Genomic DNA, 82,159 nt, shown 5'->3' with positions numbered 1-82,159 from the left:
TGAAAAAATTTTCTGATATCCGGGGTATCTTCATGCAATCCTACAGCTTCCTTTTCAGCATCTCGGGGTTAGAAGCATGCGTCAGAGCTTCCTCCCGGCTGATTTGGCCGGGCGTTTGACAGTTGAATAAAAAGAAAACTACTTGCAGGCCGCATAAAACCTGCATTTTTTTGTCAACTTTTTTGATTTATTATATAGCATTTTCTGGCATTATGTGGTATAATAGAACAGGGTGATGTTTATGAAAGTTATGACTACAAAATCTAAAAATTCAGAGTCCTTCTATATTGCCAAATCTTATATCAACAACCAGGGAAAAAGTACTTCCAAGATTATCCGAAAGCTGGGCACACTTGCCGAATTATCCGAAATGCTTCATACGGATCGGGATGGCGTCATGGCCTGGGCCAGAGAACAGGCAAAAATTGAAACCGATAAATATAAGCAGGAAACGGAAGATGCTGTGGTTATGATTCCTTTCCATTCCAACAGGCTTATGGACTACAGCAGGAAAAAGCTTTTTGAAGGCGGGTATCTCTTTCTTCAATCCATTTACTATGGATTGAAAATGGACTCTGTCTGCCGCAAAATCAAGTACCATCATAAATACCAGTTCGATTTAAACGCAATCCTGTCCGATCTGATCTACACCCGCATTCTGGAACCTTCCAGCAAAGCCTCTTCCTTCAAGGCTGCCGGAAATTTTCTCGAGACGCCATCCTACGAACTCCATGACGTTTACCGTGCGCTCTCTATCCTGGCCGAAGAAATGGATTTTATCCAGGCCGAAGCCTATAAGAATAGTTTCTTCTTCGGAAGCAGAAATGACGCTGTCCTTTATTACGACTGCTCAAACTACTATTTTGAGATTGAGCAGGAGGACGGTGACAGAAGATACGGAAAAGGCAAGGATCACAAACCTAACCCTATCATCCAGATGGGACTGTTTACCGATGGGGATGGAATTCCTTTGGCTTTCTCCCTGTTTCCTGGAAACCAGAATGAGCAGAAATCTTTGAAACCGCTGGAAACAAAAATCCTCCAGCAGTTTGGCCATCAAAAGTTCATTTACTGCAGCGATGCCGGACTGGCTTCGGAAGAAAACAGGGCCTTTAACCACATGGGGCAGCGGGCTTTTATTGTTACACAATCCATTAAGAAACTTCCGGCAGAGGACCGGGAATGGGCTTTAAGCAGAACCGGCTTCAAACGGCTGGACGATGACGCTCCGGTTGATATCACGCAGCTTACGGAAGAAGATAAACAGGGACTCTTTTATAAAGATGAGCCCTACACGACAAAGAAACTCCATCAGCGGTTAATCATAACCTATTCGCCCAAGTATGCCGCCTACCAAAAAGCAGTCCGGGCCGAACAGATTGCCCGGGCCGAAAAGCTGATTAGCGGTGGTTCAGTAAAAAGGCAGAGTAAAAATCCCAATGACCCGGCGCGCTTTGTGAATAAAATCGCTGCTACCAAAGATGGGGAAAAGGCAGAAATCCATTATTATCTGGACATGGATAAGATCGCGCAAGAAGAAAAATATGACGGTCTGTACGCCGTCTGCACTGATCTGCTGGACGATGATGTGGCAGATATTTTAAAAGTAAGCGAAGGAAGGTGGCAGATCGAGGACTGCTTCCGGACAATGAAAACGGAATTTGATGCACGTCCGGTTTACCTGAGCCGGGAAGAACGGATTAGAGCCCATTTCCTTATCTGTTTCCTTGCGCTGCTGCATTTCAGGCTGCTGCAGAGGGAACTGAAAAATCACTATACAACCGAACAGCTTCTGCGGGCACTGAAAGGCATAAAGTTTGCCGATATAGAAGAACAGGGGTTCCAGCCTGTATACGAACGGCGGGAAATCACAGATGCTCTTCATGAAGCATGCGGCTTTCGGACAGACTATCAGTTTATTACGAAACGGAAAATGAAAGAAATACAGAAAAAAAGCAAAAGGAGATAAAACATTACTATATTTCGCGTATCGGTTGCAAAGCGCTACAAGCCCGTATTTTCAACGGTTGTAGCGCTTTTTTCTCTTAGAATGTGTCAAAGACGAGGTTTTAGCTTCAATTTAGCTTCAATTTTAGCTGTAAGTGTTCCATAGGTCATATATTTTGTAAATCAAAGTGAGACATGCCAATCTCATACACGTCCGGGAAGCACATGCAAAAGAGTATATGCAGATAACAGGGTAGCAGAGTGCCAGGAATTTCCGGCAGGGGTGTTAAAATTTTTACATACCTATTAGTTCCAGTGTTTTAATTCCCACCATTTCATTTTTCTCGCGAAATAGACAAAATAATTTAACGGAGCTTCATAAAAACAGAATCCCCGGATATCAGCGCAGATGAAAAAATTTTCTGATATCCGGGGTATCTTCATGCAATCCTACAGCTTCCTTTTCAGCATCTCGGGGTTAGAAGCATGCGTCAGAGCTTCCTCCCGGCTGATTTGGCCTTTCCGGCACAGGGCCGCCAGGCTGGAGTCCATGGAAAACATGGTATCGGAGGAGGCGGAGTAAATCATGCCGTCAATCTGGGGAATCTTGTTCTCGCGAATCATATTCCGGATGGCAGGCGTCACAGTCATCATCTCGAAGGCGGCGACCCGGGAAAGGCCGTCTGCCGATGGGAGAAGCTGCTGGGATACCACGGCCTGGAGAGTGGTGGACAGCTGTACGGCGATTTGACGCTGCTGGCTGGGCGGAAAGACGTCGATGATGCGGTCGACAGTGCTGGCCGCGCTGGGCGTGTGAAGCGTAGAAAGAACCAGGTGTCCGGTTTCGGCCGCTGTCATGGCGATGGAAATGGTCTCGAAATCACGCATTTCTCCCAGAAGGATGACGTCCGGGCTCTGGCGCAGCGAGGCCCTCAGGGCTACCACATAGCTGTCTGTGTCGGAGCTGATTTCGCGCTGGCTTACGATGCTTCTTTTGTGCCTGTGAAGGAATTCCAGAGGGTCTTCCATCGTGATGATATGCTTTTCCTGAGTCTCGTTGATGGCATCGATGATGCAGGCCAGCGTCGTGGATTTGCCGCTTCCTGCCGGGCCGGTGACCAGCACAAGACCCCTGGACAGCCTGCCCAGTTCTATGACCTGATCCGGGATTCCAAGCGCCCGGGGATCCGGAAGCTCAAACGTGATAATACGGATCACCGCGGCCATGGAGCCGCGCTGCAGATAGGCGCTGACACGGAAACGGGAGAGTCCGGGCACGGCAAAGGAGAAGTCGTCGTCGCCTTGCTTAATCAGGCGGGAAATGTCCCGGCTGTCTGCGAGCGTGTAGATTTCCCGGAGCATCTTTTCCGTGTCGGCGGGCATCAGGCGTTCCTCCCCCAGGGTTTCGATACGGCCGCCCTTTTTAAAGGAAAGCTGGCGGCCGGCTACGATAAAGAGGTCGGAAGCTCCTGTTTTAATAGTCTGTGTCAGAAAATCCAAAGCGTTCATTTATCATTCCTCCATAACCATGCCTGACAGGCTGTCCTCATCGAGAAGAGGCAGCGTTTCGTCAGAATCCCATTCGTGGGTAGATTCCGTGCGCCATTCCAGTATTTTATAGCGGCTGCCATCCTCATATGGCTCAAACGAGAGCTCCAGGGAAACCCGGAGCAGCTGCTCATCCTCCAGAGGAACCGAGTACTGCAGGGTGTGTTCTCCGGTGAATGTGATGCCATTCTGTCCTTCCAGGCTGTCCCTGACACTGGTGTAGAAGGACGCAGCGTCGGCATCCTCCTCCATATCAGTATCGCCTCCGGTTTCTGAGAGGCAGTCCTCCATACAGGAAATAATCTCCAATAAAATATCATTTGCCCGGTTCTCTGCATCATAATAGGCAGATGTACGGTCGGCGCTTCGCTGGCTGAGCCGTAAATCCGCTCTGGCAGTAGCCAGAGAGAGCACGGAAAAGGTCAGCAGGCAGAGCATGACAAAAATCAGTACAAAGGACGTAATGCCGATGCTGGTGACAGAGCGTCTGTTTTCAGAATTCACAGGCTCATTCCTCCTTTCCCGCTGCGGCGTCTGACGGATAACGCAGGCTCAGCTCATAGATGGAGCTGCCCTCTGCGCTGCTCATGGACAGACGGGCGTCCGTGCGGCCGCCCTCCTGTTCCGTGTGGATGGTCAGAATATAGGCCGCCTCTTCTGCAGAACAAGGCTGCCGTTCTTCGTCATAGTAGACTGCGCAGGTCTGCCCGCCGGTTTCCGTATCAGCGGCAGCTTCAGCTCCTGGAATTTCTTCGGCCCCCGGAAAGTATCCTGCGATGGCTTCCGGGGATCCGTCTGTGTAGCGCACGACAGAAGCGGCGCTGGAGACCTGGGCGGAAGCAAAGCTCAGATCTGAGGCCTTCTGGCTCATCAGATGGGCCTGAACAAAGGCCTGGATACAGACGGCGCTGCCGGCAGAAAAAAACAGTATGGCAATGATAAGCTCTATTAAAAAAAGACTGGAACGTGTGTGCTTAAGACGATTCATGTCCGGCTCATTCCTTTCCTGAAAATCCTCCCGTATTTCTCAGATGCAGAAGAAACGTATAGGTCTTTCCTTTCGAATCCGGCGCGGAAAGCTTAAGAAAGCCGTCCCCCAGATCCTCAATGGAAAATCCATCCGCGCGCAGAACCTGCTGGCCCATGGAGGGAGAGACCTCCGTGCCCTGCCGGACTACCAGCTCGCAGATATATTCTCCGTCTGGATAGAGATAGGTTTCGTAGAGACTGCCCTCAATCTCATCTGTCAGCAGGATGGCGTTTCTGCCCTCCAGCTGTGTCAAAGCCACCTGGCCCTCCGCGTCATGCTGCCGGATTTTCTCCGCTACGTAGGAGAGAGCGGTGCGTGCGCTGTAGGTGTCCTCCAGGTACTGCGCCGTAGAACGGTAGACCCTGACCCCCATGGTTATGACCAGAAACGCACAGACGGCGAACACGCAGAAGAGTGAGAGAGTAAACAAAAGATCCACAGTATGGGACTGAAAACGCCTTCGCCTCATGAATCCGTCCCCCTTTCTCCGAGAGGAATGATCGTCACATCCGGCATCAGATTGGAGCCGATGACCTCATAGGAAATCACATATTTCTCTGAATCATAGGACAAGCCATAATGGGTTTCCAGATACTCCAGGTCTTCCGGATAGAAGCCCTCCAGCGCATAGCACTGAACAGCGCCCTGGAGAACAGCGTCATGAAGCCGTGCCGCTTCCTCCTCCGCAGCAGTGGAGGAGATAGAAGAAAGGCCCTGAAGAAGTATCAGAAGCATCAGGCAGAAGAGAAATATGGGAAGCAGAAAACGGAGAGGCTGCAGCCTGCTTCTGTTTTTGTGAAAACGGTTCATCATTTCTCAGCCTCCGATATTTGCCATGACGCCAAGCAGCGGCAGCATGACAGAGAGAAGAATCAGGCCGACCGCTACAGACAGAATCGCTACCAGGGTAGGCTCCAGCCGGCCAAGCGCCGAGTCAATCCGTTCCTCGATTTCTTCGTCATATTGGGCGGAAATCTGTTTCATGACCTCGTCCAGGGAACCGGCCCGGAAGCCGGCAGCAAGCATCCTTGTGTATGCCCCGGTAAAAATCCTTGTCCGGGCCGCCGCCTCCGCAAAGGTCTCTTCCCCGGCGGCGACAGAGCGCCGGATTTCCCGGATCTGTCCCTGAACCCTTGTATGCTCTACCAGCCGTTCGGTCATTTCCAGGCTCTGATCTACGTCCAGGCCGCTGCTCAAGGACAGATACATCGCGCTGGCAAAACGGGAGCAGGCAATTTTTTCAGCAAGCCTGCGGGTAAATACAGAGCGGTTGAAGAGATTTGAAGATATGCTCCGGCCCTTTTCCGTAAAGAAAAGAAAGATACATACGGCAGCCGCAGCAGCAGCCAGAACAAGGAAAACGCCGCTGTAATTTCCAAGGACGCCGCCCAGCTCCATGACAGCCCTGGGAAATCCGGTCATCTGCGTACCCAGCTGCTCAAATACCTGGCGGAAGACGGGCATCACCTTTATAAGAAGGACGGCCATCACTGCAATCATCATTCCGAGCATCACCAGGGGATACGCCACTGCGCTGCGGATATTTCTGGAAAGCACTTCTTCCCGGCGGTAGTGAGAAGCCAAAGACTCCATCACATCATCCAGCCGTCCTGTCTGCTCTCCGAGCTCCACCATACTGCACAGATAGGGGGGGAAGACCTTTGCTGATTCCAGGGCCTGGCTGAGGCTTCCGGTCTGTTCCATCTCGTGAATGAGCTGTTCCAGAAGCTTCTGCCCGTCCCCGCCGGGCGAATCCTCCAGCATCAGCGACAGCCCTTCCAGGGAAGAAATCCCGGAACGTAAGGTGAGCGCCAGCTGACCGCAGAAAAAAATAAGTTCAGAATTATTGAAAGCTTTCATAGGGCTCCTTTCTCAGCGGATATACTGTGTCGTGTAATTAGTGCCGTCGCCAATATAGTTCAGGACGGCGCTGCTGTTCCCGTTTTCAGAGGCCAGGGTAGGATCCATGCGGGTCCATCCGCCTTCCGCAAATTCAATGAGCCGGTCGATCCACCCCGTTTCCTCCGTGTAGACGCTGATCCATGCATGATAGATCTCGCCCGCGTAGCCGATTTCCAGCCGGGCAGGAATATTCTGGGAGCGGAGCATGGCCGCTGTCAGGGAGGCGTAGTCGAAGCAGATCCCCTTTCCGGTCTCCAGCGTCTCGTCCACATCCGGCAGATAGCCGGATTTCACCGTCTCCGCCTTTTCCATATCATAACTCACATGCTCGATAATATAATGATAAATGTCTGCCACGGCGTCCAGATCTGAGGAAGCTTCCGAGACGATTTCTGAAGCCCTGGCGACGGCCTTACTGTCTCTGTTGAAGTTCACGTACTGGCTGGGATATAAAAAGGGGAGAAGCTCGTCTTCCAGCTGAAGCGCCATTGTTTCTTTAAAAAGAACCGCATACTGCGTGCCGGAAATATTTTCATAGCCGTCGATTTGATAGGTCCCATCCCCTGCGGTCAGCGGGAGAGGCGTCCAGGTATCGGAAGAGGTGAGAAAATATTTGTAGGCGACGCCGTCAGGTCCTGTGAGCTGAATATTGGCCCTGGCGGCGCCGCCTGTGTATCTGGCCATAACATAGCCGCGGCTCCGGTTTGAGATATCCACGATCAGAGGCTCCGCGCCTGCAGTCTCTGTCTGCGGGGCTTCCGGTTCATATACGACCGGGGCGTTCGGGCGCGTCCCCAGCTCCGTCTCCACGGCAGAAGCGGCGGCCCCGTCTCCGATGCAGCCAATCAGCAGAAAAGCAGAGAGAAAAATCAGAAGCAAAGGCAGCAGGGTATCACCGAAACGTTTCCGGAGATGCTTCTTCGCCCTGTTGACCGCGCGCTTGGCTGTGCTCAGGCTGACGCCCAGAAAATCCGCGACCTGCTCCATCTGCAGCTTATTTTTGTAGCGCAGCAGAAATGCCTTCCTCGGCTGAGCAGGCAGCTCGGCAAGATACGCTTCCAGACGCTGCAGGGCTTCCTGATCGTAGAGCTCCTGAAAACAGTCGTCCTGTTCCCGCAGATCCAGAAGAAATTCCGTGTTATCTGCTGCGGAAGCCTCATGCTGGGATATGGACATATATTTCCTCTGAAAATCACAGCATACATGATAGGTAATCTGTTTCAGCCAGGAATGGAACATCTGGTTGTCCTTCAGGGAAGAAATGGAGCGCCATACCAGTATGTAAATTTCATGCAGTGCATCCTGGGCGAGATGCGCATCCTTCAGAAAATAGTATGCATATCGATACAGGTCATTGTATGAAACCTGGTAAAATTCGGTAAAAGCGTCGGCATCCCGCGCCTGGATGCGCTCTGCCAGGAGTGTATAATATTCAATGTTAAATTGATTTTCCATTGTACGGTATACTCCTGCAGTCAGATATGTCAATCAATTAATAAATAATAGAAATAATCGTACGCCAAAAACGTACAATTTTTCTGTTTCATCTACGTTTATAACGTAGGTTAAGTATAGCACCGATCCATGGAAAGAACAAGGAAAAGATGGGAGAAACATCTGAAAGGATAATATTGTAAATAAAACAGAAGAAAGGGGTTTGCTGCGATGTCCGGCAGTATTCCAGCCATCCAGCCGCTCCCAGACTCCGCCTCCCAGTTCCGAATTTAAGAAAAAATTTAAAAATATGAAAAAAATGTGACCCGTTTGTGAATAATGGACCGTCTTATATTACAAATGGGTAAGAATGAATCTGCTTCAGGCCGGCTTCCAGAGCCCTGGCGGAGCGGATTCACGACAGATAAACAGAAGACAGATAATACAAGGAAGGAGAACGTCATGAAAATCAGGAAGACGAAGAAAGAAAACAGAATCAGGAGAATCGTCGCGTTCCTGCTCTGCATGACCATGGTGCTTGGACTTGGCATGCAGGATGTCATAGAGCAGGTGTATGCAGAAGAACCCGTAGTGGCAGAGGAAGGCGTATCGCCACAGAATACGGAGGAAGGAAACGAAGAGCAGGGGCAGCAGGAACAGCCTGGGTCTTCGTCTGAACCGACGTCTCCGACCGGTGGGAACGAAGGACAGAACAGCACGCCTTCGAGCGAGACAGAGGAAGAGGGGAATACGCCGGGCGCTCCGGAGACCCCGAATGGTCCGGAGAATCAGGGCGGCACAGAAAGCCAGGACGGGCAGCAGGCTCAGAATGGCCAGAACGGCGGAGATAGTTCCGGAACGAACAGCGGAGACGGATCTCCGGAGAACCAGAACCCGTCCGGCCCGGCAGGAGAGAACGGCAGCCAGGATGATGGAAATAAGAACGATGGAAATAAAGAGGATTCCAGTCTGCCCGGCGGAGAGGACGCTTCCCAAAACCAGGATCCTTCTCAGACAGAGGACGCTGACAAGACAGAAGAAACAGAGGACACTGAGCAGGACGTTTCTCTGGATGAGGAAGACGAAGAAGAACTGACCGGTGAGGAAGACGAGGAGCTGCTCACAGAAGAGAAAGAAGCGGAGCCTGTGAGCCTGGAAGGCGAGGCAGAGGGCATCCGCGTCCTGCTGTCCGGTCCGGCGTCCAGTTTCCCGGAAGGCGGCGAACTGACTCTGTCCGTAGAGCCTGTGAGCGAGGAAACGAAGGAAATCGTGGACCAGGCGGTGGAGGAGCAGGCCGAGAAGGAAGAAAAGGAAGTCGTGAGCTATACAGCTCTGGACATCCGGATTTTCCAGGACGGCAGCGAGATCCAGCCGCTGGGTCCGGTGGAAGTGAAGTTCGAAAAGGCGAACGCAGAGGCTGAGGCGGCAGAGGACGAGACGGCCGGCGACAGCTCCGAGGCAGAGACAACTGAGGATGGAACTGCGGCAGAGGCGGGAACCACTGCCGAGGCAGCCACGCTGTCTGAGGCAGAGGAAACCGCAGAAGACGGCGGAGAAACAGTCATATCTGAGGAGACGAAGGTCTTCCATGTGGACGAAGAGACAGGAGCCTCCACGGATATGGAAGCGCAGGTCGCCGGAGACGGACAGATAGCGATTGAGACGGATCACTTTTCCATCTACGTAGTAGTAGACCTTGATCAGCTGGGCGGAAAAATCAAGGTGAACGTCGAGCATTATGCGATAAATTTAAAACAGCTGAACCCTACTGGCAGCACACCGCAGGGGGGCAATGAGGGATTACAGAATACAGGAGGCATCAACTGGGTGCCGCAGTATACGGTTCAGCCTGATGAGAAACGGATTTATACAGATGACACGATTGAACTGGATAACGGACTAAAAACCCCGGTTGAAAATCTGAGTAAGATCTGCATGTCCAATGTCGGAAAGTCGAATGTCAATTATAAACTGAAGAAGATCAGGATTACCGACAGTGAAGATACAAAGGAATATGAGGCCAGTTCCAGTGAAGAGGTTATGCTGACCGGTGATTCTACCATAAGAATGATCTACGAGCCAGAATCCAGCGGCGACAGTGTAACGCTTCAGACGCCGGTACAGTTCTACGATTATGATGTGTCCACCGGAACGTTATTCCGAGGTAATAATTACCTTGGTGATTATGTCGAGGGATATGATACTGACCATAGAGGAATTAATTCCAGAGGGAATTTTGGTGGAGGAGCAGACGGACAGAATAATCAGTTAAAGTTTGGCTTCCGGTCCAATGGATTTTTCCACAGTAGTTCTTCGGATACAAACCTGCACTTGCAAAATCCGACGACATACCTGAATGAGGTTAATACGAATGCCAGTGGGCAAAAAACAGGTTTTGTGGTACGAACCGGTATTGTGCAAAATAATTTAGACGCAAATGGGAATCTGCAGTTCACAAGTGGAATTTACGCGCCGAATTTATTTGGAGAAGGCTCCGGGCGAGATGTGGGCGTAACCCCGTATTCAGATTATAAACTTGGCTTTATTCAGGAAGGCGATACTTATACCTTGTCGCAGGTATATAAAGGCAGCTCTTCTGTATTAAGCGATTTACAGCACATTAGAGAAATTACGAAAAATGATGATGGCAATGGGATATACGCAAATAATTTCTGGCCGTTGGATACTGAAGACGCAACGGATCCGAAATTTGGCGGAGAAGCCGAGGCGAACCACTACGGCGTTGCCGAGGATAGATTTACCTTTGGGGCTCCTATTGGTTACAGTGATGATAAAACGGCTCATAACTGGTATTTTGGAATGAAATATGAATTCACCTTTACATTAGGTGATTATGTAGGGCCATTAAATTTCTACTTCCGGGGTGATGATGATTTCTGGCTGTATGTAGATGGAGTAAAGAAAATTGACCTGGGCGGTCTTCACAGTTCTGTGGGTCAGTATCTGGATCTGGAGTATTTACGTGAGGATCCGGCAGATAAAGAACATACGATTACCATTTATTACATGGAGCGCGGCGGTTATGGTTCCTCCTGCTATATGCAGTTTACACTTCCAAATGTAGAACCGGTTAATTTTGATACTACAGTTGAGAAGACATCTGTTACGGTCAACAAGGTCTGGGAAGATCATAATAATCCGAATCGTCCGTCTTCTGTCAGCGTAACGTTGCAGTATAAAAAATCTGACGATATAGCCTATACGGATTATGCGACGGTAAACCTCAGTGCTGGAAATAACTGGTCATATACGTGGCCTAACCTTCCCAAAACGGGGTATGACTATCGCGTGGTTGAAAAAGATGTACCGAACAAATACCAGGTTTCCTATACAAACGGGGATGGTATAGGCGGAGTTTTGCAGTCAGATGGCGGCGGATTTACCGGAACGATTACAAATAAAGCGAATCCATCCACCTGGATTGACGTTACGAAAAAATGGGATGACGGAGGCGCTTCAGAGTACAGACCGGATAAGGTACAGTTCCAGCTTTACTATAAAGAAAATGGCCAGTGGCAGATTTATCCGGGCGGCCTGCTCGAACTGACGGCGGCCAACGGCTGGAAGGGTACTTACAATAACCTGCCGGTGTATGTGGGAACCACAACTGAAGAGATGGTCTATAGCGTAAGAGAGGTTTCTAATAATGCCGATCTGAAGCCCGGCGATAAACTTCTAGGAAAGAATAACGCACAGTATATCGTAAGCTATCCGGCGGACTATTACGCGAATGATCAGTGGAAAGATTACGAAGCTGTCGCGGACAAAGCAACGTTGGAACTCACGGTGACCAATACCTATGGCCAGAAGATTCAGGTGACCAAAGACTGGAAGGGCACGGCTGATCCGGAACTGACAGTCTATGCGGGACTGTACAAAGGCGGGGTGTCAACCGGACGGTACGTGGCGCTGAATAAGAGTAATTCGTTTACAGATGTATTCGAGCATCTTACCCCGGCTTCGGATTATAGCGTGAAGGAATTGAAGCCTGCTGACGGCGGAAACGGAGAATTCAACGTTACTGTGGGAGACGGAACCACAGCGCCCTATGTCGGAGTGGAAGAAGGCGAGCATACGCGGATCGGCGAATATGAATATATTGTCGATTACGGTGAGCTTATCAAGGACAGTTCAGACGCAAGCCTGAGCAGCATCACCATCACCAACCAGGCGCAGTGGCAGCTGATTAAATGCAGCAACTCTACATCTACAACAGATACCCCCCCTACACTGAAGGGCGCCGAGTTTGAATTGAAGCATAACACTGATAAAACAATTTACAAAGGCGTATCATATGCAAACGGTATCGTAAAATGGACTAAAAATGGTGCAGATTTTACAGGCATATTCGCAGACGGTTCATACACACTTACCGAAACCGTAGCGCCGATAGGATATGCGCTTGGCGATCCTGTTACCTTTGAGATGAAGGACGGAGTTCCGGTAAAAATGAACGACAAAAACGCAGTCATCAAAGACGGTATCCTGACCTTCTACTATGGCAACACAGCTCTCTATGAGCTGCCGTCCGCGGGCGGAACAGGAATTTATCGATATACTATCGGCGGTATTCTGCTGATGATGGCAGGCGCGCTGGTATTATATAAAAGAAAACGCAGGGGGGTGCTGTAAAGAGAATAATCGTGAAAATGATTCCAATTCTCTGCTGCAGCCACTGCGCAGTGGGGAACTGCACACAAAAGCACAAAAAATGAAACAAAATCTTGGAAAAGGAGAACAACAATGAAAAAGATGAGAAAAATCTTTGCCATGCTGCTTGCGCTTACTATGGTGCTTGGCATGAGCGTAACGGCTTTTGCAGCTGGTAATCAGGGAAAGTATCCTACAAAACCTGATATAGCAGACAGAGCAGATGTTTCAATCACTAATATAACAGGTAATCCTGATGTTACACTTTATCAGATTGCAAGTGTAGACTATGGTCCGGGCGATGTAGAGTTCGTAAAATACATCTGGGCTCAAGGTGCTGAGTTTGATGATCCAAAAGCGCCTACAGCTAATGAGATTAATGAAATTGCACAGGGACTGATCGCAAGCCCTCAGACAATTACTCCTATAAAGACATGGACAGCACAGGATGTTGATGCTATCTATACGCAGGAAGTTCCGGCAGGTGCATACATCGCTGTTATCACAGGAGCGGACAACGGAGATATTTATAACCCGATTCTTCTGACCGCTACATATAATGAAGATGGCGAATTGACAGCAGGTTCTATCAGTTCGGATGATAATTATCTGTTTGGTTCAACAGCAGTAGCGAAAAGCTCCTCTCCGGATGTTAAAAAAGAGATCACAGACGGAGTGACAGTGGATGCAACAAATAATACCATCAACACAGTATCCGTCGGCGATGTAGTAGATTACAAGGTGACTCCTACCGTTCCTACCTATCCTTCAAATGCTAAAAACAAAACATTCTTTATTTCAGATAGACTGAGTGCAGGTCTTACCTTTGAGTACGACTCACTTACAGTAACCGTTAATGGCACAGCATTAACAAGATCTGAAGATGGAAATACATTTTCATATGCAGACGGAACTGTAGTTGCAACTGCAGTTAAAAAAGACAACGGATTCAATCTTAATTTTGATTACGATAAACTCGTATATGGTAACGGTAGTGTTTATGCACCGGTGATCACTTACAGCGGCGTGATCAATGACAATGCTGTTGTAGGAGACGACGGAAATAATAACAAGGTTATCTACTATTATGGTGATCCTAATACAGGTACTACATGGACAGATGTAAACGAAGAGCCGGATGAAGCTAAAGGCGTAAACAAGAAAGAAGATGAAGAAACGGTTTACACCTATCAGCTTGCTTTCCTTAAGACAGGCGAAGATACAGATAACGATGGGAATCCGAATCCTCTTGCAGGCGCTAAATTCGGTATCTACAAAGATGCAAATTGCACACAGCTTATCGACGTAGTAACTACGAATGAAAACGGTTATGCAGTATCAACTAATGTAGAATACGGTATCTATTATGTAAAAGAGCTTGTAGCTCCTACCGGATACTCTTTAAACGACAAAGTATATGCAATTACAGCAGATTGGACTACAGCAACAACAACAAGTACTGCTACAGAGACTGACAGAACATATACAACAGAGAAACCGTCTAAAGACGCTTTACAGGTTGGCTGGATCAAAGGCAATACATTCTACAGCTTTGATGAAGTAGACGGGAATACTGAAGGATATCAGGCAGCATACCTTGCATCTGAAAAGACAACAACAACTTCATCTGAGACATTAGTAAAGAATCCGGGTGAAGTTGGCGGAACAGCTCTTCTTGAGGATGCTATCCCCAATACCAAGCTTTCTACGCTTCCCGGAACCGGTGGCATCGGTACAACCATCTTCACCATCGGCGGATGCGCGATCATGATTGCGGCGGCGGCGCTGTACTTCGTGAGCAGAAAGAAAACTGAGGAGCAGTAATCGGGATTCCCGATAGAATCTGATACTGCTGCGTAAAGGCCTGGAGAGCTTTGCGCAGATCCGGGGCGGTGTATCCGCCCCGGATTATAAAAAGATACAGCATAAAGGAGAGTCCGTATGAAAAAGACTGTAAGCAGAATATTGATTGGCGCGATATTTTTAGCCGGATTGTCCTTGCTGCTGTATCCCTTTGTGGCAAATGAATGGAACACCTACCGCCAGCAGCGTCTGATTACCGGCTACGACGACACGGTCGCCCAGCTGGAGGAGGAAGGCTCTGTGGATTACGAAGCGGAGTGGGAGAAGGCCAGAGCCTACAATGCGGAACTGGTGCCCTCCGTTCTTCCGGATTCCTTTGCCGTGGCGGCGGCTTCGGAGGAGCCGGACGAGGAGTATATGGCGGCCCTGAACCTGGCCGGCGACGGCATCATGGGAAAGGTGGAGATTCCGAAGATAGGCATTACCCTTCCCATCTATCATACGACGGAGGAGGAAGTGCTGGAAAAAGCGGCCGGACACCTGGAGGGGAGCTCCCTTCCATCCGGCGGGGAGAACACCCACGCGGTGATATCCGCCCACCGGGGACTGCCCAGCGCAGCCCTTTTTACCGATCTGGATCAGCTGGAGGCGGGAGATCATTTTCTGATCCGTGTCCTGGATGAGACCCTCTGCTATGAAGTGGATCAGATTGAGACTGTGGAGCCGGACGACACGTCGGCTCTGGCGGTGGAGGAAGGGGAGGACCTGGTGACGCTCCTGACCTGCACCCCCTATGGCGTCAATTCGCACCGCCTTCTGGTGCGCGGACACCGGGTGCCCTATGAAGAGACGGTGGTGGCTGAGGAGGAGACCCCTCTGGCCGCGGTAAGCATCCACACGAACTACCTGCTCTGGGTGCTCGTGGGACTGGGCGTGACGGCCCTGTTCATTCTGGCGCTGTACCTGCTGGACCGCAGGGCGCGGACGGCGCGGCAGAAGGAGCGGGAAGAGAAAGAGGAGTCATGAGAAAATTACTGAACGCAGTGTTTGCCCTGATGTTCCTGGCCGGCTTTCTGCTGCTGGTCTATCCGACTATCGCGGATCAGTGGAACACCTACCGGCAGAGCCGGCTGATCTCCAGCTATGAGGAGACCATCGCCGTCATGGAGCCGGAGGATTTCTCGGAGGAATGGGAGAAGGCAGAGGCATTTAACGATAAACTGGCGGAAAATAATATATACGGGGACGTATTTGCCGGAGACGGCGAGGACCTGGAGGATACGGAATACTGGTCCGTGCTGAACGCGGCGGGCGATGGAGTCATGGGTTATATTTCCATTCCGAAGATCCAGGTGAAGCTCTCCATCTATCACGGCACCTCCGAGGAGGTCCTGCAGACCGGCGTGGGCCATCTGGACGGAACGAAGCTTCCCATCGGAGGAGAGAGCACCCACTGCGTCCTGTCTGCCCACCGGGGACTGCCCAGCGCGAGGCTGTTCACAGACATCGACCAGCTGGAGCAGGGGGATCGCTTCTATATTCACGTGCTGGATGAGGTTCTGGCCTATGAGGTGGATTTGATTCACGATATGGTGGATAAGGACGATGTGGACGCGCTGAGCAGCGCCCTGGCCATTGTGGACGGGGAGGATCATGTGACGCTGTTCACCTGCACCCCTTACGGCGTGAACACCCACCGGCTGCTGGTGCGCGGAATACGCGTTCCCTACAATGGCGAAGAAGAGCCTGCGGCTCCCGCCCCTGCGGAGGCTGTGGTGCAGGCAGTTCAGAATTACTATATGCTGTATCTGGTTCTGGGCCTGTCTGTGACGCTTCTTATCATAGTAATCTTAAGATGCCTGATTCGTCCGAAGCGGCGTAAGAATGCCGGCGGCGGGCAGGCGGATTCCGGAAAGAAATAGAGCTTAGGAGGGTAAAAAGCGATGAGAAAGAGAAGATGGAAAAGCAGAAAGGGAGCCGCGTTTCTGGCGTTCGCGCTTGCGCTCGCGCTGGGACTCTCCGGCACGGGGCTTCTGGATACTCACGCCGCCGGACCGGTGGAGACGGACAGAGAAGACTGTACGCTGTCGGTGGATCTGAGCGACCTGTTTGCGCAGATAGAAGAGGATTATGCGGCGGCTGGACAGGAGATACAGGAGGAGGCCGCCGCGAAGGAAGTGGTGCTGAACCTGTATAAAGCGGCAGATGTGGATGTGAGTGGAAAATATACGGCAGTTTCAGATTTCAAGGATGCGCCGCTTGAGAAAGATGACGGAGGAAGCAGTACCTTCGGGCAGGAGCTTGCGGCTGTGGATTCTGAGACGGCCGCGGCGGAATGGGAAGCGATGGCGGCTGCGGCTGCCGGCGTGACGGAGAGGCTGGATCCTGTGGACACCCGGACGGCCTCGAAGGCCCAGACCTCGGTTACCTTTACAGCTTTGCCTGTGGGACTGTATCTGGTGGTTCCGCAGCAGCTGGAGACGCCCTATTACTTCTATAATTTCACGCCTTACCTGGTGTCTGTGCCGGACAACGATTTCAATCCGGACGCTCCGGCGGGCCCGGATAACACAGACGACTGGGTTTATGAGGTAGAGACTATCCTGAAATGGAGCCCGGAGGTCAGATATGGCGATCTGGAGATTATCAAGCACCGTGACAGTACGAATGGCGTGCCCCTGAAGGCGGCTGCTTTCGTGTTTGAAGTCAGCGTTGACCCGCTGAAGGGAGAGGATCAGCAGCATATGGTGTCTGTGATTTTCGAGAACGATCCGAACAAGACGACGGGTTCCGTCACGCTGGAGGATCTGCCTGCCGGTTCGACTGTGAAGGTGGAGGAGGTCTACTCCGGCGCCGGATACGAGCTGGAGTCCGGCCCCACGCCTGAGAGCGTCATTATCATCGCGGACGGGGAGGCAGGCTCGCCGGTGCAGGTAGAGTTCACAAATACGGTGGACGGCTCCACGAACGGCGGCTACGGCATCGTCAATAACTTCCGCCAGGGAGAAGACGGTGAGTATGAATATACCGGAGGCAATGTTCCGGGCGGACAGGGACAGACGGGAGAGGAGGATGAAGGATGAGAAACTGGAAATTCGGAAAAGCGGCCCTCCTTGCGGCGGCGCTGGCGCTGACAGCCTCTCTTTCCGTGGGCAGCGCCCTGGCCTATTTCACGGCTTACTGTACGGCGAAGGGCGGCGTGCCGGTGAATATGGGCTTTACGGATACGGAGATCCGCGAGGAAGTGATAGACGACGCGAAGCACGTGTGGATTAAAAATACGGGTGATTACGACTGCTTTATCCGCGTGAAGGTCTTTGCGCCGGATGAGATTATGAACCTGATTACCTATACAGAGCCGGAAGGCACGGACAACTGGAGCGACGCGCCGAATGCGGACGGTTATCTGTATTATACGCCGGTCCTCCATCCGGGAGAGGAAGCCAGCGAGCTGGTGGTGAAATATGAGAGACCCGCGCCGCCGGCAGCCGGAGAAGATACGAGACCGGAGGAATTCAACATTATCGTCGTCTATGAATACTCGCCGGTATTCTTCGATAAAGACGGAAACGCAGTGCCTGACTGGAATTTCAATGTCTTTGAGGACGATGCAGAGCAGGAGGGGAATGTATGATGAAGAGGAAGAAGAAAAGCCGGTTTCCGCTGAAGCCCGCCCTGCTTCTGGGAGCGGCGGGGGTGCTGCTTCTGGCAAGTACGGTCGGGAGCACAAGGGCGGCCCTGACCTACTACAATGAAGAATATTTCGCCCAGGTGAGCATGTCCAGCATCGGCGTGGCTCTTCTGGAGAATGATGTGGAGGTCTGCAGAAGAGAGTACACGGACGACGGCCAGTGGGTGGATTCCGGGGAAGGCGTTCTGCTGAAGAACATGCTGGACGAGGATCAGAACGAGAAGCTGGTTCCCGGAAAGGTTTATCAGGAAGAGCTCAGCGTGGCTAATGTGGGAAATATCGATACCTTTGTCCGCGTCATTGTGAACCGCTACTGGAAGAATTCTGAAGGGAAGACTATCACGAAGGATACGATGCTTGAGCCGGAATGGATTGAGCTGAATCTGGTGAATGACGACGTATGGCTTTACGACGATCGGTCGGATGATCCGGATTATTCTCCGGAGCATATGGTCCTGTATTACCGGGATATCCTGCCGGCGAATATGAAGACGGAGCCTCTGTCTGACACCATCCGCATCAATCCGGAGATTGCCCGGGATGTGACGGTCAGCTCGCGGGTAGAGGGGAATGTGACCCACTATACCTATGAATACCGGTATGACGGCTACAGCTTTTATCTCGACGCGGAAGTGAACGCGGTGCAGACCCATAACGCGGTGGACGCTATCCGAAGCGCCTGGGGCGTGGATGTGACCCTGTCTGAGGACGGGACTTCCATCACCGGCGTAAGTCATTAGGAGGTGCAGGATGAAGAAGAAGCTTTTGTGCCTCGTAATGGGGCTTGTGATGCTGGCAGGTTCCTCTCTGACAGTATTTGCCGAGGATTATCAGGGACGGACGGATCTGCTGGCGGAGTTTACCGGAGACGAGATCCGGAGCAATTACAGCCGGTCGGATTTCACGGATGAGTTCAGCCAGGTGCAGCCGGGCGACAGCGTCCAGATGAATATTGCCATCCGGAATTCGGACGACAGTGAGACGGACTGGTACATGACGAATGAGATTATTGAGACCCTGGAGGACGCCATGTCTTCCGCCGAGGGCGGAGCCTATGAGTACCGCCTCTCCTACACGGACAAGGATGGAGCGGAGACGGTTCTCTATGACAGCGATACGGTGGGCGGCGAGACGGCTGCCGGCGGACTGGAGGGACTGCATGAGTTCACAGGCGCCGCAGATGAGTATTTCTTCCTTGACCGTCTGGCTTCCGGCGAGAGCGGCCGGGTGAACCTGTGGCTCCGGGTAGACGGCGAGACGCAGGGCAACGGCTATCAGCTGACGCTGGCTGAGCTGCGGGTGAATTTCGCGGTGGAAAAGGTGCCGGAGGCTGAGAGGCGCACCGTGGTGAACCGGACGACGAGTGATTCCGATATCCGTGTGGTGACTACCGTGCAGACGGGAGACGCGGCGAAGCTGATGCTCTGGAGCGGCGTTGCTCTGGGCTGCGGCCTTGTGCTTGTGGCTGCCGCTGTCTGGATGCGTAAGAAAAATAACGGGAAAGGAGAGTAGTGCCAGATGAAGAATTGGAAGAAAGCGCTGGTCTCCGTTCTGACAGGCTGCCTGGTGCTGGGCGCGGTTCCGGTAAAGGCTGCGGCCTCAGAGCCGGCGCAGCCGGGACAGCCGGCGGCGGATGACGGCTATACTTACACGCTGACGCTGTCGGCAGGCGACAAGGGCCTGATCAAAGGTCAGAAAAAGGTGGTCATCGACGATCTGGAGCTGGGTGATCAGATCAATCTGTTTCAGGAATTTTATGGCGATATCGTGCTGAACGAGGAGGATGAGCGGTATTACGCCAAGGGCTTCCGCCTGAGCGGCCGCGACAATCTGGATATGGATAACCTGACGAATCCGCTGGTGACTGTGGACGGCGACGCGGATTACGTGGTGGCCTACGGAATCGAGGGCGATCAGGTGTCCTATACGGTTCAGTACCAGGATGAGAATGGCAGAGAGCTGGCTCCCAGCCAGGTGTATTATGGAAATATCGGCGACAAGCCTATTGTGGCTTACCTCTATATCGACGGCTATATTCCCCAGACCCTGGCGCTTACCAAGACCCTGAGCGCGGATCCTGCGGAGAATATTTTCACCTTTGTGTATGTGGAGGGTGATCCGGACGCGATTATCAATCACGTGACAGAGACGGTGACGGACGGCGGTACGACCATCGTGACGATTGTGCGGCCCGGCACGACCACCGGCGGCGCAGGCGGAGCCGGCGGCGCTGGCGGTGGCGCTGGCGGTGCAGGCGGCGGAGCCGGTGAAGGCGGGGACGCCGGAGAAGGACAGCAGACAGAGATTGAGGAGGATGCTGTTCCGGAAGGAACCCAGGACATTGTGGACCTGGATGAGGAGGAGACTCCTCTGGGCGATATGGAGATTGAGGAGGACGAGACTGCGAAGGGCCTTCCGCTGGCGTTCAGCGTCGGCGTCGGCTCTGTGGCCGCAGTGGTGCTGATCTGCCTGGTGGTATGGCTGCTCAAGGGCAGGAAGTCCGGTAAAGAGAATAATGGAGAAGAGTAAAAAAACGGGACCAAACGACCGGTTTTTGAAAAAGAAGAGACGTAACCCCGCGGCGCTGCTTTGCAACGCCGCGGGTACAGTTATATTAATCCTGCTGATTCTGGCCTGCCTGCCGCTGACGCTTCCCCGTCTGGCCGGGTACCGGCTCTATACGGTGATAAGCGGAAGCATGGAGCCTGAGATTCCGGTAGACAGTCTGGTGCTGGTGCGCGGCGCGGACCCGGTGCAGATGGCGGAGGGGGATGTGATAGCCTTTTACGGGGCCCACGGGTCCTCTGCGGTCATCACCCACCGGGTGGTGAGCAACCGGCCGGCGGAGGGCGAGATCGTCACCAAGGGCGACGCCAATCCGGAGCGGGATATGAATCCGGTCCCCTATGAGGATTTCATCGGAAAGGTGGAGCATGTGATTCCGGGCGCAGGCGCTCTGGCAGAGAAGCTGGGCGGCCCCGCGGGACGGCAGGCGGCCGGAGGACTGCTGATTCTGGCGGCTCTGCTTCTGGCTCTGGGTTCCGGGCTGGACCGCAGGAAAAGAAAGAGACGGATAAAGAAGAGAAAAAAAGTAAAAAAAGAAGCGGACCTGTAGGAACAGGACCCGCTTTCAGGATTTCTCTTTTAGGATTTCTCTTTCAGGATTTCTATTTCAGGATTTCTATTTCTGCGGCTGGTTATTATATTACATGGGCGTGAAGGAAAGAACCCGGTAATTGCCGTTCTTATCCGCTATGGTAATCAGCATGGCCTGCTGGGGCGTCGGGAAAGCCACGCATCCGGTGGATGCGTCGATCCGGGAAGGAGCTGTCTTTGCTCCGCTGCCTTCCAGCTGCGCGGTGATGGAATCGTAATCGATGCCGACGCCGTCTCCGTCGCTGATCCAGAGGATGAGTTCTCCATCTTCCAGCTGATGGCTGGTTACGACGGGCGCTTCCTCATCGATTCCGCTGATCTCCATACTGTGGGAGCTGTGCAGGCCTGTGGCGGAATAGATGTCCAGAAGCAGATAGCCGTTCTCCTCGACGGTAATTTGGTAGTTCTGATAGCTGCTGCTTTCCACAGAAAGGCTGTGCTCATTAATCTGGGCAGTGATTTCTCTGACCGGAATCAGGCCGTCTACCCGGAAGCTGACCTGTACCGACGAAGCGTCGGAAGCCGGGGCGGCCGATACCTCCGAGACTGAGGCGGGAACGACCGTGCCGGGAGCGAGCAACGCAGCCGCAAAGACAAGGCAGGCCAGCCGGGCGGCATGCTTTACGACATACTGGCGGAGTAACACGCGCCGGTAACGCTGCTTTTTCCCGGGGGATATTCTATTTTCCAGCTGGAGTTCAGAGAGAAGCTGGTTCAACAGCGCTTCTTCATGGCTGTTTTGGATGCCGCTTTGGCTGTTCTCTCTGTCCAGGGTCTGCTTTTGAAACCGTCTCATAATCAGAGATTCCTTTCTGTGCAAAATAGATAGTCGATCATACAGACATGCAGGATTCGTATTTTCAGTATTTGCGGAAAATGTTCCCTCATACATTCATTAAAGCATTCCTTTATTATATTAGACGGAGAAAAAGTGCAAAATGGTTCACAGAAAGTACAAATTTATGCGGTTTATTAAAAAAAAATTGCAGAAAACAGGAAAAACTATCGGAAACGGAGGCCCGTTCCTGCGTTTTGCGGCTGTTATTCTGCTGTCCGGCTTTCTGGCGGCTTCCTGCTTTCTGCTTTCCCCGGGACCCAGGGTCTGCGCCAGCGGCTGGTTCGACGCTTCTTTCACGGTAGAACGTCTGGATGAGGGAGCGAAATTGTATGTGGTCATGCCGGAGGGCGGCGGGCTGACGCCTGTGAACGCCGGAGATGTGTATTATCTTTCTGAGTATGGAAGCAGGATCTACTTCTATATCGGCCTTCAGCCCGGTTACCAGAACCTTGAAGTCTGGGGCGACGGAATCGTGACGGTGCCGGAGCTGACGCAGGATACGGACGCGCCGGGTGCGGGAGAGGCTTATGAAGCGGGCTGCAGCCTGTGGATGTCTTTTACCCATCAGCCCGCCTCTTCCGTCAGGCACCGGATGATATATGTCTCCTGTGAGCCGGCAGCAACCCTTTCTTCCTATACGGTCGGGTATTATCTGGAGACAGAGCCGGGCGTATATCCGCCGGAGCCTGTGCACCGGCTGGACATCAGCGGCGTGGAGGAGGGAACTCAGGTAAGCGCGGAACTGGCCCCGGAAGGCCTGCCTCTGGAGGGGTATGTGCTTGACGACGGTTTTCCGGAGAGCCTGCTTTCCGGAAATGTGGCGGCGGACGGAAGCCTTTTCCTCCGGGTTTTCTATGCGGTGGATGGCGACGGGAACGGTACCGCCGATAAGTATGAGACCCCGGGCGGCGGAGAAGAGACACCGCCTGAGGGCGGAGAAGAGACCCCGGGCGGCGGGGAGGAGACCCCGGGCGGCGGAGAGGAGACACCGCCTGAGGGCGGAGAAGAGACTCCGCCTGAGGGTGGAGAAGAGACTCCGGGCGGCGGAGAGGAGACACCGCCTGAGGGCGGAGAAGAGACTCCGCCTGAGGGTGGAGAAGAGACTCCGGGCGGCGGAGAGGAGACCCCGGGCGGCGGGGAAGAGACTCCGGGCGGCGGAGAAGAGACTCCGGGCGGCGGAGAAGAGACTCCGGGCGGCGGAGAAGAAAGTACCGGATCCGGACAGCCTTCTGCGGCGGAAGAACCTGTGGCGGAAGAACCTGTGGCGGAAGAACCCGCAGCTGAAGAGGAAGAAACGGAAGAAGAGATGCTTCTCGCTGAGACAGATGATTCTGCGGACGATACGGACGGCGGCACAGGAGAAAGCGATGGAGACAGCGCCTCTGCTGTCGGCGGCTACAGTATGGCGCAGGTCTCCGAATATCGGATAATTCCCGGCCGTCCTGAGCAGGAAACTGACGGCAGAGAATATGACGAAGAAGCGGAGAATACAGTGATTGAAGAAGAGCAGGTTCCTTTGAATAATTGTAAAATAGAGAAGCCTGTCTGCATAGCACACTGGCTGATTCTCCTGGGAGCGGCGGCAGCGGCGTTTGGATTCCAGACAGCGGCTCGGAAATGCCGGAGGCGGATAGAGAGACTGCGCCAGGAGCTTGAGGAACAGAAAACGGTATGACATTTCAGGGGCAAAACAGGAGGAAGTCCTATGGGTTGGATTGCGACAGATGTGTGTGTATGGGATATAGCAGCCTGGCTGCTGCTTCTGGCAGTCGTGATTGCAGGAACAGTCAGACTGATTTTGCTGCACCGTAAAGAAAAGGCGCTGGAACATGCGCTGGCGGAGCGCCTGGCTGTGCAGGCTTTGAAAGAATACGATTAAAATGTGATTAAAGAAAACAGCCGGCTTTGCGGACTGCGCATCCGCAGGCCGGCTGAAATATTGTTATTTCACTGCTGAGTTTCTGTTGACATTTTCTAATATTTCTGCTACTCTTTACCCATCTGAAATCTGCTGGATCGCAGGAGACCTCTCTCCAAATATCCCAGAGAAATCGATTTTATACAGAATTTTATACAGAAGAAGATTTTCCGAAGAAGGAAAGGTTGCGGCTGACATTGTTTCCATGTAAAATGAAGGAGGAGAAAGATTGGGGAAAAAGGAAAATCCGCTTCTGGCGTATTATGATCAGGATGGACGGTTTGCAGAGAGTATCGGCACAGGTATCGGGACTTATTTAAGAAACTTGATCATACCCTGGTACGTCTTTTTATCGGCGCAGAGCTGATGGAATATGTAGATTACGCCATGCCTCTGCGGGTTTTGGACAGCGATACGCTGTCATACTTACACCAGAAAAAAGCAGTCAGCAGAGGACACTTGGAGAAAAAAGATTTAGCGGGCGGTGAATTTCTGTCGCAGTTTTCGAAGGAAGACAGGCTGCTTCCGGTGATTACTTTGGTTTTGTATTGTGGAGAAGCGCCCTGGGATGGAGCCAGACGCCTACATGAGCTTCTGGATCTAGAGCTTATTCCGGACAGGCTGAAAGAATGTGTGGCGGATTATCCCATACATATATTGGATGTCTGTCATACGCCGGATGAGCGGCTGAGAGAATTTCCGCCGGATATCTGTTTCATGCTGCTGTGTATCAAATACGCAAAAGATAAAGAGGCGTTTGCACGCCTGAGAGAACTGACAGGCTCTGCCATTGTCTCGGAAGACACTTATGAGACGATAGCAGAATATCTTGGAGAGCCTGAGCTTCTGGAAAATGGAGGACAGGCAGAAAAAGGAGGAAAAGATATGTGTGAAGCGATTCGTGCGCTGGTAGAGGATGGACGGAACGAAGGATTAAGGCAGGGAATAGAACAAGGAATAGAACAGGGAATACAGCTGGCAAAACAGGTTTTCCGTCTGGCTGATGAAGGAGTTGACTGGGGAGAAATCGCGAAGCGGCTGTCCATTTCGGAGAAAGAGGTTGAGCAGATATTGAACTGATAAGAACCCGGGCCTCAGGTGCAGGATCATCTGAAGGCCCGGGTTCTTTTGTAAGAGAAGTTCATAAAACAAGCCGGAAAAGAAATATTAGATTCTTCCGCATTAGTCGATTTTTCCCACAGAATAATCTCCGCAGCTTTCCACTGCTTTTTTCAAAGCGCGGTCTTCCACATCATGGTCCAGGAACACTTCTGTGAATTCTTCCCGGAACACCACATCCGTCACGCCAGGCAGTGCGGCCAGAGCTTCGGCAATCCGCTTCCTGCAAGTCTGACAGTGGATGCCTTCGATATAGAGGACTTTGTAGTCCAGCCGCTGGATTTTGAAGATGACAGGCCTTGTTCCGTCAGAACAGCAGGTGATCATGACACGTTCTTCTTTCATCCAGCCTCGCATGATGGAGCCGCCCTGAAGACCGGTGTAGATGTATCTGGCGATGGCGTCCCAGGCTTCGGAGCAGTGGGGCATGGCAGGGCCTCCTGCCGTATTCTCTGGACTTCCCGGAATTCCAGTATTTTCCGAAGCCTCTGGGGTGCGCCTTAAGGTGCCAAGGCCCATGTGCCAGAAATCATCGGCAGCTGCATAACGTTCAAAAATGAACTCGTCTCCCACGTTGTAGCAGGGACAGGCGCCGGCCTGGGGATCTGCGCAGTATCTGGCCTAAAGTTCCGGATACAGTTTTTTGTCAATGACAGTAACTTTTACTTTGTGCTGCATAGTGAAGTAATCCTCCTTGTTCTGATTTTGATTGAAAAAAGAAAACGCAGACAGTACAATAAAAATAATAAGGCAGAGATAATGCGGAAAGATGAGGTGATGCCATGCTGACGCCGCGGTATTTTTTCTCTGGAGATTTCCGGCAGTTTTATGAGTGCTTTCTGTCCCAGCCTCATGAAAAGAGATATTTTCAAAAGGGAGATTATGTCTGGAAGCCGGGCAGTCCTTACGGGAATCTCTATTATATTGTGTCGGGGGCAGCCGTCCATGGGGCGGAGCATGAAAACGGACACAGGAAAATCATCAGTTTTCACGGTCCTGGCACAGTGTTTCCAGGATATCATCAGGCAGATTATAAAATTGAGCTGTCCTTAAGCATGAGCGCGCTGTCGGAGCTGGAAGCCCTGGAGTTTACCAGGGAGCAGTTCCGGGATATGTTTGAAGCTGACAGCAGGCTGCGCGGCCAGGTGGTAAACTGGTATTCCATGTATGTGAACCGCCTTCTTTTTGAGACCGTGCATCAGGAATACAATGCTTCTCTGGTGAAGATCTGCAATCTTCTGTACCTTCCGCGGAAAGATACAGGTTCTGGAGCCGGCTGCTCTGGCTGCTTTGTGTACCTGGGAGGTGTTGTAAGCTTTGGCACCGGCAGTCTGGAAAGCCAGACATAAACAGGATATCTTCGGCTGCCGTCCGGATGATTTGATTTTAACTGGTATCTTGTTTGGAGTCAGCTTCAAATGATGCACAGAAAAAAGAACGGCAGGGTACAAGAGAATATAAGAAATGTAAGATATCTCCGGACAGCAGAAATAGAAATGGCTGTTGTCCGGGGATGTTTTAGTTTATGCGGAAAAGTGAAAATAAATTTTCTGAAATGCATTAAAAAGAAAATTTTCTTACATTTAACAGAACCTGTGTCGAAAACTTTACAAAGAAAGTCTATGATAATTTTTGTCAATAGCAAAGATTACGGCACGACACCTTTGAGGAGGAAATGTAAGATGAATGAAAAAAAGACAGCGGCACAGTCGCAGAAACTGATGGTATTTGTACTGACCATGTCCCTGTATGGACTGGCTACACTGTTTACGGAACTGATTCCGAAATTCCAGGTGGGCATCGTGGAATTCTCTGTGGAGTACTTCCTTTTTATCCCGCTGGTGCTGGCGATTCTCTTTGACCCCATGTCGGCGGCCCTGGGAGCAGCTACAGGCGAGCTGGTATTCAGCGAGATTATGCTGGGGCAGTTCGGAGGTCTGGGAGAGCTGGAAAAATTTATTACTGTTACTATTGGCGTGTATATCGCCGGAAGAATGGTAAGAAATCCGAAGAATACCAGAATGGTGGGAATCGCGGCTATAACGGGCACGGCTCTGCAGCTGTTTATGGGAATGGCTGTGGACATTTTGAAAGTACAGTTTGCGGTATCTGATTTTGAGGCGGTTCCGGGACTTCCGGAAAGCGTATTTGCCACAGAGGGCTTTGCGTTTCTGAATGACCTGCTGTTTTCCGGAATTCTGTTCTGCCTGCTGCCGACACTGTTTCTGGTACCGAGACTTTACGGAAAGATTGAACCCCTTCTCGGTATGCGTCCCAGAACGGAGGAGACTTCCCTGGGCGGCATCAGTGGAAAGGCAGTATTGGGAGTGCTGATCGGATTCGCGGCTGCTGTGGGAGCAGAGATGCTGGCGGAGAGCGGACTGCCTCTGATAGACTGGGAGGCTTCCTGGGCGGAGAGCGGAACAGCCATGGCAGCAGGCCTTGTGGCTGCGGCAGCAATGGCGGTAATAGTCCTTCTGATTATCCGCAGAAACGCAGAAGTACAGAAGAGCCGGGCATAAGAGAGATATATGAGAAATATATGAGAAATATATGAGAAATATATGGAAGCGGAATCTATGTAAGACAGAAGGATAAGGAGAGTCATGGAACAGACAGGAAATATTATTGAAATCAGAAATCTGACCTTTACCTATCCCGGAGCGGAAACGCCTGTGCTGAAGGATATCAGTCTGGATGTAGAGAGAGGAGATTTTCTGGCAGTGGTGGGAAACAACGGCTGTGGAAAATCCACCCTCTGCAAGGTACTCAACGGATTGATTCCCCACTTTATCATGGGTGACAGACAAGGCAGCGTCCGGGTGGATGGTGTGGAGACCCTGGAGACAGATATCGGAGAACTGGCTCGGAAAGCCGGTTATGTGTACCAGGATTTTGAAAATCAGATTGTGCGTCCTACAGTGCTGGATGAGGCTTCCTACGCCTGTATGAATTATGCCATGCAGGACTATCTGGAGCGGGGCGAAAAAGCGCTGGAGCAGTGCGGCCTGTCCGGAAGAGAAAAGGACTATGTCTGGCAGCTTTCCGGCGGCCAGACCCACCTTCTGGCTTTGGCGGGGGCAGTTTCCCTGCAGCCGGAGATTCTGATTCTGGATGAGCCCATTGCCCAGCTGGATCCTGCCCACGCGGACCGGATTTATCAGGTGCTGCGGGAATTGAATGAAAAATATGGAAAGACAATCATTGTCATTGAACATCACACAGAATATATTGCGGAATACTGCAGGCATGTGCTGCTTCTGAAGGACGGGCACGCAGAGTGGAAGCTTCCCGCGGGTGAGGCGCTTGCCAGAGTGGAGGAGCTGCGTTCCTGCAATATCTATCCGCCGCAGGTTACCATGGCGGCTTACGAGCTGCGCGGACGGGGAAACCTGAAATGTCCGGGCCGTCTTCCGTCTACTCTGGAAGAAGGGAAAAAAGCCTTTGAGGGATTGGTTTTCCATCCGGACGTTTCCTGGGCCCACACCAGAAACAGGGGGACGAGGATGGCAGCCTTTGAAGATGTGTCTGTCTCTTACCGGGCAGTCAAGGGTGAGCCGCGGAAAATATTTGAGCATCTGAATCTGGAAATCCGCAAGGGTGAAAAAATAGCCATTGTCGGTTCCAACGGAGCGGGAAAATCCACGCTGATGAAGCTGATGACCGGGCTTTTGAAGCCCCGGGAAGGCCGGGTGCTCCTGAAGGAACAGGATATCCGGGATACGAAACCGGAAGCGCTGTCGCAGATTGTGTCGCTTGTTTACCAGAATCCTGAAGACATGTTTATCAAGGACTCGGTGGAGGCGGATATTGCTTTTGCCATGAAGGAAAGGCAGGTGCCCGGCTGGCAAGAGAGGACCGCAGAGCTTCTGGAACGGTTCCGCCTGACTGAACTGAAAGACCGGGACGGACGCCTGCTGTCCGGAGGACAGATGCGCCGGGCGAGCCTGGCAGTCGGCGTTGCGCTCAATCCGGAGATTCTGCTTCTGGATGAGCCTACCGCCAATCTGGATATCGCCACCCGCCGGGAGATTATGCGGACACTGAATGAGATGAAGGATATTACAGATACAGTACTGATTGCCACTCATGATATGCAGCTGGTATGTGAATGGGCGGAACGGATTCTGGTACTGTGCGGCGGCCGGGTAATTGCCGACGGCAGCAGGAATGAGATATTTGGAAATGATGAGGTAAGAAGACGGGCAGGGATCCGTCCTCCGGAGATCTTTACGATGGGACAGCTGCTGACACCGGATGCCTTCTGCTATACAGTGGAAGAATTTGCGGACAGCTTTGGAGACGCAGAAGGCTTGGGGCATGCAGGCCTGGCCGGACAGGCAGAAGCGGGCTGAAGAAGGAGAGAGAAGTAATGGAAGGTTTAAAACGAAAATTATCGGAAAGCATTCTGGACAAATTTTCAATGGATTTTCTGAGAAATCAGGTGTTGAAAAATGCTTACGGAAATGATGACACAGTGATCGCCCGCCTGGATCCCCGGGCTCTGCTGGTGTGGTATCTGTTTTTTGCCATCGCTCCCTGGTTTTCGGATAATCTTATTTTTCTGGCGGCCTGCTTTTTCCTGGTGGCAGCCACGACTCTGCTTGCGAGAGTGGCAGGACTTGTGCTATTCTTGTTTGGAATCGGTGTCTTTGCCCAGACAGGATATCTGTTCCTGGTATCTCTGTTCTTTGGCGGAAACGCCCAGACAATTCTGCCGCTTCTGGTACTGACGCTGAAGGTGGCGGCAGTTTCTCTGGCCTCCATCACAGTATTTTCGGGTCTCGATCCGGATCGGCTTTCCAACGGGCTTATGTGGTTTGGATGCCCGGAACGGCTGTCTTTTTCCATATCCTATGCGTACAGGATGCTGCCGATGCTGATGGAAGAATTTCAGAATGTGCTGCTGTCCTACCGGCTTCGGGGCCGCGCTCCGGATACAGAAACTTTTGCGGGGAAAATAAAGAATCTGATTTATCAGGTGAAGGTAATCATTCATGCCTTTTACCCGCTGATGCTGAATACGGCCAAGCGTTCCCGGACAACGGTGGAGGCGCTGGAGCTGAAAGGCTACCGCTATGCAGCAGTCAATAAAGAGGTAAAGCGGATGAAACTGGCTTCTCTGCATATGACATATGATGATTTCCTGTTTCTGGCTGTTTCCGTGTTCTGGATTGCGGCAGCTGTGCTTTTAAATACGCTTGTGTAGGAGACGGGAGGAAAAAACAGTGTATCTTGATTTTCACACACATGGGAAACTGGCAAAAAAACTGCCGTTTTCCACTGCTTATACGGACTGGCTTTTTGGAGAGGCCAGGGGAGCAGGGCTGGATGCCCTGTGCCTGACAGAGCATTTCAACACTCTTCAGTTTGATGAAGTGTATGGATATATCCTTTCCCGCTCTGAACGGGAAGGGGACACACTGATTACGGAGAATGGGCTGCGGATTTTTGCGGGAATGGAGACGGATATTGCGGAAGGAGGCCATATTCTTTCCATTGGACGGCCGGAGGAGATTCTTGAGCTGAACCGGAGACTGGAGCCTTATAAGGAAAAGGAGAAGTTTCTTCCTTTTGAAAAACTGGCAGAGCTGTTTTCTGAATATCCCGTTCTGGTGGGAGCCGGACATCCATTTCGGGAAGGCGGACATATCCCGAAGCTTCCCCGGGAGCTTCTGGAGCGTTTCGATTTTCTGGATTTGAATGGAAAGGATATTGCGGAAGACCGGGAAGAGACAGAGAGGAAGACCTATGCTTTGGGAGCAGAGCTTGGAATTCCTGTCACCGCGGGAAGCGATACCCATCAGGCTGTGCAGTATGGCTGCATTCGTACGCGTTTTGAAAGAGAATTTTGTACGATCGAAGAATTGAAGGAAGAAATGAAAAAAGGCCGGTATGAGATTGTGATCTCCGACTATGCGGCTTTTCAGGTAAAAACTGCGGGAATCTTAAAAAGAGCTCTGAAAGAGATTCATGCTCTGGGCGGAGACTATGTCCGTGTGCTGCTTCAGGGAGCTGAATAGAAAAATAAAAAGAGGATGAAGAATGGTAGTTGCGATCCGCGCGGAAGGGGTCAGTTATACGAAGTCTGACCTGCGCATACTGGAGTATATAGAAAATCATACAGAGGAATTTCTGCTGATGAGCATCGGCCAGCTGGCCGGAGAGCTGGGAATGTCCGAGGCCACGGTCTCCCGGTTTGTGCGCCATATCGGATATGGGGATTTCAAGGAGCTGAAGAGCAGGATTGCCCGGGAAAGTACGGGACGGGGCGCGGCGAGAAAACTGGCAGAAACCCTGATGAAGGACGGGGGCTTTCAGCTTCAGGAGTGGTTTGCCCACCAGCAGGAGTGCCTGGAAAAGACTTTTGCCCATACAGACCCGGAAGAGTTTGAACGGGCAGCAAAGGCTGTCGGGGAAGCCAGGCATATCTATATTCACGCGAAAAACGCTTCCGCTTCCATGGGACAGCTTCTGTTTTTCCGGCTGCGGCGTCTGGGCCTTGACGTGTCTCTGATTCCCAGCGGAGGCTCAGAGGTTCTGGAGGGGATCGCCCACGCAGGAAAAGGCGATCTGGTGATTACTTTTGGCTTCGGAAAGCTTTCCGAGGAAGGGCGCATCATTTTGAGCTGTGCGGAAAAGGCAGGCTTTCGGACTCTGCTGTTCACCGGCCGGCTGTACGCGCTTCCGGAACAAAAGGCGGACATCAGCCTTTATGTCTGCCGGGGAGAAGATGAAGAATATCATTCCATGACCGCGGCAGCCGCAATGGCTGACGCCCTGGTACTGGCTGTCTCTGAGCAGAGAAAGGAGAGTTCCGCCAAAAGTCTGGTGCGGGTTCAGAAGCTGAAGGAAGCTTACCGGAAGAAGGAACTGTGAGTTTACTCGCTGAAGTATTTTCTGCGCACCGCCTCCACCGGCATTTCCATACCGGTCCAGTCCTGGAAAGCCTTTGCGCCCTGGTGAAGCAGCATGTACATGCCGTTGAAGGTACGGCATCCGGCTTCCCGGGCGGTTTTTAAAAGAAGGGTCTCCCGGGGATTGTAGATCACATCTCCCACGGTCAGCTCCGGATGCAGCCAGGAGGGATCGGTGACGAGGGAGGCATCCGTATTGGGCGCCATCCCCACAGAGGTGGCATTGATGAGAGCCTGGCTTTTCGCCAGGCTCTTTTTGAGCTGGGCGGAATCGGCCAGATCGTAAAGATTCAGCCGGCAGGAGTATTTCCCGTGGATGCGTCTGATTTCCTCTTCGATGAAACGGGTGGAAGCGCTTGCGCTTCGGGCAAAGACATCGATGGATTTTGTACCGTCCAAGGCAGCCTGGGCGAGAATCGCGGCCGCGGCTCCGCCTGAGCCCAGAAGGGTGATATGGGTGCCCCGGGCTTCAAAGCCTGCGTCAGCCATGGACTGCATGAAGCCATAGCCGTCCGTATTGTCTCCCCAGAGAATACCGTCCTGATTGACAATGGTATTGACGGCGCCGCTTAAGAGCGCCGCGTCAGACAGTTTGTCGGCCCGCTCATACATCAGCCGCTTTAAAGGCATGGTGCAGTTCCAGCCTGCGGCATTCAGGGTGAGCAGGCCGTCCACAGCCCGTTCAAAATGTTCTTCATCTACATCAAAGGCCAGGTAGGCGTAATTCAGGTTCAGAAGCCGGAAGGCTTCATTGTGCATGGCCGGGGAGACGCTGTGGGAGACGGGGCTTCCCAGCAGGCAGACCAGCCGTGTTTTTCCATTGATTTCAAAATTTACGTTCATAACTGTTCTCCTTACAATATCTAATATCATACGATACCGCGCTGCTTTGAGAGTACAAAAAAATGCCGGAAAAGTCAATGATGCCCATGGAAAATTTCCTACAGAATGCAGGAAAAAACAGGGCCGAAGAACAGGAAAAATGCGGAAAACACGCCTGTATTCCGGAAATGCACAAAGTGTGCAGACAGGGTGAAAATGTACGAAAATAAAAACAATCCGCCGTGTGGAAACAGACAAAATCGACTTGCCTAAATGAAAGCTATGGGGTATAATTGAATTAAATTTGACAGGAATTTAACATAATATCCGAAAAATCGACAAGGAGGAAAGATCATGCATATTGTAGATGGAGAACATGGACATGCCCATGGCCACGCTCATGAGCATGCCCATGATCATGTCCACGAACACTGCGGCAGCTGCGGCGGATGTGAGGATAAAAAGCCGGGAAGCGAGCAGGAAGCCCTGCTTTCCTATATGCTTGACCATAATAAGCATCACGCGGCTGAGCTGGCTGATGTGGCAAAGAAATTCCGGGAGACCGGAAAAGAAGACGTGGCCGTCCAGATTGAGAAGGCCATTGAAAATTTTGATAAGGGAAATCTGTATCTGAGTCTGGCGCTTTCTCTGGTGAAATAGTACAATAGTACCAGAGGGGAAAAGAAAGAACATCGGACGCCGGACAGCATGAGCAGAAAGTCAAAGGAGGCAGATATTTATGTGTTTGGCAACGGTATATAAGACAGTAAAGGACACAGAAGAGGTTGTTCTGAAGAATGTCAGCAAGATTTATGTGGAGGGCAGCAGTGTCCGCCTGATTGATATTATGGGAGCGGAGGTTACTGTAGAGGGAAGCATTTCCTTCGTGGATCTGGCGAATTCCATAGTCAAGCTGAACTGTCCGGCCGCCTGACCGGCCGGGACACCGGAACTTATCAGAAAGAAAGACATGCAGGCGGGAGCTTTGCTCCCGTCTGCGGAAATAAAAGGAAAATAAAAGGCAGGAGAAATGAATATGGCATATACGATTGCTGTAGCCGGAAAAGGCGGCGTCGGCAAGACGACGCTGACAGGGCTTCTGATTCAGTATCTGTGCAGCAAAAAGAACGGCCCTGTCCTTGCGGTGGACGCAGACGCGAATTCAAACCTGAATGAGGTACTCGGCGTGGAAGCGCCCGAGACTCTGGGAGAGATTCGGGAAGAGGTAGCGCGGGCGGAAGTGTCGGGAGAGAATCCCATTCCGGCTGGTATGTCCAAGCAGGACTACATGGAGATGAAATTCGGGGACGCTCTTTCCGAGCAGGATGATTATGATCTGCTTGTGATGGGACATACCCAGGGAAAGGGCTGCTATTGTTTCGTAAACGGGCTTCTGACGACGCAGATCGCCAGATACGCCAAGAATTATAAATACGTTGTCGTGGACAATGAAGCAGGCATGGAGCATATCAGCCGCGGAATTCTTCCGTCGGTGGATACAATCATTCTGGTCAGCGACTGCTCCCGCAGAGGCGTGCAGGCCGTGGGCCGCATCGCGAAGCTGATTCCGGAATGCGGACTGAAGCCGAAGACGGTGGGCCTGATTGTGAACCGGGCTCCGGGCGGAGTGCTCAATGAGGGAACGAAAGAGGAGATCGAAAAGCAGGGACTTACACTGCTTGGAGTAGTTCCCCAGGATGAACAGGTGTTTGATTTTGACTGTGACGGGAAGCCGACCGTGCAGCTTCCGGAGGACTCTCCGGTGCGGAAGGCCCTGTATCAGATTATTGATAAGCTGGATCTTTCATAAATATAAATATAAAAAGCTAGGAGGTTTATAATGGGAGATTTTAAATTGACGACGGTGGAAGAATTTGAAGCCGCAACAGCCAGACTTCTGGAGACAGGAGCAAAGGTAGGAGCCGACTCATGGCAGCTTCGTGTGAAGAACCAGACCCCGCACTGTAAATTTGGTGAGCAGGGTGTCTGCTGCCGAATCTGTTCCATGGGACCCTGCCGCATCACACCGAAGGCGCCGAGAGGAATCTGCGGCTGCGACGTGCACGGTATCGTTGGACGTAACTACCTGAAATTCACGGCAGGCGGAGCTGCGACTCACTCTGACCATGGCCGTGAGATCTGCCACACCCTGTATCATTCTTCCGCAGACGGAAGCTACAAGGTAAAGGATCCGGAGAAGCTGACACGCATCGCCAAGGAATGGGGCATTGAGACCGAGGGCAAGGATATCTACGATCTGGCTCATGAGGTTGCTTACGAGGCTCTGATGGAGTATGGAAAGCCTTTCGGATATTCCCGCTGGATTGCCCGTGCTCCGAAGCACACCCAGGAGCTCTGGGAGAATGCAGAGATTGCTCCCCGTGCTATTGACCGCGAGGTATCCTGCTCTTTACATATGGCGCATATGGGATGTTCTTCCAAGCCGGAAGCTCTGATTCGTCAGTCCTTACGCGCAGGTCTCTGCGACGGATGGGGCGGCTCTATGTGCGGAACCGAGTTCTCAGACGTACTGTTCGGAACGCCGAAGCCCGTTGAGACTGAGGCAAACCTGGGCGTTATGGTAGCAGAGAATGTAAATATCGTTGTACACGGACATGATCCGAGTCTTTCTGAGATGATCTGCGAGTATGCGGATGATCCGGAGATGATCGCGTACGCAAAGAGCTTCGGCGCAAAGGGAATCACGGTTTCCGGTGTCTGCTGTACCTCCAACGAGGTTGCGATGCGCCGCGGAATCCCCATGGCCGGCAACTTCCTGCAGCAGGAGAACGTAGTTCTGACAGGAGCCTGCGAAGCGATTGTTGTGGACGTACAGTGTATCTTCCCGGCACTTGGACCTTTAAGCAAGTGCTTCCATACAAAGTTTATCACCACATCCAAGATTGCGCAGATGCCGGATTCCGAGTTCATCCACTTCACTGTGGAGAGCGCTGCTGAGAAGGCAAAGGCAATTGTAAAGATGGCTATTGAGAACTTCCAGAACAGAAAGCCGGAGCTGGTACACATTCCGGATATGAAGCAGAAGGCGACCGTAGGATACTCTCTGGAGGCTATCAAGAAGGTTCTGGACGGCGTAACCAATTCTCAGGTAGACGAGCTTGGAACCACAAAGCCGCTGGTTGACTGTATCACATCCGGCGTTATCCGCGGCGCGGTAGCTATGGTAGGCTGCAACAACCCGAAGATTCGTCCGGACCAGGCGCACATCGATCTGATGAAGAAGCTGATTGCCAACGATATCATCGTTGTAGCATCCGGATGTTCCGCACAGGCAGCTGCCAAGGCAGGTCTGATGGATAAGGCTGCAAAGGATCTCTGCGGCGACGGACTGAAGAGAGTATGTGAGCTGGCAGATATTCCTCCGGTACTTCATATGGGCTCCTGCGTGGATATCAGCCGTATGATGAATCTGGCAGCCGACCTGGCAAAGGATTCCGGACTGAATATTTCCCAGCTTCCGCTGGTAGGCTGCGCGCCTGAGTGGATGTCCGAGAAGGCTGTTTCCATCGGAAACTACGTAGTAGCTACCGGTATTGATACATTCCTGGGCGTAGATCCCTATGTATCCGGTTCTACTGAAGTAGACAATCTGCTGAAGAGCGGTATCCGCGAGTGGGTAGAGGCCGCTTACACCGTAGAGAAGGATATTGAGAAGCTTGTAGATCTGATGATCGAGAGAATCGAAGAGAAGCGTACGGCGCTTGGAATTTAATCTGTAAAAGTAATGGTAAGTAAGGGAGCGTATCTGGCATGAAAATAGCGATTACAGGAAAAGGCGGAGTAGGAAAGACCACATTTGCGGCCACCCTTGCAAGACTCTACGCGGAGGAAGGCAAGACGGTGCTGGCGGCGGATGTGGACCCGGATGCCAATCTGGGACTGGCTCTTGGATTTCCGGAAGAAATTCTGGATTCCATCGTTCCGATTTCCAAGATGAGAAAGCTCATTGAGGAGCGGACCGGAGCCGGACCCGACAACATGATGTACACGCTGAATCCCAAGGTGGATGATATACCGGATACCTACAGCAAGACTTACAACGGGGTCAAGCTTCTGACTCTGGGAACTGTGGAGACGGGCGGGGGCGGCTGTGTCTGCCCCGAGCACGTGATGCTGAAGAGGATTTTAAGCTACCTAAGCCTCAGAAGCCAGGATGTGGTCATCATGGATATGGAGGCTGGCCTGGAGCATCTGGGACGGGGTACCTGTGAAGGCATGGAGCAGTTCGTGGTGGTCATCGAGCCGGGAGCCAGAAGCGTCCAGACCTATAAAAATGTAAAGCGTCTGGCACAGGATCTGGGAATCAAAAAGGTACGCGTAGTTGCCAATAAGGTACGCGGAGCCGAGGACGAGGAATTTGTCCGTTCCAGGATTCCGGCAGAGGATCTTCTGGGATTCATTCATTATAATTCCGAAGTCATCGACGCGGACCGTCAGGGAAGATCCCCTTATGATGTCAGCAAGACGGCTACAGATGAGATCCGAAAGATCAAAGAGCTTTTAGAGAAATAAAATATACAGTGTATATATGGAGGTAAAACTGTGACATTATTTGATGTAGTTTTCAGTGGAAATGATGCAGTATATGGCCTGACAGAGAAGGCCATTGATGACGCGATTGCGGCGAACGGCGCCGACAAAGCGGTAGCCTTCCCGGATACTGCTTACAGCCTTCCCTGCTATTACGCAGTGACTGGCACAAAAGTGACAAACCTTGGAGAACTGAAGGAAGCTCTCGGGGTTGTGAAGAGCCTGATGACAAGAGAGAAGAGATTGCACGACGCGTTTATGAGCGGTATCGCGACTGCTCTGTGCGCAGAGTTCATTGAGGTCCTGAAATACATGGACGGAGCAGCTCCCTACGCGGCTCCCGAAGCCGGACATCTTCCGGACGCAGCGATCCGTGAGCTGGGCGTGCCGCTGGTAACCGGCGATATCCCGGGCGTAGCCGTTATCCTGGGTGCGGCTCCCACTGCTGAGGAAGGCGTGGAGCTTGTAAAATCCTATCAGGGACAGGGCATCCTGGTAACTCTGGTGGGCGGCATCATCGACCAGTGTGTGGAGAAGGGCCTGAAGATGGGCGCGAATGTACGTGTAATCCCGCTTGGAAAAGACGTGACAGCTGTGATTCACGCAGTTTCCGTAGCAGTCCGCGCGGCTCTGATCTTCGGAAACATCCAGCCGGGCGATGCAGCCGGACTGATGAAGTACACCATGGAGCGTGTACCGGCATTCGTAAACGCATTTGCTCCGCTGAATGACGTAATCGTAGCCTGCGGCGCAGGAGCTATCGCTCTTGGCTTCCCGGTAATCACAAACGAGGAGACCTTCCGTGTACCGAAGAGCCTGATCGTACAGAAGGACGTAAGCAAGTTCAACGCTACCTCTCTTGAGGCACGCGATATCAAGCTGAAAATCACAAAGATCGACATTCCGGTTGCTTTCGCTTCCGCATTCGAGGGCGAGATCATCCGCCGCGGCGATATGCAGGTAGAGTTCGACGGCTCCCGTGTGGACTGCTTCGAGCTGGTACTGTCCAAGGACGCTACTGAGGTAGAGGATCACAAGATTGAGCTGATCGGTCCGGACATCGATGAGATGCCGGAGGGAAGCAAGCAGAGCATTGCCTATATCGTAGAGGTAGCCGGAAAATCCATGCAGAGCGATTTCGAGTCTGTATTTGAGCGTAAATTCCATTCTTATCTGAACTGCGTGGAAGGTATGATGCATACAGGACAGCGTGACATGATCCGTATCCGTATCAGCAAGGAGACCTATCAGGCAGGCTTCCGTCTGAAACATATCGGCGAGGTTCTTTACGCCCGCGTGAAGAGCGAGTTCGCGGCCGTTGTAGATAAGTGCCAGGTGAAGATCATTACAGATCCGGCTCAGTGTACGGAGCTGCGCCACAGCCTTGCTATCCCGATGTTCGACAAGCGTGACGAGAGACTGACCACACTGACAGACGAGGGTGTAGACGTATACTATAGCTGCATTATGTGTCAGGCATTCTCCCCGAGCCACGTCTGCGTGGTTACTCCGGAGCGTCTGGGGCTCTGCGGAGCTGTTTCATGGCTTGACGCGAAGGCTACCAATGAGCTGGACCCCCAGGGACCCTGCCAGGTAATCACAAAAGAGCGTGTTATCGATGAGAGAATCGGTGAGTACGAGGATGTAAATGAGGCAGTGAAGAAGTTCTCCCAGGGCGCTCTGGAAGACGTATCTCTGTACTCCCTGATTGAGAAGCCCATGACCTCCTGCGGATGCTTCGAGTGTATCTGCGGAATCGAGCCCCTTTCCAACGGCGTCTGCATCGCAAACCGTGAGTACGCGGGAATGACACCTATCGGAATGACCTTCTCCGAGCTGGCTTCCATGACAGGCGGCGGAGTGCAGACACCCGGCTTCATGGGACATGGAAAGCACTTCATCTCTTCCAAGAAGTTCATGAAGGCAGAGGGCGGAGTAGCCCGTATCGTATGGATGCCCAAGGACCTGAAGGAGCAGGTGGCAGACAGACTGAACGCTACCGCAAAAGAGCTCTACGGTATCGAAAACTTCACTGACATGATCGGTGACGAAACCATCGCGGAAGATCCCGAGACACTGCTGGAGTTCCTGACAGAAAAAGGACATCCGGCACTTGGCATGGAGCCGATGATGTAGTATAATATTAGATAATATTTGGCTTTGCGCACAGGCAGAGAGGAGTCTGTGCGTAAGGCCATGTTAAAGAATAAGGAGGTAATTGACAAATGCCGTTTACTGGAAAATCAGGAAAGTTCAATGCTGCCATCCGTACCGTGGAAATCGGAACCGGAGATAAGGCAGTGAAGCTCGGCGGAGAGAATGTGATGCCTTTCTACACATTCGATGCGCCGATTGAGAATGCGCCGAAGATTGGTGTTATGATCACAGACATGGGCCTGGAGAATGAGCCCGCTGGAGTGAAGGAATACTACGCAGGCGCTTCAAGCTTTGCAGAGATTGCAAAGAAGGCAGAGGAGATGCCGGGAGCAGATTTCGTTGTGCTTCGTTTCGAAGGCGCAGATCCCAACGGTGAGAACCGTTCCGTTGAGGAGTGTGTGGCTATCGCAAAGGAAGTAGGCGACGCCATCACCGCTCCGCTTGTAATTGAAGGATGTAAGAATGTAGAGAAGGATGCTGAGCTGTTCGCAAAGGTAGCAGAGGCTCTGCAGGGCAAGAACGTACTGATCATGTCCGCAAGAGAAGAGAACTACAAGGGTGTTGCAGCAGCAGCCGGCCTTGCTTACAATCAGAAGGTAGGCGCTGAGTCCGCAGTAGATATCAACCTTGCAAAGCAGCTGAACGTTCTGATCGGACAGCTGGGCGTGGATCCGGCAAACGTAGTGATGAACGTAGGCTCCGCGGCAGCCGGATACGGCTTCGAGTACGTGGTATCCACCATGGACCGTGTAAAGGCAGCAGCTCTTTCCCAGGGCGACGTACAGCTTCAGATGCCGATCATCACCCCGGTAGCTGACGAGGCATGGAATGTAAAAGAGGCTATGGCTTCTGAGGCAGACATGCCGGAGTGGGGCTCCCAGGAAGAGCGTGGCATCGACATGGAGATCGAGACAGCCGCAGCAGTGCTTGCATCCGGTTCCAATGCAGTAATTTTGAAACATCCGGCCTCGGTTGCAACGATTTCAAAATTAATCAAAGAACTGGTTTAATCGAGGGAAGGAGGAGAAATTACCATGGCATTGAAAGGCTTGGATATCTTTAAATTAACACCGAAGACAAACTGTAAGGAGTGCGGCAGCCCGACCTGTATGGCATTCGCCATGAAGGTAGCTCAGGGCGCCGTAGAGATCAGCAAGTGTCCTCATATGTCCGAGGAAGCGCTGGCTACTCTGTCTGAGGCAACCGCACCGCCTATGAAGACCATCAAGGTAGGAACAGGCGAGGCTGAATATACACTGGGCGGCGAGACCGTTCTGTATCGTCATGAGAAGACCTTCGTAAGCAAGACAAGATATGCGACAGCGATTTCCTGCTGCGACGAGAATATGGACGCGAAGCTGGAAGAGCTGAAGAAGGTAGACTATGACCGTATCGGCGAGCGCATGCATGTGGAGATGCTGTATCTTACATACTGCGGAAGCTGTGACGCTGCAGGCTATGCCGCATTCGTAAAGAAGGTAATGGACGAAGCTCCGGACAAGACCCTCGTTCTGGATTGTACAGATGTAGACGCTGCAAAGGCTGCTCTCGATGTATGTAAGGACAAGAAGCCGATCCTGGACGGCGCTGACGCTTCCAATTACGAGGCAATGAGCAAGCTGGCTACAGAGGCTGGCGTGGTTCTGGGTGTTCGCGGCGCAGACATAGGCGAGCTGTACGATACCGTAGCGGCTGTTGAGAAGCTGGGCAACAAGAACCTGGTTCTGAACGTGGGAACCGCTTCCATCAAGGATGCTTTCGCAACCACCGTACAGATCCGCCGCGCGGCTCTGAAGGATACCAACCGTACCTTCGGATATCCGTCTATCGTGAACGCAGCAGCTCTGGCAGCCGGAGATTCCAGAATGCAGGCAGCCCTGGCTTCCCTGTTCACTGTAAAATACGGCTCCATCGTGGTAATGGAGGGCATGAGCTACGCACAGGCACTTCCGCTTTACGGTCTGCGTCAGAACGTATTCACCGACCCGCAGAAGCCCATGAAGGTTGAGCCGGGCATCTATTCGATCAACGGCGGAGACGAGAATTCCGTATGTCTGACCACTGTAGACTTTGCTCTGACCTACTTCGTAGTATCCGGAGAGCTGGAGCGTTCCGGCGTTCCCTGCAACCTGATCATCAGCGACGCAGGCGGACTTTCCGTACTGACTGCATGGGCAGCCGGCAAGCTTTCCTCCACTTCCGTATCCAAGTATATTCAGGAGAACGTAGAGGACAAGGTTAAGTGCAGAAAGCTGATCATCCCCGGAAAGGTAGCCGTACTGAAGGGCGACATCGAGGCGAAGCTTCCTGGCTGGGAAGTAATCGTAGCTCCCAACGAGGCTGTACAGCTTGTGAAGTTCTTAAAGGACATGCAGGCAAACGGCGAGATCTAAAGCAGACTGCCAAGGTTTTGTGAATATGCGGGGCGGCTGCCAGAGCAGCCATGCGGGCCTGAAGCTTTCTGATTTCTGCTGAAGCGCCTGGGCAGTCTGTCTCCGCCAGAATAAAGGAGAAGAACTATGTCAAAATTCATTGTAATCGGAGAGAGACTCTCCACTACTGCACCGGCAATTAACCGTGCATTTTCCGGAAGAGATCCGGAGCCGATCCTGAAAAGAGCAAAGGAGCAGCTTGACGCAGGCGCTACCTATCTGGATGTAAACATCGGACCGGCAGAGAATGACGGACCGGAGCTGATGAAGTGGGCTGTTGAGCTGCTGCAGAGCAACTTCGACAATGTTCCGCTGGCTCTGGATACCTCCAACAAGGCAGCTATCGAGGCTGGTATCTCTGTTTACAACCGTTCCAAGGGAAAACCGATCGTAAACTCCGCTGACGCTGCAGGAAGAATCGAGTACATCGATCTGGCAGCTGCCAACGACGCGATCGTAATCGCTCTCTGCAACGGCGAAGGAATCGCCAAGGACAACGACGAGCGTATGATGTACATGCAGACCATGATGGAGCGTGGTATGGAGCATGGCATGAACGTAGAAGAGGATATGTGGTTTGACCCGCTGTTCCTGGTTATCAAGGGAATGCAGGACAAGCAGATGCAGGTTCTGGAGTTCATCAAGATGATCTCCGATATGGGCATGCAGAGCACAGGCGGACTTTCCAACAACTCCAACGGAATGCCGAAGCACATCCGTCCGATCATGGACTCCGCAATGGTAGCTATGGCTATGATGAACGGACTGACCTCCGCTATCGTAAATCCCTGCGATCTGCGTCTGATGGAGACCATCAAGTCCTGTGATATCATCAAGAACAACAACCTGTACGCAGACTCTTATCTGGAGATCTAATCTGCAGAATAACAGCAGTGCAGAATCATCCATAAATCAATAACGCCCTTTCCGAGAGCAAAGGCTTTCAAGGCCCGGTTCACGGAACAGGGCGTTTTTGTATGCCCTGAATCCGTCTGTCGCGTTTGTGCGTTTTTTACAAAACCCCCTGCCGGGGTTATTGACTTCCTTGTACACGAGTGATAAAATTTAGACAATAAGGATAAAAATCCAAGGAGGACCTGACTATGAGCGTGTTAACTGATTTGATTTACGGCGGCTCCAATGCAGTGGCAGGACTCACAGAAAACGCTGTGAACGAAGCGATTGCGAAATACGGAGAAGACAAAAAGGTAGCGATGCCGGATACGGCGTATTTCCTGCCGACGATTTACGCGGCGACGGGCGTTAAGGTGACGAAGCTTGGCGATCTGCCCGCATGCGTGGGCGTTCTGAAGAGCCTGATTACCAACAAAGAGGATTTGGGAGAGGCTCTGAACGCAGGACTTGCCACAGCAGTGGGAGCAGAGATTCTGGAAGCTCTGAAGTATGTGGACAATGCAGATCCCTATGCTGATGAAAGCGGAATCGGCTTTGTGCCGGACCCGATCATCCGTTCTCTGGGCGTACCGCTGGTAACAGGTGATATCCCGGGCGTAGCCGTAGTGCTTGGCAAGGCTGACAATGCCGAGGATGTGGTAAACGTAGTAAAGGATTACCAGAGCAAGGGTATCATGACCTTTATGGTAGGCGATGTCATTGAGCAGTGTGCAGAAGGCGGCGTAAAGCTGGGTCTGGATTTCCGTGTAATTCCGCTGGGACATGACGTAACCTCTGTCATCCATGTAGTGACCGTAGCTGTCCGTGCAGCCCTGATCTTCGGCAATCAGACGCCGGGCGATCTGCCGGGACTTCTGAAGTACACGAAGGAAAGGGTTCCTGCCTTTGTAAATACCTTCGGCGCTCTGAACGAGGTCGTAGTTTCCGCAGGAGCAGGCGCTATCGCCCTTGGCTTCCCGGTTGTTGTAGACGTGGATCTGGGAGAGAACCAGGTTCCGGGCGCACTGGAGTCTGTGACCGATCATTCCATGACGGTAAAGAAATCACTGGAGCTGCGTAATATCAAGATTAAGGTAACGGAGATTGCGATTCCGGTAGCCTTCGCTTCCGCATTTGAGGGCGAGGTGATCCGTAGAGGCGATATGCAGGTAGAGTTCAGCTCCCATAAGGCACCCACCTGTGAGCTGGTAGAGACCGTTTCCGCAGACGAGATCGAGGATCATAAGATTACGATTGTTGGAAAGGATCTGGACGAGCTGGAGCAGGGACAGACCTTTGCGCTGGCGACCTATATCAAGGTAGCGGGAGCGAAGATGCAGTCCGATTTTGAGCCGGTTATCGAGCGTAAGATCCATGCATGGTACAACTACATGGAAGGCGTAATGCACACCGGACAGAGAAACCAGATTCGTGTCCGTGTCAGCAAGGACGCTTATGAAAAGGGACTCCGTCTGAAAGATTTCGCAGAGGTTCTCTATGTGATGATCATGGACGAGTTCGATATCGTTGTAGATAAATGTGAGATCGAAATTGTAACAGATACCGAGAAGGTACAGGAGATTCTGGAGACGAAGGCTATGCCGGCTTACGCTGCAAGAGACGAGCGTCTGGAGACTCTGACTGACGAGAGTGTAGACAAGTTCTATACCTGTACGCTCTGCCAGTCCTTCGCTCCGTCTCACTGCTGCGTGGTGACTCCGGAGCGTCTGGGACTCTGCGGCGCCGTATCCTGGCTGGATGCCAAGGCGACCAAGGAGCTGAATCCGGAAGGCCCCTGCCAGCCGATTTCCAAGGAAGGCTGCGAGGATGAAGTAAAGGGTATCTACCCGGATGTAAACCGTATGGTGGAAGAGGCGACCCACGGCGCTCTGTCCCGTGTAACCCTGTACTCCATCATGGAAGACCCGATGACCTCCTGCGGATGCTTCGAATGTATCTGCGGCATCGAGCCCTTCTCCAACGGCGTTATCATCGCGAACCGTGAGTATGCAGGCATGACTCCTCTCGGAATGACCTTCGGAGAGCTGGCCAGCATGACAGGCGGCGGCGTGCAGACACCGGGCTTCATGGGACATGGACGTCATTTCATTGCCTCCAAGAAGTTCATGAGCGCTGAGGGCGGCTTTGAGCGTATCGTATGGATGCCCAAGGAGCTGAAGGACGATGTGGCTGAGAGACTGAACAAGGCGGCCAAGGAGAAATATGGCATCGACAACTTCACAGATATGATCGCGGATGAGACCATTGCGACCGATGAAGAGGCACTGATGGCATTCCTGACCGAGAAGAACCATCCGGTACTTGGACTGGATCCGATTATGTAAGACAGCCGAAGCTGTATGATGGAAAACCAGATACCCTGCAGTATGTGCTGCGGGGTATCTGATTTTATAGGGGCTCTCTGAAGGAGGAAGGATGAAGCCGGGATTCTCAGGCGGCTGGAAATACTGAGACTGCCGGGCCACAGGCATGTATGATGCGGCGGACAGCTGGCAAAGGATTACGATAAAGGAGAAACCAAAGGAGAAAACTGATGCATCCTGAAACAAACAACACGAACAGTACTCAGAAGAAAATCGTTACGATCCCCAATATTCTGTCTTTTTTCCGTCTCTGCCTGATCCCGGTGATCATCTGGCTGTATATTGGGGAGAAAAATTATCTGTGGGCGGGAATTGTCCTGATTCTGTCCGGGGCGACCGATCTGGCGGACGGTTTTATCGCGCGGCATTTCCATATGATCAGCGATCTGGGAAAGGTGCTTGATCCGGTTGCCGACAAGCTGACCCAGGCAGCCATGCTGTTCTGTCTGTGCACCCGGTTTCCGCTGATGATACTTCCTCTTGTGCTGATGATTGTGAAGGAAGGCTTCATGGGAATCTCGGGAATTATGATTATCCGCAAAACAGGAAGCGTGTTCGGGGCAGACTGGCACGGAAAGGCGGCGACTGTGCTGCTTTATGCAGCCATGATTGTTCATGTGTTCTGGTATGAGGTTCCGGTGCTGGTATCGGATCTGATGATTGGGGCCTGCTCCCTGATGATCGTCATATCTCTGATCCTGTACGCAAAGCACAATATCGGGATCCTGAAAGGTGAAAAAAGAAAGTGACCGTCCGCAGCAAAGACGCAGGGGCAAAAGCTTAAGAAGCAAGGGCAGGAATCTGAGAAAGCGATCTTAAGGAAGCAGGGAAAACAGGGACGTCAGAGAAAACAGGCGTTCCTGTTTTAATTTCTGTTCCAGCAGATTTCTGTTCTGATCGGAATGCTCCAGCTCCCGCGCAAATCGCCAGGCAGTTTTCTGAAGGGTCTCTGCAGTGACGATATCAGGGTCCTGCAGACATTCGGCACGGAAAAGCTCGCGAATCATAACCATGGAAGCAAAGGAAAATTTCATCTTTCCCCAGGCATCTCCATCATAGACGGCGCCGGCAAAATAGGTAAAGAGAAAATAGATCATCAGCTGCTCGGTGACTGTCTCGGAAAACAGAGCCTGAAAAGGTGCGAGCTGTTCCGGCGAAGGAGAGGTCTCCTGCATCAGAGTTTTTTCAGCTTTTTTGCGGTATTGCCGCCAGTCCCGACGCAGAACCTCCATCTGTTCCAAACTGGAGAAGAGACGGCGGAGCGCCTGTGACGCCAGAGAGGATCCGGAGACTTTCGCGCTGTTCAGCCGCAGGCACAGCTTCTGCTCTGTCTCTTCCCAGATTTCCGGTGAACTGCAGCGCTTTAACAGAGCTTCTGTTTCAAAAAGCCGTCCGCGCCGGATCAGAAGCTGAAAATCATGGGTCAGGGCCAGAACCAGAGCCAGCCGCAGGCGGAGAGGGCGTTCCCGTTCCTGAAGAATCCGGAATATCAGGCTGCGGACGTCCATCAGCTTGGTGAACAGGAAAAAGTCAAACTCCGAATAATTTTCTGTCCTGTCGTTTTCCCCATGGAGAAAGCGGACAGGCTCGCGGCATTCCAGAATCAGCTTTGCGGCTGCGGGACAGGAGAGAGACAGGGACATTTCCCTGAGACCTTCGAACTCTTCGATATGGCGGGGATAAGTCCTGCATGTCCGGCAGAAAGCCTTCTTTCCGCCGCCCTCCAGGTACAGATCACAGAGATTTTCTTCATTTAAGAAGGCACAGCGGCCATGGTACTGCCGGAAGCAAGCCTCTTTCCAGTTGATCTCGTTGTGCAGGCGGCTCCCCAGGGGACCCTTTTGGTTCCGGTATTTTTTCAGGGAAGCCGGATCAATCTGGATCTGCCATCCGGCGCAGCAGGTATCCGGACAAGAGCCTCCGGTGCATTGAAATTTATTCCAGTAATGGGGAACGGTATACTGCATGTCACACACCTCTTTCTCTTTTGCTTTCTGCCCTGTGCTTCCGGCAGACGCGCAGTAACATTATAGACGCAGAAGGAAAAAAGAACAAGAGACAGAAAGAAAATTTTGCCGGAAGCTTGACAGATGGTTTGCAAGAAAGTATAATGTAACAGTGCTATATAACAATGCTATACAGCGCGGAAAAGAAGGAGGAGCCAGATGCAGAAAACGGCTCAGACGACATTGGAACTGATCCACGCCGCTGCGAAAAGGGAATTTCTCGAGAAGGGATTTCAGGCGGCGTCTCTCCGGAATATTGTAAAGACTGCCGGTGTGACGACGGGCGCCTTCTATGGGTACTATGACAGCAAGGAAGAGCTGTTTGAGGCGCTGGCGGGGGAGCAGTACCGGACCTTTATGGGGCTGTTTTTAAAAGCCCAGGAGGAATTTGCGGCTCTGCCGCCCGAGGAACAGCCAAAGCATATGGGAAAGACCAGCGGGGAATGTATGTATGAGATGCTCCGTTATGCCTATGAGAATCTGGAGGAGATGAAGCTGCTTCTTGGCTGTGCGGAAGGGACGCGGTTTGCGGGAATGATCGATGAGATGGTAGAGGTCGAGACGAAAGCCACCCATGCTTATCAGGCAGTGCTGGAAAAGCTGGGAATTCCCTCAAAGCCGGTAGATCCCAGACTTGAGCATATTTTGATTACAGGCATGTTTAATGCGTTCCTTGAATTGATCATACACGAGATGCCGCTTGAGGAAGCAGAGCAGTATCTGGATGAACTGCGGGAGTTCTATACCGCGGGCTGGATGAAAATTATGGGGCAGTGATGCCCTGTAATTTTTAGATATAAGTTAGTCAAAACTAATTATAAGGAGGGTTGGATTTGAAAAAGCAATCAAATCTATCAAGGCTGCTGGCGTTTGCCGGAGGACATAAAAAGCTCACATTTCTGGGCTGTGTCCTTTCCGGAATCGCAGCGGTTCTGGGGCTCGTTCCCTACGTGTGCGTCTGGCTGGCTGCGAGAGAGGCGCTGGCCGTATATCCGGACGTGTCAGAAGCTTCAGGTATTGTCCGGTGGGGCTGGACTGCGGTGTGGTTTGCCGTCAGCAATATCCTGGTGTATTTCGCGGCGCTGATGTGCACGCACATCGCAGCCTTCCGCACGGCCCGGAATATGCGCCATACAGGCGTGGCTCATATTCTGGAACTGCCCCTTGGCTTCTTTGCGGTAGACCAGTCGGGAAGACTCCGGAAGATTATTGATGACAATGCGGCGCTGACAGAAGACCTGCTGGCGCATAAGCTGCCGGATCTGACGGCTGCGGTGGTGACGCCCATAGCGGCGGTCGTCCTGCTGTTCACCTTTGACTGGAGAATGGGACTTCTATGCCTTCTGACCATGGTTCTGGCCTTTGTGTGCATGGCGAGCATGATGGGAGGGAAGAATGCAGGCTTTTTCCACCGCTACCAGCGGGAAATTGAGAAGATGAGCGCGGAAGCCGTGGAGTATGTCCGGGGAATTCCGGTGGTCAAGGTCTTTCAGCAGACGGTTTACTCCTTTAAGGCCTTTTACGCGGCGATCCAGTCCTACAGCGATCTGGCAAGCCAGTATGCCATGAGCTGCAGGAAGGGGCAGACGGCGTTTCTCACCTGCATCAACGGCGGCTTTGCTCTTCTGGTACCGGCGGCGCTTCTTCTGGCTTCCGGAGGGGACGGCTGGGATGTACTGGCTGATTTTATCTTTTATGCCCTGTTTGCTCCTGCCTGCGGCGGTATGATCAACCGGATTATGTACGCTTCCGAGTCTGTTATGGAGGCTAACGAGGCGATGATGAAGCTCGACCAGGTTCTGGAGCAGAAGCCCCTGGAAGAGACGAAGAATCCGAAAAAGCCGGAAAATGAGACGGTCAGCTTTGAGCATGTGACCTTCCAGTATCCCGGTACGGAGCGCCCTGCCCTGAATGATGTGAGCTTTACTGTAAAGGAAGGAACAGTGACCGGGTTGGTCGGACCTTCCGGCGGCGGAAAGTCTACGGCGGCTTCCCTGATTCCCCGGTTCTGGGATGTGGGAAGCGGCCATGTGCAGATCGGCGGCGTGAACGTGCGGGATATGGACAGCCAGGAGCTGATGAGACATGTGGCCTTTGTATTCCAGGATACGAAGCTTTTCAAGGTCAGCCTTCTGGAAAATATCCGAATGTCCCGCCCTGCTGCGACAGTGGAGGAGGTGAAGGCGGCGGCTCACGCCGCCCAGTGTGATTACATTCTTGCAAAGCTGCCCGACGGCCTTAATACTGTGGTGGGAACAAAGGGCGTCTACCTGTCCGGCGGGGAGGCGCAGCGGATTGCTCTTGCAAGGGCAATCCTGAAGGATGCTCCTATCGTAGTCCTCGATGAGGCTACCGCATTCGCAGACCCTGAGAATGAGGCGCTGATCCAGAAGGCGTTTGGCGAGCTGATCAGGGGAAAAACGGTGCTGATGATTGCCCACAGGCTTTCTACGGTACAGCATGCAGACAAGATTCTTGTGATTGACAAAGGAGCTGTGAGAGAGCAGGGAAGCCATGAGGAGCTTTTATCTGCCGGCGGCCTGTATGCTGAAATGTGGAAGGATTACCAGAAGGCGGCGGCCTGGAAGGTAGAGCGAGGCTCAGAGGCAGTCCGTGAACCAGGCGGCATGCCTGTGGGAGAGGAGGAGTATAGATGATTCGAATGCTTCAGCACATATTTGCTCTCAGCAAAAAGGGGGCGAAGGATTTTGTAAAGGCTGTCATATGGTGCTTTTTCTGCAATATCAGCCTGATGCTTCCGATCGGCGTGGTGATGGCTGTGATTCAGTATCTGCTGAACACGCTGGAGGAGGGAGGAAGCCCTGCGGATGGTCTGCTGCTATATACCGGGGCGGCCATTCTGGTGCTGGCTGTTCTGTTCGTTCTCCATTATTTCCAGTATGCGTCTTTGTACCTGGCCACCTATCAGGAGAGCGCGGCCAGAAGGATCGGCCTTGCAGAAACCCTGCGCCGGCTGCCTTTAAGCTTTTTCGGGAACCGGGATCTGAGCGATCTGACAGCTACGATGATCGCGGACTGCTCAAGTCTGGATCAGATGTTTTCCCACTATATTCCGCAGCTTTTTGCGTCCATATGCTCCACGCTGGTGATTGGAATCTGGATGTTTGCCATTCACTGGAGAATGGCTCTGGCGGTGCTCTGGGTATTTCCTTTGGCGGTGCTTTTGACGGCGGGCTCCAGAAAGCTTCAGGATATCTGCGGTACGAGGAACATTCTGGCGAAAAGGGCAGTCACGGATAATATTCAGGAGTGCCTGGAGACGATCCGTGATATTAAGGCCTGCAGCCGTCAGAAGGAATACCTGAATGAGCTGGACGCGCGGCTTGCACATGCGGAGCGGTGCGCGATCCGCTCTGAGCTGGCTACCGGAGTCTTTGTGTGCTCGGCGCAGGCGTTCTTAAAGGCAGGGCTTGCCACAACCGTGCTGACCGGAGCAGGGCTTCTGATAAAGGGAGAGCTTTCCTTCCTGTATTTTCTGGGCTTCCTGTTTGCGGCGGCGCGGCTGTACGATCCGCTGGGGCTGGTGCTGCAGAATATTGCGGCGACCTTCAACGCCAAGCTTCAGATCAACCGGATGCGCGCGATTCTGGAGCAGCCTGTCCAGACCGGAGCAGAGGAATGCGAGCCGGATAATTATGATATTACGTTCCATCATGTAAAATTTGCTTACCGGGAAAAGGAAGGAGTGCTGGATGACGTATCTTTTACGGCGAAGCAGGGCGAGGTCACGGCTCTTGTCGGCCCCTCAGGCGGAGGCAAGTCCACAGCCTGCAAGCTGGCGGCCCGCTTCTGGGACATTCAGGGGGGAAGGATTACGCTGGGAGGCGTCGATATTTCAGGGATAGATCCGGAGGCTCTGATGAAGCATTATTCGTTTGTTTTCCAGGACGTAGTGCTGTTCCGGGATACGATTCTTGAAAACATCCGCCTGGGACGCAGGGGCGCCACAGACGAGGAGGTCTACGCGGCGGCAAAGGCGGCGCACTGCGACGAGTTCGTCCGGGAGCTGCCGGAAGGATACCAGACCATGGTAGGAGAAAACGGCTCTACGCTTTCGGGCGGCGAGCGTCAGCGTATTTCCATTGCCAGAGCGCTTCTGAAGGATGCGCCGGTGATTCTGCTTGATGAGGCCACCGCATCGCTGGATGTGGAGAACGAGACGGCGGTTCAGGAGGCGATTTCCCGGCTGGTAAAGGATAAGACAGTTTTAATCATTGCCCACCGGATGCGCACTGTGACAGGCGCGGATAAGATCGTGGTGCTGTCTGAGGGCAGAGTGGCAGAGCAGGGAAAGCCGGAAGAGCTGTACGAGAAAGGCGGGGTGTATGCTCATATGGTACGGCTTCAGATGGAAAGCCAGAACTGGGCGCTGGAAACCTGATTTGTAAAATGGTTATCCGATGACAGGAGAGGAGCCGCAGCAAAGGGCTGCGGTGTTCTATCCTGCTCAATCCGCAGCTGATTGTATACAGCACGGCCCTTGGGCCGGTGGCTCTGACAGTGCGGATCGTATCCTGTTTTTTCTGCGGAATCGCCGCGGGCCTTCTGATCCGTCTGGCAGGCAGAGGAAAGCCCTTTTTCAATTTCTCAGGCTTTGAGGAGGGGCAGAGCCATGATACGCATCCCAATCCGTTTGTCCGGCTGCTCCGGAATATCGGCCGGAATATACGGATTACAGGGCCCTATTTTCTGTTGGGAATTCTCCTGTCTGCGCTGTTTCAGCGGTATGTGCCGCAGGATCTGATGACAGATCTGTTTGGCGGAAATGAAGCCTTCGGTGTGCTGATGGCAGCTACGATCGGCGTTCCCCTTTATGCCTGCGGCGGAGGTACGATTCCGCTTCTGCAGTCCTGGCTTCTGGACGGCATGAGCATGGGAAGCGCGGGAGCCTTTATGATTACCGGCCCTTCCACGAAGATTACGAACCTTGGAGCCCTTAAAATCGTGCTGGGTCTCCGGCATTTTCTGCTGTACCTGGCTTTTGTGATGGTATATTCCTTTGTGACAGGACTGATTGTAAACCTGCTGGTATAAGGGCAGGCTCTATGGCTGCGGATTCAGCTCTCCTACGGTTTTCACAAACCGAAGCACATCTTCCGGCGCGTTCAGGCTGTAAAGCAGCCCGTAGGGAATCTCATATTCCCAGTCGACAGGAAGGGTCACAAGGCCGGGGTGTACCTCCTGCCAGCACTCGATGGTCAGCAGTACGTTTCCGGTTTCGGCGCAGCGGTTAAAGACCGACAGGTCGTAAAAGGATGGCGTATCCTCAATCCGGATCTCCGGGTGGCGGGTCTCAAGCTCATGACGGAGAAAATCGTTGTGGCCGGAATCGCCCCGTTTCACCATCATCAGGGTCTCCCCATACAGATCTTCCAGCTTCAGGCGCTTCTTCCCGGCCAGGCGGTGCTCTCTGGGCACAGCAATCATCTTCCGGTACATACCGAGAGGAAGAAAATTGCAGCGGGAAAGCCAGGCTCTGGAATCACAGACACCGATCAGAAAATCAAATTTTTCTCCCAGCTTTTCGATTTCCGACAGGATACCGTTGTGGTCGTCCTCGAAGGAAACGAGATGCAGCTTGTAATCGGGAAAATCTTTGTTTACCCGGTACCATAGATCCATAAAGGGCTTGGCCGGATTCAAAAGGGATGTCCCCACGCAGAAGGTATGTTCCTCCGCGAGGAGCGCCGCCCTGGCACTGGCCAGGGATTTCCGGGAATAATCCATGAGAAAACGGGCGTCCTGATAAATGACAGCTCCGGCTTTTGTCAGACGGATGCCGGAGGGAGTGCGTTCGGTGAGCTTCAGGTCCAGCTCTGCTTCCAGCGCATTCATCTGTTTCATGACGGCGGTGGGAGAAATGAAGAGCTTTCCTGCGGCTTTGGTAAAGCTGCCGCAGTCGGCTACGGCGATAAAGGTATCAAGCAGGTGATTGTACATAGATGCCTCCTGATTCGTTTAAATGGTGGGGAAGTTTTGGACTGCGGGTGTTTTATGCGTCTGCAGTCTGTGATTATGCAGTTTATGTTCTCGATAAGTATAAACTATATGTTAATACAACGATAACATATTGGAGATTCCGCGTCAAGAAAGGAGCGTTTATAATAAAACCACAGCATTGGAAGTATAAAAAGGTTCCTGCGCGCAGGCGCCGGGACAGGAAAGTGAGAGGAAGATTTGTGGCGGAACTGATTGCTTTTTTTTCACGCAGGGATGAAAACTACGTAAATGGGCTGATCAAAGTGCTGAACAGGGGAAACACGGAGACCGTGGCTTCGATCCTGCAGAAGCTGACTGGGGCGGAACTGTTTCAGATTGAGCCGGTACAGCCCTATGCAAAGGATTACAACGAGTGTATTGCCCAGGCGCAGGAGGATCAGAGGCGCAGCGCCCGTCCGGAGCTGAAAGCCTATCCGGACAGCATCAGCGGGTATGATACGATTTATCTGGGCTATCCCAATTACTGGGGGACGATGCCGATGGCGGTCTTTACGTTTCTGGAGCATTTTGATTTTTCGGGAAAGACCATCCGGCCCTTCTGTACGCATGAGGGCAGCGGCTTTGGAAACAGCCTGGAGGATATCCGGAAGGCATGTCCGGGCGCGAAGGTGGAACAGGGAATCGCCATTCGGGGCGGCAGCGCGGAGCAGTGTGGAAAAGAACTGGAAAAGTGGATTTGAGTTTTTGGAATACAGAATAAGAATGGAAAAGGAGGACACAGAACATGGCATATTTAGGTGAATCAATCGGAAAGCTTGGCTTCGGCCTGATGCGCCTTCCCCAGAAGGACGGCGTGATTGATGTGGAGCAGACAAAGGAGATGGTAGATCTGTTTCTGGAGGCGGGCTTCACGTATTTTGATACGGCCTGGGCCTACGCCGGGAGCGAGGACGCCATCCGGCAGGCTCTGGTAGAGCGTTATCCACGTGAGCGCTTCCAGCTCGCGACCAAGAACGCGGCATGGATAGGCTGCAAGACAAGAGAGGAGGCTGTCGCCCAGTTTGACACATCCCTGAAGCAGACGGGAGCGGGCTATTTTGACTTCTACCTGCTGCATAATATCGGTGAGGGAAGAACGAAGTATTTTGATGATTTTGATATGTGGAGCTGGGTGCAGGAGAAGAAAAAGGAGGGACTGATTAAGCATATCGGCTTTTCCTTTCACTCTACGCCAGAAGCGCTGGATGAGGTTTTGAATCAGCATCCGGAAATGGAATTTGTCCAGCTTCAGATTAACTACGCGGACTGGGAGAATCCGGCAGTACAGTCGAGAGCCTGCTATGAGGTGGCCAGAAAGCACGGCAAGCCTGTGATTATTATGGAGCCCATCAAGGGCGGCATGCTGGCAAATCCGCCGGAATCTGTGGCGGAGGTATTGAAGAACGCAGAGCCGGATTCCTCGGTGGCTTCCTGGGCAGTACGGTTTGCCGCAAGCCTGGATGGTGTGATCACGGTGCTTTCCGGCATGAGCAGCGTAGAGCAGATGAAGGATAACCTTTCCTACATGAAGGGCTTCCAGGGCCTGAACGGGGAGCAGCAGGCTGTCATTGCGAAAGCGCAGGAGGAATTAAAGAAGATTCCGCTGATTCCCTGCACGACCTGCAATTACTGCGCGAAGGTCTGTCCGAAGAATATCGGTATTTCCGGTTCCTTTACCGCGATGAATCTGCTGACACTTTACAAAGATAAGGCCTTTGCAAAGCATCAGGAGGAATGGCTGGTAGGCGGGCATGGAAAGAACCACGCGGATCAGTGCGTGAAGTGCGGAAAATGTGAAGAGGCATGCCCGCAGCATATCAAGATTCGGGAGAACCTGGAGAAGGTCTGTGAGGCGCTGCTGTAAAACTAAGCCGCGGGTTTATTCCGGGACAGTTGATATAATATTGCAAATAAGTAAGAGAGAAATGACAGGAGGAGAACGATTATGGTAAAACAGACAGCGGGCAGAGATGTCCTGGGAGAGTTTGCTCCCAAATTTGCAGAGTTAAATGATGATGTATTATTCGGCGAGGTATGGTCCAGAGAGAATATCCTTCCGCTGAAAACAAGATCCATGCTTACCGTGACGGCTCTTGTCAGCAAGGGAATCGTGGATTCCTCTCTGCAGGCCCACCTGACGACGGCAAAGAAGAATGGCGTGACCCGCACGGAAATGGCGGAGCTTCTGACCCATGTGGCCTTTTATGCAGGCTGGCCCAACGCCTGGGGAGCCTTCCGCATGGCAAAAGAGGTCTATGCAGAGGACGGCGAAGCCGAAGAGCATGGCGGCTTCTTCGGACTTGGCGAGCCGAATACCGCGTTTGCCCGGTATTTCATCGGACAGAGCTATCTCAAGCCTCTCACAGACGGTTCTAAGACGGTATTTATTGCGAACGTAACCTTTGAGCCGGGCTGCCGGAATAACTGGCACATCCATCATGCCAGGAAGGGCGGCGGCCAGATTCTGGTCTGCGTAGACGGAGAAGGCTGGTATCAGGAAGAGGGCAAGCCGGCCCGGAGCCTGAAGCCGGGCGACGTGGTAACAATCCCTGCGGAAGTAAAGCACTGGCACGGCGCAAAGGCCGGAAGCTGGTTCAGCCATCTGGCTGTAGAGGTTCCGGGCGAGGAGACCTCCAACGAGTGGCTGGAAGCTGTGGACGATGAGGCTTATGCAGCCCTGGAGAAATAAGAGCTTTTCTAGTCCCTATTCATTCCAAAGCCTCCCGCGCCGCGGCCTGCGGCGCGGAAAACGCCGGCTAAACGCCGGAAAGATTTGTATTGCGGATACCCGGGCCCCTGTGTTAAAATAATAATAGAAAATAGAGACACAGGGGTGACGGATGCGCAAATCGCGGGTATGAAGCAGGAAACAAATTAAATAAAGACGCAGTTTCTGTACCCTTTGCAGATAATTTGCGGAATACCGTTATCCACAGATGAACGCCTGTGGATATTTGTGTTTTTGGGAATTGCAGACCGGGCGGGCCAAGAAGCCAGGCGGGGAGGCAGAGGGCCGGATAAATCCCGTGCCGGGAAAGCTGTTTCAAGATGGGAGGGGAACGGTATGATAAAATGGAAAAAGCACTTAAAGAGAAAGAAGACAGTGATGATTTTGTGCGCGGCAGCTTTAACGCTCCTCGCGGCAGGGCAGCTTTTGAGCCCGGACCCCTTTATAAAGACAGCGGAGGCGGCGGAAACGGGAACCGCTTCGGAACCGCCGGAGGCGCCAATCAGGCTGGAACGGACACTCACCTATGGTTATGGCGCAGAGGAAGCGAGAATTCCTGTTGAATTTACAAACACGGGAGATGAGGCGGTGTCCGTTACCGTGGAGAAATGTGAACTGACAGATTCGGAATCGGGCTTTTCCCTTGCTTCGGCGCCGGAGGCAGGAGCTCCATTAGTCATTGAACCAGGAGGCTCAGAGACCATATGTACGGTTCAGTTTGAGACGGGCAGGGCCGCCGGGATGAGCCCCTATACAGGTATGCTTCCTATAGAATATAAGGATGAAGCTGCCGGCAGCTTAGAACAGGTGAATTATCGTCTGAGTGTAACAGTGAAACGCAAGAGTATTAATTCATGCACGGTAGACGAGATTGGAAAACAATACTATACGGGAAAAGCGGTCGAACCGGCAGTCACCGTATACGACGGCGGTTACCGGCTGACAGCCGGTCAGGATTATACCGTGGACTATACTGCGAATACAAGTCTGGGTAAAAGCCGGGTATTGATAAAGGGAATTAAAAATTATGAAGGAATAACAGAAAAAGACTTTGAAATTGTGTATTATGATGAAATGATAACTGTGCTGTTTAATCAGGCTCCCCTGTCAGAAGGCTGGTATTCGGAGGATGTGACAGTTGCAGCGGATGGCTGTACCATATCCGATTCGCTGGATGGAAGCTATGAGGACACTTATACAGTCACGGGCGAGGGAGTACATACGCTTTCCCTGCATTTTAAGACTGCAGAGGGTTACATTACGGACGCCTGCGGGTACACAGTCAAAATAGATAAAGCTTCTCCGGCGGCAGACAGCCTGCAGATTTCCGGGATTACGGATACGGCGGCGTCAGTCAGCATCGCGGCGTCCGATACGGGCAGCGGAGTTTCCCAATATTATCTGTATTGTACGACAGAAGAGCGGAAAGACATAACCGCAGAAGAAATAAAGGAAAGCGAGAATACACTTATACTGGGCGCGGAAGACGCTGTGTCTGGCACGGCAGTATTCCAGCTGGACAGTCTGTCGGAAGGAACTACATACTATCTCTATGCGGCAGCGGAAGATATTTCCGGAAAATTCAGCGAAGTGCAGGCGGGCAGCTTTACTACAAAGCAGCCTGTGCCGGATGGCGCTGTCTCGCTTACCCTCTCTGCTTCAGCAGATACCATTACGGCTGGAGCGCTGACAGATACGGAAACGTACGGAGCTGCAAAATACCGCCTTCTGGATGCGTCCGGGCAGAAGGTGGTGCAGGACTGGCAGGATGGCAATGTATTTTCCGGACTGGCGGAGGGCACGGGCTATACCGTCTGTGCGAAATATGCCGGAAATGACAGCTATATGGAGTCAGCGCCTGGGAACGCGCAGATAACCACGAAGCGCTGGGCTCCTCCGGTGACGGAGCCTGCAGGGCTTACGGCCTCGTATGGGCAGACGCTTAAGGATGTGGCTCTCCCGGAAGGCTGGAGCTGGGCAGATGATACGGCGGCTGTAACTGCCGGAAACAGTGGATATGAGGCGAGATTTGTTCCGGCGGATACAGATATTTATGACTATTCCAGAGCAGAAGGCTACGCGTACGACAGTGAAAGCGGCCAGGTCACAATCACCCGGACGCTGCCCATGGAGGTTTCCATGGAGGTTCCTGTGCTGTCCTGGAAGGACGGAAACACGCAGAGAGCTGTTTATACCGGGAAGGCGGCAGTGATTACGCCTCCTGAGGTTACGCTGCCCGGCAATGAGCCCTTTGGCGGAACAATCCGCTATTCCTGGCGGAGAGCGGCGAACACTGGCGGCAGCTTTACGTCGGGGCTTCCTTCAGAGGTCGGGACATATACCATACGGGCCAGCGTGGAAGCAGACGGAAATTACGGAGCGGCCAGCGCGGATATGACGCTGACCATTGACTGGCTTTGGAATGCTCCCGATGCAAAGCTGACAGATCAAAGCGGAGCGTCTCTGGCGGCAGGAGCCTGGTCAAGAGGCGCGGTACTGACTGCGCCGGCGGGCTATGGGGTAAGCTTTTCTCTTACGGGGACGTTTGGAAGCTCTGTTCAGTATCTTTCTGATACAGGCAAAAATGGAGTGGCGGCAGTCTATTACCTGAAAAACTCTGTAAGCGGAGAGGTTGCAAGGAAGACAGTAAATCTTTCTGTCGACAGGACAGATCCTACGGGAAGTATTTCTGTCGGCGGTGCTGCGTGGAGCCAGATGCTGCCGGCTGAGGGTGCGGAGCTTGGTATTTCGGAGAAGAAGGCGGTCACGATCAGTACGGATGACGCCCAGTCCGGAGTGAAAACAGTAGAATATACGATAAGCAGTAAAAAGTGTGAAAACCGTGAGGAGATTCAGAAGCTGGGCGGCTGGCTGATATACAATCCGGATGCAAAGCCGGAAATCAAGGACAGTGGCACGAATTATGTATATGTGAGAATTACCGATCATGCCGGAAATACAAGCTGGGTATCTACAGGCAGGATTGAGTACAAGGCTTCGGAAGCATCCTCGGGCAGCTCCGGAAATACGGGAAATTCCGGAGGTACAGGAGCTTCCGGCAGCACAACACCTACAACACCTGCAACACCTTCCCGGCCTGCTGCAGGCACAGGAAGCGGTACAGGGAACAGCAGCAAGACAGAAAAAACGCCTGAGCCTGGAGTTGCATATGTGAAGGGCAGAAAAAGCGTAAATGGCTGGACTGCAATCAAGCGCCTGCTGGAAGAGGCCGGGGAAGGGGATACAGAGACCCTGATCATGAATGGGGCGTCGATCGTACCGGGAAACGTGCTCGCCGTGCTGAAAGGAAGAGATGTCACGCTTGTTCTCGATATGGGAGACGGCATGAGCTGGACGCTCAACGGGCAGAGCTTTACGGAAGAGGAATTTGGCGACATAGATTTTTCAGTGGAAATCAAGACGGGTATCATTCCGGACGATATCATCCGAAGCCTGGCGGGAGATCGGAACACGATTCAGCTGAGCCTTGCTTATGACGGGGCGTTTGGCTTTACCGCGTCGCTGTCCCTTGATCTGGAAGAGAAAAACGCAGGGCTTTATGCCAGCCTGTTTGCTTACGACGGACAGGAGGAAAAGCTGGAATTTATAACAAGCAGCGAGATTGGAGAGGATGGCTGTGCAGACTTTGACTTTACCCATGCTTCAGACTATGCCATTGTCATAGATGAAGCGCCTTTTGACGGAAGCGCACAGCAGACGGAGACTGAGGAGGAAATGCAGGAAACGGAGCTGGAGCTGGAAGAGGACAGCAGTAAAGAGAAGGCGGAATTTAACAGGCTGACGGCGCTGATTCTTGTGGCCTGCCTGCTTGTCCTTGCAGCAGGAGCCGGCATCTGCATATGGATTTTGCGCAGGAAAAGAAAGGAAGATACAGAATAAGCGATATACGGCGCAGGACTCCGGATGAGCCGAGTCAAATCAGGCTGGCAGCAGGCTGCCAGCCCGCCGGGGACGGGAACCGGGACAGCGGAAAATAAAATCTGCCGTCCCGGTTTTTGTGGCGGAAAAGGCATAGAAATGAAGAGTTTCTTAATATTTTTAAAAAGAATATAATTCTGTGGACAGGGCAATCCTGTTTCTGGTACAATAGAGCAGCGCCGGGGATAGCCGGCGGAAAAGGAGGGCATTATGAAATTTAGAAAGCTTGTCTGGATACTTGGATTCAGCATGGCTCTCATGCTGGCAGGAGCCTGCACAGGGGCTTCCGGCGGAGAGCAGGCACAGGAGAATGAGGCCACGGAAGAAACACCGGCACAGGAGGAGCCGGCCGGGGAAAATACAGAGGAGGAGACTGCGGATGGTGCCGCAGAAGAGAATACAGAACAGGATGGAAATTCCGGCGGGATCGTGAGTGACGCTCCGGTGAGAATCTATGGAACTATCACAGAGGTGGGAGAGGACATGCTTACAGTAGACAATCAGTCTGAAGTGTCCACTTCGGGAGAAATCATTCTGAACATTGATCCGGAGAATACGGTACTGGTGGACGCTCAGACAGGGCTCCCTGTTTCACTTTCCGATGTGGGTGAGGGAAGCTTCGAAGCATATCTTGGACCGGTTATGACCATGTCCCTGCCGCCCCATACAGTACCCTACGTGGTGGTTGTCAACATTCCGGAGGATGGGACAGCGCCTCAGTATGCGGTAGCAGCGGGGGACCTGATCCAGGAGGATGGCGTTTACACGCTGGAAGCGACAGATGGCAGAACCTATACGGTTCCGGAGGATGTGGAGATTGTTCCCTTCCGTACAAAAAATATTGTGTCTCTGGGAGATTTGACGGCAGGCAGAGGCTGCCTCATCTGGCTGGATGAGAATGAGACTGCGGTGAAGCTTGTGCTTCTGGAAGGAGCGCCGGGAGCAGAGACGGCTGAAGAGAGCGGAGACGCCTCTGAGACAGACGCGCAGGAAGAGCCGGCGGAGTAGCAGGACGGAAGGAATCATGACAGATGATACGTGCAGCTTTTTTTGACATTGACGGCACCCTGATGGCTCACAGCCTGGGGCTTGTGCCGGAAGATACCAGATTTGCGCTTGAAGGCCTGAAGAAAAGAGGCATCCGTGTTTTTACCAGTACCGGCCGCCATATTCTCGAGCTGGAGGATCTGGGGCTCACCGCCCTTGGATTTGACGGACATGTGCTTCTGAACGGGCAGCTTTGCCTTGACGGCGGCGGACAGGTGCTGGCGGCGTCACCCGTGCCGGAACAGGACGTCCGGAATGTACTTCCGCTTTTCGAAGAGAAAAGGATTCCCATGTCTTTTGTGGAGAAGAAGCGGATCTATGCCAATTTCATTGACGACCGGGTGCGGACAGCCCAAAAGGCTATTTCTTCTGAGCTGCCGCGGATTGGGAGCTGGCAGGGAGGCACGGTCTATCTGGTCAATATGTATGCGGAGGATGAAATCGTAAGCCGGCTGATGGAACGAATGCCTCACTGCCGGGTGACGCGCTGGAATCCATATGGAGTGGATATTATCGCGAAGGAAGGCGGAAAAGAAAAGGGAGCGGAGCAGATTCTGAGTCACTTTGGTATTTCCAGAGAAGAAATCATTGCTTTTGGAGACGGAGAAAACGATATGGAGCTGCTGGAGTTTGCCGGAATCGGAGTCGCAATGGGAAATGCAGAAGAGAAGGTAAAGCTCTGCGCAGACTATGTGACAGGCGATACAGACAAAGGAGGAATTTTGTCGGCCCTGCGTCATTATGGAATTCTTTAATTGATCCAGAAGAAAAAGACGAAAGAAAAAGAGGAGGTTCCTGCAGCAGATGCCGCAGGAACCTCCTCTTCGACATGAATTGGAATGAGGGGCATTGGTTCAGCAGGCCTGGATTTCTGAAGTGCCGGTATTTCCAAAGGCTTTTGTGATTTCCAGATCTACCTGCTGTTCTGTAAGCCTTTCCGGAGAAGAAAGCTCAAAGTATACATAACCTCCATTCAGGTTTTTCGCATAGCCGGCAGCTGTATAGACAGTGCCTCCCGGAAGATTTTTATTGAAAAAGAGGTAGGTATGTGTATCACGGTCTACCCAGTCGCCTATCGTGTAGGTGATTCCGCTTTCCTGAAGCTCTACGACGTCCTCTGATACATAGTCAGAGAGGACCTCATCCAGTATCCACCGCTCCGTCTCTTCCAGCTCTACGAAGGTAAGAGATACATCAGAGCTTTCTGTTACCGGAAGCGCGGTTTCTGTGGCGAGGGCTGCTGTCTCTGCAGCCGGGGCCGTCTTAACCGGAGCCGCTGTCTTCATAAAAATCGGATTCAGATAGAGGGCCGGCAGGAGTAATCCAGCCAGACAGTACAGTGATAACTTTTTCATAAACCCACCTCTTTGCTCAAATTTCTGAAGAATTCTCAAATAGGAAGCCTCAGATTCTCCAGAAATAGTTTCCCTTTCTTTAAAGCAAGTATACACAAGAAATGTTACAAAAATGTTTATGAAAAGTTAGAGATATATTATAAAATCTAAAAAATAAATAAAGAAATCAGATAAAACAAAAGATTTCAACATAATTCCCAGAAAGGTGACAAAATACCACATTTATGTAAGAGATTGGATGAGACCGGATGCCGCCTGCATGTGTTCTGTAAAGCCTTTGCTATAGTTCTTTCCCTCAAAAAAGCCCAGACACATTCCGTGATGCGCCCGTAATTTGATTCGCTTTTTTACCATGGCAGGGCCTTTCTCAGCCTGCCCGTCAGAAGGAGAGCGGCTGCGATCTTTATGAGGTCTGGAATAATAAAAGGGATCACACACCATGCAAGGACGGCAGACAGTGCGACGCTGCCTGAATTACGGGTATATACCGCTATAAACCATATGGTTCCAAAGGCGTAGCATACCAGAAGCCCTGCGGCCATGGAAATGGTCAGTACAGCTTTACTTCTGCCAAAGGCCGTTTCTATTCCCCACATAAGCAGAGCAGAAAACAGAAAGCCGGCGATATAGCCCCCGGTTGTTCCGAGAATGACGCCCATTCCGCCTGAAAATCCTGCAAATACGGGAAGTCCGACGGCTCCCAGAAGGATATAAGTCAAAACAGCCAAAGTGCCTCGTTTGCCGCCCAGAATACCTACCGCAGCAAATACACCCATGGTCTGCAGGGTAAATGGAACGCTTGCCGGGATGGATATCCAGGAACATATTGTAATAACAGCAGCGAAAAAACCGATATAGACAATATCGCGTGTTTGATTGGAAGCTGTGCCTTTTGCATGAGATATCATAGTTTGTACCACCTGTTCTTCAAATTTGGATCCATGAAAAGCATAACAGAAGTTTCCTTGATTGTAAACCTAAAAATATAAAAGGTTTACAATCAAGGAACTGCTTCGCCAGGAAGACAGCACGTCTGGAATAGGTATTTTTGTAAATCGGACCTGTAAGATAAAATTCTGATTTGTGCAAAATTGCCTTTGAAAATGACGCTGAAAATTATTTCCATTGCAGTCGGTCTGGCAGCAGGCTGAATCCCGATTGTGGGTTACAATATCGGCGCAGGACAGAAAGACAGGGCGAAACATCTGTTTACCTATCTGCTGCTGACGGAGGCTGCCGTGGGCGCTGTGGCAACGCTGATCGCAGAGCTGTTCCCGGGACAGCTGATTGGCATTTTCGGAGCCGCCGATGAAAGCTCTTACTATACCGGGTTTGCGGTCAAAGCCTTCCGTATCTATCTGTGTATGATGACGCTGGCCTGCGTCAATAAGGGAACCTTTATCTATCTGCAGTCCCTGGGAAAAGCGCTGGCGTCCACACTTCTGTCCATGGTGAGAGAGGTGCTGTTCGGAGTTGGCTTTGCCCTGCTTCTTCCGTTATTTTTCGGGCTGGACGGCGTCCTGTATTCTATGCCGGTGTCGGACGTGCTGACATTCGTAATTGCTGCAGTTCTGATCCGGCGGACCTATAAAGAACTCAGCACTGATGCGGCAGGAAAATAATATGCAGGCCGGCGCTGGTCATTGACAACCATTTTTTATTCGGTTACTCTGGATACAGAGCTGCCGGCAGCTCTCATTTTTCAAAAAAGGAGAGCTGAAATATGATACATGAAAGATTTCAGGGGAATCATTATGAATGCGGTTTGCGCTTTGGTTCCTCGCTGGCAGAGTACGGAAATTATATATTGGAACAGATTCCCTTTCCGGTTACGGAGGAGCGGATACAGTTTGCGGCCGCCTGTCTTCCGTCTTATGAGAAGTATTTCCCGGAGATTCTTGAGGAGATACAGGGAATTGCAGAAGGGCAGAAATGCCCGGAGGAAAAACTGCAGGCGGTTCTGTTTTCCATGTATGCCATGCCGCCGGCCTGCCAGTGTTCCTGCTTTGCGGTGGCAAACGGAGCGGAGCTTCTGCTTGGGCGCAACAGTGATTTTCTGACAGAGCTTGAGGACTGCAACCGGAACGTGCAGTACCGGTTTTCAGATGGCGCCCTTGCTTTTCAGGGAAATACGACTTCGTTTGTCCAGATGGAGGACGGTGTCAATGAGAAGGGACTGGCTGTGGGGCTTACCTCCGTATATCCGCCGTCTGACGCTTCGGGTGTACTGGTTTCTCCGGGCCTGAATGCGGGGCTTCTTCTGCGGTTCTTTCTGGAAAAGTGCAGGACAGTGGAGGAAGCACTGGGTTGGCTGGAGAAGCTCCCGGTAAGCTCTGCGCAGACCTTTACGTTTGCAGACGCAAAGGGGAAAATCGTGGTGAGCGAATGCTTTTCAGGCGGGAGGCAGGTGGTGCGTCCGGAAAAGGAAGGACGGAAAGAGCGGCTCTTTGTCTGTGCCACGAATCTGTTTCATTCAAAAAAATTGAAAAGATTTCAGCAGCCGGACATCGATTCCTGGGAGGCGGAGCCCCGCTATCAGACCATGCGGCGGACGCTGGAAGCGGAAGCCGGGCAGATGAGGCTTTCGGATGCGTTTGATCTGCTGGCCGGGAAGAAGGGCTTTCTCTGTCAGTATGACAGGGCGACAGGAAAGGATACGGTATGGTCGGTGGTCTATGATCTGAAAAGACGGAGAATTTACCGGGCAGAAGGAAATCCTTCGCGGTGCGGATTCGTGGAGGAGGAGATGCCTTAAGGGAGCAGCCTCTGAAAACCTGAATGCGGATGAATTTGAGGCAGGACGGGTAAGACGTTCTGAAAGCGACAGCGGCGGGCGACAGCCTGCCGCTGTTGGTTTGCAGGCAGCAGGAGTTTTTTTGAAAGTTGTTCATAAATGGAAAAGCATGCATATATTCAGAAAAATTTCTTGACATTTATTTCCGTTTTTGCTATTCTGGCAGTACATCTAAATTCTGTTTTTCACAGGAGAGGTTCTCTCCGAAAATTCCAGACAGGAGCTTCATACAAAAGAGATCTTCCGAAACGGGAATGGTTGCAGCATATTGTAATTTCGTGTAAAATGAAGGAGGAAATCGATTGGGAAAGAAAGAGAACCCGCTTCTGGCATATTATGCCCAGGAGGAACGTTTTGCTCAGCTTATGAATGGATGGCTGCTCGGCGGAGAGCCGTATTTTACAGCGCAGAATATCAGCGAGGCGGATCGGAGGCTGGACGGCAGAAGCGGAAAAAGAAGAGGCAGAGAGTATCGACAGAGATATCGGGATCTGTTTAAAAAGCTGGACAACACATTTGTGAGGCTTTATATCGGAACGGAACTGATGGAATATGTGGATTACGCGATGCCTCTGAGGATTATGGACTGCGATGTGTTGTCCTATATACACCAGAAAAATGCAGTCAGCAAAGGGCATATGGAACAAAAGGATCTGAAGCAGGATGAGTATTTGTCTCAGTTTTCCAGAGAAGACAGGCTTCTGCCCGTCATTAATCTGGTCCTGTATCTGGGAGAAAAGCCCTGGGATGGAGCAACGCGCCTTCATGAGATGCTGGCGCTGCATCAGATTCCGGAAAAACTGAAGCAATATGTGGAGGATTATTCGATACATATTCTGGATGTCTGCCATACTCCGGATGAACGGCTCCGGGAGTTCCCGCCGGATATCTGCTTTATGCTGATGTGCATCAAATATGCAAAGGATAAAAAGGCGTTTCTGCGCCTGACGGAATGGTCTGGCTGCACGGATATTTCGGAAGATACTTTTGAGACAATAACAGAATATCTGGGCGAGTCGGAATTTTTGGAACATGAAGGCAGGGGAGGCAGGGAAGGAGAAAAGGCTAATATGGGGATCATCAGAGAACTGATAGAAGACGGGAGAAAAGAAGGAGTAAACCTGGGAATAAACCAGGGAATTGAATGGACGAAACAGATTTTCAAACTGGCAGGAGAAGGAATGACCCAGCAGGAAATTGCAAAACGCCTGTCAATTCCGGAAGAGCGTGTAAAGCAGGTGCTGGAATAAAAAACTATAAGTTTACAAGAGGATACACGCCTCCAGCGGTTTGGATTTGGGGAAGGAATGGGAAAGTGGATGAGATAAAAATCAGGGAGCGGTAAATGCTCCCTGATTTTGTGTTTTTGTTATAGAAGGCATAATACTTCATAGAGAGACTATTATGCTTTCACAAAATGGAAATCGCAACAGTCTGCTCCATTTCCAAGAGTTCCAGTCCGTTCAAAACGGATTTTCGGAAGCAAACTGGAAAATGAAATATCATCATTTTCGCAGTAGACACAGCAGAGCTCTGGACAATTGTATTGTTCTGTCAGTTCCTGATAGATACAGCGGCGCAGATTAAAATGGATTTCTGTTCCGTCACAGCGGACCCATTCTGTAGTCCAGCCTTCTTCCGGAAAGTTTTTCTTCATGTGTTTCTTGACGCCCATTCGGTAAATAGTGTAGGCGAAAGGAAGTTTCGCAAGTCCCTGCATTTCCTGTTTTCGAACAAGAGCAGCCTTGTGAGTTTCTTTTTTTACATAGGTGAGAGCAGTTTCCTGCTCATAGCCTGCTGCGAGCAGTGCTTTATAATAAGCCATGGGTGGAAAGAGCTTTTTGGCAAGATGTTCATGGATGACAGGATTTCCTTTGTCGTCTGCGTTGGCGAGAAGCTCTTGATAAGTTTTTTCTGTATTTAAATAAAGGTCTGAACCGTTTTCCTTTCCGAATTCCATGATACAATCTTCTTGCAAAAAAGAGAGTGTTGTTTCATTCAGTTTCATGATTTGCCTCCGAAATTTTCTTGAATACATCTTTTGCATATTGTTCCAATACGTCGGATTTTGTAACGGCAATTCCCCATTTTTCGTCGCCAAGAACAATCAGGGTATCCCCGGCTTTGATTCCAAACACTTCGCGGGCTTCCTTAGGAATAATGATTTGTCCCCGTTCTCCGACTTTTACTGTGCCAAATACGTAATGGCCTTTTGGTATTTCCATAGTACTTCCCTCCTAAAACGTACAAATACGAAATACATATAAGTATGAAAAACATATTTATATGTATTATAGTGAGGAAATAACATAAAGTCAAGGGAGAGAAAGGGATTTATTTTTCACATCAAATCCTTCGTTTCAGCCTGGCAGACAGACAGCACCGCAAAAATCAGGGAAACCGCTGCCAGCAGAGCCGGAAAGAGCGCGTTGTCTGCCAGCGTAATATCTCCGACATTTGCCTGCGACAGGATAATCAGCAGGAAAGAAGAAATCAGTGCGGCTTTCGCGGATTTCATTTTCAGTCCGATAAAGAGAGCGATGAAGCCCATGGATACAGTTACCGCTGATTTCAGGGTGAGCTGGAGATAAAAGCCCGGGCTGGTCATGGAATAATCAATCGGAAAGTCCGGCTCCTTCAGGAGAGAGCCTGCAAGGACGGCGGCATAAAGCAGAAGCTTTGTGAGTACAAGCGCTGCGAAGCTGAAAATCCACACGGCAAGCATCTGGGAGATCAGAATTTTCTGCCGCTTGATCGGATAGGAGAACATCAGACTCATCGTTCCGTCCATGTAGGGGCTGATGATAAAAGAGGAGAGCATGGAGCTGGTAAAGATAAGGCAGCACATGCTGGTGAAAAGCTCGATGGGAGAAGAGATGGCGCTCTTTCCCGGCGCTGCGTCAGGAACGCCTGTATCCGGGTCGTTGGCGATTCCAAGATAAGCGAGAGCCAGGATGAAAAGGCAGAGCAGGAGGGCCACAATCAGCGCTTTCATCAGGTATTTTCCGGTTTTATTTTTCTTCCATTCCAGTTTAATCAGCTTTAACATGATCCTTCACCTCCGCAGTAATTTTCAGGAAATAGTCTTCCAGTGTTTCATTCCTTCTGCCGAGAGAAAGAATTTCTACGTCGTTCAGAGAGAGCGCTTTTGACAATTCCTGTGTGGAAATCTGGCTATCATAGATACGGAAACAGGTGTCGCCATTCAGACGGAAATTAGTAAGGCCAAGCTTTTCACTGAGCACATAGGCGGCTCTTTGTGGATTGGCAACGGTGACCTCGATATAAGCAAGGCTTGTGCTTTCGATTTCGTTCATGCTGATTTCTTTTTGCATCGTACCGTGGCTGATGACTCCGATTGTATCTGCGATGCTTTCGATCTCAGAAAGAATATGGCTGGAAATCATGATTGTGGTTCCGTATTTGCTGCAGAGCGCCTGCAGGAGATCGCGGATCTGCTTCATTCCTGCCGGATCAAGTCCGTTTGTGGGCTCGTCGAGGATCAGAAGCTCCGGGCGGCACAGTACGGCGCGGGCGATGCCGAGGCGTTCTTTCATGCCAAGGGAATAGCTGCGGACCGGCTTTTTCCCGGCGGCTGTGAGATCAAGAAGCTCCAGCGCCTCCTCGATGCTGCCGTGGCGGTAATAGCCCATGTATTCGCAGTGGAGCTTCAGGTTTTCGCAGCCAGACAGATGCTCATAAAAGACAGGAAGCTCGATGATGCTTCCCATCCGTTTCAGCATCTGGTAAGAACCTGGGAAAAGTGTTTCGCCAAAGACCTCGACGCTTCCGCTGGTGGGCTTCCAGAGGTTGGTGATAAGCTTCATAACTGTCGTTTTTCCGGCCCCGTTGGGTCCGAGAAAACCATAGATCTCACCCTGCTTTACGTGAAGATTTACGTCGCGGACGAGATCTTTGCCGCCGATGGTCTTCGTAAGATGGTGTGTCTGTAAAATGAAAGACATGTTCCGTTTGCTCCTTTCAGTCATTGTTCTTTATGAATCCCATTGTAGCGGCTGCGTTTTTCAAAACTCTTGAATAAATCTTACGAATTTCTTTCACAGAAGTCTTTTATCAGCAGGAAGCTTTAAAGTAAAGGAAGTTTTTTCAAAAGGAACACTGGACAGTGTCAGATCGCCGCCGAGCTGCAGAGCCAGATTTTTGGCGATGGCCAGCCCCAGTCCGTTTCCCTGTATCTGGCGGTTCCTGGAATCCTCCAGCGTGAAGAGACGATCGAAAATCTGGCCGGCAAAGGCTTTGTCGATTCCTTTTCCCTTATCGGTTACTTCGATATAGACATTATGCCCGTCCTCCCGCAGGGAAAGGCACAGATAATGGCCGTCCGCGCCATAGCGCACAGCGTTGGAGATAAGGTTCGACAGAATACGCTGCAGAGCCTCCTGATTTCCGCGCAGCCAGACCGGATGCTCCGGGATATCGGCCTCGACCTGGAAGCCTTCTTTCTGAAGAAGCTCATAAAAATCCAGAATGCTTTTCCGGCAGATTTCGCAGGCGTCGATCTGGGAAAGCGTAAGCTCCATGTCGCCGGACTCCAGCCTGGCAAGCGTAAAGAACTGGTTCATAAGCTCAGAAATACTCCGGGCCTTCTGTTCGGCCTTCCGCAGCATTTCCGGTTCGATTTCCTGCCCGTTTTCTGCATTCAGGCGCATGATTTCCAGATAGCCGGAGAGAACCGTGAGAGGAGTTTTAAGGTCGTGGGAAATATTGGAGAGCATTTTCCGGGAGGAGAGCTCCAGACGCCGGAAATCGGCTTTCAGCTCCCGGCTGTTTTCCAGAATCCGGTTGATCTGGGCGGCCAGTTCCATGAGTTTTTTATTTGCAGTGAAAGTGAAAAGCTGTTCATCTTTTCCCTGATCCATAATATCCTTCAGGCTGCGCTGGATTTCACGGAGCTCTTTCTGGATTCCTGTGCGGAAGGCATACTGCTGGTATAAAACGATACATACCAGAAGCACGACAGCCAGGGACAGAATTAATATGAGAAGCTCCTGATTCATAGCCGTTCTCCAAGCTTATAGCCGATTCCCCAGACGGTCAGAATATAGCGGGGAGTCTTCGGATTATCTTCGATCTTACTGCGCAGCCGGCTGATATGGACGTTGACGGCGTTCTCGTCGCCGCAGTAGGCGTCTTTCCAGACGAGGGAATAGATCTGTTCTTTTGTATAGACCCTTTTCGGATTCTGTAAAAGGAGCTTCAGAATTTCAAATTCCTTTGCCGTCAGTTCTATGGGCTGGCCGTTCTTCGTCAGAGAGTAATCGGACAGATTCATGACCAGCTTTCCGGCTGTCAGCAGTTCCGGATCGGCAGCTGAGGCAGGAGAAGGGCAGTCGTACTGGAGGGCTCTCCGGAGATTTGCCCGGATTCTGGCCAGAACCTCGGCCACGGAAAAGGGCTTGGTGATGTAATCGTCCGCACCCAGGGAAAGCCCCAGCGTCTTGTCGGTCTCTGTGTCGCGGGCGGACAGGATCATGACCGGAACGACGCTGCTTCTGCGGATATGCTGCATCACATCCATACCGCTGATCTGCGGAATCATCAGATCCAGCAGGACAAGGCTGTAGGAAGAGTTGTCGAAGAGGCGGCAGGCCATCTCGCCGTCGAAAGCGCAGTCCACATCGAAATTTTCCGAGGTCAGATAGGTCCTTAGCATTTCGCTGATTTCATTGTCGTCCTCCACCAGCAGAATCTTATGTTTTGGCATAACTGAAAATCCTTTCTTCCCTGTCTTTCTTTTGTGACTATAACCTATCACAACCGCTGGCTGCGCGTCAATAAGATTCATCCGGAGCCTTTTCCTGATTGACAAAATCTGAAATCTGTGTTAGGATAATCACGATTTTAGGCAGTGAACATACGTGAGTACAGAAGAGGTAGTGAGTCAGAGACGGGGTGTCACCGGCTGAGAGCATTCCGCATGAGCCTTCTGGAAGTTTCAGTATGGGAGCCTTTCGGTGAAAAGCATTTACTGTGCGTTAAACCGGATGTCCGTGTAGCAGAAAGAATACACAAAAAGAGTGCAGAGTACGAAGAGAGAAGATACTCTGAAATAGGGTGGTACCGCGATTCACATCGTCCCTTGTTTTATGACAGGAGGACGGTGTTTTTTTATTTCACAGGAAACCTCCTGCAGGATAAGCTCGATTTGGAAAGGAGAATCGTAATGAAGGATAAAATCGAAAGTATTTTATCAGAAGTGAAAACCAGGATTGCTGCAGCGTCCAGCGAGAACGAGCTGCAGAATGTAAAAAGCGCGTACGTGGGAAAGCAGGGTTCTTTGAGCCTTTTAATGAAAGAGCTTCCGAAGCTTGACGTATCCTTACGGCCCGAGATGGGAAAGCTCTTGAATCAGGCCAAGAATGAGGTTACAGAACTGATCGACGCGAAAAGGCTGGAGCTGAAGCTGAAGGCTTCCGAGGTGTCTCCGGACTTCGACTGCTCTGTGCCGGGAATCATGCCTCAGAAAGGCGGGCTTCATCCCATTACCCAGATGTGCTACGACTTAAATGACGCATTTCGTTCCATGGGATTTGAGATCTTCCAGGAGGATGACATTACAAGTGAGCTGTACGCGTTTGATAAGCTGAATTTCCCGCCGAACCATCCGGCCCGGGAGAGCATGGATACCTACTGGCTGGAGGGGCATGACAGTGGAAGCACCAATGAAAAGCTCTGCCTGCGTCCTCATCTGACAGGTGGCAGCGTGCGCTATATGCAGACGCATAAGCCGCCCTATCGTTTTGTGTATCCGGGACGCGTATACCGTAATGAGACCACGGACGCCCATCATGAGAGAGCATTCTTCCAGTATGAGGCGCTGATCGTGGACAAAGATATCACCTTTACCTCAGGCAAGGTCATGATTAACAGTATCTTAAGCAAGGTATTCGGTACGGATGTGCCGGTCAGAATGCGTTCCGGCTTCTTCCCCTTCGTGGAACCGGGCTTTGAGATTGATATGCAGTGCCAGGTCTGCGGCGGAAAGGGCTGCAGCGTCTGCAAGCATGTGGGCTGGATTGAGGTTATGCCGGGCGGTTCTCCCCATCCGAACGTACTCAGGGCAGCCGGACTTGACCCGGATGAATACACAGGCTTCTATGTAAACATCGGTCTGGACAGACTGGTCATGATGCGCTATGGTGTTGACGATGTAAGGCTGTTTCACAGTGCGGATTTGAGATTCCTGAAGCAGTTCAGATAAGGAGAGAAGAAGATGAAGTTATCATTATCGTGGATAAAGGATTATGTACAGATCCCGGAGGATATGGATCTGAAAAAGCTGGCCTATGATCTGACCATGTCTACCGTGGAGGTGGAGGATGTGGAGTATCTGGCCCGCCGGTTTGACAATGTGCTTGTGGGTGTCATCGAGAAAATAGAGCCCCATCCCAATGCGGATAAACTGAGAGTCTGCAAGGTAGATATCGGCGGCGGTGAGATCAAAGACATTGTCTGCGGTGGAATCAATCTGAAGGAAGGCATGCGCGTGGCAGTGTCCTGTCCCGGCGCTGTGGTGCGCTGGCACGGTGAAGGCGAGCCGGTAGTAATCAAGAACTCCAAGCTCCGCGGCGTGGAGTCCTACGGCATGATCTGCGCTTCCGATGAGATTGGGCTGGGCGAACTGTTTCCGGCTTCCCAGGAAGCGGAGATTCTCGACCTGTCCGCTTTCGAAGTTCCGGCAGGTACTTCCCTTGCAGACGCGCTGGATATGAACGACGTTCTGCTGGAGATTGACAACAAGTCCATGACGAACCGTCCGGACCTCTGGGGACATTATGGAATAGCGCGCGAGATTGCGGCTCTGTATGATCTGCCTCTGAAAAAGATCGAGCCCTACACAGCGGATGTGCAGTCAGATTTCAAAGTGGAGATCAATGATCCGGACAGATGCACCCGATACATCGGCGTGGAGATGTCCGGCGTGGAGGTAAAGCCTTCCCCCTATCAGATGCAGAACCGGATCTGGAAGGCAGGCATGCGCCCCATCAATGCGCTGGTAGATATTACAAACTACGTTATGCTGGCTACGGGAAATCCGACCCATGCCTTTGACGCAGACAATATTACCGATCATATCGTGGTAAGACACGCTGTGGAAGGTGAGAAGCTGATTCTTTTAAATGATCATGAGCTGACTCTCTGTGCGGACGATCTGGTTATCACGGATTCTGAGGGACCGGTGGCCCTGGCCGGTGTCATGGGTGGAGCCAAGGATTCCATTCTGCCTAAGACAAGGCGCGTGATTCTGGAGGTGGCCAACTTTGAGTCCACCGGAATCCGCCGGACGGCCCTCCGTTACGACACCCGTACTGAGGCTTCTTCCAGATATGAAAAGGCGGTAGATCCCGAGAGGTGCGAGCAGGCGCTGGCCCTTTCCATGCAGTATTTTCAGGAGCTGTACCCGGAGCTGACGGTAACCGGATTCTGTGACAAGTACGTAAAGAAGCTGGAAAGAGCTCAGATCGATGTAAGCCTGGCCTGGCTTGCGAAGCGCCTTGGAAAGAATCTGTCAAACGAAGTGATTCAGAAGAAGCTGGAGCTGCTGGGCTTTGACGTGGAAATCAGCGGCGATAACATGCATGTGACCGCGCCCACCTGGCGTTCCACCGGCGATATTTCCATCAAGGACGACGTGATGGAAGAGGTAGCCAGACTGTACGGTTATGATAATTTTGAGGCGACTTCCTTCACCACCACCTTTGAGGGAGCCATCAACCAGAAAGACCAGGATCTGCTGAGAAGAATTAAGGAGTATCTGGCAATCCGCTGTGGGATGCAGGAGGTTTATACCTATCCCTGGATGAACGATGTATTTGTGAACGCGGTTCTGCAGAGCACACAAGGCGTCCTGAGACTGTCTACGCCGCCTGCTCCGGACCTGAGCTATATCCGTTCCTCTCTGCTTCCGAATCTTTGCGAGGCAGTCGTAAAAAACGAGCGCTATTTCAACGATTTCGCAATCTTTGAAGAAGCGCAGGTGTTCTTTGACCGGAACTATACGGCCGCTTATGATGAGACAGAGCTTCTGCCGGAGCAGAAGAGACATATCGGTGCGGCTTTCGCCAGCAGCGTAAAGGACATCACAGAGCTGTTCCGCGAGGCAAAGGGCGTGCTGGAGTATATGCCCCGTTATACCCATATGGAAGGCTTTGAGTTCCGGAAGGAGGAAAAGCCGGTCTGGGCGGACAATGTGGTATGGATGAACATTTTCCACGGTGATGAGAAGATTGGAGACATGGGACTGGTGGCAAAGAAGGTTTCCATGGACTGCGGTATCAAGAATCTTTCCGTCATGCTCTTCGAGCTGGATGTGACAAAACTGGTTCCGCTGAAGTCCAGAACGAACAGGTTCACCCATCTTGCAGAGTATCCGGAGACTGATTATGATATTTCCATGCTCTTTGATTCTGACGCCGCATGGGCGGATATCTATGACGCGATCATGGGTCAGAAGAAGGCGAGCGCGCTTCTGAAGGACGCGGCTTTTGTGGATGAATACAGAGGAAAGCAGATCCCGGCGGGCAAAAAGTCTGTGACCATTCGGCTGACCATCGGATCTTCCGAGAAGACTCTGACTTCTCAGGAGATAGAAAGCGCCGCAAACCAGGTGATGAAGAAGCTTGGAAAGAAGATGGGCGCAGAGCTGAGAACCCAGTAAGGAAGAAAAGCGTTTCTCACAATACAGAATTTTATAGTATGTAATGTTTATAATATGTAATGCAGATTTGGGCAGAACAGTGCAGCGGGAAGCTGTGCTGTTCTGCTTTTTGTATTGCAGAAATCAGGCAGTTTTCAAACATACAGGCTTATGATAGAATGAAAAAAAGAGGAACGATGAAAATCTGGTTACAGAGGGGGTGCCGGTTTGAAAAGGATTAGATGCTTGGGGTGGTATCAAAAAGGAATCCTGCTTCTGATGGCAGTCATGGTTCTGGCATTTGCAGTGATCTATGCCGTAACCATTGCCAGGGAAGGCTTTGCATACGAAGATGCCATTCTTGTCCCAAAGCAGGAAAACGGCAATACGGTATATTCCGGAAAAATCCAGGGGGAACAGGCCAGCTTTACCGTGTATGCAGACAAGACAGTGGAGTTTCGATACGGAGATAAGCTCTACGGTCCTTATGCGGTCAGGGAAGATCCGTCCGCCATCCCGGATGCCGATGAAGAGGGACAACCGCTGGGCGGAGAGTCTGTGACCGGTGTAGAGCTTCGCTGCGGAGAGGAAATCATGTTCCGCGGATGTGTCGTGGATTACGGAAACGACAGCTGGTTGTACAATGAGGATGGAAGCCTGGCGGATATTGGTTTTCTGACGGCATCATGGAATGGGATTGTAACGGACGAAAATGGGAATGTCATGGATCAGATGGAGCCCTCTGTTTCTACCATACTTGACTTGATGGCCGGCCCTGAGCTGACCCATAAAGGGGAATGGACTGCCTGGTTTGGCGGCACATGCATCTGTATTCTCACTGCGCTTTCTATTTTGTTTGCGGACGAGCTGTTCCGCTGGGAGCTGTCCTTTCAGATTCGCAATGCAGACAAAGCGGAGCCGTCTGACTGGGAGATTGCAGGCCGGTACATTGCCTGGACTGCGCTGCCGGTGATGGCAGTGATATTGTTTATAGAGGGGCTTCAATGGTTAGCCTGACTGCCGCAGGAACTTTATCGTGAAAGATGACAGCGGCGTTTAGTCAGAGGAGGAAGAAGCGAAACGTTATGAAGAAAAGAAACGTCATTGGTATTTTGCTATATTTATTTGGCATTGTTCTATTTGTTATTTCTAATTCATCGACGGTGAGTGGGAGTCCCATACAATTGCAATATGTTCAGAGGGTAGTCATTTGCAGCATTGCAGTTATTTCTATTGGAATGGCGCCGTTTGTCTATAAAAGCAAAACAACGGTTGGAATGATCATCAGGTTCGCAATAGCAGTATTGCTGATCTATTGTATTTTTATTTTTAAAGGATTTGAAGACAATAGAATTGCCACACTTCCGGTATTTGGAGGAGAGCACCTAAGCTGCGTCATGGACAATTTTAATACGAGATATGGAATCAGTTATGCGCTTTGATTGATGAAAAATACATTACCTATTGCGGAAAAATGGATGAATAACCTTCCGCCGTAAAAAATTCAGCATATGGGAAGAGTCTCCTTGAGATCCCTTTTGCTGCTTACCGGGAAGCCTGCCGGCACTGCTTCCGGTATTCGGAGGGCAGAACCTGGGCCACATCCCGGAAGGCCTTCGTAAATTTCCCCTGAGTTTCATAGCCTACCAGGGCTGCGACCGAGGAAATGCTCTCGTCTGTCTCCCGCAGGAGCCTCATGGCTTCCCGAATCCGGTACTCCTTCATATACGAAGCGATGGGAAGACCATAGACGGCTTTGAACACCTCCTTGAGAGAAGAGGTGTTGATCAGATACTGGCGGGACAGCTCCTCAATGGTAAAACGGCGGGACAGATCCTTAGTCAGCTGGTCGTGAATCTGCCGGATCAGCTCTGTCTGCTCTGAATGGTATTTGGTGACGGCCTTCTGATCCGGAACATACCGGCCGAGAAACAGAAGAAGCTCCTGGATCTTCAGCTGAAAATAGGGAAGCCGCAGAGCTTCCGGCAGGTCGTAGAGGGGCAGAAAGATGCCCTCTGTCTCAGGGCAGGTGGAGATAAAGACGGATTTCTGCGGCTCGCAGTATGCTTCTCGCAGCTTCCGGATATCAATGACAGTGTCGGAAAGCACGCCGGGAAGGCGGTCAGCCAGCGTCTCCAGGTTCATGGAGACGGAAATCCCTTCATAATATTTCATCGGGTAGGTCATTACGGAATCCGCGCAGCAGACAGCGCTGTGGCAGGAAAGGTCGCCGGAGCCCAGATAGACGGAGGTGCCATTTTTCATATTCCAGCCCACGCGTCCCGCGCGGCAGTGGCCCACCTCCAGAACGGCGGGAGAGGCGGGATGGCGGAACGCTGCCTGCTCGGAAAGAAAGCAGAGCAGAGAGAGCCGGATACCGGGATAGACCTGATAGACAGAGACCCTTCCCTTCCCGTCTGCGCTGACAGAGAGCGTTCTGGCCAGACGTCCGGATTCCCGGTTCGGGCCGGGATATTCCTTAAGCTCCAGAGAATGCTCTGGGATCTCTTTTAAAGCCTGTGCAATTCTGCAGATATCCTCATTTCTCATTTCTGAAAATGCTCCTTTACCCGGTTATTTGGAAGGACAGGCGATCTTCACCAGATCCTCGATGGCGTGATGGAGAAGCTCCACCTGCTCTGTGTCGGCAGCCTTGTAATAGACCTCTTTTCCTTCCCGGCGGCTCACAATAAGCCCTCCGGCCTTCAGCTGCTTCAGATGATGGGATACAGCCGGGCTGCTCATGTCCACAAGGGCGGACAGATTGATGACGCATTCCTCGCAGTGGCAGAGTATCCAGAAAATGCGGATGCGGCTTCCGTCACCCAGCTGCTTGAAAATGTCCGATACGGTCTGAAAATCAGCGATTTCCGGCATGTGGTCGAAGCTCTGCAGGGTGTTCTGGCCGTGATCGTGGGGCAGAATTTTGTCGTTCATGGTAAACGCCTCCTTTTGCTTGTAAGGGTATTTTATCATGCATTTGCCCAAACGGAAATGTTTTTTGTCCATTTGGAAGAAGATGATTTTAGCCATTGACTTTCTGCGAAAATAAGTATATATTGTAATCAACAATTAAACAATCGTTTAATTGAAAAGCTGAATTTGCTCCATTTGCTTTTGCAAGCGATGCTTCTGTGAGCGAAGCGGACAGCAATATCAATTTCAGGAAAGGATGTAAATAAGATGAAGAAAACCTATAAGATCGATGTAGACTGTGCCAACTGTGCAAATAAGATGGAGGAAGCCGCAAAGAAGACTCCTGGTGTAAAGGATGCGACAGTAAACTTTATGGCTTTGAAGATGATTGTGGAGTTTGAGGAAGGCCAGGAGGCAAAGAGTGTCATGCAGGAGGTCCGGAAGAACTGCAAGAAGGTAGAGGACGACTGCGAGATCTTTCTTTAAATAAAAATATTGAATGCAAAAATGAGAAACGTATATGAGTCGGGGAGATTTTTGACTAGAGAGGTGAGACAAGGATGAGCAGGAAGCAAAAAAAGATGCTGATCCGCGTGCTGATAGCTGCGGTTCTGCTGATTGCTCTGCAGTTTATTCCCACAGACGGGGCACTGAGACTGATTTTATATCTGATTCCTTATCTGGTGATTGGCTATGACATACTGCTGAAGGCCCTGAAAGGAATCAAAAACCGTCAGGTCTTCGATGAGAGCTTTCTGATGGCGGTGGCTACGATTGGCGCTATCGCGCTGGCTCTTCATGAGCAGAGCGGCGATTACACAGAAGCGGTGGCTGTTATGCTGTTCTATCAGATTGGCGAGCTGTTCCAGAGCTATGCGGTAGGAAAGAGCCGCCGCAACATCAGCGACCTGATGGATATCCGCCCGGACTACGCTAATGTGGGACGGGACGGCAGGCTGGAGCAGGTGGACCCGGACGAGGTGGAAATCGGCACGGTGATTGTCGTGCAGCCGGGAGAGAAGGTGCCCATCGACGGCGTTGTGCTGGAGGGGGCTTCGTCTCTGAACACCAGCGCGCTGACAGGCGAGAGCCTTCCGCGGGATGTAAAAGAGGGAGACGAAATCATCAGCGGCTGCATCAATATGAGCGGCCTTCTGAAAATCCGGACAACGAAGGAGTTTGGAGAATCTACTGTATCCAAAATCCTGGATCTGGTGGAGAACGCCAGCTCCCGCAAATCCAAATCTGAGGAGTTTATCGCCAAGTTTGCGCGGGTCTATACGCCGGCTGTCTGCTATGCTGCCCTGGCCCTGGCAGTTCTGCCGCCGCTGGTGCGGATGCTTGGCCTGGGACTTCCGGCTGACTGGGACAACTGGATTGGCCGCGCTCTGACCTTCCTGGTGATCAGCTGCCCCTGCGCGCTGGTGATCAGCATACCCTTAAGCTTTTTCGCGGGTATTGGCGGAGCCAGCGCTGCCGGAGTGCTGGTAAAGGGCTCCAACTATATGGAAACTCTTTCTAAAACAAAGATTGTGGTGTTTGACAAGACGGGTACACTGACCCAGGGCGTCTTTGAGGTAAATGGAATCCATCACAGTGAGCTGGAGGATGAAAAGCTTCTGGAATACGCGGCCCTGGCTGAGAGCGCTTCCTCCCATCCCATCAGCAAAAGCATTCAGAAGGCTTATGGAAAAGAAATCGACCGTTCCCGCGTGACAGACATTCAGGAAATCAGCGGAGGCGGCGTGACGGCAAAGGTGGACGGCAGCATCGTTGCCGCCGGCAACGACAAGCTGATGAAGCAGCTGGGAAGCGAGTATATCCCCTGCCGCAGCGTGGGAACGATCGTCCATATGGCCATAAATGGTTCCTATGCAGGACACATTGTGATTTCCGATGTAGTGAAGCTCCATTCCAGGGAGGCGGTTCAGGCCCTGAAGGCAGCAGGAATCCGGAAGACGGTCATGCTGACCGGAGACAGGCGTGAGGTGGCGGAAAAGGTAGCCGCGGATTTGGGTGTCGACGAGGTCTGCAGCGAGCTGCTGCCTGCCGATAAGGTGGAAAAGGTAGAAGAGCTGATTCAAAAGAAATCTGAGAAGGAAAAGCTGGCCTTCGTAGGCGACGGCATCAACGACGCTCCGGTTCTGAGCCGGGCAGATATCGGCATCGCCATGGGCGCCATGGGATCCGACGCAGCCATCGAGGCCGCGGACGTGGTGCTGATGGACGACGATCCGCTGAAGATTGCCAAGGCCATCAAAATATCCCGCAAATGCCTGCGCATCGTATACCAGAACATCGTGTTTGCCATAGGCATCAAGCTTTTGTTCCTGGCTCTGGGAGCTCTTGGAATCGCGAATATGTGGATGGCGATCTTTGCGGATGTGGGCGTTATGATTATCGCGGTGCTCAATGCAATCCGGGCGCTCTTTGTGAAAAAACTATAAGTGAAAAATATTTACAAAAAATCGGCATAAAGCAATAAAAAACATGGGACAGTCTTTTCTCTGAGATATGGGAAGAGGCTGTCTTTTTGCGGTATTTCTGCGGTTTCTGCAGACGTTGGAAAAAATGCAGAACAGTCATTGACGGGGAGAGAAGGGATGGGTACTATTAGGATAGAGGATGAATTTGTCAGAAGGATTGAAAAGAACCGGGTTTTGCAGATAAATCAGTAATTTTACGGGGGATGGGATGAAAAATAAGAGAATGCAGTTTTTGATCGCAGGGGGTTGTATCTGGGGAATTGCAGCCTGTGGAGCACTTGTCATGAGCGCGCAGTCTCAGAAAGAAGAAAAAGAGCAGAGCGCTCTGGAGGAATGGATTGGAACGTATAAATTTCTTGAATCGACTCCGCATGCGGCAGCTTCAGACTTTTTTGATACCTGGAGCTACAGTATAGAGATTTACAGAGAGAAGGGGGAACATTATGCAGCATTGGAGTTTAATGGACATATGCTGTGGATAGAGGGCAGGGCAAAGGTTTGTGGGAACGAGGAAAGGATAGACTTGATATTTGAACAGTATTCTCCGGGGGATGTAAGCTCAACAGCATATTTTGACGAGGGAGATCTTCTGCTCAGTTTTGAGAAAGAAGGAGAGAAGCTTTTCACTGTCTGGGGAGAAATGAAGCCCGCACTGCTTCAGAATGAACCGGATGGAAATATATATTTCGTAAAAAAATCTTCAGAATAAGAAGCATATTACAGATGAAAACGACTCAGATGGATATGAATGCAGTCCGGGCAAATATATCTGGGAGAGTTACGGAAATCTGTGTATCGCCTTACCAGCAGGTGAAGAAAGGAGATACGGTAATCGTTCTGGAGGCCCTGAAGATGAGGATCCCTCAGGTGGCGCCTTGCGACTGTATCGTTGAGCAAATTTTGGTTCATGTGGATGATACTGTGCAGGAGGGCGCGCTGCTGGCGGCTTTACAGCAGTACCGATAGGAAATTCAGGAGATGAGCAGCCGCAGCTGTACTTCGGACGAAGGCGTATAATTGGCCTGTCAATCAGCCATACTGTTTCCAAAAAGAAAAGGAGCGGTACAAGACATGATTGAATCAGATACCATAAAGCTGCTAAGGGAGTGCGACGCGGGAATCAAAATGGGAGTATCGGCCATAGATGAGGTCCTTGATTACGTTCACGATGAAAAACTGGAAGAGGCTCTGAAAGAATGCCGGGATGAGCACAGTGAGCTGCAGAGCGAAATCCTGACGCTCCTGGAAAAATACCACGATGAGGGCAAGGAGCCGAACCCGGTGGCGAAGGGAATGTCCTGGGTGAAGACAAGCGCAAAGCTGGTGATGGATGAGTCGGATCATACAATTGCAGATCTGATGACGGACGGATGCAATATGGGAGTGAAATCGCTGAACCGATACCTGAACCAGTATAAGGCAGCGGATGAAAAGACGAAAAACATCACAAAAAAGCTGATCCGGATCGAGGAAAAGCTGACGGCAGATGTACAGAAATTTTTATAGCTTAGAAGATAGGAAATATTTGACTGATGTGACAGAACAGGGTGCGGGCCGCACCCTGTTCTGTTGTACAAAATGTGGAGTTTTCCATGGTTATATCCATTCCTTTCGCTTCACTCAGGCACAAAACGTTATGAAAATATTTTTCCTGAGCTTATTTTTCTTTATAATTCTTCTTGTAGGGAACTCGGTATACTACAAATCACGGGGAGGTGAGTGGGCTGTCCGACTTACCAAGGTACGCCTTCGGTGTGCCGGATGACCGTATGGTTATATGTGTAGTCCGCCTTTTCAAGCACAAATAAGTGTGACTGTGAGCACGTAATCTTATCTTTGTATAAACATTCTCGTTTATGGCTTAGGCGTTCAGTCAATGCCGTCTCTCCCTATAATCTTTAGCGAATCTTCTGGTTCTGAAAGGAGTCCCTATGGCTTTAAAAATCGTGTACAAAATCTGCTGTGGCATTGATGTCCACAAGACTTTTGTAGTGGCCTGCATTGCTTCTACTGACA

The 82,159-nt window shown here is 51.6% G+C and carries 76 protein-coding genes and 1 pseudogene; 54 read left to right on the top strand and 23 right to left on the bottom strand.

The window, feature by feature from the left end:
• Nucleotides 1-241 precede the first annotated feature (241 nt).
• Nucleotides 242-1,969 carry an IS1634 family transposase gene (locus B5E77_RS13860; RefSeq protein ID WP_087165945.1) on the top strand — a complete coding sequence of 576 codons (1,728 nt, stop codon included), beginning with the start codon at nt 242-244 and terminating at the stop codon, nt 1,967-1,969.
• Nucleotides 1,970-2,397: 428 nt separating this feature from the next.
• Here the strand turns inward: B5E77_RS13860 and B5E77_RS13855 are convergent, their stop codons facing one another.
• From B5E77_RS13855 to B5E77_RS13825, 7 genes are read right to left on the bottom strand one after another with little or no spacing between them, the layout of a single operon-like run.
• Nucleotides 2,398-3,456: a type IV pilus twitching motility protein PilT gene (locus B5E77_RS13855; protein WP_087165944.1), complete on the bottom strand. Its 1,059-nt coding sequence runs from the start codon at nt 3,454-3,456 to the stop codon at nt 2,398-2,400.
• A 3-nt stretch (nt 3,457-3,459) separates the two neighbouring features.
• Complete coding sequence (locus B5E77_RS13850) at nt 3,460-3,999, bottom strand: hypothetical protein (RefSeq protein WP_087165943.1); 540 nt, start codon at nt 3,997-3,999, stop codon at nt 3,460-3,462.
• A gap of 4 nt (nt 4,000-4,003) precedes the next feature.
• Nucleotides 4,004-4,483: a hypothetical protein gene (locus tag B5E77_RS13845; RefSeq protein ID WP_087165942.1), complete on the bottom strand. Its 480-nt coding sequence runs from the start codon at nt 4,481-4,483 to the stop codon at nt 4,004-4,006.
• 7 nt (nt 4,484-4,490) lie between these two features.
• Nucleotides 4,491-4,994 (bottom strand): DUF4860 domain-containing protein, encoded by a 504-nt coding sequence (locus B5E77_RS13840; RefSeq protein WP_087165941.1) that lies wholly within the window; start codon nt 4,992-4,994, stop codon nt 4,491-4,493.
• Nucleotides 4,991-5,338, bottom strand: coding sequence for a hypothetical protein (locus B5E77_RS13835; protein WP_242963749.1), 348 nt, complete (start codon nt 5,336-5,338; stop codon nt 4,991-4,993). The genes B5E77_RS13840 and B5E77_RS13835 overlap by 4 nt, the downstream gene beginning before the upstream one ends.
• A 3-nt stretch (nt 5,339-5,341) precedes the next feature.
• On the bottom strand, nt 5,342-6,385 hold the full coding sequence (locus B5E77_RS13830) for a type II secretion system F family protein (protein ID WP_087165940.1): 1,044 nt from the start codon (nt 6,383-6,385) through the stop codon (nt 5,342-5,344).
• A 12-nt stretch (nt 6,386-6,397) separates the two neighbouring features.
• Nucleotides 6,398-7,882: a sigma-70 family RNA polymerase sigma factor gene (locus tag B5E77_RS13825; RefSeq protein ID WP_087165939.1), complete on the bottom strand. Its 1,485-nt coding sequence runs from the start codon at nt 7,880-7,882 to the stop codon at nt 6,398-6,400.
• Nucleotides 7,883-8,323: 441 nt separating this feature from the next.
• Between B5E77_RS13825 and B5E77_RS13820 the strand changes: the two genes are divergently transcribed.
• The 10 genes from B5E77_RS13820 to B5E77_RS13775 all read left to right on the top strand — a co-directional run bounded on the left by B5E77_RS13820 (nt 8,324) and on the right by B5E77_RS13775 (nt 21,141).
• Entirely contained in the window at nt 8,324-12,514 is a 4,191-nt protein-coding gene (locus B5E77_RS13820) for a Cna B-type domain-containing protein (protein WP_087165938.1), read from the top strand.
• 111 nt (nt 12,515-12,625) lie between these two features.
• A complete protein-coding gene (locus tag B5E77_RS13815; protein WP_087165937.1) occupies nt 12,626-14,356 on the top strand; it encodes a SpaA isopeptide-forming pilin-related protein in 1,731 nt (576 codons plus the stop codon).
• 117 nt (nt 14,357-14,473) lie between these two features.
• The gene (locus B5E77_RS13810) at nt 14,474-15,361 is read left to right on the top strand and encodes a class C sortase (protein WP_087165936.1); all 888 of its coding nucleotides are present in this window, start codon (nt 14,474-14,476) and stop codon (nt 15,359-15,361) included.
• The gene (locus B5E77_RS13805; protein ID WP_087165935.1) at nt 15,358-16,257 is read left to right on the top strand and encodes a class C sortase; all 900 of its coding nucleotides are present in this window, start codon (nt 15,358-15,360) and stop codon (nt 16,255-16,257) included. The genes B5E77_RS13810 and B5E77_RS13805 overlap by 4 nt, the downstream gene beginning before the upstream one ends.
• Nucleotides 16,258-16,278: 21 nt before the next feature.
• A complete protein-coding gene (locus tag B5E77_RS13800) occupies nt 16,279-17,418 on the top strand; it encodes a DUF5979 domain-containing protein (RefSeq protein WP_087165934.1) in 1,140 nt (379 codons plus the stop codon).
• Entirely contained in the window at nt 17,415-17,969 is a 555-nt protein-coding gene (locus B5E77_RS13795; RefSeq protein ID WP_087165933.1) for a hypothetical protein, read from the top strand. The genes B5E77_RS13800 and B5E77_RS13795 overlap by 4 nt, the downstream gene beginning before the upstream one ends.
• On the top strand, nt 17,966-18,766 hold the full coding sequence (locus tag B5E77_RS13790; protein WP_087165932.1) for a hypothetical protein: 801 nt from the start codon (nt 17,966-17,968) through the stop codon (nt 18,764-18,766). The genes B5E77_RS13795 and B5E77_RS13790 overlap by 4 nt, the downstream gene beginning before the upstream one ends.
• Before the next feature lie 10 nt (nt 18,767-18,776).
• The gene (locus tag B5E77_RS13785; protein ID WP_087165931.1) at nt 18,777-19,538 is read left to right on the top strand and encodes a hypothetical protein; all 762 of its coding nucleotides are present in this window, start codon (nt 18,777-18,779) and stop codon (nt 19,536-19,538) included.
• A gap of 6 nt (nt 19,539-19,544) precedes the next feature.
• Nucleotides 19,545-20,555: a MucBP domain-containing protein gene (locus B5E77_RS17125; RefSeq protein ID WP_087165930.1), complete on the top strand. Its 1,011-nt coding sequence runs from the start codon at nt 19,545-19,547 to the stop codon at nt 20,553-20,555.
• Nucleotides 20,542-21,141: a signal peptidase I gene (locus B5E77_RS13775; RefSeq protein ID WP_242963748.1), complete on the top strand. Its 600-nt coding sequence runs from the start codon at nt 20,542-20,544 to the stop codon at nt 21,139-21,141. The genes B5E77_RS17125 and B5E77_RS13775 overlap by 14 nt, the downstream gene beginning before the upstream one ends.
• A 90-nt stretch (nt 21,142-21,231) precedes the next feature.
• Here the strand turns inward: B5E77_RS13775 and B5E77_RS13770 are convergent, their stop codons facing one another.
• On the bottom strand, nt 21,232-21,978 hold the full coding sequence (locus tag B5E77_RS13770; protein ID WP_143468641.1) for a hypothetical protein: 747 nt from the start codon (nt 21,976-21,978) through the stop codon (nt 21,232-21,234).
• A gap of 166 nt (nt 21,979-22,144) precedes the next feature.
• Between B5E77_RS13770 and B5E77_RS13765 the strand changes: the two genes are divergently transcribed.
• The 4 genes from B5E77_RS13765 (at nt 22,145) to B5E77_RS13760 (ending at nt 25,018) form a co-directional block, all read left to right on the top strand.
• A complete protein-coding gene (locus B5E77_RS13765; protein ID WP_143468640.1) occupies nt 22,145-23,695 on the top strand; it encodes a hypothetical protein in 1,551 nt (516 codons plus the stop codon).
• Nucleotides 23,696-23,725: 30 nt separating this feature from the next.
• The gene (locus B5E77_RS17035; protein ID WP_162609706.1) at nt 23,726-23,899 is read left to right on the top strand and encodes a hypothetical protein; all 174 of its coding nucleotides are present in this window, start codon (nt 23,726-23,728) and stop codon (nt 23,897-23,899) included.
• A 268-nt stretch (nt 23,900-24,167) separates the two neighbouring features.
• A complete protein-coding gene (locus tag B5E77_RS17030; RefSeq protein WP_162609705.1) occupies nt 24,168-24,305 on the top strand; it encodes a hypothetical protein in 138 nt (45 codons plus the stop codon).
• A complete protein-coding gene (locus B5E77_RS13760) occupies nt 24,305-25,018 on the top strand; it encodes an Rpn family recombination-promoting nuclease/putative transposase (RefSeq protein WP_087165927.1) in 714 nt (237 codons plus the stop codon). Before B5E77_RS17030 ends, B5E77_RS13760 begins: the two co-directional genes overlap by 1 nt.
• A 102-nt stretch (nt 25,019-25,120) precedes the next feature.
• Here the strand turns inward: B5E77_RS13760 and B5E77_RS17415 are convergent, their stop codons facing one another.
• Both B5E77_RS17415 and B5E77_RS17410 read right to left on the bottom strand, forming a co-directional pair.
• Nucleotides 25,121-25,309 (bottom strand): heavy-metal-associated domain-containing protein, encoded by a 189-nt coding sequence (locus B5E77_RS17415; RefSeq protein ID WP_275532768.1) that lies wholly within the window; start codon nt 25,307-25,309, stop codon nt 25,121-25,123.
• 27 nt (nt 25,310-25,336) lie between these two features.
• Nucleotides 25,337-25,651 (bottom strand): annotated as a pseudogene (locus B5E77_RS17410) (TIGR04076 family protein); the annotation flags it as partial.
• 188 nt (nt 25,652-25,839) lie between these two features.
• Here B5E77_RS17410 and B5E77_RS13750 point away from each other — a divergent pair.
• From B5E77_RS13750 to B5E77_RS13725, 6 genes are all read left to right on the top strand, one after another.
• Nucleotides 25,840-26,406, top strand: coding sequence for a Crp/Fnr family transcriptional regulator (locus B5E77_RS13750; protein ID WP_087165926.1), 567 nt, complete (start codon nt 25,840-25,842; stop codon nt 26,404-26,406).
• 333 nt (nt 26,407-26,739) lie between these two features.
• Entirely contained in the window at nt 26,740-27,579 is an 840-nt protein-coding gene (locus tag B5E77_RS13745) for a cell division protein FtsQ (RefSeq protein WP_087165925.1), read from the top strand.
• A gap of 84 nt (nt 27,580-27,663) precedes the next feature.
• On the top strand, nt 27,664-29,412 hold the full coding sequence (locus B5E77_RS13740) for an ABC transporter ATP-binding protein (RefSeq protein ID WP_087165924.1): 1,749 nt from the start codon (nt 27,664-27,666) through the stop codon (nt 29,410-29,412).
• Nucleotides 29,413-29,429: 17 nt separating this feature from the next.
• Complete coding sequence (locus B5E77_RS13735) at nt 29,430-30,266, top strand: energy-coupling factor transporter transmembrane component T family protein (RefSeq protein WP_087165923.1); 837 nt, start codon at nt 29,430-29,432, stop codon at nt 30,264-30,266.
• A gap of 19 nt (nt 30,267-30,285) precedes the next feature.
• Nucleotides 30,286-31,080 carry a PHP-associated domain-containing protein gene (locus B5E77_RS13730; RefSeq protein ID WP_087165922.1) on the top strand — a complete coding sequence of 265 codons (795 nt, stop codon included), beginning with the start codon at nt 30,286-30,288 and terminating at the stop codon, nt 31,078-31,080.
• Between the two features lie 22 nt (nt 31,081-31,102).
• Nucleotides 31,103-31,936 (top strand): MurR/RpiR family transcriptional regulator, encoded by an 834-nt coding sequence (locus tag B5E77_RS13725; RefSeq protein WP_087165921.1) that lies wholly within the window; start codon nt 31,103-31,105, stop codon nt 31,934-31,936.
• A 2-nt stretch (nt 31,937-31,938) separates the two neighbouring features.
• Here the strand turns inward: B5E77_RS13725 and aroE are convergent, their stop codons facing one another.
• Nucleotides 31,939-32,817 carry a shikimate dehydrogenase gene (aroE, locus tag B5E77_RS13720; RefSeq protein ID WP_087165920.1) on the bottom strand — a complete coding sequence of 293 codons (879 nt, stop codon included), beginning with the start codon at nt 32,815-32,817 and terminating at the stop codon, nt 31,939-31,941.
• A 333-nt stretch (nt 32,818-33,150) separates the two neighbouring features.
• Between aroE and B5E77_RS13715 the strand changes: the two genes are divergently transcribed.
• The 11 genes from B5E77_RS13715 to B5E77_RS13665 all read left to right on the top strand — a co-directional run bounded on the left by B5E77_RS13715 (nt 33,151) and on the right by B5E77_RS13665 (nt 45,963).
• Nucleotides 33,151-33,456 (top strand): hypothetical protein, encoded by a 306-nt coding sequence (locus B5E77_RS13715; protein ID WP_087165919.1) that lies wholly within the window; start codon nt 33,151-33,153, stop codon nt 33,454-33,456.
• Between the two features lie 79 nt (nt 33,457-33,535).
• Nucleotides 33,536-33,730 (top strand): CooT family nickel-binding protein, encoded by a 195-nt coding sequence (locus B5E77_RS13710; RefSeq protein ID WP_087165918.1) that lies wholly within the window; start codon nt 33,536-33,538, stop codon nt 33,728-33,730.
• A 102-nt stretch (nt 33,731-33,832) separates the two neighbouring features.
• Nucleotides 33,833-34,606, top strand: a complete 774-nt coding sequence (locus tag B5E77_RS13705; protein WP_087165917.1) for an ATP-binding protein — start codon at nt 33,833-33,835, stop codon at nt 34,604-34,606.
• Between the two features lie 30 nt (nt 34,607-34,636).
• On the top strand, nt 34,637-36,529 hold the full coding sequence (gene cooS, locus B5E77_RS13700; protein WP_087165916.1) for an anaerobic carbon-monoxide dehydrogenase catalytic subunit: 1,893 nt from the start codon (nt 34,637-34,639) through the stop codon (nt 36,527-36,529).
• A gap of 38 nt (nt 36,530-36,567) precedes the next feature.
• The gene (locus tag B5E77_RS13695) at nt 36,568-37,329 is read left to right on the top strand and encodes an ATP-binding protein (RefSeq protein WP_087165915.1); all 762 of its coding nucleotides are present in this window, start codon (nt 36,568-36,570) and stop codon (nt 37,327-37,329) included.
• 30 nt (nt 37,330-37,359) lie between these two features.
• On the top strand, nt 37,360-39,483 hold the full coding sequence (acsB, locus tag B5E77_RS13690; RefSeq protein WP_087165914.1) for an acetyl-CoA decarbonylase/synthase complex subunit alpha/beta: 2,124 nt from the start codon (nt 37,360-37,362) through the stop codon (nt 39,481-39,483).
• Between the two features lie 89 nt (nt 39,484-39,572).
• Nucleotides 39,573-40,514: an acetyl-CoA decarbonylase/synthase complex subunit delta gene (gene acsD / locus B5E77_RS13685; RefSeq protein WP_087165913.1), complete on the top strand. Its 942-nt coding sequence runs from the start codon at nt 39,573-39,575 to the stop codon at nt 40,512-40,514.
• Nucleotides 40,515-40,538: 24 nt separating this feature from the next.
• On the top strand, nt 40,539-41,897 hold the full coding sequence (gene acsC / locus B5E77_RS13680) for an acetyl-CoA decarbonylase/synthase complex subunit gamma (protein ID WP_087165912.1): 1,359 nt from the start codon (nt 40,539-40,541) through the stop codon (nt 41,895-41,897).
• Nucleotides 41,898-42,023: 126 nt separating this feature from the next.
• Nucleotides 42,024-42,812: a carbon monoxide dehydrogenase/acetyl-CoA synthase methytransferase subunit gene (acsE, locus tag B5E77_RS13675; RefSeq protein ID WP_087165911.1), complete on the top strand. Its 789-nt coding sequence runs from the start codon at nt 42,024-42,026 to the stop codon at nt 42,810-42,812.
• A gap of 227 nt (nt 42,813-43,039) precedes the next feature.
• Nucleotides 43,040-45,175 carry an acetyl-CoA decarbonylase/synthase complex subunit alpha/beta gene (gene acsB / locus B5E77_RS13670; RefSeq protein WP_087165910.1) on the top strand — a complete coding sequence of 712 codons (2,136 nt, stop codon included), beginning with the start codon at nt 43,040-43,042 and terminating at the stop codon, nt 45,173-45,175.
• A gap of 209 nt (nt 45,176-45,384) precedes the next feature.
• A complete protein-coding gene (locus B5E77_RS13665) occupies nt 45,385-45,963 on the top strand; it encodes a CDP-alcohol phosphatidyltransferase family protein (protein WP_087165909.1) in 579 nt (192 codons plus the stop codon).
• A 66-nt stretch (nt 45,964-46,029) separates the two neighbouring features.
• Here the strand turns inward: B5E77_RS13665 and fliB are convergent, their stop codons facing one another.
• Complete coding sequence (gene fliB, locus B5E77_RS13660) at nt 46,030-47,181, bottom strand: flagellin lysine-N-methylase (RefSeq protein ID WP_087165908.1); 1,152 nt, start codon at nt 47,179-47,181, stop codon at nt 46,030-46,032.
• 198 nt (nt 47,182-47,379) lie between these two features.
• Here fliB and B5E77_RS13655 point away from each other — a divergent pair, with 198 nt between their 5' ends.
• From B5E77_RS13655 to B5E77_RS13640, 4 genes are read left to right on the top strand one after another with little or no spacing between them, the layout of a single operon-like run.
• Nucleotides 47,380-47,997, top strand: a complete 618-nt coding sequence (locus tag B5E77_RS13655) for a TetR/AcrR family transcriptional regulator (RefSeq protein ID WP_087165907.1) — start codon at nt 47,380-47,382, stop codon at nt 47,995-47,997.
• Nucleotides 47,998-48,047: 50 nt separating this feature from the next.
• Nucleotides 48,048-49,877 carry an ABC transporter ATP-binding protein gene (locus B5E77_RS13650; protein WP_087165906.1) on the top strand — a complete coding sequence of 610 codons (1,830 nt, stop codon included), beginning with the start codon at nt 48,048-48,050 and terminating at the stop codon, nt 49,875-49,877.
• On the top strand, nt 49,874-51,622 hold the full coding sequence (locus tag B5E77_RS13645; RefSeq protein ID WP_087165905.1) for an ABC transporter ATP-binding protein: 1,749 nt from the start codon (nt 49,874-49,876) through the stop codon (nt 51,620-51,622). The genes B5E77_RS13650 and B5E77_RS13645 overlap by 4 nt, the downstream gene beginning before the upstream one ends.
• Nucleotides 51,623-51,669: 47 nt before the next feature.
• Nucleotides 51,670-52,275 (top strand): permease, encoded by a 606-nt coding sequence (locus B5E77_RS13640; RefSeq protein ID WP_087165904.1) that lies wholly within the window; start codon nt 51,670-51,672, stop codon nt 52,273-52,275.
• A 9-nt stretch (nt 52,276-52,284) separates the two neighbouring features.
• On the opposite strand, the gene B5E77_RS13635 is transcribed toward B5E77_RS13640, so the two are convergent.
• Nucleotides 52,285-53,181, bottom strand: a complete 897-nt coding sequence (locus B5E77_RS13635; RefSeq protein WP_087165903.1) for a LysR family transcriptional regulator — start codon at nt 53,179-53,181, stop codon at nt 52,285-52,287.
• A gap of 239 nt (nt 53,182-53,420) precedes the next feature.
• Here B5E77_RS13635 and B5E77_RS13630 point away from each other — a divergent pair, with 239 nt between their 5' ends.
• From B5E77_RS13630 to B5E77_RS13605, 6 genes are all read left to right on the top strand, one after another.
• Entirely contained in the window at nt 53,421-53,921 is a 501-nt protein-coding gene (locus B5E77_RS13630; RefSeq protein WP_087165902.1) for a flavodoxin, read from the top strand.
• 44 nt (nt 53,922-53,965) lie between these two features.
• Nucleotides 53,966-55,084: an aldo/keto reductase gene (locus B5E77_RS13625; protein ID WP_087165901.1), complete on the top strand. Its 1,119-nt coding sequence runs from the start codon at nt 53,966-53,968 to the stop codon at nt 55,082-55,084.
• Between the two features lie 81 nt (nt 55,085-55,165).
• Entirely contained in the window at nt 55,166-55,909 is a 744-nt protein-coding gene (locus tag B5E77_RS13620) for a carboxymuconolactone decarboxylase family protein (protein WP_087165900.1), read from the top strand.
• 375 nt (nt 55,910-56,284) lie between these two features.
• Nucleotides 56,285-59,848, top strand: a complete 3,564-nt coding sequence (locus tag B5E77_RS13615; protein WP_087165899.1) for a hypothetical protein — start codon at nt 56,285-56,287, stop codon at nt 59,846-59,848.
• A 249-nt stretch (nt 59,849-60,097) separates the two neighbouring features.
• Complete coding sequence (locus tag B5E77_RS13610; RefSeq protein ID WP_087165898.1) at nt 60,098-60,895, top strand: hypothetical protein; 798 nt, start codon at nt 60,098-60,100, stop codon at nt 60,893-60,895.
• 23 nt (nt 60,896-60,918) lie between these two features.
• A complete protein-coding gene (locus tag B5E77_RS13605) occupies nt 60,919-61,689 on the top strand; it encodes a Cof-type HAD-IIB family hydrolase (protein ID WP_087165897.1) in 771 nt (256 codons plus the stop codon).
• Nucleotides 61,690-61,788: 99 nt separating this feature from the next.
• Here the strand turns inward: B5E77_RS13605 and B5E77_RS13600 are convergent, their stop codons facing one another.
• Both B5E77_RS13600 and B5E77_RS13590 read right to left on the bottom strand, forming a co-directional pair.
• Complete coding sequence (locus B5E77_RS13600) at nt 61,789-62,289, bottom strand: hypothetical protein (protein WP_087165896.1); 501 nt, start codon at nt 62,287-62,289, stop codon at nt 61,789-61,791.
• Between the two features lie 347 nt (nt 62,290-62,636).
• Nucleotides 62,637-63,197 carry a biotin transporter BioY gene (locus B5E77_RS13590; RefSeq protein ID WP_087165895.1) on the bottom strand — a complete coding sequence of 187 codons (561 nt, stop codon included), beginning with the start codon at nt 63,195-63,197 and terminating at the stop codon, nt 62,637-62,639.
• 252 nt (nt 63,198-63,449) lie between these two features.
• Here B5E77_RS13590 and B5E77_RS13585 point away from each other — a divergent pair, with 252 nt between their 5' ends.
• The 3 genes from B5E77_RS13585 to B5E77_RS13575 all read left to right on the top strand — a co-directional run bounded on the left by B5E77_RS13585 (nt 63,450) and on the right by B5E77_RS13575 (nt 66,333).
• Entirely contained in the window at nt 63,450-63,911 is a 462-nt protein-coding gene (locus B5E77_RS13585) for an MATE family efflux transporter (protein WP_330394703.1), read from the top strand.
• 101 nt (nt 63,912-64,012) lie between these two features.
• Nucleotides 64,013-65,044, top strand: coding sequence for a C45 family autoproteolytic acyltransferase/hydolase (locus B5E77_RS13580; protein ID WP_087165894.1), 1,032 nt, complete (start codon nt 64,013-64,015; stop codon nt 65,042-65,044).
• 341 nt (nt 65,045-65,385) lie between these two features.
• Complete coding sequence (locus tag B5E77_RS13575) at nt 65,386-66,333, top strand: sigma factor-like helix-turn-helix DNA-binding protein (RefSeq protein WP_087165893.1); 948 nt, start codon at nt 65,386-65,388, stop codon at nt 66,331-66,333.
• A gap of 152 nt (nt 66,334-66,485) precedes the next feature.
• On the opposite strand, the gene B5E77_RS13570 is transcribed toward B5E77_RS13575, so the two are convergent.
• The 6 genes from B5E77_RS13570 to B5E77_RS13545 form a co-directional block, all read right to left on the bottom strand.
• The gene (locus B5E77_RS13570; RefSeq protein WP_087165892.1) at nt 66,486-67,091 is read right to left on the bottom strand and encodes an L-2-amino-thiazoline-4-carboxylic acid hydrolase; all 606 of its coding nucleotides are present in this window, start codon (nt 67,089-67,091) and stop codon (nt 66,486-66,488) included.
• Nucleotides 67,078-67,308 (bottom strand): AbrB/MazE/SpoVT family DNA-binding domain-containing protein, encoded by a 231-nt coding sequence (locus B5E77_RS13565; RefSeq protein ID WP_087165891.1) that lies wholly within the window; start codon nt 67,306-67,308, stop codon nt 67,078-67,080. The genes B5E77_RS13570 and B5E77_RS13565 overlap by 14 nt, the downstream gene beginning before the upstream one ends.
• A 116-nt stretch (nt 67,309-67,424) precedes the next feature.
• Nucleotides 67,425-68,132 (bottom strand): ABC transporter permease, encoded by a 708-nt coding sequence (locus B5E77_RS13560; protein WP_087165890.1) that lies wholly within the window; start codon nt 68,130-68,132, stop codon nt 67,425-67,427.
• Nucleotides 68,116-69,048 (bottom strand): ABC transporter ATP-binding protein, encoded by a 933-nt coding sequence (locus B5E77_RS13555; RefSeq protein WP_087165889.1) that lies wholly within the window; start codon nt 69,046-69,048, stop codon nt 68,116-68,118. Before B5E77_RS13555 ends, B5E77_RS13560 begins: the two co-directional genes overlap by 17 nt.
• Nucleotides 69,049-69,141: 93 nt before the next feature.
• Complete coding sequence (locus B5E77_RS13550) at nt 69,142-70,101, bottom strand: sensor histidine kinase (RefSeq protein WP_087165888.1); 960 nt, start codon at nt 70,099-70,101, stop codon at nt 69,142-69,144.
• Nucleotides 70,098-70,808: a response regulator transcription factor gene (locus tag B5E77_RS13545; RefSeq protein WP_087165947.1), complete on the bottom strand. Its 711-nt coding sequence runs from the start codon at nt 70,806-70,808 to the stop codon at nt 70,098-70,100. The genes B5E77_RS13550 and B5E77_RS13545 overlap by 4 nt, the downstream gene beginning before the upstream one ends.
• Before the next feature lie 459 nt (nt 70,809-71,267).
• Here B5E77_RS13545 and B5E77_RS13540 point away from each other — a divergent pair, with 459 nt between their 5' ends.
• The 4 genes from B5E77_RS13540 (at nt 71,268) to B5E77_RS13525 (ending at nt 76,183) form a co-directional block, all read left to right on the top strand.
• Nucleotides 71,268-72,305 carry a phenylalanine--tRNA ligase subunit alpha gene (locus B5E77_RS13540; RefSeq protein ID WP_087165946.1) on the top strand — a complete coding sequence of 346 codons (1,038 nt, stop codon included), beginning with the start codon at nt 71,268-71,270 and terminating at the stop codon, nt 72,303-72,305.
• A gap of 12 nt (nt 72,306-72,317) precedes the next feature.
• Entirely contained in the window at nt 72,318-74,762 is a 2,445-nt protein-coding gene (gene pheT / locus B5E77_RS13535; RefSeq protein WP_087165887.1) for a phenylalanine--tRNA ligase subunit beta, read from the top strand.
• A 207-nt stretch (nt 74,763-74,969) separates the two neighbouring features.
• Nucleotides 74,970-75,758: a hypothetical protein gene (locus tag B5E77_RS13530; RefSeq protein WP_143468639.1), complete on the top strand. Its 789-nt coding sequence runs from the start codon at nt 74,970-74,972 to the stop codon at nt 75,756-75,758.
• 68 nt (nt 75,759-75,826) lie between these two features.
• Entirely contained in the window at nt 75,827-76,183 is a 357-nt protein-coding gene (locus B5E77_RS13525; protein WP_087165885.1) for a hypothetical protein, read from the top strand.
• 103 nt (nt 76,184-76,286) lie between these two features.
• On the opposite strand, the gene B5E77_RS13520 is transcribed toward B5E77_RS13525, so the two are convergent.
• Together B5E77_RS13520 and B5E77_RS13515 are read right to left on the bottom strand one after the other, a co-directional pair.
• Nucleotides 76,287-77,291, bottom strand: coding sequence for a helix-turn-helix domain-containing protein (locus B5E77_RS13520; protein WP_087165884.1), 1,005 nt, complete (start codon nt 77,289-77,291; stop codon nt 76,287-76,289).
• 24 nt (nt 77,292-77,315) lie between these two features.
• On the bottom strand, nt 77,316-77,678 hold the full coding sequence (locus tag B5E77_RS13515) for an ArsR/SmtB family transcription factor (protein WP_087165883.1): 363 nt from the start codon (nt 77,676-77,678) through the stop codon (nt 77,316-77,318).
• A 246-nt stretch (nt 77,679-77,924) separates the two neighbouring features.
• Between B5E77_RS13515 and B5E77_RS13510 the strand changes: the two genes are divergently transcribed.
• From B5E77_RS13510 to B5E77_RS13490, 5 genes are all read left to right on the top strand, one after another.
• Entirely contained in the window at nt 77,925-78,143 is a 219-nt protein-coding gene (locus B5E77_RS13510) for a cation transporter (protein ID WP_087165882.1), read from the top strand.
• Between the two features lie 74 nt (nt 78,144-78,217).
• Complete coding sequence (locus tag B5E77_RS13505; protein WP_087165881.1) at nt 78,218-80,104, top strand: heavy metal translocating P-type ATPase; 1,887 nt, start codon at nt 78,218-78,220, stop codon at nt 80,102-80,104.
• A gap of 247 nt (nt 80,105-80,351) precedes the next feature.
• The gene (locus B5E77_RS13500; RefSeq protein WP_087165880.1) at nt 80,352-80,852 is read left to right on the top strand and encodes a DUF5991 domain-containing protein; all 501 of its coding nucleotides are present in this window, start codon (nt 80,352-80,354) and stop codon (nt 80,850-80,852) included.
• 14 nt (nt 80,853-80,866) lie between these two features.
• Nucleotides 80,867-81,109 (top strand): acetyl-CoA carboxylase biotin carboxyl carrier protein subunit, encoded by a 243-nt coding sequence (locus B5E77_RS13495; RefSeq protein WP_087165879.1) that lies wholly within the window; start codon nt 80,867-80,869, stop codon nt 81,107-81,109.
• A gap of 105 nt (nt 81,110-81,214) precedes the next feature.
• Complete coding sequence (locus tag B5E77_RS13490) at nt 81,215-81,649, top strand: hypothetical protein (protein WP_087165878.1); 435 nt, start codon at nt 81,215-81,217, stop codon at nt 81,647-81,649.
• Nucleotides 81,650-82,159 lie beyond the last annotated feature (510 nt).

The organism is Lachnoclostridium sp. An131, assembly GCF_002160825.1.
Taxonomy (GTDB): Bacteria; Bacillota; Clostridia; order Lachnospirales; family Lachnospiraceae; genus Laedolimicola.
Note: the sequence above shows the minus strand (reverse complement) of the source record. Positions and strands in the feature narration are given on the sequence as shown.

Excerpts from the sequence above, each read along its gene's own strand:
- B5E77_RS13860 (WP_087165945.1), top strand. The coding sequence starts at position 242 with ATGAAAGTTATGACTACAAAATCTAAAAATTCAGAGTCCTTCTATATT.
- B5E77_RS13855 (WP_087165944.1), bottom strand. The coding sequence starts at position 3,456 with ATGAACGCTTTGGATTTTCTGACACAGACTATTAAAACAGGAGCTTCC.
- B5E77_RS13845 (WP_087165942.1), bottom strand. The coding sequence starts at position 4,483 with ATGAATCGTCTTAAGCACACACGTTCCAGTCTTTTTTTAATAGAGCTT.
- B5E77_RS13840 (WP_087165941.1), bottom strand. The coding sequence starts at position 4,994 with ATGAGGCGAAGGCGTTTTCAGTCCCATACTGTGGATCTTTTGTTTACT.
- B5E77_RS13835 (WP_242963749.1), bottom strand. The coding sequence starts at position 5,338 with ATGATGAACCGTTTTCACAAAAACAGAAGCAGGCTGCAGCCTCTCCGT.
- B5E77_RS13830 (WP_087165940.1), bottom strand. The coding sequence starts at position 6,385 with ATGAAAGCTTTCAATAATTCTGAACTTATTTTTTTCTGCGGTCAGCTG.
- B5E77_RS13825 (WP_087165939.1), bottom strand. The coding sequence starts at position 7,882 with ATGGAAAATCAATTTAACATTGAATATTATACACTCCTGGCAGAGCGC.
- B5E77_RS13820 (WP_087165938.1), top strand. The coding sequence starts at position 8,324 with ATGAAAATCAGGAAGACGAAGAAAGAAAACAGAATCAGGAGAATCGTC.
- B5E77_RS13815 (WP_087165937.1), top strand. The coding sequence starts at position 12,626 with ATGAAAAAGATGAGAAAAATCTTTGCCATGCTGCTTGCGCTTACTATG.
- B5E77_RS13810 (WP_087165936.1), top strand. The coding sequence starts at position 14,474 with ATGAAAAAGACTGTAAGCAGAATATTGATTGGCGCGATATTTTTAGCC.
- B5E77_RS13805 (WP_087165935.1), top strand. The coding sequence starts at position 15,358 with ATGAGAAAATTACTGAACGCAGTGTTTGCCCTGATGTTCCTGGCCGGC.
- B5E77_RS13800 (WP_087165934.1), top strand. The coding sequence starts at position 16,279 with ATGAGAAAGAGAAGATGGAAAAGCAGAAAGGGAGCCGCGTTTCTGGCG.
- B5E77_RS13795 (WP_087165933.1), top strand. The coding sequence starts at position 17,415 with ATGAGAAACTGGAAATTCGGAAAAGCGGCCCTCCTTGCGGCGGCGCTG.
- B5E77_RS13790 (WP_087165932.1), top strand. The coding sequence starts at position 17,966 with ATGATGAAGAGGAAGAAGAAAAGCCGGTTTCCGCTGAAGCCCGCCCTG.
- B5E77_RS13785 (WP_087165931.1), top strand. The coding sequence starts at position 18,777 with ATGAAGAAGAAGCTTTTGTGCCTCGTAATGGGGCTTGTGATGCTGGCA.
- B5E77_RS17125 (WP_087165930.1), top strand. The coding sequence starts at position 19,545 with ATGAAGAATTGGAAGAAAGCGCTGGTCTCCGTTCTGACAGGCTGCCTG.
- B5E77_RS13775 (WP_242963748.1), top strand. The coding sequence starts at position 20,542 with ATGGAGAAGAGTAAAAAAACGGGACCAAACGACCGGTTTTTGAAAAAG.
- B5E77_RS13770 (WP_143468641.1), bottom strand. The coding sequence starts at position 21,978 with ATGAGACGGTTTCAAAAGCAGACCCTGGACAGAGAGAACAGCCAAAGC.
- B5E77_RS13765 (WP_143468640.1), top strand. The coding sequence starts at position 22,145 with ATGCGGTTTATTAAAAAAAAATTGCAGAAAACAGGAAAAACTATCGGA.
- B5E77_RS17035 (WP_162609706.1), top strand. The coding sequence starts at position 23,726 with ATGGGTTGGATTGCGACAGATGTGTGTGTATGGGATATAGCAGCCTGG.
- B5E77_RS13760 (WP_087165927.1), top strand. The coding sequence starts at position 24,305 with ATGGAATATGTAGATTACGCCATGCCTCTGCGGGTTTTGGACAGCGAT.
- B5E77_RS13750 (WP_087165926.1), top strand. The coding sequence starts at position 25,840 with ATGCTGACGCCGCGGTATTTTTTCTCTGGAGATTTCCGGCAGTTTTAT.
- B5E77_RS13745 (WP_087165925.1), top strand. The coding sequence starts at position 26,740 with ATGAATGAAAAAAAGACAGCGGCACAGTCGCAGAAACTGATGGTATTT.
- B5E77_RS13740 (WP_087165924.1), top strand. The coding sequence starts at position 27,664 with ATGGAACAGACAGGAAATATTATTGAAATCAGAAATCTGACCTTTACC.
- B5E77_RS13735 (WP_087165923.1), top strand. The coding sequence starts at position 29,430 with ATGGAAGGTTTAAAACGAAAATTATCGGAAAGCATTCTGGACAAATTT.
- B5E77_RS13725 (WP_087165921.1), top strand. The coding sequence starts at position 31,103 with ATGGTAGTTGCGATCCGCGCGGAAGGGGTCAGTTATACGAAGTCTGAC.
- aroE (WP_087165920.1), bottom strand. The coding sequence starts at position 32,817 with ATGAACGTAAATTTTGAAATCAATGGAAAAACACGGCTGGTCTGCCTG.
- B5E77_RS13715 (WP_087165919.1), top strand. The coding sequence starts at position 33,151 with ATGCATATTGTAGATGGAGAACATGGACATGCCCATGGCCACGCTCAT.
- B5E77_RS13710 (WP_087165918.1), top strand. The coding sequence starts at position 33,536 with ATGTGTTTGGCAACGGTATATAAGACAGTAAAGGACACAGAAGAGGTT.
- B5E77_RS13705 (WP_087165917.1), top strand. The coding sequence starts at position 33,833 with ATGGCATATACGATTGCTGTAGCCGGAAAAGGCGGCGTCGGCAAGACG.
- cooS (WP_087165916.1), top strand. The coding sequence starts at position 34,637 with ATGGGAGATTTTAAATTGACGACGGTGGAAGAATTTGAAGCCGCAACA.
- B5E77_RS13695 (WP_087165915.1), top strand. The coding sequence starts at position 36,568 with ATGAAAATAGCGATTACAGGAAAAGGCGGAGTAGGAAAGACCACATTT.
- acsD (WP_087165913.1), top strand. The coding sequence starts at position 39,573 with ATGCCGTTTACTGGAAAATCAGGAAAGTTCAATGCTGCCATCCGTACC.
- acsC (WP_087165912.1), top strand. The coding sequence starts at position 40,539 with ATGGCATTGAAAGGCTTGGATATCTTTAAATTAACACCGAAGACAAAC.
- acsE (WP_087165911.1), top strand. The coding sequence starts at position 42,024 with ATGTCAAAATTCATTGTAATCGGAGAGAGACTCTCCACTACTGCACCG.
- acsB (WP_087165910.1), top strand. The coding sequence starts at position 43,040 with ATGAGCGTGTTAACTGATTTGATTTACGGCGGCTCCAATGCAGTGGCA.
- B5E77_RS13665 (WP_087165909.1), top strand. The coding sequence starts at position 45,385 with ATGCATCCTGAAACAAACAACACGAACAGTACTCAGAAGAAAATCGTT.
- fliB (WP_087165908.1), bottom strand. The coding sequence starts at position 47,181 with ATGCAGTATACCGTTCCCCATTACTGGAATAAATTTCAATGCACCGGA.
- B5E77_RS13655 (WP_087165907.1), top strand. The coding sequence starts at position 47,380 with ATGCAGAAAACGGCTCAGACGACATTGGAACTGATCCACGCCGCTGCG.
- B5E77_RS13645 (WP_087165905.1), top strand. The coding sequence starts at position 49,874 with ATGATTCGAATGCTTCAGCACATATTTGCTCTCAGCAAAAAGGGGGCG.
- B5E77_RS13635 (WP_087165903.1), bottom strand. The coding sequence starts at position 53,181 with ATGTACAATCACCTGCTTGATACCTTTATCGCCGTAGCCGACTGCGGC.
- B5E77_RS13625 (WP_087165901.1), top strand. The coding sequence starts at position 53,966 with ATGGCATATTTAGGTGAATCAATCGGAAAGCTTGGCTTCGGCCTGATG.
- B5E77_RS13620 (WP_087165900.1), top strand. The coding sequence starts at position 55,166 with ATGGTAAAACAGACAGCGGGCAGAGATGTCCTGGGAGAGTTTGCTCCC.
- B5E77_RS13615 (WP_087165899.1), top strand. The coding sequence starts at position 56,285 with ATGATAAAATGGAAAAAGCACTTAAAGAGAAAGAAGACAGTGATGATT.
- B5E77_RS13610 (WP_087165898.1), top strand. The coding sequence starts at position 60,098 with ATGAAATTTAGAAAGCTTGTCTGGATACTTGGATTCAGCATGGCTCTC.
- B5E77_RS13605 (WP_087165897.1), top strand. The coding sequence starts at position 60,919 with ATGATACGTGCAGCTTTTTTTGACATTGACGGCACCCTGATGGCTCAC.
- B5E77_RS13600 (WP_087165896.1), bottom strand. The coding sequence starts at position 62,289 with ATGAAAAAGTTATCACTGTACTGTCTGGCTGGATTACTCCTGCCGGCC.
- B5E77_RS13590 (WP_087165895.1), bottom strand. The coding sequence starts at position 63,197 with ATGATATCTCATGCAAAAGGCACAGCTTCCAATCAAACACGCGATATT.
- B5E77_RS13580 (WP_087165894.1), top strand. The coding sequence starts at position 64,013 with ATGATACATGAAAGATTTCAGGGGAATCATTATGAATGCGGTTTGCGC.
- B5E77_RS13570 (WP_087165892.1), bottom strand. The coding sequence starts at position 67,091 with ATGAAACTGAATGAAACAACACTCTCTTTTTTGCAAGAAGATTGTATC.
- B5E77_RS13565 (WP_087165891.1), bottom strand. The coding sequence starts at position 67,308 with ATGGAAATACCAAAAGGCCATTACGTATTTGGCACAGTAAAAGTCGGA.
- B5E77_RS13560 (WP_087165890.1), bottom strand. The coding sequence starts at position 68,132 with ATGTTAAAGCTGATTAAACTGGAATGGAAGAAAAATAAAACCGGAAAA.
- B5E77_RS13555 (WP_087165889.1), bottom strand. The coding sequence starts at position 69,048 with ATGTCTTTCATTTTACAGACACACCATCTTACGAAGACCATCGGCGGC.
- B5E77_RS13550 (WP_087165888.1), bottom strand. The coding sequence starts at position 70,101 with ATGAATCAGGAGCTTCTCATATTAATTCTGTCCCTGGCTGTCGTGCTT.
- B5E77_RS13545 (WP_087165947.1), bottom strand. The coding sequence starts at position 70,808 with ATGCCAAAACATAAGATTCTGCTGGTGGAGGACGACAATGAAATCAGC.
- B5E77_RS13540 (WP_087165946.1), top strand. The coding sequence starts at position 71,268 with ATGAAGGATAAAATCGAAAGTATTTTATCAGAAGTGAAAACCAGGATT.
- pheT (WP_087165887.1), top strand. The coding sequence starts at position 72,318 with ATGAAGTTATCATTATCGTGGATAAAGGATTATGTACAGATCCCGGAG.
- B5E77_RS13525 (WP_087165885.1), top strand. The coding sequence starts at position 75,827 with ATGAAGAAAAGAAACGTCATTGGTATTTTGCTATATTTATTTGGCATT.
- B5E77_RS13520 (WP_087165884.1), bottom strand. The coding sequence starts at position 77,291 with ATGAGAAATGAGGATATCTGCAGAATTGCACAGGCTTTAAAAGAGATC.
- B5E77_RS13515 (WP_087165883.1), bottom strand. The coding sequence starts at position 77,678 with ATGAACGACAAAATTCTGCCCCACGATCACGGCCAGAACACCCTGCAG.
- B5E77_RS13510 (WP_087165882.1), top strand. The coding sequence starts at position 77,925 with ATGAAGAAAACCTATAAGATCGATGTAGACTGTGCCAACTGTGCAAAT.
- B5E77_RS13505 (WP_087165881.1), top strand. The coding sequence starts at position 78,218 with ATGAGCAGGAAGCAAAAAAAGATGCTGATCCGCGTGCTGATAGCTGCG.
- B5E77_RS13500 (WP_087165880.1), top strand. The coding sequence starts at position 80,352 with ATGAAAAATAAGAGAATGCAGTTTTTGATCGCAGGGGGTTGTATCTGG.
- B5E77_RS13495 (WP_087165879.1), top strand. The coding sequence starts at position 80,867 with ATGAAAACGACTCAGATGGATATGAATGCAGTCCGGGCAAATATATCT.
- B5E77_RS13490 (WP_087165878.1), top strand. The coding sequence starts at position 81,215 with ATGATTGAATCAGATACCATAAAGCTGCTAAGGGAGTGCGACGCGGGA.